This window comes from Paenimyroides tangerinum (assembly GCF_003865405.1).
GTDB lineage: Bacteria > Bacteroidota > Bacteroidia > Flavobacteriales > Flavobacteriaceae > Flavobacterium > Flavobacterium tangerinum.
This window is the reverse complement of the sequence record NZ_RQVQ01000007.1, coordinates 1-112,968: the sequence shown is the minus strand read 5'-3', so window position 1 is coordinate 112,968 and position 112,968 is coordinate 1. Positions and strand designations below refer to the sequence as shown.

Below are 112,968 nucleotides of genomic sequence, written 5' to 3'. Positions count from 1 at the left end.
AATATACAACTATTTCTTTTTTTTACCAACTATTTTTCTTGATTTATTAATCGAACTCAGGTAAATAATAACAATATAAAATTTGCAATCCTAGATATTGGTTATGAAGAAGACAATTTAGGAACGCTTTCTATTCAAAATGATAATTTCGACGAGATTATTTCTGTCATTAAAATTCCTAAATATGAACTTGAAAAATTAATTGTACTAATTCAAAATGAACAAAACTAATTGGTCAATCGATAAAATTATTTCTCGCCTTAAAACTATTAAGTCAAGAAAATCTTATTGGGAATATATTAGTATTTTAAGAAAACGACCATCAGAAGATGTTTTTATAAAATGTACAGAATTAATTGATTCGGATGAATTCATTAACAAAAAAATTGGAATTGATGTTTTAGCACAATTGGGTTTACCTCCAAGAAAATTTCTAAAACAAACATTAAAAATTTATTTTGATTTACTCAAAACAGAAAATAATCCAGAAGTTTTGATGTCAGTTTTATATGGAATCAGTCACAATAAAGAAAATCTATCCGAATCAAGAATAAAAATACTTTGCTCATTTACTAAAAATGATAATAAATTAAACAAAGAAGGCTTAGTTGCTGCATTAATTGGAATTGAAAATGAACTTGCAATCGAAACAATTATTAAACTTTCATCTGACAAAATCAGTCATATAAGAAATTGGGCAACATTTGGATTAGGAACTTTACTAACAATAGATAACGAAAAACTAAGAACAGCACTTTGGAATCGAGTTAATGATAAACATCAAGAAACAAAACTTGAAGCAATTGCAGGGCTTGCCAATCGAAAAGATGAACGAATAAATGACATTATTATTCGAGAGTTGAAATCTGGTGAAATGGGACCATTGCTTCTTGATTCTGTTTTAGAAATGAAAAACAAAGCATTCCTTCCAATTATGAATCAACATTTAAAATCGATTCAAAACGACCAAAACATTTCAGAAAAGTGGAAAACAGATTATAAAAATTGTGTGAATAGATTAACAGAAATTTTAAAAGAAAATGAAATCACAACAAGAAAAAACAAGTAAATTAATTAGTTATTGGTTACGTCACAATCCTGAAGAAGCTAATATTTTTGTGAACGAATTTGGCTGGGCAAAAATTGAAAATGTTTTAACCGCATTAAACAGTCAAAACATCAGTTTAACTATTAATGAATTGATTGAAGTAAATCGCTCTTTTGATAAAATACGTTGGGAAATTGATTTAGAATCAGAAAAAATACGTGCTACACACGGACATTCAATCCCTATTCTTTTGGATGGAAAAGAAGAAAAACCACCAGAATATTTATATCATGGAACAGCTGTTTCTTCGCTTTCAAATATCATAAAAAACGGTATTTTAACAATGAACAGACAATATGTTCATCTGTCAGAAAATCTAGAAATGGCAACTAAAGTAGCTAAACGTCACGGAAAACCATTTATTATCGAAGTTGATACCGAAGAACTTCTAAAAGCAGGATTTACATTTTATAAAACCAGTGAAAATGTATGGCTAACTCAGCAAATTCCACCAGAATTTTTAAATTTTGAACCCTGGTTTCCTACTACAGATAAAGACAATTTTTACATTAATGAATTAAAAAGAGAAATTGGTAATCGTATCTTTCATAAATTATATTTTCATTTAAATGATTTAGAATTAGTTTGGAACACATCAACTTGTGATGATACTTTATTTAGAGATAATAAAACTGGAAAACACTACATGATTCACTTAACTTTTACTCGAAAAAGTCAAGAAACAAATGGCTTTCCTGGATTTGACACTTTTGATTCATTTGAAGATTGGTTAGAAAATGGTTTATATATGGACCAACAATTTTATTATGAATTTAAATAATAGATAAAAACGTTATCTTTATCAAAATTAAATAGTTGAATAATGAATTTAAAAATGAAAATACATTCTTTTACAAAACTCGTAAAGCATTTTGTTTTATTGAGCTTGATTGTGTTTACATTTATTCCGTGTTCAGTAAAAGGATTTTTGGCAGATCGTATTCAAACTTCGTATTCAAAACCTATTTCAAATCCGAAGATTTCAAACACTTTAAATTCTTGTTTATATACCGATTTAACTTCTAAACAAAGTCAAATTCGTCAGAAAAAAACTATCGCTAGAATCAATTTGTTTGAAAATTTATCAAAAATAAAATTCGAGCAAATTGAATCAAATTCTTTATCAGAAAATCAATTTGAATTTTCTGGAAATAGCCCTCCTAAATACATTCTATTTAAACGATTAAAAATTGCAGCAGCTTAATTTGAAAGAATCTGCAAAACAATATTTAACGTTAAATACATATAATGAAAAACAATTTTGAAAATCCAGCTACATCGGGTGGTATTTATACTTTGGCTTTACGCTGGGTTATTGGCTGGACTTATTTCTCAGCATTTTGGCGTCGTTTGATTTTAGAAAACAAACTAATTCCAGATGAAGCTGGTTATATCGGTGAAAAATTCAATCATTTTTTACCTAATGCTTTAGGCATAAAACCAATAATTGAATATTTGGTTTCCAATCCAGATGCGTTATTATATTCAATGATTTCGTTTACCATAATCGAAGCAATCGTAGGATTATGCATTATTTTAGGATTATTTACACGATTGATGAGCATCGGAGTTATGATGCTTGCAACAGGAATTTTATTAGGTTCTGGTTGGTTAGGAACTACTTGTTTAGACGAGTGGCAAATTGGCGTATTAGGAATAGCGGGTGGTTTCACAATTTTTTTAACCGGAAGCGGTAAATATTCTTTAGATAAATATTTAATCAACAGAAATTATAAATTTATTGATAAAAAATGGTTCTCCTTTTTAGCTTCTGGAATTTTACCCATCAAAAATTTAAATCGAACTGTATTAGTTATTTCCATCGGAATAATTGGATTAACTCTTTACACAAATCAATATTTTCACGGTGGTGTTTATGGAAAACTTCATAACAAATCGGTTAAACCAAAAGTAGAGATTTCCAATATATATATCGAAAATTCAAAACTTAATTTTCAATTATTTCGAGTAGAAGGAGCCGATGTTTATGGTTCATTTTTGATTGGAATTCAACTTTTAGATAAACAAAATAACATCGTTAAAGAATTAAACCAAACTGATTTATCTAAGTTCCCAATTGAAAACATTTCTAATCAATATGTTTCGAAAATCAAACCTGGAAAACACAGTTTAATTTTACCATTAGGAGCAAAAGCAGATTTATTAATTGAACTTTCTGAATCAGAATCAAAACAAATTCAGACCATAAAACTAATTGACATCAGCGGAATTGAATGGAGTGAAAATATCGATTCTTCTAAATAATATAAAAATCCAAATGGTTTAAATAAACTATTTGGATTTTTTTTGCTATTTTAAACACCTTTATGTAAATTGAATTAGTAAAACCTAAAAACTTATAATATGAATTCATTTGAAAGCATTCAAAAAGAATGGAATGAAAAAGGTGAAAAATATGCAACTGACGTAAATGAAATGGTTGCTTTTGGAGAGAAAAATGGTTGGGAAAATTGGAAAGGAAAAGAACCTGAAGATTTGAGAATACATTTGTCTGAAAAAGTAATCACATTAATGAAAGAAGCCAATCTTAATAATACGGTTGATTTTTTCAGAGAACAATTTGCTCCATCTCACATTGCAGTTTATCCTTTCTTAAAAGAAAATGGGCAAAGTATTGAACAATTTCTTTTTATAGAAAATCAAAAAATTATTTTTGTCACGGGAAGTTCTTATCAAAAAAGACAAGCTTATCTTTTAGATGAAGATAAAGTAATTACTTTAGACGAAAGTATTTTAGCAATTGGGAAGTCAAAACAAAACAACATTTTTGCAATTGCAACAAATCAGAAAATTACTACCACTCAAGGTTGGGAAGGTGAAATAATCAATGAATTTATTTTTGACAAATTAAAAGATATTGGAATTACGGAATTGATTCCTTTCAACGATGGAAATAAAGTTTTGGTAATCACTTCTGAAGGAATTTTTCTTTTAAATGATTCATCTGAACAAATGATTCATCCCGTACCTGATGAAGATGATGTCGAATGGGAACCAAATATTGATATGGAAAATGGAACACTTTCAAATGATAACAAATTCATTGTAGTTGGCAACCAAGATTATGATCATAGAATTTTAGATTCAGACGGAAATCAAGTTGGTGAAATTGGTCCACAATCAGAATATCCACATTTTTGTTTATTTGCCAAAGATGATAGCCAATTGATAACAAATTCGTGTCATTTTTATAATGGAATCACCATCGGAATTGATTCAGATAAATACATTGGAGCTAAAATTGAAGCATATACAGAAAGTGATTATTTTACTTGTATTGATGAAGAAATGCGCGTTTACACAGGTTTAGCAACCAAAGATTTTTACATTCTAGGTGATGCTTATGGTTACATCAAAGCGATTGATAAGAAAGGAAATAAAATATGGCGCCATTATTTGGGTTCAACCGTTTCTGGAATGACAATTTCTGATGATGAAAATACTTTATGGGTTGGATGTTATAGTGGTATTTTACATAAATTATATTTAAATCGTCCGGTTAGAGACAAACATACAATAGGAAATGCAAATCTATATGAAGAATTTAGATTAATTTTCTGGAAAGATGAACCTCAAATTTGGAAATGGTAAAACAAAAAAATCCTCAATATAAAATATTGAGGATTTTTTATTGTAAATTGAACTTATTATTCTTTATTTTTGATTACTAATCTAAAACCTTCACCGTGAATATTTAAGATTTCAACATTTTCATCTAACTTTAGATATTTACGTAATTTTGCAATGTAAACGTCCATACTACGAGATGTAAAATAGTTATCGTCTCTCCAAATTTTAGTTAACGCAACTTCTCTTGGCATTAAATCGTTTTCGTAAAGAGCTAACATTTTCAACAATTCGTTTTCTTTCGGAGATAATTTTATTGGTTCATCATTCTCGAAAGTTAAGAAACGAAGTTTAGAATTTAAATGAAATGCTCCAATTTGGAATTCAAATTTCGTGTTATCAGATTTAACTTCAGAAGTTTTACGTTGCATAATCGCTCTGATTTTCATCAATAAAACTTCAGAATCGAAAGGCTTGTTTAAATAATCGTCAGCTCCTACTTTGTAACCTTTTAAAACGTCTTCTTTCATTGTTTTAGCAGTTAAGAAAACGATAGGAATTTCTTTGTTTTTATCACGAATTTCTCTAGCAAGCGTAAATCCATCTTTATAAGGCATCATTACGTCTAAGATACATAAATCGAAAGTGTCTTTTTTGAATTTTTCGAAACCTTCCATTCCATTTTTAGCAAGAGTAACTTCAAAATCATTCATTACTAAATAATCTTTCAAAATTGCACCGAAGTTCGGATCGTCTTCTACAAGTAGAATTTTTTTGTTAATTAATGTTTCCATTTAGATATATATTTGTTGTTGTTTCTAAGTTATCGTAGGAAGTTTAATTATGAAGGTACTTCCCTTACCTTTTTCGCTTTCAGCAAAAACTTGACCATTATGCTCATCAACTATTTGTTTTACATAAGAAAGCCCTAAACCATGCCCTTTTACATTGTGTAAATCTCCAGTGTGTTCGCGATAAAACTTTTCAAAAACACGCTTCAAAGCCGCTTTAGACATTCCTGAACCATGATCTTTAATTTTAATAATGATGAAGTTTTTAACGTTTTCTGTGTAAACTTCAATTTTTGGTGCGTCTGGTGAATACTTAATTGCATTGTCTAAAATATTAACTAGAACATTTGTAAAATGCATTTGATTTACCAAAACATAACTATTATCAGCTTTTAGAAAAGTATCAACTTCTCCGCCTCTATCTTCAATAATTAAATAAACATGATCAAGAGCAGCTTCAATTAATTCATTTACATCAAATCTATCCTTTTGAAGATTTAATTCTTTATTATCTAATTTAGATATTCGTAAAATATTTTCAATTTGAGCATGCATTCGTTTATTTTCATCACGAATCATTTGTAAATAACGTGTGACCTTCTCTGAATCAGAAATCACTTTAGGATTCTTGATTGCATCCAACGCTAAATTGATTGTTGCAATCGGAGTTTTAAATTCGTGCGTCATGTTATTAATGAAATCGGTTTTAATTTCAGAAATTTGACGTTGCAAAATCAATTGCTTTATGGCGCTAAAATAAGCGGCAATAATTACAAATGTGAACAATAATGATATAAGAACGAATGGTAATAAATCTGAAAATAAAAATTTAGATTTTTCTGGAAAACTTACATAAAGTTGGTATTTACTATTGTGTTCTAAATCTTCGAAAAGTGGAGTCACAAAAGTTTTACCTTCTATATATTTAAATTTTTCAGATTTGATTGATGTTGACAAACCATTACTGAAAATTGCAAACTGGAAATCAGTATCAATTTCATTTTGATTTAATTCTTGTTTTAATAAACCTTCAATTAATTCTTTTGTAACACGATCTTCGATTGGATACGTAGCAACTAAATCATTATAAGCTAATTCAAGATTTGCTTTTCCTAAATAATCAACTTCTCCTTGCTTATTAATTGTTTCGTCTGGAATTTGACCATCAACAAAACTATTATCAAAATCTACGTCATCAATTTTAGATTTTCCTTTATAAACCTCAGTTTTACGATTGGCTGAAAAATTCTTATAAGATACATTGGCATCCTTTTTATTAAAGAAATTTCCTTTTAGATTATAATCTTCAAGAATTATTGTATTCGAATATATGATCTCATCATTTGTTCTCGAATCACGTTCAACTAAATAAAATTCTTTGAAATCTTTTTTATCAGGAAACTTACCTGTTTGATTTTTTAAATCTAAAATTCGTTTATAAAAATCTAGCTTTTCTTTATCTTGAATTTTATCAGCAACTAAACTAATTACTTGAGTAACGTGATGTTTAAACTGAGTTTCGTTATTTTTATAAGATGTGTTTATCCAATGTAATTGAACGAGTATTATCCCGATTAAAGATAAACTCATGATGATTACTAAAAACTTAAATCTAAACTTATTCATTTACGGTGCAAATTTAACATAAAAAATTTAAAATAAAACAACAATTAAGGAAATATTAACAACAGAAAGTTTTATTTTTTTTTAAAATCTTTGCGATTTCTTTAAAAGAATCGCTTAAAGTCAAATTATTTATCACATAATCAGACTTTTTCTCTTTAATTAAGTCCGACATTTGATTGTTAATTCTTTTTTTTACTTCTTCAAAAGAACTATTATCTCTTGCCATAACACGCTGAATACGTATATCTTCCGGCGCTGTTATTAAAATAACTAAATCGCAATTTTCATTTGCTTTACTTTCAAATAAAATGGCACTTTCTTTTATTACCAATTCATTTTCTTTTAAATCTTTTAGAAAATTATCAAAATCTTTTGCAACCGCTGGATGTACAATCTCATTCAATGCTTTCAATTTTTCTGGATTAGAAAAAACAATTTCAGCAATTGCTTTTCTATTTAAATCTTGATTTTCATCTAAAACATCTTTTCCTAATAAAGAAACTATTTGTTCTATAATTTCTTTTTGCTGCATTACTTTTTTTCCAGCATCATCTGCATAATAAACTTTATAGCCTAAAGTTTCAATATGCTTCATAATACTTGTTTTTCCACTTCCTATTCCACCAGTTAATCCTATTATTTTTGCCATAACTATTTAAAAAACATTTCTGGCATTGCTATTTCTGGTTTTTGCTTCAAAACTTTTAGTTTAAAACTAGAAATTAAAAAACCTATGCCATAACCATAAAACTGAATTAGTGTAGAAATTATTGTTAAGAAACCGATTTTTATTTTATGTTCTTTATAAACCGCTTGGAAAAATAATAAAACAAAATACAAAACACCAATAAAAAACAATGTTTTTATATTAATTAACAATAAAAAAACAGAAATAACTATATAAACCAAAAATAATGTCGGAAACCAATAGGTAATTTTGGTAAATTCTGGATAACGTTGATTTAAAATCGGGCGGGCTTTTCCAAATTTATTTACTTGAGTATAAAATTTTTTCCAGTCGATTCGTCGCTTATGATAAACAAATGCTTCTGGAAATAATCTAGTTTCGAAACCTAATTTCCATAAACGAATCGTTAAATCTGGATCTTCTCCTGGATGAATTTTCCCAAAACCATTCGAAGCTACAAATGCTTTTTTAGAAATCCCCATATTGAAACTTCGAGGTTGAAATTTTGACAATTTCTCAGAACCTCCACGAATTCCGCCAGTCGTCATAAAAGAAGTCATTGTAATATTAATTGCTTTTTGAATATCCGAAAACGAATCCAAAGCGGCATCTGGACCACCAAAACAATCAACAAATTCAGTTGCTAAACATTTATCAACTTCAGATAAATATTGACTTGGAATAATACAATCAGAATCTAAAATGATAAAATAATCACCTTTAGCATGTTTCATACCAAAATTTCTAGAATCACCTGGTCCTGAATTTGGTTTAAAAAAATAAGATATATCTAACTTATTTGTATATTTTTCAATAATATGTTTACATGTAATTGTTGACCCATCTTCTACCACTACCACTTCAAATGATTGATTGAAATTTTGAGTAATCAAACTTTCTAACAACTCATCGATTTCATCAGGTCTATTGTAAACAGGAATTATAAAGGAATAATTCATTTATCTAAAAAAAATTAAGTGAACAAAGTTAAAACTAAGTATTGTATTAATAAAATATCTTAGTAATTTTATCGTTATTTTTCTTAAAAACACTTGAATGAACAAAATTTTATTGATTGATAATTTTGATAGCTTTACTCACAATATTGAACATCTGATAATAAAACTTGGATATGAAGTAGAAACAATAAGAAATGATGATTTTTCAATTGAATATGTTGATAATTTCGAAAAAATTATTATTTCTCCAGGACCGGGATTACCGAACGAAACAAATCAAATTATTGATGTTGTACAACGATATTATAAAAATAAATCCATTTTAGGGATTTGTCTTGGACATCAAGCGATTTCATTAGCGTTTCAAGGTAATCTTAAAAATTTATCAAAAGTTTATCACGGTGTTTCTTCTGAAATAACTATCTTAGATTCCGACGAAAAAATCTTTAGAAATCTTCCAAAAAACATCGAAGTTGCTCGTTATCATTCGTGGGCAATTGACGAAAATAATATTGGAAATGGATTAAAAGTAACATCAACTTCTGAAGATGGAACCATAATGTCAATTAAACATGAAGTTTATGATATTCAAGGGATTCAATTTCATCCAGAAAGTATATTAACTCCTCACGGCGAACAAATCATAAAAAATTGGTTAGAAAAATAGAAAAGAAAACACTATGAGTCAAATAAAAATCTTATGGGTTGATGATGAAATCGACTTATTAAAACCACATATTCTTTTTTTAGAAAAGAAAAATTACCACATCACAACAGCAAATAATGGGCAAGACGCTCTGGATATGTTTGATGAAGAAAATTTTGACATTGTTTTCTTAGATGAAAATATGCCCGGAATTAGTGGTTTAGAAACACTTTCGGAAATGAAAGAAAAAAAATCAACTATTCCGATTATCATGATTACAAAAAGCGAAGAAGAGCTGATTATGGAAGAAGCTATTGGTTCAAAAATCGCTGATTATTTAATAAAACCTGTTAATCCGAATCAGATTTTATTGAGTTTGAAGAAAAATCTAGACCATTCGAGATTGGTTTCTGAAAAAACTTCTTTGGATTATCAAAAAGAATTCAGAAAGATAGCTATGGATATGATGCAAACCAATTCGTATGAAGATTGGACGGAATTATATAAACGTTTGATTTTTTGGGAAATGGAATTGGAACATATCGATGACCAAAATTTAGTTGAAATCCTAGAAAGTCAAAAACAAGAAGCAAATATTCAATTTGGAAAATTTGTTGAAAAAAACTACGAATATTGGTTTAATAATGAAGATGATGCTCCATTATTTTCACATAATTTATTCCGTAAAAAAGTAGTGCCAGAATTACGAGATGATAAAAATGTGCTTTTTATTGTTATTGATAATTTACGTTATGACCAATGGAAAGCCTTTGAATCAATTGTAAATAACCATTACAAAGTTGATAAAGAAGAGAGTTATTATTCAATTTTACCGACAGCAACACAATACGCTAGAAATGCCATTTTTTCAGGATTAACTCCACTTGAAATGGAAAAACAACTTCCGCAATATTGGAAAAATGATACTGATGAAGGCGGAAAAAACTTATACGAAGCAGAATTTTTAAACGAACAATTAAAACGTTTAAGACTAAACATTAAACACGAATATTACAAAATTACCAATCTTAGAGATGGTAAAAAATTCGTTGAAAACTTCAAATCATTAAAAGAAAATAAATTAATTACGTTGGTTTATAACTTTGTGGATATGATTTCGCATGCAAAAACCGAGATGGAAGTTATTAAAGAATTAGCTTCTAACGACAAAGCATATCGTTCATTAACCCAAAGTTGGTTTAAAAATTCACCTTTAATAGAAATCATTCAACAAGCACAACTAGCTGGCTACAAATTGATAATTACTACAGACCACGGAACAATAAATTGCAAAACTCCTTCAAAAGTAATTGGTGACAAAAACACGAGTTTGAATCTGAGATACAAAACAGGGAAATCACTTACTTATGAAGACAAAGATGTTTATGCAATTAAAGACCCGAAAAAAGTTGGATTACCATCAATAAATATGAGTAGTTCGTATATTTTTGCAAAAAATGATACTTTCTTAGCTTACATCAACAATTTCAATTATTATGTAAGTTATTTTAAAAACACGTATCAACATGGAGGAATTTCGTTAGAAGAAATGATTATACCTTTTATTGTTTTAAATCCGAAGTAATGGAATTTTTATTTAAATTAGCTGATATTCAAAATATTGCCAAAGAAATCATTAACCAATCAAATCATAAAGTAATTTTATTTGATGGTCAAATGGGCGCAGGAAAAACCACATTAATCAAAGCTTTATCAAAAGAATTAGGTGTGATTGATGTTGCAAATAGTCCAACTTTTTCAATCGTAAACGAATATAAAACGGAAACAAATCAGACCGTTTTTCATTTTGATTTATATCGATTAGAAGAAGAGGAAGAAGCTTACGATATGGGAATTGATGAATATTTTGATTCTGGAAATTGGTGTTTTATTGAATGGCCAGAAAAAACACCAAATTTAATTCCTGATGAACATCATACAATTAAGTTTGAATTGATTGACGAAAACATAAGAAAAATCATTTTTAAATAACATATAACATGGGAATTAAAACACCTTTTTCAAAGAGCGAATTAATGCCGCAAGAAGAAACTTTAGAAATACGAAAACATCGTAGTCAGTTGTTTATTGGAATTCCTAAAGAAAATTTCAAGTTTGAAAAACGCGTTTGTTTAACTCCAGAAGCGGTTAAAATGTTTGTGAATGCTGGCCATCGAATTCTTATTGAATCCAATGCTGGAATCGAAGCGAATTATTCCGATAAAGAATATAGCGAAGCTGGTGCAGACATCACAAAAGACAATAAAAAGATTTTTGAATGTCCGATTGTTCTGAAAGTTGAACCGCCAACTTTAGAAGAAATTGGATTTATGAAACCAAAAACATATTTGATTTCTGCCGTTCAATTAAAAATGCAAAACAAGAATTACTTTGAAGCATTAGCTAAAAAGAAAATTACAGCATTGGGTTTTGAATCGATTCAAGACCAAGAATCAACACATCCTTTTTTGAGTGCTTTAGGCGAAATTGCTGGTGTAGCTTCGATTCATATTGCCTCTGAATTGATGACCAAATGTCATAAAGGAAAAGGTTTATTATTCGGAAATATTACAGGAATTCCAAATACCGAAGTTGTAATTATTGGAGCTGGAAACGTTGCTGAAAATGCAGCTAGAACTGCTTTAGGTTTAGGTGCAAATGTGAAAATTTTCGATAATTCGATTCATCGATTAAAACGATTACAAGAAAATTTACAACATCGCATATTTACTTCAACCATTCAAGAAACCGTTCTTCAAAAAGCATTAATGCGATGTGATGTTGCAATTGGTGCTATTCGTGGAAAAAATCGTTCTCCGATTATCGTTTCAGAAATTATGGTTCAACGAATGAAACCAGGCGCGATTATCGTAGATGTTTGTATTGATAACGGAGGTTGTTTTGAAACATCAGAACTTACCACGCACGAAAAACCTACAATCATAAAATCTAATGTAATTCATTATTGTGTTCCGAATATTACATCGAGATATTCAAAAACAGCAACTTTGGCAATTAGTAATATTATTTCTCCATATTTATTGGATTTAGCTGAAAATGGTGGCATTGAGAACGTTTTGTTATACAACAAAAATATTCGTGCGGGTGTTTATATGTATCAAGGAATTTTAGTAAATCAACAGATTGGCGAATGGTTTTCGTTAGATTATAAAGACATTAATTTAATAGTTTTTTAAGTTTTTCTAATGGTTTTATTCTTATTTTTGCTCAAAATTATTTAGAATGAAATTTCAACAAAGATTAGCATACTATTTATTAGGATTGATGATTGGAGCTTTTGCAGTATATTTTTTCATGCATCAAAAAGATACCACATTTTGCTATTTACCAAACTGCCGAGTTTTAAAAGATATAAGAAACAAGCCGCTAACTTTTTCTGATGAAACCGAAAAAATGTTAAACGAAAAAACCATTACTTTAGACGAAGTAAAAAATTGTTTAACTCACGGCGATATTGATTTTTCAAGAAGTAACAAAGTCGTTGAAGGCGGAAAACTTTATGTGATTGAAGGAAAAGATAAAGACATGAAAGACATAACGATTGAAATGGTAAACTACGACAATCGAGTTTTATTCAAAAGTTTTACAAATAAATAAAAAAAATGCACTTCGAATTGAAGTGCATTTTTCGTATATTCAAAAATATTCATGTATCGAATAATGGAAAATCTAAACGAAAAATACAGCATTGCAATTGTACCTTCTAATGAAATTGTTTCACTAATAAAATCATACAAAGATTTACTAGCTTCAAATATTGGAAGTTATAAAAGTAGAAATGCAATGGCGCATATCACCATAAAAGAAATTTTTGCAAACGAAAAAGAACTCGAATTAACCATAAAACAATTGCAAAGATGTTGTAATAGCTTCCAACCTTTTTCTGTTCGATGTACGCATTTTAATTCCTATCCAAGTAATAAAACTATTTTCATAGAACCAGACAGCGATTCAAAAAAATCATTAATAGAAGTGATGAAAAAGATTCAAAAAACAACTACAATAAAAAGTAATCACATCGGTTCTGATCCTCATATTTCGATTGGTCGAGGAATTCAAAAGTTTGATGAAGCTTTAGCTATTTTAAATTTTCCATTAGATATAAACTTAATTGTTGATTCAATTACCATTCGAAAATTCAATCCTGAAATCAAACAATATGAAATTTATAAAACAATTCCGTTTCTAAGTTTACCCAATCAAGAACCTCAACAAATGAGTTTGTTTTAAAAACAAAAAAGCAACCTTAAATTAGGCTGCTTTAAATATCTAAATTCTATTTCGTTTAGGTTTATTAGACCTTTCAGAAGATTTCGGTTTTTGACTTACTTTCTCTTTCGGTTTATTACTTGCTTGCTGAGAACGTGGAGGTCTTGCTTTTTGCTCTTTTTTCTCAACTACAAAAACTTCCATCGGATACGGATGATTTTCAATAACTGGAACTTGAATTCCAGTAATTTTCTGAATATCTTTTAAATATGCTTTTTCTTCATAATTACAATATGAAATTGCAATTCCCTTCGCTCCTGCTCTACCTGAACGACCAATTCTGTGAACATAGGTTTCTGGAATATTCGGTAAATCGTAATTGATAACATAAAGTAAATTATCAATATCAATTCCACGAGCAGCAATATCAGTAGCGACTAAAACCTTAATTTCTTTCGTTTTGAAATTATCTAAAGCACGTTGTCTTGCATTCTGAGATTTATTTCCGTGAATCGCAGCTGATTTTACGTTGTTTTTTTCTAAAAACTTTACAATCTTATCGGCACCATGTTTCGTTCTTGTAAAAACTAAAACACTATCATCGATATCTTTTCTTAAATTATCTAACAATAATAAATTCTTATTGTCTTTATCGATAAAATAAACCGATTGTTTAATCGTTTCTGCAGTAGTCGAAGCTGGTGTAACCTCAACTTTAACAGGATTTGTCAAAATTGAATTTGCCAAACTCAAAATACTATCTGGCATCGTAGCCGAGAAAAATAAAGTTTGACGTTTTTTAGGAATTATCGTAAGTAATTTTTTTACATCGTGAATAAATCCCATATCCAACATACGGTCAGCTTCATCCAAAACAAAAATTTCGATATGTGCTAAACTTATATATTTTTGACTTATTAAATCCAATAATCGTCCTGGAGTTGCTACTAAAATATCAACACCATTTTGTAATCTTTTAACTTGATTATTCTGATTTACTCCACCAAAAATTACTGCAGTTCTCAAATCTAAGTTTTTTCCATATTCTTGGAAATTCTCTTCAATCTGAGTAGCTAATTCTCTTGTTGGAGTTAATATTAAGGTACTGATTTTACGTTTTCCTTTTTCAGTTTCGCGTAAAGCCAATTGTTGTAAAATTGGAATTGCAAAAGCTGCTGTTTTTCCGGTTCCTGTTTGTGCGCAACCAAATAAATCTTTCCCTTGTAAAACGTGTGGAATTGCTTGTTGCTGAATTGGAGTTGGAGTTTCGTATCCTTGAGCTTCTAAAGCTTTTTGAATAGGTTCTATTAATTGTAATTCTTTAAATGTAGTCATTCTTAATTTGAGGAAATTCTAAATTTAAAAATAGAAACCTCTTTTTTATTTATTTTGTACAAAGGTGCGTTTTTTAAATGAATAATCACACGTTTTTTTACCAAACTTACAAATTGATTACAAAAAGCACATTTTTTTATACATAATAAAAAAAATTTGCAAGTAATATTTATTATACCTATTTTGCGTATAGAATATTTAAATTTTCAACAAAACATAAATATTATGGATACTATAATTACGCGCTTATTCGACATCCCATATTACCAACAACAACATTATCCTTTAGATAAAGCTTTTGTTACAAAAAAGAATGGAATTTGGGAAGCTACATCAACAAAAGACTATATTGATAAGGCAAATGCTATTACTAGAGCTTTATTACAGATGGGAGTAAAAAAAGGAGATAAAATTGCCCTAATTACTTCAAGCAACCGAACCGAATGGCATATTATGGATATTGGTATTTTACAAACTGGTGCAGTAACTGTTCCTATTTATCCTACTATTTCTGCTGAAGATTATGAATATATTATCAAACATTCAGAAAGTACTTATGTTTTTATTTCAGATAAAGAAATCCTTGAAAAATTAGATAAAGTCAAATTTAATATTCCTAAGCTTAGAGGTATTTTTTGTTTCGATGAAATTAAAGGTTGTGCCAATTGGTCTCAAGTTTTAGAAGCTGGAGATTTGGCTTTCAATCAAGACCAAGTTGAAGCGGTAAGAAACAATATTCACCCTAAAGATTTAGCCTCAATTATTTATACATCAGGAACTACCGGAAGGCCAAAAGGTGTTTTACTTACTCATGAGAATATTATTGCTAATGTTTTAGGAAGTACAGAGCGATTTGATATTGTTCCTGGAACTTCTACATCATTAAGTTTTTTACCATGTTGTCATATTTTCGAAAGAACGGTTTTATATATCTATCAATATAATGGTGTTACTATAAATTTTGCAGAATCAATTGAAACCATTTCTCAAAATCTTCAAGAAATAAAACCCAAATTAATGACAGTTGTACCTCGTGTACTTGAAAAAGTTTATGATAAAATTCACGCAAAAGGTTCTGAACTAACAGGTATTAAAAAAAGTTTATTCTTCTGGGCACTTAGTTTAGGTGAAAAATACGACATACCAGCTCCAAAAGGAAGTTGGTACAATTGGCAATTGAAATGGGCACGAAAACTAATCTTCTCTAAATGGCACGATGCACTTGGTGGAAATTTAGATTATTTAGTTTCTGGTTCTGCTCCTCTTTCTCCAAGATTAGCAAAAATATTTGCTGCAGCTGATTTACCAGTATTAGAAGGTTATGGACTTACAGAAACCTCTCCTGTTATATCGGTAAACGATAGAAGAAATGACGGTTGGCGAATTGGTTCTGTAGGAAAAGTATTAAGTAATGTCAAAATAAAGATTGCTGAAGATGGTGAAATTTTAGCACAAGGACCTTCAATTTCACAAGGTTATTATAAAGAAGATGATAAAACGAATGAAGCTTTTATAGATGGTTGGTTTCACACAGGTGATATCGGAAAGATTAACGATGAAGGTTTTTTATTTATTACCGACCGTAAAAAGGAGATGTTTAAAACTTCTGGAGGAAAATACGTTGCTCCACAAATGATTGAAAACACAATGAAACAATCACGTTTTATTGACCAAATTATGGTTGTTGGAGAAGGACAAAAAATGCCAGCTGCTTTAATTCAACCAAATTTTGATTTTATCAAAGAATGGGCTAATCGAAAAGGAATAAGTGTTGGTTTCAATCTAAAAGAGGTTTGTAACAACGAAGAAGTTATCGAAAGAATTCAAGAAGAAGTAAATAATCTAAACGAAAAATTCGGTAAATGGGAACAAATCAAAAAATTTGAATTAACTCCTAATATCTGGTCTATCGATTCTGGAGAATTAACTCCAACTCTAAAATTAAAACGAAAAGTTATTTTAGAAAAATATAAACACCTTTATAACAAGATATACGATATTAAATAAACATAAATAATTAAATCATTTTTTTAATGTTAAATTAAAAAAAAATACAAAAATAGTATGCGTGCATACTATTTTTTTTTATATTTGAATTTAGAAGAATTTTTTTTAGATGAAAAACCAAACGGTAGATTCTGTTATTAAAGCTACTTGGCAAGCTATTGCGAGAATGTATAATGAAGATGCTTCAAAATACGGTGCAACAATGGCTTTAGGTTATGCTTTATTAAATATAGACAAAGAAGGAACTCCATCAACATCTTTAGCTCCAAAGTTAGGAATGGAAGCAACAAGCTTGACCCGAACCTTAAAAACTATGGAAGAAAAAGGTTTGATTGAGAAAAGAAAAAATCCAAAAGATGGTCGAGGTGTTTTTATTCATCTTACGCCTCTAGGTGTTGAAAAGAGAGCGTTATCTAAAAATAGCGTTATTCAATTCAATGAAAAGCTTTTAGAAACATTTACTAATGACGAATTAGAAAAATTTATTGATATGAATCAAAAAATTCAAGAACTAATCGCTTCAAAGAAAATATATTAACGAACAACTAAATATCCATACCAATTATGAAAAGACTAATTAAGAAAGTGGCAGTTATCGGTTCCGGAATTATGGGCTCGGGAATTGCTTGTCACTTTGCTAACATTGGTGTCGAAGTTTTATTATTAGACATCGTTCCGAATCAATTAACGGAAGCTGAAGAGAAAAAAGGATTAACCTTAGAAAGTAAAGTAGTTCGCAACCGTATGGTTAACGACAACTTAGCAGCTTCATTAAAATCAAACCCGTCTCCTATTTATGACAAGAAATTTGCTAGCAGAATTTCTACAGGAAACACAACGGATGATTTAGCTAAAATTAAAGATGTTGATTGGATTATTGAAGTTGTTGTAGAACGTCTTGATATTAAAAAGGCGGTTTATGAACAAATTGAAAAATACAGAAAACCAGGAACGTTGATTACTTCAAACACTTCTGGTATTCCAATTCAGTTTATGAGTGAAGGAAGAAGCGAAGATTTCCAAAAACACTTCTGCGGTACACACTTCTTTAACCCTGTTCGTTATTTAAAATTATTCGAAATCATACCTGGTCCAAAAACATCCACAGAAGTTTTAGACTTCTTAAATGGATATGGAGAAAAATTCCTAGGAAAAACTTCGGTTATTGCTAAAGATACGCCTGCATTTATTGGTAACAGAATTGGTATTTACGGAATCATGAGTTTATTCCACCTTGTAAAAGAAATGGGAATGACAATTGAAGAAGTTGATAAATTAACAGGTCCGGTTATCGGACGACCTAAATCAGCTACTTTCCGTACGGTTGATGTTGTTGGTTTAGATACTTTAGTTCATGTAGCAAACGGATTATACGAAAATTGTCCGAATGACGAAGCTCATGAACTTTTCAAACTTCCTACTTTCATCAACCACATGATGGAAAACAAATGGTTAGGAAGCAAAACAAAACAAGGATTCTACAAAAAAGTAGATAAAGATATCTTGTCGTTAGATTTAGATACATTAGAATATCGTTCAGCTAAAAAAGCATCTTTCCAAACTTTAGAATTAACTAAAACTATTGATAAAGTAGTCGATCGCTTTAAAGTTTTAGTCAAAGGAAAAGACAAAGCAGGTGAATTCTATCGTAAATCATTTGCCGGATTATTCACTTACGTTTCAAACCGCGTTCCTGAAATCACTGACGATTTATATAAAATCGACGATGCAATGAAAGCTGGTTTTGGATGGGAACACGGACCTTTCCAAATTTGGGATGCCATTGGTGTAGAAAAAGCATTAGAATTCATGAATGAGATTGGTGAAAAACCAGCTGCTTGGGTTCAAGAAATGTTAGATTCTGGAAACAAATCGTTCTACATAGTTAAAGAAGGAGTTAATTATTACTACGATATTACTTCAAAATCTCAAAAGAAAATTCCAGGACAAGATGCGTTTATTATTCTTGACAACATTCGTGATACGAAAAAAGTTTGGGGCAACGCTGAAACTTCATTATTCGATTTAGGAGACGGAATCTTAAATTTAGAATTCCATTCTAAAATGAACTCAATTGGTGGTGGAGTTATTTCTGGAATTAACAAAGCTATTGATATCGCTGAACAAAAATACGACGGTTTAGTAATTGGTAACCAAGGAGCAAATTTCTCTGTTGGAGCTAATTTAGGAATGATCTTCATGATGGCAGTTGAGCAAGAATACGATGAGTTAAACTTCTCTATCAAAGCTTTCCAAGATACTATGATGAGAGTACGTTATTCTGGAATTCCAGTAATTGCAGCTCCTCATACGATGACATTAGGTGGTGGATGTGAGTTAACAATGCATGCCGATAGAGCTGTAGCTACTGCTGAAACTTATATTGGATTAGTTGAATTCGGAGTTGGTGTAATCCCAGGTGGTGGTGGTTCTAAAGAAATGACTTTACGTGCTGCAGACCAATTCAAGAAAAACGATGTAAAACTTAACGTTTTACAAGAGTATTTTTTAACTGTTGGAACTGCTAAAGTGGCTACTTCTGCTTACGAAGCTTTTGACTTAGGAATATTACAAAAAGGAAAAGACGTAGTGGTTGTAAACAAAAACCGTCAGATTGCTGAAGCTAAGAAACACGCTTTATTAATGGCTGAAGCCGGATATACGCAACCAGTTCGTCGCAAAGATATTGAAGTATTAGGAAAACAAGCTTTAGGTGCTTTCTTAGTAGGAACTGATGGTATGATGGCAGGTAAATACATCTCTGAACACGATCGTAAAATCGCTAACAAATTAGCATACGTTATGGCTGGAGGTGATTTATCTGAACCTACTTTAGTTACAGAACAATATTTATTGGATTTAGAACGTGAAGCTTTCTTATCATTATGTACAGAAAGAAAAACCTTAGAAAGAATCCAATTCATGTTAACAAAAGGGAAACCGTTGAGAAATTAGTATTAAGACGTGAGTATTAAGTATTAAGATATAAACAGTATGGAAGATGCACAATTTTGAAAAACTTAAAATCTGGCAAAAAGCGATGGAAATTGCGACCGAAGTTTATGAAATTTCATTACTTCTTCCTAAAGATGAAAAGTACAATTTAATTCATCAAATTAAAAAATGTGCTGTTTCTATCCCATCTAATATTGCTGAAGGTGCTGGAAGAAATCACAACAAAGAATTCATTCAGTTTTTAGGAATTGCAAATGGATCAACCTTTGAGTTAATAACACAATTAATACTTGCTAAACGTTTAAATCTAATTGATCAAGAACAAGTTCAAAAAATAATAGATAAATTGATTGAAGTTTCTAACATGAATTTTGCTTTTCAGAAATCATTAAATAAATAATAGAATAAATGAAAATCTTAATTCTTAATACTTCAATCTTAATACCAAGATAAATGAAAACAGCATATATTGTTAAAGCATATAGAACGGCCGTAGGTAAAGCACCTAAAGGATTATTCCGTTTTAAAAGACCGGATGAGTTGGCTGCCGAAACCATCGAATTTATGATGAATGAAGTGCCACAATTAGACAAAAAACGCATTGACGACGTTATGGTTGGAAATGCGATGCCAGAGGCTGAACAAGGGTTAAACATGGGGCGTTTAATTTCATTAATGGGATTAAAAGTAACTGATGTTCCAGGCGTAACAGTAAATCGTTATTGTGCTTCTGGATTAGAAACTATCGGAATGGCAACGGCTAAAATTCAATCGGGAATGGCGCATTGCATCATCGCTGGTGGAGCAGAATCAATGAGTTTTATTCCTATGGGAGGATATCGAGCAACTCCTGATTATGGAGTAACAAAAGAAGGACACGAAGATTACTATTGGGGAATGGGATTAACTGCAGAAGCTGTTACTAAGCAATTCAATATTTCTCGTGAAGATCAAGATAAGTTTGCTTTCGAATCACACATGAAAGCTTTAAAAGCGCAAGCAGAAGGTAAATTCGATTCACAAATTGTTCCTATTACAGTAGAACAAACCTTTATTAATGAAAAAGGTAAAAAAGAAACCAAATCATATACTGTAGCTAAAGACGAAGGTCCTCGAAAGGAAACTTCTATTGAAGCTTTAAACAAATTACGTCCGGTTTTCGCAGCAGATGGTTCAGTTACAGCTGGTAACTCATCTCAAATGTCAGACGGTGCTGCATTTGTAATAGTTATGTCTGAAGAAATGGTAAAAGAATTAAACCTAGAGCCAATCGCTCGTTTAGTGACTTTTGCTTCTGCAGGTGTCGAACCTCGTATTATGGGAATTGGTCCAGTAAAAGCTATTCCAAAGGCATTACAACAAGCAAGTTTAAAACAAAACGATATCGAGTTAATCGAGCTTAACGAAGCTTTCGCATCTCAATCGTTAGCTGTAATTCGTGAGTTAGACTTAAATCCAGATATCATCAACGTAAACGGAGGTGCAATTGCCTTAGGTCACCCACTGGGTTGTACAGGTGCAAAACTTTCTGTTCAGTTATTCGACGAAATGAAAAGACGCGGGAACAAATACGGAATGGTAACAATGTGCGTGGGAACTGGACAAGGTACAGCTGGTATTTATGAACTTTTATAAGTAGAAGATAAAAGAAAAAAGAATTTTAATGAGTTTAGGAAAAAGACATAATTATAAGAATCTTAAAATATGGCAATTAGGTTTAGAGATTGCTCATATTATTTCTGATATTTTAGAAAAATTCCCTTCTCATGAAAAATTCAGTCTTAACTCACAAATTAGCCGATGTTCTATTTCAATACCTTCCAATATTGCGGAAGGTTCCTCAAGATCGGATAAATCATTCAGTCATTTTTTAGATATTTCCTTAGGATCATCTTTTGAATTACTAACCCAATTACATATTGCAAAATATAGAAATTATATCAATCAAGAACTTTTTAATACACTTGAAAATAAAATAGAAGAATTTCAAAGAATGACAATGGCTTTTCAAAACAATCTGAAATAGTCCATTTTCTATATTCCATTTTCTTTTCTCTAAAAAATTAAACTATGGAAAACATAACACGAGGAGGTCAATTCTTAGTTAAAGAAACACTTTCACAAAACATTTTTACTCCAGAAGATTTTTCTGAAGAACAAATTATGATGCGCGATTCAGTAAAAGAATTTATTGATCGTGAAATTTGGCCAAACAAAGAACGTTTCGAGAAAAAAGATTACACTTTTACAGAAGAATGTATGCGTAAAGCTGGAGATTTAGGATTCTTAGGAGTTGCTGTTCCAGAAGAATTTGGTGGTTTAGGAATGGGATTCGTTTCTACCATGTTAACTTGTGATTACATTTCTGGAGCTACAGGATCTTTTTCTACAGCTTTCGGGGCTCATACAGGAATTGGAACCATGCCAATTACTTTATATGGTACTACAGAACAAAAAAATAAATACGTTCCTAAATTAGCTTCAGGCGAATGGTTTGGTGCTTACTGCTTAACAGAACCAGGAGCAGGATCTGATGCAAATTCTGGAAAAACAAAAGCTGAATTAACTCCAGACGCGAAGCATTACAAAATCAACGGACAAAAAATGTGGATTTCTAATGCTGGATTCTGTAATGTGATGATTGTTTTTGCTCGTATCGAAGACGATAAAAACATCACTGGATTCATCGTTGAATACGATCCTGAAAATCCAAACGGAATTGTTTTAGGTGAAGAAGAGCACAAGTTAGGAATTCGAGCAAGTTCAACACGTCAAGTTTTCTATAACGATACTTTAGTTCCTGTTGAAAACATGTTAGCTGGTCGTGGTGAAGGATTTAAAATTGCGATGAATGCTTTAAACGTTGGTCGTATCAAATTAGCTGCTGCTTGTTTAGATTCACAACGTCGTCTAATCACAAACTCTGTAAAATACGCTAACGAACGTATTCAGTTTAAGACTCCAATTGCAAACTTCGGCGCTATTCGTGCTAAAATTGCAGAAATGGCAACAAATGCATTCGTTGGTGAATCTGCTTCTTACAGAGCTGCCGGAGATATTGAGAACAGAATCAATGCTCGTTTAGCTGATGGAGCTTCACACCAAGAAGCAGAATTAAAAGGAGTTGAAGAATTCGCAATCGAATGTTCTATTTTAAAAGTAGCAGTTTCAGAAGATGTACAAAACTGTGCTGACGAAGGAATTCAAATTTTTGGTGGAATGGGATTCTCTGAAGATACGCCAATGGAATCTGCTTGGAGAGATGCTCGTATTTCTCGTATTTACGAAGGAACAAACGAAATCAACAGAATGTTAACTGTTGGAATGTTAATCAAAAAAGCTATGAAAGGTCACGTAGATTTATTAGGACCTGCAATGGCTGTTGGAGAAGAATTAATGGGAATTCCAGATTTCTCTACTCCAGATTACGATGAATTATTCGCAGAAGAAAAAGCATTATTAGCTAAATTGAAAAAAGCATTCTTAATGGTTGCTGGATCTGCAGTTCAAAAATACGGAACTGAATTAGATAAACACCAACAATTATTAATGGCTGCTTCAGACATGTTAATTGAAATTTATATGGCAGAATCTGCAATTTTAAGAACCGAAAAATTAGTTGCTAAAATTGGTGAAGATGCTGCAAAAATTCAGATTGCAATGACACGTTTATATTTATACCATGCGACTGATATCATTAGTAGTAAAGGAAAAGAAGGAATTGTTTCTTTTACTGAAGGTGATGAACAACGCATGATGTTAATGGGATTACGTCGTTTTACAAAATACGACAATATGCCAAACGTAATTGCTTTACGTGATATTATCGCTGATAAAGTAATTGCTGAAAATGAATATTGCTTTTAATAAAATATAGTTTAAGTTTAGTTTGTTAATGAAAAAACCCACTTCAATAAATCGAAGTGGGTTTTTCTATTTTAGAACTTATAAAAGAATTTTACTTGAATATTAGCGTTTGCAGTTGTTACTTGACCTTCTTTTCGATATCTACTTCCGAAATCCCAAAATTTCAATTCGTTATCATCAATATTCAAATTAACAGGATTAGAAAAAGTTACGTCCACAACTTTCAATCCCAATCCAACAGATGGATTAATTCCAAAGGTTTTAGCTCTATTAAAATGTGCAAAAAATCCGTAATTAACATTGAATGTCATTTTTTCACGTTTATATTCAATTTCATCATAACTGAAATAAACAGTATTTTCATCTGTACTTAACTCGGCGCTTCGAAAATAATCATCTTGTAAAGTTTCTGTATGATGAATTTGTTGAAAATCAACCGATACATAATTTTGGAAACGTTTTTCAGGATTAAAATTGTACCCAACTTGTAATCGATATGCAAACAATTGATAATCTTTAGAATAACCATTGTTCCTACCATTATTTTTATCTATTGAATGTCCTAATTCAATCCCTGCAAAATAATTGGTTCCAAAATTTCTAATATAACCAATTGATAATCGATTTGGAGGAGTCATTAAGGCAGTAAAATCAAAATAAACAGTATTTTTCTTATCAACAATTTCTTGTGCATTAGAATTAAAACACGCTGAAATCATTAAAACAGAAATAATAAACTTATTGAAACTCATAATTTTTTTTTCGCTAAAATAACATTTTATTTTATTAATAGATTTTATATTTGTTAAAAAAATCATGGAAAGAAATCTAGATGAAAGAATAGAAAATGATTCAAATTCATTTCAACCTCAACAAAAATCAAAAAAGAAATTAGTTATAATTATTATTTCAATTGTAACTTTTGTAATTGCACTTGGTATTGGTATTTTCTTATTTGTGTTTAAAAAAGCTGAAGATTATAAAAATGAACAAATAGAATTATCTACAGAAGAAAGACAATCTGCAATTAACAGCCTATTTTCTGTATCTGAATACAACACTATTCCTGATAAATACAAAGAACACATTTATGACTTCATGCAATATAACGGCTATTTAGGCGGAGAATATTTCTTAACAAAAATATCTGATCGCGCTAATAATGTTTTTGCTTTTGGTGATTTTACTAGCGATGATAATGATGAAGATGATATGGCAATAATCATTGAAAAAAATGATTTCAGTAGTTCAAAACTTATAGTCTTCAATCATAAAGGTGAATTGCTTTATGTAGAAGATTATTCGAATGAATTACCAATTATAAATTCATATAAAGTCGGTTCCAAAATTTATATGGATGAGCTTAAATTAGTTCCTTCTCCATGTGATGGTCTAATTGTCAAAATGCAATACAATAAACGCGCTGTTGTTTACGACAAAAAAGATAAAAAATTCAAAACGTATTATCAATATACAAAAGAAGAGATTGATGCTATGAATGAAGAAGAAGATTACGATGAAGGATATGAAGATTACGAAGAAACTCCTCCAAAACCAGATAGTACTATGCAGGTAGATGAGTTTAAAATTCAGGAAGTTAAATAAAACGAAAAATGCTGTCTAGATTATTAAATCTGACAGCATTTTTTTATGATTTTAATAAGAAAAATTTCAATAGATTTTATATAATTTCAATATGTAAAATAATTAAACTACTATTTATAAAATTTTATATTCAGAAATATATAATAATAACTTGATAAATTTAAAATGAACAAAATAACAATTGCTTCGGCAATGATACTCAACAACAATAAAGAAATTTTATTAGTAAGAAAAGAAGGTTCAACGTTTTTTCAATTACCGGGTGGAAAAGTCAATAATAACGAAACACATTTTGAAACTTTGAAAAGAGAATTATTTGAAGAAATCCATTTAGAAATTGAAGAACCAAATTGTATTTTTTTAGGCAATCATGAAACAGTTGCTGTTAATGAAAAAAATACTCGTGTTTGTGGTAACTTATTTGAAGTAATTGATACTAATATAGATAATATCCAAATTCAAAACGAAATTGAAGAAATGGCTTGGATTAGCCAATCAAATTACAAAGATTACAAATGGGCACATTTGGCTGAGGAATTTATCCTTCCGATTTGGCTTAAAAAACAAATTAAATAAAAAAACTTACACTCAAAAAAAAAATGAAAAAGAACATTTACCTTTTACTTTTCTTTGTTTTTAGCTATTCGCTCTCTGCACAAGTACTTTTTAAACTAAACGGAAAAGTTACAAAAAATAACAATGAGGCACTTTCTGATGTCGCTCTATATATTTCAGAAATTAACAAAGAAATTTTCACCGATTCCGAAGGTAATTTTCAAACAGAACTAGCCGCAGGAAATTATACCATTTATGCAGAATATTTGGGTCATGAAAGTTTTCAAAAAGCCATTACAATTTCTTCAGATCAGACCTTAAACATCACACTAAAAAGCTTGGATGATGAGTATCTAGATGAGATAGTAATTATTGCTGATGGTAAAAAATTAGATGTTCGTAAGCCACAAATGAGTGTAAATACTTTGACTGCTGCTGAAATCAAAAAACTTCCGGTGGTTTTAGGAGAAACCGATATTCTTAAATCAATTTTATTACTTCCTGGTGTTGTAAACTCTGGAGAAGGAACTTCTGGTTTTAATGTTCGTGGCGGTGGATCTGACCAAAATCTATTACTTTTGGATCAGGCTAATGTTTATAGTTCTTCACATTTATATGGCTTTTTCTCAATTTTCAATAACGATGCGGTTCGAAATATAAAATTATATAAAGGTGGAATTCCAGCACGTTATGGTGGAAGAGCTTCTTCTGTTCTAGAAATAGACCAAAAAGTTGGTAGCTACGAAAACTTTAGCGCGTATGGTGGAGTTGGATTACTATCAAGCAGATTAACAGTTGAAGGTCCGATTATTAAAGACAAATTTTCTTATTTACTTTCAGGAAGAGGTTCTTATGCGCATTTGTTTTTGAAATTAACAGATATAAAAAGTACGGCATATTTTTATGACTTAAATGCAAAATTGAGTTATAAATTTGATGACCATAATAATTTAAATGTAACCAGTTATTTTGGTAGAGATATTTTTAAGTTTAATACGTCTTTTAATAATGACTTCGGAAATACAATAATCTCAGCAAATTACAATCATCGTTTTAACGAAAAAATCAAAGGAAAACTTTACATGAATTATACAGATTATGTATATAATTTAACTCTTGGTTTTGTTGGATTTGATTGGAATTCTGGAATTAGAAATTATGATTTTAAATATCAAATAGATCAAAACATAAATGATAAATTAGATTTGAAATATGGTATTCAAGCTCAACATTACAAATTTAATCCAGGAACAATCGAACCTTCAACTGATGATTCACAAATTAATTTCTACAAAATACCAAACAAATATGCTTTTGAAGCAGCAGCTTTTATTGAGGCAGAACAAGAATTAAGCGATATTTTCAGAGTTAATTATGGAGTTCGATATTCTCAATTTTATCGCTTAGGTAAAGAAACAATTAATGTTTACGCTGATAACAATCCCGTAGTTTACAATCCTCAAACAGACGCTTATGAAAAGGCAACTCCGATTGGAGAAAAGTTTTATGGTAATAATCAGAAAATAAGTTTTTATGATAATTTCGAACCGCGAATCGCACTTTCTGTTCAAACAAATGAAGAACAGTCGTTGAAATTTAGTTTTACTAAAATGGCGCAATACATTCACGTAATCTCAAACACAAATGCTGCAACACCATTAGATATTTGGGAACCAAGCGGACCATATGTAAAACCACAAATTGTTTATCAATATGCGGCTGGATTCTTTCAAAACTTTAAAGATAACGCTTACAGTTTAGAAGTTGAAGCATATTATAAAGACGGAAAAAATCGTTTAGATTATATTGATGGTGCTGATTTAATCGGAAATAGAGCAATTGAACAAGTTCTTTTGAATGGAAAAACAAGAGCTTATGGTGTCGAATTTTTATTCCGTAAAAACTACGGTAAATTTAATGGTTGGGTTGCTTATACGATTTCAAAATCTGAACAAAAAACAGTTGGAAGAACTCCAGGTGAAGTTGGAATCAACCACGGAAATTGGTACAGAACTCCATATGACCGAACGCACGATTTAACGATTATCGGAAATTATGAACTTACAAAAAAATGGTCTTTAAGCGGAAGTTTTACATTACAATCGGGGCGTCCTGTTACTTATCCTGTAGCGAAATACGAATTTCTTGATCAAACTATAAACGATTTTGATTACCGAAACAATTATAGTTTACCAGCATTTCATCACTTAGATCTTTCAGCAACTTATGTTCCAAAACCAGATAGTAAAAAGAAATGGAAAAGTGAATGGGTTTTCAGTATTTACAATGTTTATGGACGTAAAAATGCGGCTTCAATTAGTTTTAGAGAAAACGAAGATTTCAGAGAAAAAACAGAAGCTGTTAAACTTTCTATTTTTGGAATTGTTCCGAGTGTAACGTATAATTTTAAATTTTAAATCATGAAAAAAATCTTATATACTTTATTAATAGCTTGTAGTTTATTATTTACAAGTTGCGAAGATGTGATTGATTTAGATTTAGATCAATACGAAAAACGTGTAGTAATCGATGCAAATATTTTTGTGAATGAAAACGATTACAACAAAATCCGTATGTATTATTCGGCTCCGTTTTATGCAAATGGTTATGAATTTATCTCAACAGCAACCGTAATTATTAAAGATTTAAATACAAATTTGGATTATCCATTTACTTATACGTCAAACGGATATTATGAAAATAATTCATTTAATCCGCTTGTAACAAACGAATATGAGCTTAATATTTCATACAATGGCAAAATTTACAAAGCCATTTCTCAAGTAACTCAAGCTCCAGTAATTGAAGAAGTAGAACAAATTAACGATGCTGGTTTTTCTGGAAATAATTATGAAATACGTTTTTACTACCAAGACAATCCAGATGAAGAAGATTATTATTTAACACAAACAGTTGACTTAAAAGAAAATGATTTTTCGGTAGGTAATGATCAATTTACAAATGGTAACTTAAGTTATGATTTATATTTTGCAGAAGAAGACCAACTCGGAGAAACGATAAATTTTTCTTTAGCTAAAATAAATAAAGTTTATTACAACTACTTAAGTAAAATGTTTAGTAATGCAGCTTCCGCAGGAAATCCGTTTGCAACTCCAACCGGAACTTTAAAAGGAAACATTTCTAACACAACAGATTCAAATGATTTTCCTTTAGGATATTTTCATATTGCAAAACGAGAAAGTGCAAGTTACACCATTCAATAATATTTAAAAACTCTCAGATTTGAGAGTTTTTTTTTGTTCAATAATTCCACTAAAGAAATAGAATAAATATATTTTTATCAATAGAATTAAGATAAAATTTATTGATATGATTTTTTTTTGCTTTATTTGTGAATAAATATTTTTTATATGCAAATTTTAGTAGAAAACACAGAATCTAGTACACTTTACAAACTGCTAACAGGTTTAGTAATTCCACGTCCGATTGGATGGATTTCTACTAAAGATGAAAACGGAATAAACAACCTTGCTCCTTTTTCCTTTTTTAATGTCGTTGGAGAAGATCCTCCACATATTATGTTTTCAACCGTTAGAACTGGAAACAAAAACAAAGACACATTAAATAACGTTTTAGCTACAAAAGAATTTGTTGTAAATCTGGTTACAGAAGATTTGGTTGAACAAATGAATCTTACTTCTAACAATGTAACTTCAGATATCGACGAGTTTGAATTAGCCAATCTTACTCCTATTCCATCTCAAACTATAAAACCAATGCGAGTTGGTGAGGCAAAAGCACATTTCGAATGCGAAATGGTTCATCATTACTTTTTAGAAAATCATTCTAATGGTGGCGCTTGCGTGGTAATCGGAAAAGTAAAAATGATTCATATTAATGAAGAAATCTTACTCGATAATTTTAAAATCAACTTAGAAACTTATAAACCTGTTGCTCGATTAGCTGGTTCTAATTACAGCAAATTGGGAGAAATTTTTACAATCAAAAGAAACTTATGAAAATTACAGTAATTGGTGGCGGACCTGGAGGATTATATTTTTCCATCCTTACCAAAAAAGCAATGCCACATTGTGAAATTGACATTTACGAAAGAAATAAACCCGATGATAGTTTTGGATTCGGAGTTGTTTTCTCAGACGAAACTTTAGGTGAATTCTTGAAACGTGATATGCAATCGTACGAACTTATTCGTAGTGAATTTGCGTATTGGGATGACATTGTTGTAGCTCGTGACGGAAAACAAGTTAGCGTTGCCGGAAATGGTTTTTGTGGATGCTCAAGAAAAACACTTTTAAAATTATTGCATCAACGTTGTAACGAAGAAGGTATTCGCTTACATTTTGAACAAAATTTTGAGAACCTAAAAGCTTTTAAAAATTCAGATATTATTGTAGCAGCTGACGGAATTGGAAGCGGTATTCGCACACAATTTGAAAAAGAATTCGGAACCCAAATTCAAATGAAATCAAATCGATTTGTTTGGTTAGGCTCAACAAAACCGTTAGATGCGTTCACTTATTTCTTCAGAACAACACCTTACGGAAGCATCGTTGCACATTCTTATCAATACGAAGAAGGAATGAGTACTTGGATTTTTGAATGTAGCAATGAAACTTGGGAAAAATTAAACTTCGAAGTCGATAACGAAAACGATACGGTTTCAAAACTTTCTGAAATTTTCAAAGACGAATTAGACGGTCACCCATTGATAACCAACAAATCGCATTGGCGTCAATTTCCACACGTAACCAACAAAAATTGGTCGTATAAAAATATTGTACTTCTTGGCGATGCAAAAGCTACGGCACATTATTCTATTGGTTCAGGTACAAAATTAGCAATGGATTGCGCGATTGGATTATCAGATGCAGTAATTGCTAATCCAGACAATGTTCAAGCTGCTTTTGAACAATATGAAAATACCAGAAGAAATCCGGTTGAAATGATTCAATATGCGGCAACCGTTTCTTTAGATTGGTTCGAAAATATGGATCGTAATAATCAACATCCATTTTATCAGTTTTCATTTGGATGTATGACACGTTCAAAAAAAGTTACCTACGAAAATTTACGTTTACGTGATAAATCTTACACCGATAAAGTGGTTAATGAATTTAAAGAAATCAATCATTTCGATTCAAATTCGGCTGCATTTACGCCATTCAATCTAGGACATTTAAAAATTGAAAATCGTATTGTGATGTCGGCAATGGGACAATATAAAGCTGAAAATGGTTTAATTAACGATTGGCATTTTCAACATTACACATCTCGCGCACTAGGCGGATTAGGTTTGGTTTTCACAGAAATGACAGCAATTTCAGACGATGGTCGCATTACTTTAGGTTGTCCAGGAATTTACACAAATGAACAAACGTCTGCTTGGAAACGAATTAACGATTTCATTCATCAACATACCAAAACCAAAACAGCTATTCAATTAGGTCACGCTGGAAGAAAAAGTCAAATTTCTAAAAACTTGATTTCAGCTTCGCCTTTAGCATTTTCGGAAAATAGTTCAACTCCTTCAGAAATGAATCGTGAACAAATGCACCAAATCAGAAATGAATTTGCGATTGCAACTCTTAATGCCGAAAAAGCAAATTTTGATATGATTGAACTTCAAGCGCATCACGGTTTTTTGTTAGCAACATTTTTATCGCCTTTAACCAATACAAGAACCGATGAATTTGGTGGAACAATTGAAAATAGATTACGTTTTCCGTTAGAAGTTCTCAAGGCAATTCGTAATAATTTCCCTAAAGAAAAACCAATTTCTGTACGTATTTCAGCAACAGATTGGGCTGAAAATGGAATTACTGAAAAAGATGTTTATACAATTTCTAAAGCTTTTAAAGAAGCTGGAGCGAATATTATTAATGTTTCTACGGGAAACACAGTCATAAATCAACAACCAAAAGGTGGTAGAATGTGGCAAGTTCCATTCTCTGATGCTATTAGAAATACGGTTCAAATTCCAACCATTACCGCAGGAAACATTACAGATATCGACCAAATAAACACAATTATTTTAAGTGGAAAAGCAGATTTAATTGCCTTAGGAAAACCACTTTTATTAGACCCATATTTTGCTATAAAGGCAAAAGCTTATGAAGCAATTGAAAATCTTGAGGCTCCGATATCATACGAAAAAGGAGTTCATACTTTATTAAGTTCAGAGCAAACTTCAAGAAATCAATTAGAGAAAATGAAACGTGCATTGAAACCAAAAAGTAATAAAAAATAAGCTATGGAAGATAATTTTGTTAGGTTTCATTTACCCGATTCAGATTTACAACCACAATATTCTTTTTTAGATTTACCGCAATTTCAACATCCTGATGATTTGAATTGTGTAAACAAACTTTTGGATGAACATTGCAAAAATGGTTTCGGAAATCGTGAATGCTTAATTACTGATTCAAATGTTTGGACATATCAAGATGTATTTGAAAAAGCCAATCAGATTGCACATATTTTAATTGATGATTTAAATCTGAAATCAGGAAATCGTGTTTTGTTACGTTCTTGTAACAATCCGATGATGGTAGCTTGTTGGTTTGCAATTATCAAAGCTGGCGGAATTGTTGTAGCGACAATGCCATTACTACGTGCGAAAGAATTAGAAACTATGGTTGAATGTGCAGAAATTTCACACATCATTTCAGATATTTCTTTAGCGGAAGAAGTTAATCTTATCAAAAGTAATTACGTAAAAGAAAAACTATTTTTCGGAACTACTGATTTCGAGGCTTTAATGGAATCAAAACCAAAAACATTCGAAAACTATAAATCAAAAGCTAATGATGTTGCCTTAATCGGATTTACTTCTGGAACAACCGGAAATCCAAAAATGACGGCACATTTTCATAAAGATGTTTTAAATATTTGCGAAGCTTTTCCAAATTTCTCATTACAACCAACACCAAACGATATTTTTACAGGAACACCACCTATCGGATTTACTTTTGGTTTAGGAGGTTTGGTATTATTTCCGATGTATTTTGGAGCCAGTACTGTTTTAATCGAAAAACCAAATCCTGATGTTTTATTGGCAACCATCGAAAAACATAAAGTTACCATTTGTTTTACAGCTCCAACTGCTTGGCGCATATTAACAGAAAAATGTAAAGATTATAACATTTCGAGTTTACGAAAATGCGTTTCTGCAGGAGAAACTTTACCTTTAAAAGTTTGGGAAGATTGGTATAAAGCAACCGATTTAAAAATCATTGATGGAATTGGCGCTACAGAAATGCTACATATTTTTATTTCATCAAACGATCAACATTTTAAAGCAGGTTCAACTGGGATTCCGATAACAGGTTATGAAGCAATGATTGTCGATGAAAACGGAAAACAAGCAGAAAACAATGTTCCTGGAAGATTAGCAGTTCGTGGAATTACAGGCTGTAAATATTTAAATCGAACAGATAAACAAGCTGAATACGTTCAAAACGGTTGGAATATTACAGGTGATATTTTTACACAAGATGAAGATGGTTTCTTCTGGTTTGTTGCTCGTGGAGACGATATGATTATTTCATCTGGATACAATATCGCTGCAATTGAGGTTGAAAGTGTTTTATTGATGCACGAAGCTATTTTAGAATGTGCGGTTGTAGGTATTAAAGACGAAGAACGTGGTATGTTGGTTTGTGCAAATATTATTTTAAAAGATAAAAATTTAGCATCTGATAATTTTAAAGTTCATATTCAAAATTGGTTTAAAGAAAATGCTGCGCCATATAAATATCCAAGAATAATTAATTTCTTAGAACTTCTACCAAAAACAGAAACTGGTAAAATTCAACGCTTTAAGTTGAAATAAGTTTCTATATTTATAAATAAAGAATTAAAATAATAAAATGAACTATTTTATAAAAGAAGAACAAATACGTTTTAGACATACCGATTTTGCAGGAATTGTTTTTTATCCTCGCTTTTTAGAAATGGTAAACGATTTAGTTGAAGATTGGTTTGATGAAGCTTTAGATCGACCGTTTTCAAAAATTCACGAAACAAACGGAATTCCAACCGTTGATTTAAAAGTTCAGTTTAAAAATGCTGCCCGAATTGGAGAAACTTTAACCAAAAAACTTTGGGTAAAAGAACTTAAAAATTCATCGGTAATCTGCGGATTTCATTTCACTAACCAAGAAGATAAAACCGTTTTAGAAGGTGAAGTTACTTTAGTAAATGTTGCTATTGCTGAAGATAGAAAGACTATAAAGTCAGAGGCATTTAATGAAGAAACTAAAGAAAAAATATCAAAATTTATAATATAACATGAACAACTCCGACAGAGTTTGAAACTCTGTTGGAGTTAGTATAAATGATAAAAAATGATAACGTTTAAAAAATTTAAAGCCGCAACGGTTCAAACAGCTCCTGTTTTTTTGAATGTTGAAAAAACAATCGAAAAAGCTATTTCTTTTATTAAAGAAGCACACGAAAACAGAGCGAAACTAATTGCTTTCCCAGAAGTTTTTATTTCGGGATATCCGTATTGGAACTGGATTATGACGCCAGTTCAAGGAAGCAAATGGTACGAAGAATTATATAAAAATTCAGTTGCTGTAAATGATGTTGCAATGCAAGCTTTATATAATGCAGCGAATGAATACGATATGACAGTCGTAATCGGAATCAACGAACGCGGAGATAGTTATGGTGAAATTTACAATACCAATTTAATCATCAACAACAAAGGGGAATTAATCGGAAAACATCGAAAACTAGTTCCAACTTGGGCAGAAAAATTAACTTGGACTTCTGGTGACGGTTCTTCACTAAAAGTTTACGATACCGAAGTTGGACCTTTAGGAACTTTAGCTTGTGGCGAAAACACAAATACTTTAGCTCGTTTTACTTTGTTAGCTCAAGGCGAATTAATTCACATTGCCAATTATATTTCGCTTCCTGTTGCTCCGCCAGATTATGATATGGCCGAAGCTATAAAGATTAGAGCAGCAGCACATTCATTCGAAGGGAAATTATTTACGATTGTTTCGTGTTCGACCATTTCTCAGGAAATTATGGATGCCTTAAAAGAAGATGTTCCGAATGTTGAAGAATTACTTTCAAGAAAAAGTAGCTCTTTCTCTGGATTTATCGGACCAAACGGGGCTGTTATTGGAAAACCTTTAATCGATGAAGAAGGAATTGTTTATGCCGATATTGATTTATCAAAATGTATTCAACCAAAACAAATGCACGACATTTTAGGTCATTACAATCGTTTTGATATTTTCGATTTACGTGTGAATGTAGCTCCAACTAAGAAAATAACGTTTGTGAATAAATCAGATGAATAATTCGAAAATAATGTAAACTTAACTTATCATATTTGACGATAATTTAAATATACTATTTCAACTCCGACAGAGTTTAAAACTCTGTCGGAGTTAGTAAATCTTAGTTATAAAATGAAAACATATAAACCAATACCACTCGAAAAAGGAAAATATTATCACATTTACAATCGTGGTAATAATGGTATTGATATTTTTTATGATAAAGAAAGTTATTTTTATTTTTTAAAATTATATAACAAATATATAAGTCCTATCGCAGATACATTTGCTTGGTGTTTACTAAAAAATCATTTTCATTTTTTGATTTATATTAGACTTGAAGAAGAAATTGGTTTTGAAAAATTAAAATATTCAACAATAACAAAACCAAAAGAAATTAATCCATCAAAACAATTTGGTCATTTCTTTAACGCATATACACAATCAATTAATAAAAAATTTAGTAGAACCGGCAATCTATTTGAAAAGCCATTTCAAAGAAGGGAAATTGAATCTGAAACATATTTTCAAAATCTTATTTATTACATCCATAATAATCCAGTTACACATGGATTCGTAGATAAAATAAAAGATTATCCTTGGAATTCATATCATACCATTATTTCGGATAAACCTACTAAATTAAAAAGGCAAATAGTTATTGAATATTATGGTGATTTAGAGAATTTTATCTTTTATCATAACCAAAATTGTAATTTAGAAAATATAACCGATTTAATAATAGAATAGCATTTTAACTCCTACTGAGTTTTGAACTCTGTAGGATTTAGAAATAAAAACATAAATTATGAACGAAAAATTTTCAGACGATATTTACGGAAGAGCACGGGTTCAAGACACTCCAGAACTTGAAGCTTATTATAAAGAATTAGAAGGTTTAGGAGCTGGTGCACTTTGGACCGTTGCTAATGATATTGAACCTTGGGAACCGAAAAGTAAATCGACTCCAATGTTATGGAAATATGAATCGTTAAGGCATTTAGTTCTTAAATCATCCGAATTGGTTACTCCAGAGCAAGCTGGTCGTCGTGTGGTTTATTTGGTAAATGATAATCGCAAAGATGTAAGTGCGGCTGTGGGTTGGTTGTACACTGGAATTCAAGTTACTCGACCTGGTGAGTTTACTTCGGCACATCGTCATAAAGCTTCGGCTTTACGTTTTATTATGGAAGGAGAAGGTGGTTATACGGTTGTTGATGGAAACAAAATTATGTTAGAAGTTAACGATTTTGTTATCACACCAAATTCTACTTGGCATGAACACGGCGTTGATGCAAACGGAAAAACGTGTATTTGGCAAGATGGTTTGGATATTCCATTGGTAAATGCATTGGAAGCTAACGATTATGCGGTTTTAGAAGGAACTCAAGAATTGGTTGCTCCTATTAATTATTCACCGATGACTTACGGAGGAACAGGATTGATTCCACCAGATAAAGAATGGAATAAACCGTATTCGCCTTTATTTAAATATTCTTGGAAAGTTGTTTATCCTGCTTTGTTAGAAGCAGAAAAAGTAAACGAACCGAATCCATTGGATGGAATTATTATGAAATATACTAATCCTATGAATGGCGACCACGTAATGCAAACAATGGGTGCTTCAATTCAGTTACTTCCAAAAGGATTTAAAGGAAAAGCACACAAACACACCGGTTCATTTGTTTATCAATGTGCCAAAGGAAAAGGTTATTCAATTATTAACGGAAAACGTTTCGATTGGAAAGAACGTGATATTTTCTGTGTTCCATCTTGGGCTTGGCACGAACATCACAATTTATCAGAAACTGAAGATGCTTGTTTATTTTCGTTTAATGATTTACCTGTGATAGAAAAATTAGGTCTTTATCAAGAACGATTTTTTAAAGAAAATAATGGTCATCAAATAATAGAATAAAATGTTTAGAAAAACACTTTTACTTGCTTTTACAATTACTTTTTTAGGTTGTAAAAACGATACTAAAAAATCAAATAAGGTTATTAATGATTCTATTACTAATGATATAAAAATATTAGAAAATAATATTGATGTCAGATCATTTCCCAAAGAAACAGATATTTCAAAATTTCCAAAAACTGAATTTGTTACAACATTAGAAAGTAAAATTAACACCAATAAAAATATTGTTTACTGCGTAACAATGCTTTATGCTTGGAATGAAATAAAAAAAACAATTAATCTGCCAATACAAATCGATGCTAATTTTAAGCATCTTTTGTTATTAGATACATCGGTCTCTTTTAAAGATGTTTTAAATAAAGATGAATACACTATTATTAATGGAATTAATGGAGACAGTATAAGAGTAAAAGCGGAATTCAGTAAGTCATTGGAGTTTGAAACCGAATTGAACGAGTATAAAGATAGACTAAAATTCAATAATGAAGAAGTTATGTCATTTGGTGTTACAGGGTACAACAGTTATGAAAAGTTAAAAATTATATCTATTATTTATTACAAAAACGACAATAATTTTGTGATTAAATTACAACCTAAAGATTCTAATCACGAAATAGTTCTTTTTAAATCTGAAAAGAACTTTACTAAAATGAGTGATATAAATGATGAAGTTATCAAACTTTCTGCTCAAGGAAATAAAGATAAACAGAATGAAAAAATAAAATGGAAATACGATATTTTAGTAGAAGATGAAATTATCATTCCAAAATTCAACTTTAATATTGAAAAAACATACAAGGATTTAGCTGGCAATACTTTTAGTACAAAAGAACTGAATTATAACATTGAAAGAGCATGGCAACGAACTGCATTTATTTTAGATGAAAAAGGAGCTAAAAGTGAAAGCGAAGCTGTAATAGAATATGTAACAGAAGAAATAGAAGAAGATCCAAACAAATCTAAACCTAAGAAAATGATTTTTGACAAACCTTTTTTTATAATGCTTAAGAAAACAAGTTCACAAAACCCATATTTTGGGTTATGGATCAATAATACTGAATTAATGATTAAAAAATAAAAAATAAACAATGAAACTATTAACTTATTTAACTTCAAATAACGAACAACGTGCTGCTTTTGTACACAACAACAAAGCGGTAGATTTAGAAGATTTTGGCGATTTAACTAATTTCCCGCTTCCTGATAATTTATTGGAATTGATTGATATGGGAATTGAAGTAATTGCTGAAATTAATGCTTTACTTGAAGATGTTTCTGAGCCCGATTTAAATGAAATAAGCTACGAATTAAACGAAATTCAAATCACGGCTCCAATTCCAAAACCAAGGAAAAACATCATCGGAATTGGATTAAATTATACAGAGCACGTTGCCGAAAGTGCACGTACTTTAGACACAACTGGAAAATTACCACAAAAACCAATCATTTTTTCTAAACCTCCAACAACGGTTACAGGTCCAAACACTAATGTTTTATTAAACGCAAACTTAACACAACAATTAGATTGGGAAGTTGAATTGGCTGTTGTAATTGGTAAAAAAGGAAAATATGTAGCTAAAGAAAATGCTTTAGATTATGTTTTTGGATATACAATAATCAACGATATTTCGGCTCGTGATTGTCGTAGAGAAGGTCAATGGATTGTTTCTAAAGGTCAAGATACATTTGCACCAATGGGACCTTTTTTAATTACTAAAGATGAAATTGAAAATCCACATAACTTAAACTTATCTTTAAAATTAAATGGTGTTGAAAAACAAAATTCAAATACGCAATTTATGTTATTCAATATAAATGATTTGATTGAAGATTTGAGTATAGTTTTTACTCTTGAACCTGGTGATATCATTGCAACAGGAACTCCAGCTGGTGTTGGTGCGGGAAGAAATCCTCAAGAATGGATGAAAGATGGCGATGTAATGGAATGTTATGTTGAAGGAATTGGAACTTTAATTAATACGGTTAAAGAAATCCGTATTTAGAAAAAAGAGAAACGAGTAAAGAAAATGCGTTAAGGATTGAAGAGGAAATCCTTAAAAAGGTTTTACAAAAAACCTTTTTAAGATTGAAACGAAAAGCCCGACCCGAAGGGAAACGCCAAAATACAAACTAAAAATGAAAAAAACATATAGAATTGGTCAAATCGTTCCATCATCGAATGTGACTATGGAAACCGAAATTCCAGCGATATTTAAAGCAAGAGAAACGATTTTTCCTGAAAAATTTACGTTCCATTCAAGTAGAATGCGAATGAAAAAAGTTACAAAAGAGGAGTTGGAAGCGATGGATGCGATGAGTTTAAAATGCGCAACTGAATTATCTGATGCTCACGTTGATGTTATGGGTTACGCTTGTTTGGTTGCGATTATGAGTATGGGACGTGGTTATCATTGCGTTTCTGAAGTGAACTTGCATCAAGAAACGATTAAAAATGACTTCCCTACTCCAATTGTAACTTCTGCAGGTGCATTGATTAACGGTTTGAACGTTTTGGGTGCGAAAACAGTTTCGGTAATTACGCCTTATATGCGTCCGCTTACGGATATGGTTGTTGATTACATTGAACATCAAGGTTTTAAAGTAAAAGAAAGTATTGCCTTAGAAATTCCAGATAATTTGGAAGTTGCGGCTCAAGACCCAATGAATCTGTTACAGATTTACAAACAACTTGATTTAACAGGAGTTGATGTTTTAGTGGTTTCTGCTTGTGTGCAAATGCCTTCGCTTGAAGCAATTGATTTAATTGAAAAGGAAATTGGAATTCCGGTTACATCAGCAGCGGTTTGTACAACTTACGAAATGATGAAAAAATTAGGAATCGAAGCTAAAGCTCCAATTGGTGGAAGTTTATTAAACGGAAATTATTAATTCAGTTTAATCTTACAATCTTCACATAATTCTAAATTTGCGTTATCGATAGTGCTCACAGTTTCTACAGCATCTGTCATAACGCATTTTTTATTTGGACAATGCGGCAACCCAAGATTATGTCCAAATTCATGAACTGAAACCTTTTTCAATCTATCAAAATAAATAGTTTTATTTTTGTGTTTCAATCGAAATGACGAAATAACACAACTATTTCCTGGACAATAAGCCAATCCCATAATTCCCCAATCTTGATATTTATATTCAGGCTTTAAAATATTTCCTTTTCTATCTTTTTTGGAAGTAGATATATCTTTTGAAGTCAATCCTAAAATGTAATCAATCGAATCATTAAGTTCTGATTTCTGAAAATTTATAATACTATCGGCTCTAAAACGAGGCGATTTTACATTTGTATAAGCTTTTGGATACAATTCTACATTTTCTGAAATGATGGTTTTTACTCCATACATTTTTTCAAGAATAGATGTAATCGTATCTAATTCACTCTTTGAAAAACCTTTATATTGTTTAACTAATACGGTGGTTTCATTTAAAACTGGAACAGAATTATTACAAGCAACCAAAAATAAAAACACAAAAAAACAAAAATAAATTTTCATCATTTAGAGATTAATTCAATAATTCTTTTGCGTGTGAAATGGCAGAATCTGTGATATTTTCACCAGAAAGCATTTGAGCAATTTCTTTAATTCGGTCTTCGGTCGAAAGTAATTTAATTTCAGAAACGGTTTGTTCAGAATTATGGTCTTTTGAAACTTTGAAATGTTGATGACCTTTTGAAGCAACTTGAGGCAAATGCGTAATTGCCATAACTTGCATATTTTTGCTCATTTCTTTCATTATTTCTCCCATTTTATTAGCAACATCACCAGAAACACCCGTATCAATTTCATCAAAAATAATCGTAGGAAGATGCGAATATTTGGCTAAAATAGCTTTAATAGCAAGCATAATTCTTGACATTTCTCCACCTGAAGCAGTTTTCTTTAAAATTCCAAAATCCATTCCTTTGTTGGCAGAAAATAACCATTCGATATGGTCTTTTCCGTTTGAAAGAAATTTATCTGTTGGAGTCAATTCAAATTTAAAATTCGCGTTTGGCATTCCTAATGGAGAAATAATTGCACGAATTTCTTCGATTAACTTTGGAATGATTAATTCTCGATTGTTTCGAATTTGAGATGCAATTTCATTTAATTGATTTTCAAACACACTTTCTGCTTGAAGTAATTTTTCAATTGCTTCTGAAATTCCTTCAACTTTGAAAACCTTTGAATTCAAATCTTCTTGAATTGCTAGAAGCTCATCAATTGTGTTTACAAAATGCTTTTTCTGTAAAGCGTAAATTTGCTGTAATTTACCATTAATCAATTCTAATTGAACTGGGTCTTTTACTAATTTTTCGGATTGATTTTCTACTTCATCCAAAACATCTTTAAGTTCTATTTCTGCACTTTGAACACGTTCGAACAAATCGTGATAAGCAGAATCAATCGGACTAATTTTCTGCAAAGAAGTTTTTAATTCTTTTAATAAATTAATAATTCCGTATTGTTCATCAGATAAAATAGCTGCAGATTTTTCGAAATGTTCGTGAACAAATTCGACGTTACTTAACTTTTCTAATTCTGATTCTAGAATTTCCTGTTCACCCGAATTTAAATTGGCAGCAATCAATTCATCCAACAAAAAGGAATTATAATCTTGTTCCTTAGAAAGTGCTTTTTGCTCTTCTTGAAGTTCAAGTAGTTTCTTCTTATTTACTTTATATTCCGATAAAATCTGTTGATATTTAAGTACTAAATTTTGATTATTAGCAACAGCATCTAAAATCTGAATTTGATGATTTTCACTAGATAAATCTTGTGTTTGATGTTGCGAATGAATATCTAAAAGAAAAGTTCCTAATTCTTGTAAAACAGCTAAAGTTACTGGGCTATCATTTATAAAAGCACGTGATTTTCCTGAAGGAAGAATTTCTCTTCTCAGAACTGTTGCATCATCATAATCTAAATCATTTTCATCAAAAAAAACATTTAAATTATAATTGGAAATACTAAAATGAGCTTCAACGACACATTTGTTTTCTTTGTCACGCAAGGCATTTAAATCGGCACGTTTCCCAAGAACCAATCCTAGAGCATCTAAAAGAATTGATTTTCCTGCACCAGTTTCTCCAGTAATTATAGAAAGTTGGTTAGAAAAATCGATAGAAGAAAACGCAATTAGTGCGTAGTTTTTTATAGATAAATGAGTTAACATTATATTTTCTGATTAGATTTTACTCCATTTTGCACTTAAAAATGGATAAAGTTTATTTAGCAATTCAACAACTTGCTGCTTCTTAAATTCGGGACCAGCAGAAAAAACAGAAACAATCTCATCATTTTTCGTATCAAAAAACACACGCGTTGGAATTGCATTTGGTCTGATTTTATGAACGTTATCAAGTTTAGAAATTGCTGCAAAAATCGCAGCTTTAGATTCTGCAGGTTTAGCAATCATTTCGTCCATTCCTAAACGGTGATAATCATAAAGAGCTTCACGATAAGAAACAAAAGAATTTGAAAGAATATCATTTATCAAATGGTATCTATTAACCGTTTTTTCGCTAGATTTCCATCCAGTAGTTCCTCCTTGTTGTGCCAACAAAACAAAATTATTTGCTTTTTGAAGATATTGAGTTCCAGATAATTTTTCAAAAGAATCGCTATCTAAACCAATAATTAAATTGGCATAAAAAGACATGACACCAACTAAATCGCCATTAAAATTATTATCGGAATAAATTAAAGGTTCAAATTCAGTATATTTAAATGTAACTTGGTTGTCTTTAAAATTTAAAATTTGAGTATTATAATTGGAATCATAAACCGGTCGCGTTGACAAAACTTGTAAAGAACCAGAAATCACATTGCTATCAAAAGATTCTACAACCAAAATTAAATTACATTCAATACGTTCTTCTTTGGAAAAATTAATTGGTGTAAATTGAGTATTATTCATAAAATCAGTCATCGCCGATTTTAACGTTGTAAAAATTTGTTTGTTAGTTTGCGGAACTTTGTCAGCGATTATTTGAACCGTGCAATTTAATTCTTGAGCAGAAATTACATTGGTAAATAAAAATAAAAAACAAAAATAAATGCTATTTCTCATAATGTTGAACGATTTTGGAAACGATATCTTTAGCTACTTCTTCTTTCGATTTTAATTCTTGCGGAAAGATATTAAAATCTTTATCTATAAAGGTAACTTTATTTGTCGGTTTTCCAAAACCTGCACCTTCATCATTTAAAGAATTTAATACAATTAAATCTAAATTCTTTTTTACAATCTTGGCTTTTGCATGTTCAATTTCATTTTCAGTTTCAAGTGCGAAACCTATTAAATACTGGGATTTTTTTATTTCCCCAAGAGAAGCTAATATATCCGGATTTTTTTCTAATTCGATTATAAAAGTTTCATCATTTTTTTTAATTTTTTGAGTAGCAACCACTTTTGGTCGATAATCAGCAACAGCTGCAGCAGCAATTACGGTATCAACATCCTGAAAACAAGAATGACAAATGTCGTACATTTCACTTGCAGAAAAAACTCGAATAACTTTTACTTGACTATGTTTAGGATTCAAATGACTTGGTCCAGAAACTAAAATTACTTCAGCACCTAAATTAGCTGCAGCATCCGCAATATCAAATCCCATTTTACCAGTAGAATGATTTCCGATAAAACGTACAGGATCTAAAGGTTCATAAGTTGGCCCAGCAGTTATAAGAACTTTTTTACCACGAAGAGTAAGTTGTTTTTCCAAATCTTTTTCAAGGAAAGCGATAATATTTTCAGGTTCAGCCATACGACCTTGACCTGATAAACCAGAAGCTAATTCACCAGATTCTGCAGGAATCATAATATTTCCGTAACTCTCTAAAGTTTTAAAATTCTTTTCAGTAGAAGGATGCACATACATATCCAAATCCATAGCTGGAGCAAAATAAACAGGACATTTTGCTGACAAGTAAGTCGCCATCAACAAATCATCACATGCGCCAGTTGCCATCTTAGAAAGTGTATTTGCTGTTGCAGGAGCAATCAACATAATATCTGCCCAAAGTGCCATTTCAACGTGATTATTCCAAACACCTTCCGAATTTGATTTATTAAAAAATTGGGTATAAACTGGTCTTTTTGATAAAGTTCCAAGAGTGATGGGAGTTACAAAATCCAAAGCAGCAGGTGTCATTATCACTTGGACATGTGCACCTGCTTTTATAAATTTTCTAACTAAAGTTGCCGTTTTATATGCAGCTATTCCACCAGTAATACCCAGTACTATTTTTTTACCGCTTAAAACTGACATGGTAGTTTTTATTTTAAAGTCTCTTTGAAGTTTTCTTTGTAAGTAATTTCACCTGCTAACCATTCTTCAACAGCTAATGCATGAGGTTTAGGTAACTTTTCGTAGTATTTAGAAACTTCAATCTGCTCTTTATTTTCAAATACTTCGTCTAAACTATCATTATAAGTAGCAAATTCTTCTAATTTCTCAATCAATTCTTTTTTGATTTCAGCATTAATTTGGCTTGCTCTTTTAGCGATAATTGTAATTGCTTCGTAAACATTACCTGTTGGTCCTTCGATTAAATCCTTGTTATAAGTAACAGTATTTACTGGAGCCGTTGTTTTCTTTAAGTCCATTTCCTTAAATATTTGAGAATTGTTTTGATTCTTTTTCTAAGCGAGTTAGCATTTTATCAGCTTTCTCTTTGTATTTTGTATTTCCGTTATAGTTCAATAACCCTTCGTAAGCTTTCATTGCTGATTGAATACGTTCATCCATTTTAGAATAAACACTATTGATTGCTAATTTATAAGCTGAATCGAATTTATAAAAAAGTGCATCTTCTTTATAAACTGAACCTGGATAATCTAACATAAAGTTATCTAAAGCAACAATTGCCGCTGTATAATCTCTAGTATATTCTCCGATTGTATTGTATTGCTTAGCAGCTTCGTAAGCCTTTTTCTCTAGTTTTTCTACTAGTTCTTTTTTATATATTTTAGCTTGTTCTGCAAATTCTGATTCTGGATATTTTTGAATATAATCATCAAATTTTGCTATCGCATCATATGTAATATGTTGATCTAACGAATAAACTTCTGACATATTATATAAAGACATCGCTTCTAAATGTCTAGCTTCTTCTACATGTTCACCAACAGGATACGTTAAATTAAATCTTTTTAAAAAAGGAGCTGAAATTTCATATCTTTTTAAAATATAATTTGCTTTTGCATCATTAAAAACAACAGTACGAAAATTTGGCTTCATACCTTCTCTTTTAATAACTAAATCATATAATTTAATAGCTTTTTTGTATTTTCCTGCTTCATACATTTCATCCCCTACTTTACTTTGTAAAGCAGAATCTTCAGACTTTAAAGCCTTCTGATATGTAGAACAACTACCCAAAGAAATAGCTAACAGTAAAATAACCGACAGTTTTTTCATAAACTTATTTTTTAATTTGCTACTAAAAAAATCTAATAGCAAGTGCAAATTTAATATTATTAATTTTATAGAACAAGTTCTTTTTAAAAATAAAAAAAGATGTCCAAATAAAGACATCTTTTTTGTATTATTAACCCAATTTTTCGTTAAAATTAGATTGCTGTATTTTGAACTGAAGGAAAATTTTTGATGTCATTATCAAATAAGTATAACCCACCTTTATCATCTCCAATAAGATTTATTTTATCTAAGATTGTACGAGCAGTTGCTTCTTCTTCAATTTGTTCTGCAACGTACCATTGTAAGAAATTATGAGTTGCGTAATCTCTATCTTGCAACGAAACATGAACCAATTCATTGATACTTTGAGAAACAAAAACCTCATGCTCAAACAATTGTGTAAACAACGTTTTAAATGACGAATGATCTAACTCTGGCTTAATTACAGCCGGAATAATTGCTTCTCCACCACGTTGATTAATATACTTAATTAATTTTAACATATGCATACGTTCTTCATCAGATTGTGCATACATAAATGTTGCAATACCTTCGAAACCTTGGTTTTCTGCCCAAGATGCCATTGCTAAATATATTTGAGAAGAATCACCCTCTATTTGAACTTGCTTGTTTAAAGCATCTGAAATTGCTTGTGATAACATATCTTATTTTCTTTAATTTTAGTTTTACGAAATTACAAAATTCTTCACAAAAGTTTCAATTCTTCCTGATAAATCTTCGTTAACATTAACCAAAGGCAATCTTAATGTATTTTCAGACAATCCTTTTGCTTTAAAAACTTCTTTAATTCCACCCGGATTACCTTGTTCGAAAATCATATCGATTGCTGGCGCTAAAGCATAATGAATTTTATAAGCTTCATCCACTTTTCTATCTAATCCTAAACGAACCATTTCTGAAAACTCGTGTGGAAAACCTTCACCAATAACTGAGATAACCCCTGCTCCACCAGCTAAAACCATTGGCAAAGTAATCATATCGTCACCAGAAATCACTAAGAAATCTTTTGGCTTATTTTTGATAATTTCCATTGCTTGAATAATATCTCCAGCAGCTTCTTTAATTGCAATGATATTTTTGAAATCATTCGCTAAACGCAAAGTTGTTTTGGCAGCCATATTACTTCCCGTACGACCTGGAACATTATAAATAATCACAGGAAGTGGCGCATTTTCAGCAACCATTTTGAAATGTTGGTAAATCCCTTCTTGCGTTGGTTTATTATAATATGGAGAAACAGATAAGATTGCAGAAAAACCAGTTAAATCTTCCGTTTTCAATTGATTCACAATTTCCATTGTATTGTTTCCACCAATTCCTAAAACCAAAGGCAATTTTCCATTATTAGCTTCGATTACTGTTTTTTTAACCAATTGTTTTTCTTCTTCATTCAAAGTTGCCGCTTCTGCTGTTGTTCCTAAAACAACTAAATATTCAACTTTTCCTTCAATATTGTATTCAACAATTCTTTTTAAAGCTTCAACATCAACCGTTAAATCTTTTTTAAACGGAGTAACTAAAGCAACTCCTGTTCCTACAAATGCCTGCATATCTATTAGTTATATTTTAAATCTAATTATGTTTGGTATATTTTAACTTAAATGATTTAAGTCTTACATAAAAACGCTGTAATTTTACAGCTTTACAAAGTTAATTAAAAAACGAGCGATATTCTAATGAGAAATCCTAAAAATAAAATGCTTTTTTTACTAGGAAGTTTAGCCATAACCACAAGCTTCACAATGAGTTCTTGCAAAAGTACTTCATACAAAAACACTACAATTAACGCAAAAAACATCGAAATCACAGCTGATTTAGGAAGTGTTGAAACAGTCGAAAATTTCGTAACTCCGTATCGTGAACACATCGACAAAGATTTGAGTAAAGTAATTTCTTTTAGTCCAGTTGCGATGGATAAATCAAAAGGTAAATGGGAAACAACAGTAGGAAACTTATTTGCAGAAGCAACTTTAGAAGAAGTAAATCCAGTTTTTAAATCGAGATATAACAAAGACATTGATATTTGTATGTTAAATCACGGTGGGATTCGTTCAATTATATCTGAAGGAAATGTAACTACAAGAACTGCTTTCGAGGTTATGCCGTTTGAAAATAGTGCGATTGTTGTTGAATTAAAAGGTGCTCAAATTCTAGAATTAGCACAATTTATGATTGCCGAAGAAAGAGCGCATCCTTTGGCAGGAATCACAATTCATATCGATTCAAATAAAAATATCAAAAATATTAAAATCAAAAATCAAGATTTAGATATTAATAAAACGTATTATGTTGTCACTAACGATTATTTAGCGCTTGGCGGTGATAATATGAAATTCTTTACCAAAGCAACAAATAAATATGATATGGATTACAAACTTAGAAATGTGCTTTTAGCTTATTTTTCTAAAAACAATCCTTTACCTGTAATTACAACAAAACATATAATTGAAGAATAATGAAAAGAAGAGATTTTATACAAAAAACAGCAGTTAGTTCAGCTATTCTAACTTTTGGTGGTTTATCTTTATCTAGCTTTTCAAATAAAAAAACAAAACGAATCACAATTCTTCATACCAACGACACACATAGTCATATCGACCCATTTCCGTCAGACCATTCTAAATATCCAAATATGGGTGGCGCAGCAAGAAGAGCTTCGTATATAAATAAAGTTCGTGAAGAAAATCCGAATACATTACTTTTTGATGCAGGTGATATGTTTCAAGGAACTCCGTATTTCAATTATTATGGAGGTGAATTGGAATTCAAAATCATGGATATGTTGAAATACGACGCGGCAACTTTAGGAAATCACGAATTTGATAATGGACTGGAAGGTTTAGCTGCCCAAGTGCCAGTTGCAGAATTTGATATTATCAATGCAAATTACGATTTTTCAAAAACGATTATGAACGGACTTACAAAACCGTATAAAGTCTATGAAAAAGATGGAATTAAAATCGGTGTATTTGGTTTAGGCGTAAAATTAGATGGTCTGGTTAACAAAAGAGAATACGGAGAAACGATCTATTTAGACCCCATTGAAACGGCAAATAGAATGACAAAAATCTTAAAAGAAGATGAAAAATGTGATTTGGTAATTTGTCTTTCTCATTTGGGATACGCTTATGATAAAAATATCAATCCGGATATGATTAGTGATTTAGATTTAGCCGCACAAACTCAAGGTATCGATTTGATTATTGGAGGTCATACACACACTTTCTTAGATAAACCAACGCTTGTTAAAAATGCAATTGGCGAAGATGTTATCGTAAATCAGGCTGGATGTTTTGGTTTGCGAATGGGACAAATTGATTTTATTTTTGAAGACAATAAATTGGTTTCAAATTCGGTTAGAAATATCAATATATAAAGTAAAAAATCGTTCTGAATTCAGAACGATTTTTTTTATAACTACTAACTAATTTTCAAAATAAAGGAATGTTTAACTCTAAGAAAAACATTCGTGAAGTCTGTTTAATTTATTTTCTTATAAAGACAAAAGAACAAACATAATTCCTAAATAAACAAATAAACTTACAATTCCCATAATAATTGGCTTTGCGCTAATTGATTTCATAATGTATCTTTTTTATTACACCACAAAATTACAACTTTTACAACATTTAGCACATTCTTAAATATTAAGTAATTGTTATTAATTATTCGTAATGAAAATAGAAATTACGAAATAGAAATTACGAATAACACAATATAAAAACTTCTAAATTTGAATTATTATAGGAACATGGTCACTTAAAATTTTAAATTCATCAAATTTTGAAATAATAAATTTAGAATTATCATTTATTAGTTTTTTAGGAACAAAACAATAATCAATATGATAACCTTTATTAATATTCTTATGCAAATAAAATGTCTTAATAGTTTCTTTACCTTGTAATTCATTTTCTAATTCGTGATACATACTTACAAGATTATTTTTTTCAAACATCTCTACAACATCCGAATGATTCCACCATCTATCCCATAAATTCCAAATTGAATTACTATTAAAATCTCCAACAATAATTGATTTATATATAATTTCGGAGTTAATTTGAAAATATTTCCAAACTTGACCAATATATTCAAAAGTAGGTGAATTATTTTTGTGTGCCCAAACACCAATCAAAATTTGAGAATCATTAATAATAACTGGTAGAAAATACTTCACATCATATTTATTATATGTAGTTGGTAAATCTAATCTTTCTAATTTGATGTTAGACTTAGCGAATATTCCAATACCTTTATTTTTGTTATCACCAATCCAAACATAATTATTTGAGAAATTTAAATATTCAACATCTTTGACTAGAAGCGGATTTTCACATTCTTGAATAACCAAAACGTCTGCATCAAAGTTTTTCAAGAATGAAAATTTCTTTCTAAATGCACCATTACAATTCCAAGTTATAATTTTCATCTTAAATATTTTAAAAACAAAAGCAACTTAGTAAAACCAAATTGCTTTTTTATATTATAATTGATTTATAAAATCTTCTTCGCTCCAAATAGGAATTCCAAGTTTGGTTGCTTTTTCAAGTTTTGAAGGCCCCATATCAGCTCCTGCAATTACAATCGAGGTTTTACCGGTAATTGAACTTCCGTTTTTTCCTCCGTAATCTTCAATTTTTTGTTTGATTTCGTCACGCGAAAACTGTTCAAATTTACCAGAAACAACCATAATCATCCCTGCAAATTTATCAGAAACTTGGGTACTTTCTTTTTCTTGCATTTCAAATTGAATTCCGTAAGATTTCAATCGATTAATGATTTCCAAATTCGCTTCATTTTTGAAAAAACTGCGAAGACTCAACGCAATTTTATCTCCAATTTCATCGACATTAACCAAATCGTCATATTTTGCTAACATCAAAGCATCAATTGATTTATAATGATTCGCAAGTTTTTTAGCAACCGTCGAACCCACAAAACGTATTCCTAAAGCATACAAAACACGTTCAAAAGGAATTTGTTTAGAAGCTTCAACGCTATTAATTAAATTATCTGCAGATTTTTCTGCCATTCTTTCTAACGGAATGATTTGTTCTTTTTTCAATTCATACAAATCGGCATAGTTTTCTACCAATTTATTTTTGAATAAAAGCGCAATAGTTTCACCTCCAAGTCCATCAATATCCATTGCTTTACGCGAAATATAATGCTCAATTCTTCCGATAATTTGTGGCGGACATTCGTAATAATTCGGACAATAATGCTGTGCTTCACCATCTTTACGAACTAATTCTGTATTACATTCTGGACAAGTGTGAATATAAATAGTTGGTTGCGAATCCGCGGAACGTTCGTCTAAATTAACTCCAATAATTTTAGGAATAATCTCGCCTCCTTTTTCCACAAAAACGGTATCGTTAACACGAATATCCAATTTTTCAATTTGATCTGCATTATGTAAGGATGCACGTTTTACAATAGTTCCAGCCAATTGTACAGGTTCCAAATTTGCAACTGGAGTTATCGCACCAGTACGACCAACTTGATACGTAATCTCATTTAATTTCGTAGAAACTTGTTCAGCTTTGAATTTGTAAGCAATTGCCCAACGCGGATTTTTTGCCGTAAAACCAAGCTCTTCTTGTTGAAAAAAATCATTTACCTTGATTACAACACCGTCCGTTTCATAAGGTAATTGATGACGTTCGTGATTCCATTTCTCAATAAACTCAAAAACTTCGTCCATTGAATTTGCTAAAATGGATTGTGTTGGAACTTTAAATCCAAATTCACGTGCTTTTTCTAAAGCTTTAAATTGATTTTCAAGAACTGAATTTACACCTACAAAATTATATAACAAACATTCCAAAGGGCGTTTGGCAACTTCTGCACTATCTTGAAGTTTCAAGCTTCCAGAAGCGGTGTTTCTAGGATTAGAATACGGAGTTTCACCTATTTCAATTAATTCCTGATTCATTTTTTCAAATCCAGCAAACGGAAGAACAATTTCTCCACGAATATCAAATTTCTCAGGATAATTTCCTTTTAATTGTAACGGAACAGATTTTATCGTTTTGATATTATTTGTCACTTCATCACCTTGAAAACCGTCACCACGAGTAACCGCACGAACTAATTTTCCGTTTTCGTAACTAATGGATATCGAAGCTCCGTCATATTTTAATTCACAAACAAATTGCACAGGAACATCTCCTAGAACTTTTTGGATACGTTGCTCCCATTCCAATAAATCTTCTTTTGAGTACGAATTTTCAAGCGAATACATACGATGTTCGTGTACAACCGTATTAAAATTTTTAGTAATCGCTCCTCCAACTCTTTGCGTTGGTGAATTCACATCAAAAAATTCTGGATGTTTTGATTCTAAATCTTGTAAATGTTTTAGTTTGATATCGAAATCATAATCAGAAATCGTAGGATTATCTAAAACATAATAATTGTAATTATGTTCATTTAATTCATTTCTTAAACTTTCAATTTCTTTGAAAACATCCATAAACGTAATCTTATTTGTTTAGTAATTCTTTGATTTGGTGATAAAGTTCACCTTGACTTAAAATTCCTCCTTGTTGAATGATTTGGAACAATTCATAATTTCTATCAGAATCAAACTTTTTAGCGCCATAACGAATTTCAACTTCTTCTCCTAACAAATTATCGCTTAACCATTGTAAACCTTCCTTATGCAAGAAATCAACTTCAGGATTCGTGGTTTTTAAAACAATAGTATCAATATCGGTTTCATCGAATCGGAATAAGAAAATATGTGTTTTCGAAAAATGCTCGATGTATTTCGCATTTTGTAAAACACCTTCCCAAACCAAATCAGAAAAAATATCTAATTCTTGTTCGGCAACTTCTGGTTTAGAAACTTTTAATTCGTCCCATTCCTTTTTATCTATTTGCTGAGAAGCTAAAAAGTTTGCAAACTCAACATGTAATTCTTCAAATTGTTCTTTTGTTAAACGAGTATATTTCATTTTATTCAGATTCTAATATCACATACAAAAATACAACCTTCCGTTTAATTCCAACAATTCTTTTTATAAGAATCGATTAATTTCATATCACAATCTGTCTCAATAAATTTATTCTTTACTGAATCCATTATAGAAAGTCTTTTAAAATAAGGAGAAAAACTAAATTGAGCCGCATTGCGATTATGCGTTGAATGATGTTCTACCAAGATTAGCTCGTAATACATTAAAGAATCTTGCGGATAAGTTCTTGACAAAACAGGAAATGAATCAATCTGAAAACCATATTTAACATTTTGATTTTTCATATAACCAATTAATTCTTTGCATTTTGAATTACTTTGAACGATGTCAATTAATCTTGTCATACAATCAGAAGTTTTGATTTCGTCAACTTTATTTTCTTTCACAACCGAATCTTTAACAACAATTGTACTTTCTTTTAGCTCATCCACTTTCTTAGTTTCACAAGAAATAAACACAAATACCAATAATAAAAAATTCAATATTAACCTCATAATCAAATCATTTTAGATTTAAATATAAGAATTAAAAACAAAAAAAGTCCTTTCTTTCGAAAGGACTTTTCATATATTGAAATAACAGAGAATTACTCAGCTACGATTTCGTAAGGTAATTCAACGAATACTTCGCGGTGTAAACGAACGTTTGCAGCATATTTACCTAAACGTTTGATTGTTCCAGAAGTAATGAATTTTTTGTCAATTGATTGACCGTTTGCTTCTAAAGCAGCAGCGATATCAGCATTAGTTACTGAACCAAATAATTTCTCACCACCAGCTTTAACAGCGATTTTGATCTCTAAAGCTTTTAATGCATCAGCAATTGCGTTAGCATCAGCGATTAATTTAGCTTCTTTGTGAGCTCTTTGTTTTAAGTTTTCAGCTAAAACTTTTTTAGCAGATGGAGTTGCTAAAATAGCAATTCCTTGAGGAATTAAATAATTACGACCGAATCCTGGTTTAACAGTAACTACGTCATCTTTAAATCCTAATTTATTAACATCTTGTTTTAAGATAATTTCCATGTTGTTGTCCTTTTTAAATTAGAAGTTAGGTTCTTGAAACAGAAACCAACAACTTAAGTTTTTATTATTTTAATAAATCTGCTACGTATGGCATTAAAGCTAAGTGACGAGCACGTTTTACAGCAACAGATACTTTTCTTTGGTATTTTAAAGAAGTTCCAGTTAAACGACGAGGTAAAATTTTCCCTTGCTCGTTAACGAATTTTAATAAGAAATCAGCATCTTTATAATCGATGTATTTGATTCCTGATTTTTTGAAACGACAATACTTTTTAGTTTTGTTTGTTTCAATGTTTAAAGGCGTTAAATATCTGATATCTCCGTCTTTTTTACCTTTTGCAGATTGTTCAATACTTGCCATGATAATTAAGCTTTTTTAGTTTTTAATTTCTCTCTTCTTCTTTCAGCCCAAGCAACAGCGTGTTTGTCTAAAGAAACAGTTAAGAAACGCATAACTCTTTCGTCACGACGGAATTCAGTTTCTAAACCAATGATTGCGTCAGCAGCTACAGTGTACTCAAATAAATGGTAAAAACCACTTTTTTTGTTTTGAATTTCGTAAGCTAATTTTTTTAAGCCCCAATCTTCTTTAGATACCATTTTAGCCCCTTTAGAAGCAAGAAATTCCTCGAATTTCGCTACTGTTTCCTTTACCTGAGTTTCAGATAAAACGGGATTCAAAATGAAAACAGTTTCATATTGATTCATAATAATAAAATTTAATTTGTTATAAATTGGGTGCAAAGATAGTTTTTTGATTTTGATTTACAAAACTTAACAAACCTTTTTTTAATAAAAATCAACACTAATTGTTGTTTTAATTGAACGATAAGCTCCAATTGCTTCAAAACTTTTTATAGATTTTCTGATTTCGTTTTTGGTTTTATTCAATGGAATATTAATCGGAATCTTTATCAGAATAATTCGTATGTATTGATTTCTAATTCGATTTATCGATGGTTCTTCAGGTCCTAAAACAGGCATTTCTAATTGTTTTGATAATAAATTATACAACCAAAAAGAACCTTCTTTTACTTTCTGAAAATCAACATGTTTCAATTGCAAACGAATCAAACGATAAAAAGGTGGGTATTTAAAATTCAAACGTTCATACATTTGTTCTTTAAACATCGAACCATAATCATTTGTTGTAACTTGCTGAATAATATTATGATATGGATTATATGTTTGGATAAAAACTTTTCCTTCCTTATCTTTTCTTCCTGCTCGACCTGCAACTTGCATAAACATTTGAAATGCACGTTCATGAGCACGAAAATCAGGAAAATACAAAGCATTATCTGCATTCAGAATTCCAACTAAAGTTACATTATCAAAATCCAAACCTTTTGCTAACATTTGAGTTCCAACCAGAATATCTATTTCTTGATTTTTAAACGCGTCAATTAATTTCTCAAATGCATATTTACCACGAGTTGTATCTTGGTCCATACGAGCAATCGATTTATTTGGAAATAATTCCATCACTTCCAATTCGATTTGTTCCGTTCCGAAACCTTTTGTTGTAATATCAACGCTGTGACAAACGTGGCATTTTACGGGCTTTGCCATCGTATAACCACAATAATGACAACGTAAATGTTCTTGAAATTTATGATATGTTAAACTTACATCACATGATGGACATTGCGGTACATGACCACAAGTCAAACATTCTAAAACAGGAGAAAACCCACGTCTATTCTGAAATAGAATAACCTGTTCTCCTCGCCCCAATGTTTGATTTATTTCATCTAAAAGATCAATACTAAAATGACCTTTCATCTCTTTTTTCCGGTGCTTCTCTTTAATATCAATCAGAACAATTTCGGGTAATTTTACATTTCCAAAACGTTTTTCTAATGTTACTAACCCGAATTTATTTTGATACGCGTTATAAAAACTTTCTAAACTTGGTGTTGCTGAACCCAATAAAACTTTAGCATTATGCATTTTTGCAAGAACAATAGCTGAATCTCGTGCGTGGAAACGAGGCGCAGGATCTTGTTGTTTGAACGAAGGTTCATGTTCTTCGTCAACAACGACGAATCCTAAATTAGAAAAAGGAAGAAAAATCGAAGAACGAGCTCCAATCACAACTTTAGCCTTTTCAGAATTTTGATTAACACGAAACCAAACTTCAACACGTTCGTTAGAAGAATATTTGGAATGAAAAACAGCAACTTGATTTCCAAAATGTTTGGTTAAACGTTGAACCAATTGCGTGGTTAAAGCAATTTCTGGCAACAGATACAAAACTTGCTTTTCTTGCTTAAGAATTTGCTCAATTAATTTTATATAAATCTCAGTTTTTCCAGAACCTGTAATTCCTTTTAATAAGGTAATATCAAATTTTTCAAAAGAAGTAACAACTGAATCAAAAGCAGTTTGCTGTGAATCACTAAGTACAATTTCTTGTTTATTTACATCTGCGAAAACCACTCGGTCTTGAGCCAATGTAAATTCTTCAAATATATTTTTTGAAATTAATCCTTTTAAAACAGCCGGAGTTACATCTGCTTTTTCTAATAAAGTTTTTGATGTGATAGGTTTCTTATCAATTGCTTTTAATTGAAAAAATTTCATCACTAAGGTGCGTTGCTTTTCCGAACGAGAAAGAATTTCCATTAAATCTTTTAATTTTTCTGGAGCATCATATTCGGGATTTAGTTTTACATATTTAACCATTTTAGGCTTATATGATTCAACTATTTCTTCATTCAGAACAATGATTTCTTTTTCAAGAAGCGACTGAATTACAGGAAAGATATTTTTTTTATTTAGAATCGAAATGATTTCTTCAATTTTTAAAACTGCCTGACTTTGAAAAGCTTCATACAATAGAAACTCTTCATCAGTAAAATCAGAAATTAAATATTCTTTTTTAGGTTTATAAACAACAATCGTTTCACTTTCCAACAACAAAGCCGATGGAACAGCTGCACGATAAACTTCTCCCAAAGTACACATATAATATTCTGCTAACCATTTCCAATGTGCAATCTGGGTTTCATTTACGATAGGTTGCGAATCGATAATTTCCTGAATTTCTTTAGCTTGATAAGCTACAGGCGGAACATTGTGTTTTGAAAGTACCAAAGCAGTATAAACTTTACTTTTACCAAACGGAACAGCCACACGCATTCCAACTTGTAAATAATGAAATTCGTTTTCATTTACTTCATAAGTAAACGAATCGGCAAGTGCCAAAGGAACAATAACGTTTATAAAAAATTGCATATTTTACTGTGTAACTCAAAAAACAAAGATAGTTATAAAATAAAAAACACCTCGAAAATTCGAAGTCCATTCTAAATTAATAACAAAATGAAAAACATTATTAAATCAACTTGTTGTCAGTCGCAATTTTTACAAGCTCAATCATATTTTTAGCTTTGAATTTCTGTAACAAATTTCTTCGATGCGTTTCTACAGTAATAACAGAGATAAACATTATATCTGCAATTTCTGCAGAAGTTTGTCCTTCTGAAACAGCTTTTAAAATTTGAAGTTCGCGTTTGGTAATTCGTGGAATTTCATAATTAATTACTGATGGTTTAGCCATTATTTCCTGAACATCTTTACATAAAGAAAGCTTCCCGTTTATAGCATCCTGAATGCATTGCATGATTTCTTTAGCATCTGCGTTTTTCAAAATATAACCACTTCCGCCATTTTCTAAAAAACGTAAAATGATACTTCGCTCAGCTTGATTGCTAATTCCAACTACTGTGGTTTCAGGTGAATGTCGTTTTATTATTTTACAGAAATCAAGACCATTTCCATCTTTTAAAACAATATCAAGCAACACAACATCAATCCTATTTTCTTGAATAAAATCTAGCGCTGCATTTCCTTTGGTAAAAGAAAAAATTTGAAACGTCTCATCTTGTTGTAAAAGATATTTCAATCCTTCCAAAACCATTGGATGGTCATCAACTATCACTAAATTTATTTTATTTTTATACATTACAAACTATATTTAAAGTAGTTCCATTTCCTTTTTCTGTTACAATGTCAAAACTGCCATTAATTAAACGTGTTCGGTTTTCAATGTTTTTTAGACCAAGTCCATACGCAATTTCAGATTTTTCAAAACCAATTCCGTCATCTTCAATCGTTAATATCAAAGTATCCTCATTTTGACTAATTTGAACAATAACAATATCAGCTTGTGCATATTTGATAACATTACTAATTGCTTCTTGTGTAATACGATATAAAGCTAATTGCGTTTGAAAAGTAATATTCTCTGCAAGATTATATGCTTCAAATTGAATTGTAAAATTTTTCTGAGACATCGATTCACAAAGCTCTCGAAGTGCAATTTCAAGTCCTAAATTTTTTAATGTTTCAGGCATCAAATTTCTAGAAATGCGTCTCATTTCTAAAATTGTTGCGTCAATTTTTCTCCCAATTTCTGCAGCTTTATCTAAATTCATTGTAGAAACTGTCATCTTTATATTAGCAAGCATTCCTCCCATACTATCGTGTAAATCTTGAGCGATTCTTTGTCTTTCTTGTTCTTCTCCTTGAAGAATAGCTTGCGTAGCTTCGTATTTGCGTTCTTTTTCAATATAAAGAAGCTCTTGTTTGTGATTAAGATTAATTTGCTTATTGATTTTTTGTTGTTTTTTGTATGTCAAATAAATTAAAAAAGCAATTATCAAACTAAGCAACAATGCTACAGCTAAAATGGTAATTCGAAGGTTTTTATTTTTAGTTATTAATACTGATTCTTCTTTTTCTCGTTCTAATTTCGCTATTTGTTCTTGTTTTTCAGAAGATTTATGAATGATTTCTAATTCATTCATTTTTTCTAAAATTTTTTGTTGCTGTAAACTATCGCTAAGCACACTTGCCTTTTTCATCCAATTAAAAGCTTGTTTGTAATCGCCTAAAACTTCATTAACAGCAGCTAATTGAGAGAACGTGATCTTTCTGTTTACAGGTTCTTTACTCAAAATATTTTCATTCAAAATCTGCTCAAGTTGATTTCTTGCCTTTAAATAATCCTTTTGCATCAAAAAGACATTATAAACTCGAAAATAAAGCATATGTAAAAGTTTAAATTGCTTTTTTTCTTTTGCAAGTTCAATCCCTTTTTCTAAACTCAATAAAGCCATATCATACTCCTCTCTTGTCGTATGATACATTGCTTCTTGATAATAATAATTAGGTAAATACTGTGAATCTTTGAATTTTAAAAGTATATTTTTTGCTTTATCTAAATAAACTTTTGCTGATCTACTATCCGGTTTATAACAGTAATTACTAACAAGATTCAAATATGTTATCAAATGTACGGATTGCATTTCAGGGATTTTATTAAGAATATCAAGTGCTTTTTTGTGATATTCTTCAGCAGTATCAAATTGACCAATTGACATAAAAGTTAATCCAAGTTGTGTATTATAAAAAGCTAATAATTCTAAATTATTCATCTTTTGACTTAGCGGTATACATTCTTCGATTAATGTTTTAACCATAAAATCATATCCTTTATCTTCAACCTGAATATAAGCGTAGTTATATAAAGTTTTTACAAGGATCTCATTATTTTTAGATTCAATCTTCAATAAATCTATGGCATTTTGATAATGTTTTTTTGCTTTTGCTTTATTTCCAATAGAAGAAAAATAAATACCCGAAAAATAATCTAAAACACCTTTATCTAATTTTTCTCTATCATTAGATTTTTGCACTTTTTGAATGGCATTCCAACTTTTTAAACTATCGGATTGCGCCCAAAATTCAGACAATAATAAGTAATTCAGCAATTGTTTTTTCTTATCTTTTTGATTTTGAACATTTTTATACAGTTCTGATAAATAAGCATTTTCGTCAAGTGGAAAAAAATGCTGAGCTGTAACAAGATTACAAATAAGTGAAAATGATATGATGAAAAATATCTTCTTTAACATGTTTTCAAAAAAATTAAAAGACAAATATCCTAATAAAAAGCTTCAATTTACATTTGTTTTATAAAATCAAGGTAAACCATTAGAAAAAAATCATAGAATTCGACGATTGATAGCAAATTTATAATTAGTCATTTTTGTAAAAACAATTTTAAAAAACAAACAACATGAAAAATTTTAAAAAGAAACTAACATTCGTAGGTATTTTATCATTATTAACCATCGGAACAATTACAACAAGTTGTAGTAGTAGTGATGACAATACAAATTACGAACAACCAACTTCAGGAACAATCGATGCTGCAGTTGGTACGTATAAAGGAAAGTTAAGGTCAAGTCTTCTTGAACAATACGAATATTTTGATGCTGTTATTATCGTTACAAAAGTAGATAATCAGCATTTAAAGGTTGAAGCAAAATCTGGTGAAGCTTATTCTAGTGTGACTTCTAAAACTTTTAAAGTGGAGAATAGCTATAACAATAATATTAACAATGTCAATGGAATTCTAGAAGGTTATTTTTGGTATACTGCCGAAGTAAAAACCCTTGAATTGGGAACAAATCAACAAGCAGAAGGTGAAATAAATTTTTTATTTGATGGTGTTAAACAATAATTAGGAATAACAATTAATTTGGATTTAAATTCTAAAAATTGTTTATTTATCAAAAAATTATTAACTAACAATATTATGAAAAAAACTGGATTATTATTATTTACTGCGTTATTGATTATTTCGTGTAATCAAAAAAACAAGGAAAATGAAATCATAACCAATGATACTTTAATTTCAAACGAAACTTCAAAACCAATTGAAAATAGTTTTAATATCGAAAATATTTCAGTTTCAACTGCTGACATTGGTGTTTTTCCGTTTATAAATTTACCTAAAGGTTTAAAAGAAATGAACAAACCCTTGGTTCGTGAATTTGACGTTTGTTTCTTTCCTATTGAAGGAATTATGACACCTTTTGAGGGTAAACTTTATAAAACTTTTGTTTCTCCCAATCAAGGAGAAAATTTCTCTCAGCATTTTTTCGAAAAAAGTATGTCTGATTATCTTTTATCAATTGGAGCTATTAAAGTTTTTGACGGAGAAATCACAAAAGAAGAATACGACAGATATAACAAAAAAGACCCAAATAAAGGCGACGAAGGCGATATTGGTTACGCTGGACAAAATATAAAATTTTGGGTTTTACGCACAAAAAATGATGGCAATATTTACGTTCAATATATTTCAAATAATGCAGGAGCGTCTTTGAATGTGTTACAAGAAACTGCTTTTGAACAATCGATTACCAAAGTTACTGCCGAAGAAATTTCTTCTGATTTAATAGAAAAAGGAAAAGCTGTTTTATATATCAATTTCGATGTCGATAAATCAACTATTTCTAATGATGGAATTGAAACGGTAAACGAAATTGCTGTTGCTTTAAAAAACAATCCGCCTTTAAAAATTAGTATCGAAGGACATACAGATAATTCCGGAAATTCGACTCATAATAAAACACTTTCTGCAAATCGAGCTGAAGCAGTTAAAGAAAAGCTTACATCAAACGGAATTGATAAAAACAGATTATCTACTGTTGGTTTTGGCTCAGAAAAACCTATAGCTACAAATGATTCTGAAGAAAACAAAGCAAAGAATCGACGAGTAGAACTAGTTAAAATAAATTAATACTATGAAAAAAATTTTTAATTATACAATTCTAATTCTCTTTGCATTTTTAGCCTCTTGTAGTTCTTCTGATGACGGAAGTACTATAGACAACGGAAATGGCGATGGAAACGAGAATCCAAACCCAAATCCAGCAAGTCAATCATACTGGCCATTTGCATTAGGAAATCAATGGAATCTGGTGAATCCAGATAATTCAGAAGACATCTTTAATTATCATATTTATAAAACCATTAATTATGATGGGAAAAACTATTTTCAATTTGAACCTATTGGTTCTATTCAAGAAGTTGAATTAACAGATGGTTTCCGCGAAGAAAATGGAATATTCAAAGCTCTACATGGAGCCACTTCAAATATGGGAGTTAACACCACTGCTGGAATTATAACTTACATCAACACAAAATTAAACGTTGGTGAAACTTGGACAGATGAAGTTATTTTAGAAATCTCAGGAGCAGCAAGTGGGCATATAAAACATACCAATCAAGGAAAAATTCTTGACAAAGTTGCCAGCGTTACAATCAATGGAAAAACATACCAAGATGTTATCAAAACAGAACTTAGAAAAACTGTTTTTAACAGTATAACAGGAAATTCATTTGAAATTATTTATGAGAATTGGTTAGCCAAAGGCGTAGGAATCATTTATGAAAAAAATATCTATCCGGGAAATGATATTGAAGAATATGGTTTAATAAATCATGTTCTGAATTAACAAAAAAATCAATTTTATTATGGTAAAATTTTCACTTTTATTATTTGCGTGTTTAATTGCTCAAGAAAATATAATTGCTCAAGATTTTCCTTATAAACTATCTAAAGATATAATTGCAGAAAAAGATTCAAATCAAAACGCATTTGCCTTACAGATAGCAGCTACGAATTTTGCTTTTCAGGGAGATTATAGACAAGCTCTAAAAACTTGGAATGAACAAAGACCTAATCAAAAAGAAATTAAACTGACCGAATTTGATTCGCTTTTTCTTGCTAAAAGCAAGGTTATTTCAGCCAAGGAATATATTTTAGAAAAAAGTAAAGAAGAAGAAATTATCATATTAAACGAATTACATCACAATTCAAGTCATAGAAAATTTGCTCGTTCATTGTTAAAAGGATTATACGATAATGGCTATAGATATTTAGGTTTAGAAGCTTTAGATGACAATCAAATCAATGATAGAAAATTTGCTACAATAGAAAGTGGATATTATACATCTGAACCTGAATTCGGAAATTTTATCAAAGAAGCTTTGGACTTAGGTTTTACGCTTTTTGGTTATGAAGCCTCAGAAACTGATAATTGGGATACCGATAAATGGAAAAATCGAGAAATTGCTCAAGCTCAGAATATTTATAAATTTATGCAGAATCATACCGATGGAAAATATTTTATTTATTGTGGTGCTGGTCATGCTTTCGAGGGTGATAATAATGGCAGAGGAAAATCAATGGCTGGAGTTTTATCAGATTTAACAAAAATAAATCCGTTAACAATTGACCAAAATAGATATTCAGATAAAGGCGAAAATCGTTACAATCAACCATTAACTAAATTAGTTCAAAGTAATGTGCCAAGTATTCTTATAAATTCTGAGGAAACGATTTTTAGAAGTAATTCCACTAGTTATGAAACGGATATTAGTATAATTCAACCTATAATTAATTTTGAAAAAATCGATTCATCTTGGTTAAATGATAACGTTCAAATCGAAGTAGAAATTCCAACCGAAAAAACAATTAATTATCCTGCATTACTTTTAATTTACAGAAAAGGTGAACTTAAAATGAATGGAATTCCGACAAAAATTATTGAACTAGCAAATAATCAAAAGAAAATATTTGTCAAAAAAGGGAATTATGACTATTTAATTATTGATTCAAAAAACAATAAAATACATTATTGAAACAAAAAACACTTCAGAAATTCTGAAGTGTTTTGTTTTTATTTTATTTATTGAAATTACATTCTAATCCAAGTTTGAGTTCGTCCTAATGCTTGAATTCCCACATAACCACGAACATCTAATTTGTCTTTACCGTTTAACTTCATCATACATTTGTACTCTTTACCAGAAGTTGGGTCTAAAATTTTACCTCCGTTATATTCTGAACCATCTTTTTTTAAACCTGTAATAATTGTTAAGCCTTTAATTGGTTTATTTTTATTTGTTCCTTCACATTTAGAACAAATAGCCGTTTTATTTTCAGTTAAAATCTCAATTACTTTACCGTAAATTTTTCCATCTTTTTCTGAAATTTCAACTATTGATTTTGGCTTACCTGTTTCATCATCAATCGTTTTCCATTTTCCAATTACACTTTGAGCTGACATTGAACCTATTCCAAGAAACATTGTCATAAACATAAAAATTAGTCTTTTTTTCATAATTATTGTTTGTTATTTTTTACTAATATATAAATTTTTACTTTTCAATTTCAAAATTGTTGCATTTAAATCAAAACCTAACAAAAGAATCATACAATTGATCCAAATGTAAATCATCACTACCAAAAGTGTACCAATTGAACCATACAATTCATTATATTTAGCAAATCGTAAAACATAAACTCCAAAACCATAAGATGTTAAGGCTACCAAAATGGTTGTAAATACCGAACCATAAGATATAAATGCCATTGATTTTGTTTCCTTTGTACCAAATTTATACAAAATAGAAACAACTACTAAAATCATTGAAGTTACAAAAACTGAACGTGCAATATTCCCAAGCAATGGAATTTCAGTCACTTGCATCAAAATCTCTATAGTTAAATAAACCGCAACTGAAAATATCATAATCAAAGAAAGCAGAATCGACAAACTAACTGCAACAATATATTGACGAATAAAATTTCTTGAATTTGTAATATGATACGACGATTCAAAACCTCCAATTATCGCATTTACACCATTTGCCATTAAGAAAACCGACATAATAACACCGGTAGAAATCAAACTTTTGTAACTGTTATTCATAATATCAATCAGAATAAGTTCGATTGCTCCGTACGTATTTGGTGGAACGCTGTCTTCTACAAACTGAAGAAAATCTTGTTGAAAATTTTCTAACGGAATGTAAGGAATCAAGTTCAATATAAAAAGTGCAAACGGAAAAAGCGCCATAAAGAAACTAAACGCAATAGAACCAGCTCGATACGAAAATGCACCTCGCACGATTCCATAAATATAAAGTTCCAAAAGTTCATAAAGTGTCAAACCTTTTAAACCAGGAAGCTTAATATTTTTTGAAAATTCTACCAACTTATTAACAACTGGGATTTTCATTAGTTTTCTTTCTATTTTTGTTGACAATTTTATAGATTATATAGTTATAAAACCGCTTTTAAACTCAAATCCATATTATAAACCGAGTGAGTCAAAGCGCCCGAAGAAATAAAATCTACACCACAATTTGCATATTCACGAATAGTTTTCTCGTTAATATTTCCAGATGATTCAGCAAAACATTTTCCATTAATCATTGCCACAGCTTTTTTAGTATCTTCGAAATTAAAGTTATCAATTAAAATCTGATAAACACCATCATTTGCTAAAATCTCAGCAATTTCATTCAAATCACGAGCTTCAACAATAATTTTTAAATCTTTATTTTCATCCTTAAGATATTGCTTTGTTTTATTGATTGCTTGCGTAATTCCACCAGCAAAATCAATATGATTATCTTTCAACATAATCATATCATACAACGCAAATCTGTGATTTTCGCCACCACCAATCTTCACCGCCCATTTTTCAATCGCACGAATACCAGGAGTGGTTTTACGCGTATCTAAAATCTTAGCTTTAGTTCCTTCAACCAACTTCATAAATTCACTAGTTTTCGTAGCAATCGCACTCATACGTTGCATCGAATTCAAAACCACTCGTTCCGCTTTTAAAATCGATTGTGATTTTCCGGTAACATAAAATGCAATATCGCCATATTTCACTGGAGTTCCGTCTTCAATCAAAACTTCGACTTCCATATCAGAATCAACATAATTAAAAATCATTTTAGCAAATTCTACACCCGCCAAAATTCCATCTTCTTTAACCAAAAGCTTTGCTTTTCCCATCGCATCGGCCGGAATACAAGCCAACGAACTATGGTCGCCATCACCAACATCTTCGCGAATAGCATTTTCTATAATTAATTCTAATTCTTTATCAAATTGTTCTTTCGAAATCATTTCTATCTATTTTAAGGCTAAAATACAAAATGTTTTAAAAAAAGTAGATTTTTAGTGATTTCATTTGGGCAAATCCTTCCACTGCGTTTCAGGTCGGGCTGTACGCACTCGCTTTTCGCAAATCAAAAATTTGCAAAAGAGCTCAAACAAAGCTTCCATCCCTTTTGCGAGATTGTGCATTAAACTAAAAATACTACAAAAAAAGCTATTCAAAATGAATAGCTTATATTATATGTTTGTTTATAAAACTCCATTAAACTTAATTCCAATACTAAACCAACGTCCAGGCATTGGAACTGCACCTGCTTCGATATATGTTTTATCAAAAATATTTTGTGCATCAACGTAATAGTTAAACTTTTTATATTGATATGAAACACGTAAATCAGTCAAGAAATAATCTTTGTACGAAATGCGCTCATTATATCTATTTGCAATTAATGCTGACCAATTTGAATTAGACCATTGAATAATATTCACCAACTGATGACGAAAATTCTCAATCTTATATTTCGAAGAATTATCTTCTGCCAAACCTTCCATTTTTGGAGATAAATACGTGTAAGCTAATTTAAATTTCCAATCGTTTTTATCAGCTTTTAATCGATAATCAAAACTTGCATTAATTCCCGTTGTTCTTAAACTTCCAACGTTATTTGCTTGCCAAGGAACATCGGCAGAAAGTCGCGTCCAATCAATAAAATCATTTATATCACGATAAAAAACAATTGCTTTCGCTTTAAATTTTTCATCTTCAAACTTAAAACCACCTTCATATTGAATCGCTTTCTCTGAAATCAAATTTGAATTTCCAATATTTCCGGGACGTTGGTCTAAATACAAATCTGTAAACGAAGGAATTCTTTGACTTGTTCCAGCACTTGCTATAAATTTAAAATCGGGCTGAATCAAATAACTAAAATCCAAACCTGGGAAAACTTGCCATCCAAAAACCGAATTATAATTTGTGTAAGCTCCAATCGTAAAGTCAATGTTTTCTATTTCTTGTGTTCTAAATTCAGCATAAAATCCAAAATTCTCACGTTCGTGATTTCCTATATTACTCGAATTAATTTGCTCATATCGACCTTCAACTCCAAAACCAAATTCGCCATAATTCACCTGATAATTAGCGTTTAATTGTGCATTTAAACTATTTGAATAATGTTGACTTCTAGCAACATCCAACTTATGACGGAAATAACGATAATCATCATAATTATATCGGTAACCAATTTGCGGTAATAAAACAAAATTATCACTCAATCGATGTTTTGATTGAACAGCAAACATCACTGTTTGAACAATTTCTTTTGCTTCTTTATCACCCGGAGACGCATAAAATCCGTTTGCTCCAAAATTTGAATTGGTATAACCAGCTAACAAATTGAAATTATTATTATCGTTTGCTTGAAAATCTGCTTGATAAAAAACTTTATTGTTGTGATAAGCGGTATTGTAACGATATCCACTACCCGATTCGTGCGATCCAAATAATTGATGCTGAAATTTTTCTTTAGCCAAAGTAAAACCTAATTGAATGCCACGACCGTTGAATATTTCGTTGGTTTCTTCCTTATTTTTTTTAAAATTAGTACCAGCAAAAACATTTGCATAAAACGAATTATCAATAGGTCGCCTGGTAACAATATTAATTGCTCCGGTTAAACTATTAACTCCATAAATTCGGGCTGCAGGGCCTTTCAAAATTTCAATTCGTTCGATAGCTTCTGTTGGAATTGGAATGTTCAACGAATTATGAGCCGTTTGATGGTCAGAAATTCGAACTCCATTTAAAAGAATTAAAGTTTGCTCAAAACTTCCTCCGTCAATACTCACATCAGCTTGTGTTCCGAACGGTCCACGTTGACGAATATCAACACCAGAAACGTAAGTCAATAGTTCATTTATAGATTTTGCAGGTAAAACCTTAATTTCTTCAGCTGTAATTACACTAACATTTCTATTTTGTTCTGTAAACGGAATTGATATTCGATTGTTTTGAATAATCAATTCATCTAATGTATTTTCATTCTCTTGGGCTTGCATTACAAATGGTAAAAACAAAGCACATAAAATAGCTCTTTTCATAATTTGTATTTAACGTGATAAAACTATAAAAAAAACAATCAAATAAAACTTAGACTGATAATTTTACAAAAAACTCAAACAAATCCATTGACAATCGGTATATAATTCAATAAAACAAAAAAAGCCTAACTATAAAGTTAGACTTCTTAATATATTGTTCAAAAAAAATTAGTTAACTAAAGCTTCTTTAATTCTACGGAAAGCTTCAACTAAAACTTCTTCACTTGTTGCGTAAGATAAACGAATACAATTTGGATTTCCGAATGCATCACCAGTTACTGTTGCAACATTAGCATATTCTAATAAATACATAGATAAATCATTCGCATCTTTGATTTCATAACCATTCAACGTTATCCCGAAATAAGATGAAACATCAGGGAAAGCATAAAAAGCTCCTTCTGGAACATTCACTTTTAAACCAGGAATATCATTTATTAAACCGATAACTAAATCTCTACGTTTATGGAACGCATCAACCATATATTTAAGAACTTTTGGTTCTGCTTCTAATGCAGTAATTGTTGCACGTTGCGCAATAGAATTTGCACCACTTGTAACTTGACCTTGTAATTTTGTACAAGCTTTAGCAATAAATTCTGGAGCTCCTATATAACCAATTCTCCAACCTGTCATAGCAAATGCTTTTGCAACTCCGTTTACGGTAATTGTTCTTTCGAACATTCCAGGAATTGAAGCGATACTACAAAAAGTTCCAGAGAAATTGATGTGTTCATAGATTTCGTCAGAAACAACAAAAATATTTGGATATTTAGCTAAAACCTCAGCTAAAGCAGTTAATTCTTCTCTATTATAAACCGAACCTGAAGGATTACAAGGAGAACTGAACCACATCATTTTAGTTTTTGGAGTGATTGCAGCTTCTAATTGAGCTGGAGTCATTTTGAAATCAGATTCAACAGAAGTTGGAACTTCAATTGGATTACCTCCAGATAATTTAATAATTTCTGAATAACTTACCCAAAATGGAGCAGGTAAAATAACCTCATCACCTTCATTTAACATCGCTTGAGCAATATTATATAAAGATTGTTTTGCACCAGTCGAAACTACAATATTTGCAGGTTTATAATCTAAACCATTATCACGTTTGAATTTTAAAATAATTGCATCTTTCAATTCAGCATATCCTTCTACTGGGGTGTAAGTGCTGTAGTTTTCATCAATTGCTTTTTTTGCAGCTTCTTTGATAAAATCTGGTGTATTAAAATCAGGTTCACCTAAACTTAAACTGATAATATCTTTACCTAAAGCTTTTAATTCTCTTGCCTTAGCAGCCATTGCTAAAGTTTGCGATACAGATAAATTATTTATTCTGTCTGATAAATGGTTTGTAGTCATTTTATTAATTGTGTTTATGATTCAAAGGTAAATATAAAAGTGAATTAATTGAAGTGATAATTCTTAAATTAATGATATAAAACGTACTTTTGCATAAATTCAAATTTATGAAAGATATTTTACGTTATTTTCCTGATTTAACCGAAATTCAGGTAAAACAATTCGAAATGTTAGAGAATCTATATCAAGATTGGAATGCAAAAATCAATGTTATTTCAAGAAAAGATATCGATGAATTATATACAAAACACATTTTACACTCACTTGGAATTGCAAAAATTTTAGCATTTAAACCAGGAAGTACAGTTATGGATGTTGGTACCGGCGGAGGTTTCCCTGCTATTCCATTAGCTATTTTATTTCCAGAAACAAATTTTTACGCAATTGATGTTATTGCTAAAAAAATTAAAGTTGTTAATGAAGTTGCAACTGCAATTGGTTTAAAAAACTTGAAAGCGGAACAAAAACGTGCCGAATTAGTTAAAGAAGAATTTGATTTTATTGTAAGTAGAGCCGTTACAAATATGCCCGATTTTGTGAAATGGGTAAAAGGAAAAACGAAGAAGAAAAACAATCACGAGTTAGAGAATGGAATTCTTTATTTAAAAGGTGGTGATTTAACTGAAGAACTTCAAGATTTTCCGAAAGCAACACTTTATAATTTATCAGATATTTTCGACAACGAATTTTACGAAACAAAAAAAGTGGTTCATTTACCACTTAAATATAAAGTATAAGTCCTTAGTTACCTAAGGACTTTTTTATTTCTAAACGTTTTGATTTTCATTATAAAAATTTCTCAAAGCATCTTTTAAAAGCGGGTACTTAAATTCGAAACCCAAATTTAATAATTTATTAGCACTAATTTTTTGACTATCCGTTAATAGATGATGCATTTCACCTAGAAACATTTTCAAAACACCATTAGGAACTGCTGGCAAAATTATTTTTCGGTCTAATGTTCTACACAAAGTAGCTAAAAAATCTTTTTGTGTTTTTGGATAAGGTGAAACTGCGTTAACAACACCATTAACATCATTTCGTATTCCAAATTCAACAATACGTATTAAATCTTTTATATGAATCCAAGAATACCATTGATCACCAGTTCCAAATGTACTTCCTACATAATTTTTAATTGCTTTCGTAAATTTAGGTAAAGCCCCCTCCTTATCAGACAAAACCAAACCAAAACGTACAATTAATGTTTCGATACCTAAAGATTTAAATTTTTCATTTTCAGCTTCCCATTGTTTACAAACGGTACCTAAAAAATCTGAATTAAAATTAGTCTCTGCTTCTGATTGTAATTTTCTTACATCATTTTTATAGATACCTACTGCTGAAGCACTAATCACTTTCTTTACGGAATGATTATTTGTTTCTAGTAATTTATATAAAGCTTTTGAACTATTTATTCTACTTTCAAGAATTTCTTTTTTATTTTTTGAATTCCAACGACATCCAATTGATCTTCCTGAAAGATTTACAATATAATCAACTCCAGCTATACAATTAGCATCAACTTCAAGTTTTTCTGGATTCCAATAAAAACCTTTATAATTAACTGTTGATTCAATTTTAGCTCTGGATGTTGTTAAATAATGAATTTCGACGCCATTATTTAATAGATGTTCACATAAAGCTGAACCTATAAAACCTGTTGCTCCAGTAACTAAAACTTTCATGAATGTTTCACTTTTATGGTCCATTCAAAATTCATTTCCGATACTTGATCTCCGACTTCATCTTTTCCAATAGATTGCATCCAAAACTTCTGTCCTTCTCCAGTTTCAACAGCCTGATTAATTGCTTCTCTTACTTTTTTACCATCTATACAAGTAAAAGTTATCAGACCAGTTGCCTTTTTTGTATAACTTCCGTTATTATTAGCAACTAACATAGATATCTTTTGTTTAGACTTTTGAATCTGTAACATAACCAAAGCACCTGTACTCAACTCAGCAGCCATAGCTTGTACGGCGAAATACATCGATTTGAAGGGATTTTGATTAAACCATTTATGTTTAACTCTGACAATGCATTTATTCTCATCGATTGATGATACGCGAACACCAGACCAATAGGCCGAAGGCAATTTCGCAAATAAATACATATTTAATTTCGACGGTGTGAATTCCATATGTATAGTGTTTTTTTGGTGTGATAAAATTAAGCTTTTTTACAAATAAACAAAATAAATCGAACTTTTTTTTACAATCTAAAAAAAACGTTAATAAATAGTTAAAATTTAGTACTATGCAATACAAAATACCTTCTTTTGTTTATATCTTTGCTTAACAATAATAAAGATATATCTCTATAAAAATAAGTTCTATGAATATTGAAAATACAAAAGCTCAAATGCGTAAAGGTATTTTAGAATTTTGCATACTCTCTCTTTTAAAAGATAAAGATTGCTACACTTCTGAAATATTAGAAATGTTAAAAGATGCTAAATTGTTAGTAGTTGAAGGAACAATTTACCCACTACTAACCCGATTAAAAAATGATGATTTGTTAAGTTATCGCTGGGAAGAATCTACTTCGGGACCACCAAGAAAGTATTACAAATTAACAGAACAAGGAGAAAGCTTCTTGAAAGAATTAGCAACAACTTGGACTGAATTATCAAACGCTGTTAAATTAATAACCGAAAAACAACTAAACAATGAATAAGACTGTAACCATAAATATAGCTGGCTTATTTTTCCATATTGATGAAGATGCTTATGAAAAATTAAGCAATTACCTTGAAGCTATAAAGAATTCTTTAAATACAGATGGTAAAGATGAAATCATAAATGACATTGAAAGTCGAATTGCTGAGATTTTCAGTGAAAAAATAAATCCAAAAACAGGCGTAATCAGTATGATTGATGTAGATAACATCATTCAAATCATGGGACAACCAGAAGATTATCGTTTAGATGATGAGAGTGATTCACAAAATCAATCAACTCAAAATTCATCGAATGAAAATTATATAAAAAGACCTAGAAAATTATTCCGTGATGGTGAAAAAAGAGTTTTAGGTGGTGTTTTATCAGGACTTTCAAATTATTTTAATATTGACGTAGTTTGGATTCGTATCCTATTTATATTATTAGTTTTTGTTTATGGATCAAGTATTATCATTTATCCAATCCTTTGGCTTATCATTCCAAAAGCGAAAACGGTTTCAGATATTCTTGAAATGAAAGGCGAACCTGTAAACATCTCGAATATTGAAAAACAAGTTAGAGAAAATTTTGACCAGCTTGGAAACAATATTAGAAATATTGATACACAAAGATTTAAAAATGCAGGTACAAAATTGAGCGAAATAATTTTAAAAATAATTGGAATCGGCTGTATATTTATTGGAACAATGGGAATGATAGGTTCTTCAATTATGATTTTTGTATTTAATAGAATATCATATTTAAATATTGAGAACTTTCCCTTTGAAGAGGTTACGAATTTAGGCTATCCTTCATGGATGATATTATTATCACTATTTTTAATAGCTTTTATACCTTCATTAATAATATTTATAACTGGCCTAAGCTGCCTATATAAAAACATAAAATACGTTGGATTGATTACAATTTTACTAGGAATTATTTGGGGTGCTGCAATTTTTTGCTTTTCAATTATAATGATTGAAGTAGAAACAAAAAATGATTCATTCAACAAATTCATAAACGATAACAAAAGAGTCACCGTCGTAAAAAAATCTTTAGATCATATAAAAAATGACACCATAAATATTGACTTTGTTCGTGATCCTAGATTTTATGGAATAAATGACACCTTGAATATTGAAAAAGCTTATATTGAAGATAATGATGTTGAATTTGAAATAAAATCAACTACAAATAAAGATGGATATTTTGAAATCATTACAGAAGCAGCATATTCGAAAAATGCATCGTTGGTAATTAATAATTATTCAAGTAAAACTTCGGTTACAGAAACTCCAACAATACTTGAATATTATTCAAAAATTGACAACAATAATATTGAGCTTGCAAATGCAATTTTGACAGAAAAAAATAATTCTGAAAAATACAACAACAATGTTAAAATTGTATTATATTTACCTAGTTCTAAAACAGTTAGAATAAACAACACCAACGATATTGATTTTGACTACAACAACAATATTCAAAGTGGAATTAACTATTATAAACTAACAGATGAAAGCTTAACTTGCATCAGTTGCAACTAATAAAATAACCTTAAAAAATATAGATTATGATACTATTAAACTTAATCAAAATGATCATTGATTTCTTTATAGGTTTGATTTCAATATTATTTTAAAATAAAAAAAAGAGAACTTTTAAAGTTCTCTTTTTTTATAAAACTTAATTACTTAAGCTTTTCTCTTTGCTGCTTTTTCTTGCATTAAGTCTCTAGCTCCACCGATTGCCCAGTAAAAAACGAAACCAACTAAGAAAAACATTAACCAGAATCCCATTGTTAAAATGCCCATTCCGATTAAGAAAGCAATGTACTGTTGAAACTCAAACATGTCTTCCGGAATTTTTTGTATACCCTTCAAAGATACATCAACAATTACAATCTACCAAAAAATATTTCATTAAACTAAAAAAAGTAAAAACTTCTCTATTTCTAAAGAAGCTTTTACTTTTTTTACTACATAACCATTGCTTGCTTATCTTCGGTTATATTAGATGTATCATAACCTGCAAATTTTTTAAAATAGTGTTTGATATTTGTACCATAACCATCACTAAAACTTACAGAACCATTGGATCTTAAAAAATCTTGAACAGAACCAGCTCCACCTAAATGAGCCGCAGCTAAAATTCCAGATTCAGTAATTAAAACACCACCTATTCTTTTACCTTGAAACTTAGAAATTTCTTTTCTTAAAATCCATTTATTAATTTGTAATAAAGCTACAAATGCTTTTTCTTGCATCGCAGGATTACCAAGAAATTCTTTTGCATCATTTATACCAATTGACCTTAAAGCCGCTTTCCCGAATTGATATTTCCCCATATATCCATAAGAATTTACAATATCATATTCACCAGCAGATTCTCTTTCTGCAAGAGCTTCTTTAAACTCAATAAAAGATTTACTTTTTGTTATTGGAGTTACTTTGTAATTATCGGCAAGTAATTTTTCTTCAACCTCATTTTCTGTAGGAACGTGGTACGTTATATTTTCCTTCGCAGTAGTTAAAAAATTAGATATCGATTTGGTTTCATACTTTTTAAAAGCTGAAAAAACTAGAACTATCAAAGTAATAATTCCAATAAAATAAGAACATTTTTTTATCATCAAATTTGTTTTCTCAAGCGCTGTCACCCCTTGATATTAGCAGTGCAAATTTACGACTTAAAAACAAAAAGAAACTTAAAAACGACTCTTTAACTCATTTTTTAACACAAATCACAACTCAATTAGCTGACAATAAGTAATTTAAAAATATTTAAAATTATTACTTTTTCCTTGTTTTTAATATAATTTTTAGTTAAATTATTGCTCCTCAGAAATAAAATAAGTTTTAAAACGTCATATTTCAAAAAAAATAGCACCTAAAAAAGATGCTATTTAATTTATTGAATATTATTCTTATCTAACCAAGCTGAATATTTATCTCTATTCACATTATGTTGAGCTAAATTCTCTGCAAATTCATGATATCCCATTCTTTCAACACTTGCACAGAAGAAAATATAATTATGTTTCTCTGGATTCAAAACTGCATCAACCGAGCTAATATCTGGCATTGCGATAGGCCCAGGAGGCAAATCTTTATACATATATGTATTATAAGGAGAATCTAACTTTAAATCTTTAAGATAAACACGCTTTATAATTTGATCAAAATCATTTGAAAGTAATTTTTTTGAATAAACTACAGTTGGATCTGCTTGTAACAACATTCCTTTTTCTAAACGATTTAAATAAGCACCGGCAACTTTTGGACGTTCATCAACTTTTGCAGTTTCCTTTTGAACAATTGAAGCTAATGTTATAACTTCAGTTGGAGTTAAACCAAGTTTTTCAGCTTTTGTTCTACGTTCTTCATTCCAAAAACGAGTATATTCTTTATGCATTTGATTTCTAACTTTTAATGGAGTTGTGTTCCAATAAAATTCGTAAGTATTCGGAATAAACATAGAAAGAACATCTTCCTTAGTGAAATTATTTTCTTCTAAAAATTCTGGTTCTAAGAAAACATTCATCAAAGCAATTGAATCTGGTTCGATTTGAAAAGAAATTCTCGAAACCAATTTCTCAATCGTTTCTTGATTATTAAAAGTTAATTTAACAGGAACGTTGTATTTCAATGCTTGAATTAAATCATAATTAGACATCCCTTTTTTTAATAAAAAACGACCTGGAATGTAACTCTGTTCAAAACTTACTTGTTGAAAAACCGCATCTAATTGATCGAAATCTTTTACATAAGGAGTTAATATTTTTTTAATATCTTCATGCGTACTATTCGTTGGAATAGTTATATAAACTTCTCTTTCATTAAAAGAAGTATTAGACACAAACGTTTTGTTATAAAGTTTATAACCATAAATTAATAATCCAGACATTACAATTACAAGCAGAATGGATACAAGATTTTTAAGTTTCATTAATTTGATTTTATTAATTGATATAAAGCTTCATCTTTTCTTAGATTTCCCACTTTATTCCAAGCTTTTTTAATACCGATTTTTTCGAATCCAAAATTAGAAAAAAGCTTGATACTTGCCGAATTATCTGTGCTAATATTAACATAAATTTGATGCACATTCAAATACTCAAAAACATAGTTTACTAACAAGCTAACCGCTTCATTACCAAATCCTAATTTTCGATTTTCAACAGCAGAAATTACAATCCCCATTCCAACACGTTCGTTTTTTGGGTCAAAATCAAATAAATCAATCAAACCAATCTGCAAATTTGTTTCTTTACAAACAATTACCAATCGCAATTGCTTGGCTTCATAAATATCTAAATGAGAATTTTCTAAATATTGTTTGATTAAAAATTTACTGTAAGGCGTTTGCGTATGCGAAACTTCCCAAAGTGATTCGTCATTTTCTATTTGATATATAAAATCTAAATCTTCGGGTTCTAAAGCACGTAAATAGCAACTATTTCCAATTAATGTTTTCATTATAAAACAACCGTTATATCACTTTCAAAAACTTTTTTTGCTGGTCCAGATAATATTACATTTTCATAAATTCCTACTTCATTTTTATCAAACGAAACAACTAACATTCCACCCGGAACTTCAATCTGGATAGCATTCTTATTTGTAATTTTATTTTCAAACATTGCAATCGCAACCGCAGTAGCTCCCGTTCCACACGAAAAAGTTTCATCTTCTACTCCACGTTCATACGTTCGAACTTTGAAATAATCGTCTGAAATTTTTTCGACAAAATTTACATTTGTACCACCCGGAGCATACAAATCCGAATAACGAATTTCTTTACCTTTATTATATATGTCACAATTTTTCACATCAGTAACCATTTCTATGTGATGAGGCGAACCCGTATTTAAAAAAGTAAAATTTTCATTAACAGAAACTTCATTTACATCAATCATTTGTAAAGAAATAATTTCATCAGAAATCTTTGCGTAATGCAAACCATCAATCGCAATAAAAGAACATGTATCAGAAATCATGTTTAATTGTTTCGCAAAAGCAACCAAACAACGACCACCATTTCCGCACATTGTACTTTCATTACCATCAGAATTGTAATAAACCATTTTGAAGTCGGTTTCAGCATCGTTCTCGATTAAGATTAAGCCATCGCCACCAATTCCAAAACGTCGGTCACACAAAAAAGCAACAAGTTTGGTGTTTTCTTTCGGAAAAGATAAATCACGATTATCGATCATTACAAAATCGTTTCCAGTTCCTTGATATTTAGAAAAATGTAAATTATATGTCATTTCAGTATTTAATTGAAACACAAATTTAGTAATATTTAATGAGCCGTTAAAGATTGTTAACAATAGTTAAACCGTTTTTAAGATTTATGTGTATTCCGTAATTTTAATCCTAATTTTAAAAACAATACACATTTTATGAAAAACATATCAACTATTTTCTTCACTTCTTTGTTAAGCGTTATCTTCACGATAATCACTTATAAACTTTTGATAGAAAATGATTTTTTGAGATTAGAAAACACAAAAGTGATTTCAGATTCTACAAAAAACACATCAAGATACGAAGCTCCCAATTTAACCGTTGCTGCAAATAAAACCATAAATCATGTAGTTCACGTAAAAAACGTTTCTTACAAGACAAGTTCTAGAAATTCTATTTTTGATTTTATTTATGGATACGAAGGAAACCGTCAAATGCAACCACAAATCGGAACCGGTTCTGGAGTTATTATATCAGAAGATGGCTACATCGTTACAAACAATCACGTTATTCAAGGCGCAAATCAATTGGAAATTACTTTAAATGACAATCGTTCATTTGAAGCAACTTTGATTGGAACCGACCCGAAAACAGATATTGCCCTTTTAAAAATTGATGTTCCAGAAAAACTTTCTTATGCAACTTTTGCAGATTCAGATTCAATTGAAGTTGGTGAATGGGTTTTGGCTGTAGGAAATCCGTATAATTTAACTTCGACAGTTACCGCAGGAATTATTTCAGCAAAAGCAAGAAATCTTTCTGAAGATGGAATTCAATCATTTATTCAAACGGATGCTGCAGTAAATCCTGGAAATTCAGGTGGCGCATTGGTTAATACAAAAGGTGAATTAATCGGAATCAATACTTTAATTTCATCGTCAACGGGTTCTTATGTTGGTTATTCATTTGCGGTTCCTTCAAATATGGCTAAAAAAATCATCGAAGATTTATTAGAATTCGGAAATGTACAACAAGGAGTTTTGGGTGTTCAAGGTTATGAACTAAACAAACAAATCGCAAATGCAAAGAATATTGATTTAACACAAGGATTTTATATCGAAGAAATAAATGCAAATTCTGGCGCGGCAAATGCAAATATTCAAAAAGGCGATGTAATCACAAAAATTGATAATAAACCTATTAAAAATTTCTTAGAATTAAACGCTGCAATTGCAACAAAAAGACCGAACGATAAAGTCAAAGTAACTTTAGTTAGAAACAATAATCAGCAAGACGTTTTGGTACAGCTTTCGAAAAAAGAAATCCAAAACATTTCATTTAACGGTTTTGAACTTGAAAACTTAACCGAAAATGAAAAGCAAGCTTTAAGAATAAATTATGGTGTGAAAATTAAAAACATATCAAATCCAAATTATAAACCTTATGCAAATGAACTAAAAAATGCCATCATACTTTCAATCAACGGTCAAAAAATAGAAAATACAGAAATGGCAAATGAGGTTATTTCAAGAATAAATAATAAATCGAACATTCGATTAGATTTATTATCAAGAAATGGAGAACGCTTAAGAATTGTTTTGTAAAAGCAAGAAAATATTAAATCTTATTTATTTTATACTATGTATATATCATAAATTTTAATATTTTTGCACGACTTAAAATAACAACACAATTACTTTATGGAAAATAACGAATTATACGAAAAGGAATTAGCTTTCCAAGCTGACAGAAGAAAAGCTTGCGTTGAATTCATTAAAATCGTGAACGATTTATGGTACGATAAATCTATTGAATTAGTACTTTTTAGAAATCAATTAATCGACAGAAGTGTAAGCGATATTATTAACTACCATGAATACGCTGCAAAATTCGTTGAAAAACCAATTAATGTTTTTGATACAGTTGAAATTGCTCGTGCAATCTTAACTACAGATTTACCACCTGCTCGTATTGATATCGGAAAATTAACTTACGAATATCATTTAGAGGATGACAAATACAATGATGCAAAAGCATTTGTAGTTGCAAAATTAAAAGACGCTAAAGATACAACTGAAATCAAACCTAAAGACGTAGTTTTATATGGTTTTGGTCGTATTGGACGTTTAGTTGCTAGAGAATTGATTTCAAAAGCAGGAAAAGGACAGCAATTACGTTTAAAAGCTGTTGTAACTCGTGATAAAAACACAGCTGAATCATTAGAGAAACGCGCTTCTTTATTACGTTATGATTCAATTCACGGAGATTTCGAAGGTTCAGTTACTGCTGACATCGAAAACGAAGCTTTAATCATCAATGGAACAAGCGTTAAAATGATTTCTGCTGCTCAACCAGAAGATATCGATTATACAAAATACGGAATCAATGATGCTTTAGTTATTGACAACACTGGAGTTTTCAAAGACGAAGCTGCTTTATCTCGCCACTTAAAATCAGTTGGTGCAACTAAAGTATTACTAACTGCTCCAGGAAAAGGAGTACCAAACATCGTTTATGGTGTAAATCATAATGAATATGATGTTGACGCAACTCCAATTTGGTCTGCTGCATCTTGTACAACAAACGCAATCACTCCAGTTTTAGCAGTTGTTGAAGAAGAATTAGGTGTTGTAAAAGGGCATTTAGAAACGATTCACGCTTATACAAACGACCAAAATTTAGTTGATAACATGCACAAAAAATACCGTCGTGGTAGAGCTGCTGCATTAAACATGGTTATCACTGAAACAGGAGCTGGAAGTGCAGTTGCAAAAGCGTTACCTTCTTTAGCTGGAAAATTAACTTCGAATGCGATTCGTGTTCCTGTACCAAACGGTTCATTAGTGGTTTTAAATTTAGAAGTTGGTAGAGAAACTTCAGTTGAAGAAATCAACCAAATCATGAAAAAACACTCATTACAAGGTGAACTTGTTGAGCAAATCAAATATTCAATCAATAACGAATTAGTATCTTCAGATATCGTTGGAACTTCTACTCCATCAATCTATGACAGCCACGCAACTTTGGTTTCTAAAGATGGAAAAAGTATCGTCCTTTACATTTGGTACGATAACGAATATGGATATTCGCACCAAGTAATTCGTTTAGCAAAACACATTGCAAAAGTTAGACGTTACGTTTACTATTAGTAGGTTAGAAATAACTGAATCTCATAAAATAACCTCGATTTTTTCGAGGTTATTTTTTTTATAAATTTTAAATCAACCTTTAAAAATTAGAAATATTTTTATTCTTTAATAAACTTAATATTTTCCGTTTGATTATCTTTTGAAATCTGTAAAATATAATTTCCTTTTGCTAAATACTGAATATCAATTTGAGTTCCGTTTTCGGTTGATTGATATTTTGGTAAGATTCGTTTTCCTAACATATCAAAAATCTCAATTTTATCAAAATCAGAAACCGAAATATTCAGAAAATCTGAACTTGGATTTGGATAAATTTTCGATAATTCTCCGTTAAATGATTTTGTATTTGCAGTAGCATTATTATAATAAAAAGCTTTGTTTCCGTTTGCTCCTATTAACGTTAATTGCAACAAATCATTTTCGGATGTAATCGTATATTGAAAATCAAATTCCATATTATTCCAAAAAACATGCGTATTTAAAGTTGCGAAAAAGATTTCTAAATCGAGATTTGGACACATCATTGCCGTGACTGCAAATTGTGAAATATGTAATGTGTTTTCATTTAAAAACGCATAAAAACCACCTGCTCCATTCATACATTGACCTTGAGAAAAACTAATATTTCCGTCGTTTTGAAAATGTTGAAAAGAAGAATATTCAGTTGATTCTTCAAATGGTGGAAAAATCATTTCATCATCTACTTCAATTTTAGCTAAAAACCAAACAGTATTAATTAAAGTTTGCTGATTGGTTTGTGCATAAGTTCCAAAAGAGCTTATTAATGCAAAGAGAATAAATATTTTTTTCATAACAATTTTCATTTAATTCTCTAAAATACAAAAAAAGCAAACATTATAAAATCAAATGTTTGCTTTGCTATATTATTCTTTAATAAATTTTAAACCTTCTGTTGTATTGCCTTTTGAAATCTGTAAAATATAATTTCCTTTTGCTAAATACTGAATATCAATTTGAGTTCCGTTTTCGGTTGATTGATATTTTGGCAAAATTCGTTTACCTAACATATCAAAAATTTCAATTTTATCGAAATCAGAAACCGAAATATTCAGAAAATCTGAACTTGGATTTGGATATAAATTAATTTGTTCCTTAATAAAAGATTCGTTGGACAAACTAGTTATAGAAATTTCTTTGGTTTTAGTGTAAGACTTTCCGCAAACAGTTAATGTCAAGGAAACATTATAACTTCCAGCATTAGTAAAATTATGTGTTGGATTTTGCTGATTAGAAGTAGAACCATTACCAAAATTCCAAACAATATTTGTAGCATTTGCAGTTGTATTATTAAATTGATAATTAGTTCCTGAAATCAAATTCGAATTAAAGTTTGCAAAATTATCATTTAAATCAACAAAATAATTTTCTAAATTATTAAACACAACATTTTTTACCGCATTTTTTATTGTAGTTGCTGTAGCCGTATTTAATGTAGAATTAAAAGTTATTAATGTTGGATCTTTTCTATAAATAACGGTATAAAAAGTATAAGCAGCCGCCATTGAACCCGCTAAAGACGGATGCGAGTTATCTGAATCATACAATTCTATCGTAGGATGATTTTCTCTGATATATCGCCAAACTTGAGAAACTGGCGAAATTACACCTTTGTTTGTTTCTGCCATGGTACGATAACGTTGCTGCAACAAATTATCCATTACTTCATACGTACATTGACCGTTTTGACAAATTTGTGGATCTCCGTTTTTCTTTCCCCAAGTTGTATAAAACAACGGAACTGAACACGCATAATTTTGTTTGATAAGATTAGTTATCTGAATTGCATACGGAAAAACATTATTATTTACATAATTAATTGGAAAGGCAGGTCTTTGACTTTGATCTTGTAAAACCACATAATCCCATTGATTACCGTTGATTTTTGTTAAACTTGTCTGATTTGTTGCATGTTGTTGCAAACTGTATCCTCCAATTAGATTGCTATCATGAATTAAAACATCATTAGTTGAAGTAGCAGATTGAGCAACTAAACTCGGCAAATTATTATATTGTGTATAACTATTACCTAAGAATAAAACTTTTTTTGTTGTTTGTGCATTAACTAATAAAGCACCAAACAACAAGAATAAAAAGTATTTATTTTTCATTAAAACTGAATTAAAGATTAATAAAAGTTATTATTTTAAACGATTTTGTGAATATATTATTTTTTTTCTGATATTGGAATTTAAAATTTAATTTTGAATAAAAAATTAAAATGAAATTTAATATTGAAGAAACTCAAATTCTGATTCAAATTCTAAAATACAATCTTAATAACACAAGTTTGATTGAATCAAACAAAGAAATCACGTATCAAACTTTGTTAGAAAAACTAGAAAACGGAGAATATATAAAAGGACGATTATTGAATTTTCTATATATTGAAATTATTTCTTCTGAATTAAAACATGAATTTTTAAACGAAAGAAAATTGGAAGAGATTGTAAAGAAAATAAAATTTAAAGCAACTCCGAGATAAACAAAAAAGCCAGCTGAAATAAATCAACTGGCTTAAATTTTAATATAAATATCTTATTTCAATTCCTTAATAAACAAAGCGTTTATCTCATTAAAATCATTAACTAAAACACTTGCTCCTTCTAAATTTTGAAGTTTTGAATTTTCGCTATTATAACCCAAACAATAAATTCCGGCTCCAACAGCAGCTTTTACTCCGTTTGTACTATCTTCAATTACGATACATTCTTCTTTTGAATTTTTAGACAAAGAAGCTGCATGAATAAAAATAGTTGGATCTGGTTTTGATTTTGGAAAATCTTCTCCACTTACTTTATGTGAGAAAAAATCATTCAATTTAAAACGATTAAACACACGTTCAATTGTTCCTTTTGAAGCTGATGAAGCTAAAATTAATTCGATTTCGTTTTTATGTAAATCAACAATTAAATCATAAACTCCAGAAATTAATTCTAAATCTGGTTTAGTGTCAAATGCATCATTGAATAAACTACGTTTTCTAAGAATCAAATCTTCAACTTCTTGATTCAATTGAAATTGATCTTTAAGTTTTTGAAAAACATTTCTAGTAGAATTTCCTGTAAACGTAGCATAAAGCTCTTCAGAAACATCAATTCCTAATTCTTGGAAATGTTTAAAATAGGCATATTTATGAACTGGTTCCGTATCAACGATTACACCATCCATATCGAAAATTACCGTTTTAATCATGAGTTGTATTGTTTGTGCAAAATTAAACTTTATGTGATTGAAAAAAAAATATTATTAGATTCAATATCAAATCAAATAACTTTAAATTAACATAATAATGATTTATCTTTGCTGACTGATTTAACAAGAATGAGATTACATAGAAATTTAGTATTTACCGTTATCGATTCGCTTATGGCGATTTTTAACGAAGGAGAATATGCAGATAAAGTAGTTGCTCGCGCACTAAAAAAAGATAAAAGATGGGGAAGCAGCGATAGAAAATTCGTTGCAGAAACGATATATGAAATGGTTCGTTGGAAAAGACTTTATGCAGAAATTGCAGAAGTAAAAGACAATTATGACCGAGATGACATTTGGAAGATGTTTGCTGTTTGGGCAGTTTTGAGAGGAATTAAATTACCTGATTGGAAATATTTTGAAGGAACTCCTGAAAGAAAAATCAAAGGACGTTTTGACGAATTATCTAAGAATAGAAGAGTCAAAGAATCTATCCCTGATTGGATGGACGAATTGGGTGAAAAAGAATTAGGATCAGAAATATGGTCACAAGAATTAAAAGCTCAAAACCAGCAAGCAAAGGTTGTTTTACGTGTGAATCGTTTAAAAACAACTAAAGAAAAACTTCGTGCGCAATTGATGGATTTGAATATTGAAACGGATTTCCACAATGATTACGAAGATGCTTTAATCTTACGTGAACGTGCAAATGTTTTCATGACCGATTTATTCAAAGAAGGTTTGTTTGAAGTTCAAGATGCTTCTTCTCAAAAAGTTGCTTTCTTTTTAGATGTAAAACCAGGAATGCGCGTGGTTGATGCTTGTGCTGGAGCTGGAGGAAAAACGTTACACATTGCATCTTTGATGGAAAACAAAGGTCAAATTATTGCGATGGATTTATACGAAAGTAAACAACGTCAGCTTAAAATTAGAGCAAAACGTAATGCTGCTTTCAATATTGAATATCGAATTATTGACACTACAAAAGTGATTAAAAAATTACATGACAAAGCTGATCGTGTATTGATTGACGCACCTTGTAGCGGTTTAGGTGTTTTGAAAAGAAACCCAGATAGCAAATGGAAATTGCAACCAGAATTTATCGACAACATCAAAAAAACCCAAGAGGAAGTTTTAGCAAACTATTCTAAAATGGTAAAAGTTGGCGGAAAATTGGTTTATGCAACTTGCTCTGTTTTACCTTCTGAAAATCAAGAACAAATAGAAAAATTCTTAAAAACAGAATTTGGTCAAAATTTCGAATTTATAAAAGATGAAAAAGTATTAGCTAAAGATTCTGGATTTGACGGTTTCTACATGGCTTTACTAGAAAGAAAGAAATAAAAAATTGTTACTATGAAAAAAATTATCTCTGGATTTACATTATTTTTCGCTTCAATTGTAGGTTTCGCTCAACCTCAAGCTTATTATAATGGAATTGATTTTGAATTAAATGGTCAACCTTTAAAAAATGCTTTAGCAGCAAAAATCACAAGTACGCATGTCGATCAGATTAGTTACGAACAAGTTTGGACAGCGCTTAAAGTAACAGATTTAAATCCTACAAACTCAAATCAAGTCATGTTGATTTATGGACATACGGGAGTTACTTCTGGCAAATATTCTCGAGTTCGTGCAAAAAACGACAATGGGGGTTCAAACGGAGATTGGAATAGAGAACACGTTTATGCAAGATCTCTTGGGACACCAAATTTAGAGCAATCAGCAGCAAATTCAGATGCACATCATTTAAGATCTTCAGATGTTCAATTAAATGGTGATAGAGGTAATAAAAAATTTGCATCAGGTTCTGGAAATTCTGGAAGCTCTGGTTCAAATTGGTATCCAGGTGATGAATGGAAAGGCGATGTTGCGCGTATGATGATGTATATGTATTTAAGATACCCAACTCAATGTATTCCAACAAATGTTGCTGTCGGAACAGTTTCAAGCTCTTTCGATCAAATGATTGGTTTATTTTTGCAATGGAATGTAGAAGATCCTGTTTCTCAAATTGAAATTCAAAGAAATACTTATTTAGGTAACGCATCAAATAGTGCTGGTCAAGGAAATAGAAATCCATTTATTGACAATCCATATTTGGCAACTAAAATTTGGGGCGGACCTGTTGCTGAAGAAAAATGGGGACTTCTTTTATCTAATGATGATTTCAACAAAATTGAATTTGGAATTTATCCAAACCCAACTTCTGAAAACAAAGTTTATGTTCAAACTTCTGAAATAGTTAATACAATTACAATTCATTCAATTGATGGAAAATTAATTCAACAAATTACGAATCCTCAATTTGAAAACAATGAATTTGAAATTAACAATTTAAATACAGGTTTTTATATTATCACACTTAAATCTGATAACAAATCAACTGCTAAAAAGTTGATTGTAAAATAAAAAAAAATCCGTTTCGAATTCGAAACGGATTTTTTTATAATTCAACTAATTCTCTTTCCCAAATTAGCTTTTTTACTCCATCAATTTGCTTATATTTTTTTGTCCAAATGCAATCTTCATTGTATTCATATTCATAAAAATCAACTTCATTTTTTAATTCTCCACCAATAATTACAATAGGATAAACTCTTTCAGGCATTGAACTTCTATTTATTTGAATCGTATTTTTACAATCATCATAAATATAATTTTCTATATCAACTTGAGATTTATCTTTAATGAAAGTCGTTTTCTCTAAACGAATTAAATCTCCTAAATCATTATAAAAATACTTTTCAGACCAACCTTTTTTACCCTTACTTTCTTCAAACTCTTTTGAAAAACTTTTCGTTAATCTATTTGCATTATCATAAAAATATTTTGTTTCCTTATCTTCAATTTTCAAACCTAAATCGTTATATTTTAGATTGTATTCCACAAATTGATTTTCCAAATTGGATATATTATTAAGACGTTCTAAATTTTGATTTTTATCGAAAGTAAGTTCATATTCTGCACGTAATTCTGTTCCATAATACGTTTTCAATTTATCAATTGTTCCATCATTCAAATCATAAATATATTTCCATCCATTTCCGTTTTGATAAGGTTTTGATTTTATAATAGATTTATATTTAGTCCAATTCGGTTTTTTTTCTAATTCAAAAATCTGTGCACTCATAAAGCTTGACAAGCAAAAGAAGGTTGCTAAGTAAATAAAGTTTTTCATAATTTGATTTTTAATGGTTGGAAAATATTAATGAAAAAATTAACAAAAATCGTTCCATTTAAAAAAGCAAAAATCCGCTTCATTAACGAAACGGATTTTCAAGGGATTTGTTTGTTGTAAACTTTGCAATAAAAATTCAAAAAAAATTATATAAAATGTGACAAAACTAAAGATAAATACAACTAAGATTTCATCTTAATAGTGAGTACTCCAAAACGTTGCTTATCTCTCCATAAAACCTTAGGATTTAAAACTAAATTTAAACTATATAAAAAAGCAAACGATAAATACACAATTAGCACAACTAAAGATGCTATTGTTGGAAAATTATTACGAATATTCCAATTTAGAAGTGCAATTCCACCAATCAGAAAGTGAGTTAAGTTACCCATATAAATAGCTCTTCCGTAAATTCCTCCAATTAAAATAGTCCTTGATACCCAATTTGCAACCGAAAATCCTAAAAATAAACCTCCTAGAATTTGAATCATAAGAATCGAATAATCCTTTACAGGAACTTCGAATAATTTCAACGATAAATCTGGAATCAATATGCAAAAGAATGCTATTACTCCTAAAAAAACACTACTAACTGATTGTATAAATTTTGTATTCATAATGTAAATGTTTTAGATATATTATTTAAAAAGAATTTAATAACCTTAATAACATTCGCAATTTATAATTCATTACAGAAAAAAATGTAAGGGTAAACCCTGAAATTCAATATTTTAACATTCACATATTCTTGTAAAAATTTTTCAAACAAAAAAAAGAAGCTTTAAAACTAAAACTTCCTTTATATAATTGACATTTACACAATGTTTCAAATTTGTTTTTTAAAATTTAGAAATTAATTCTTTAATTAATTTTCTCAGCTTAGGTTCTGCAGCATTTACAGCAGCTAAAACTTCGTTATGATTGACACTTTTTATAGATTCTTCGTTACCCATATCTGAAATTACAGAAACACCAAAACAATCCATATTCATATGTTTTGCAACAATAACCTCAGGAACGGTTGACATTCCAACACAATCTGCACCAACATTATAAATCATTTTATACTCAGCTAAAGTTTCAAAAGTTGGTCCGCTTAAACCGTAATAAATTCCGTTTTGAACTTTGATATTTAATTCCTTAGCAAGTTCATTCGCTTTCTCAAGTAGCTCAAAATTATAAGGTTCACTCATATTCAAGAATCGAGGTCCAAAACGTTCATCGTTAATTCCGCGTAATGGATGTTCAGGAAACATATTAATATGATCTTTTATCAGCATAATATCACCTACTTCAAAATTTGGATTTACTCCGCCCGAAGCGTTTGAAACAATAAGTGTTTGAACACCTAAAAATTTCATTACACGAATTGGAAAAGTAACCTGTTTCATATCATAACCTTCATAATAATGAAAGCGTCCTTGCATCGCAACTACTTGCTTTCCTCCTATTTTTCCAAATATCAAATTTCCTTTATGTCCTTGAACCGTTGAAACGGGAAAATTTAAAATATCTGAATACGGAATAATAGTTTCGACTTCCATATCATCAACTAAATTTCCTAATCCAGAACCTAAAACAATTCCAATAGTTGGTTTATTTTGAATTTTCTGCTGAATGAACGCAACGGTTTCTTGTACTTTTTCCCACATAATCTAAAATTTTTGAGTCAAAAGATGAAGCGTTATTTAAGAAATGTGTTTCAATTGGCAAATAAAACAATTGCGCATCGGGTAACTTTCCTTGTAAACGCATAAAATCTTTCTCTGTTGTTATGATTTTACTACCTTGAGCTTTTTCCAAAATTAATGCAATATCTTTTTCAGAAAAATGATGATGATCAGGAAAAGTTACGAAATTATTCTTTACAACCTTTAAATGTCGATAAAAATATTCCGGCTTAGCTATTCCTGCTACAGCAATAAATGAATCATTTTCTAATTCAGAAACTTTAAGATTTATCAATCCGTTTGTTACATTTTCATTATATGAAATGGTAGTAAAATAAACATCTTGATTGGGTTTTACATTTAATTTCTGTATGATTCTATTTTGCTTTTCAACACTTAAATCATTTGGACATTTCGTAACCAAAATTACATCAGCACGAAGCGCACCCGATTTAAACTCTCGTAAATTTCCTGCTGGTAAAACCAAATCATCAACATACAATTCATCATATTTTGTAAGTAAAACATAGAAACCGGCTTTGATGTGACGATGCTGAAAGGCATCATCTAAAAGTATAACTTCTGTTTCTGGTAAACGCTTTAAAATTTGTTGAACTCCGTGAACGCGTTTTGCATCAACAGCAACGTGAATATTTTTAAATTTAGAGAAATATTGAAAAGGTTCATCACCAATATCTTCCATTTTTGTAGAATCAGCTGCTAAATAAAAACCTTCTGATTTTCGTTTATAGCCACGACTCAAAGTAACAGTTTTAAATTTATCGCTTAATAAACGAACTAAATATTCAATTTGTGGTGTTTTTCCAGTTCCTCCAACGCTTAAATTTCCAACGCAAATTATTGGCAAATCAAATGTTTCTTGTTTTTTCCAACCAAAATCAAACATATAATTACGTATAGCAGCTATACCACCATAAATAAGTGAAAACGGAAATAATATTTTTCGAAGCCTTTTCATAGCACGAAAATAGCTATTTTTTCTATCTTTGAAACTATAATTCGAAATCAAAATGCTATGAAAATTTCAAATGTCATTCAACTTTTAGAAGATTTAACTCCACTTGCTTACGCCGAAGATTTTGACAATGTAGGCTTATTAGTAGGAAATAAAAATAACGATTGCACCGGAATTTTAGTTTGTCACGATGCACTTGAAGAAGTGATTGACGAAGCTGTAGCAAAAAATTGTAATTTGGTTGTTTGCTTCCATCCTATTTTATTTTCGGGATTGAAAAAAATTACAGGCAAAAATTATGTAGAACGTTCGGTTATTAAAGCTATTAAAAATGACATTGCCATATTTGCAATTCATACTGCTTTAGATAATCATCGTGAAGGCGTAAATCAGATTTTCTGTGATACATTGGGATTAATCAATTCTAAAATTTTAATTCCTAAACAAAATTTTATTTATAAATTGACTACTTATGTTCCAAAAAACGCAGCAAAAGAAGTTCAAAATGCTTTGTTTAAAGTTGGTGCTGGTTCAATTGGAAATTATGATGAATGTAGTTTTTCTTCAAATGGAATTGGTTCTTTTAAAGGGAATCAATACAGCGAACCCGTTATCGGAAAGCCACATATTTACGAAGAAGTTGAAGAGATTAAATTAGAATTTACTTTTGAAAAACATCTTAAAGGAAACATTTTAAAAGCTCTTTTTGAAAATCATCCGTATGAAGAGGTTGCTTACGAAATTATTAAAACAGAAAACGAGCTTCAGAATGTTGGAATGGGAATGATTGCCGAACTTCCAACAGAAATGACAGAAAAGGATTTTCTTTTAATGGTTAAAGAAAAAACTCAAACAGGTGGTATTCGACACAGTAATTACTTAAATAAAAAAATAAAGAAAGTTGCTGTTCTTGGTGGTTCGGGTAGTTTTGCCATCAGCGCTGCAATTGCTCAAAAGGCTGATGCTTTTATCACTGCTGATTTAAAATATCACGATTATTATCAAGCTGAGAATGTCATACTTTTGGCAGATATCGGACATTTTGAAAGTGAAAGATATATAAAAAATTATATTCTTGATTATCTTACAAAAAAAATTACTATTTTTGCAATTATTTTATCTGAGATAAACACAAATCCAGTTAACTACATATAGATATGACAAACAAAGCAGAACTTACTGTAGAGGAAAAATTGAGAGCATTATACGATTTGCAATTAATTGACTCAAGAATTGACGAAATTAGAAACATGAGAGGTGAATTACCTCTTGAGGTAGAAGATTTAAAAGACGAAGTAGCTGGACTTACAATTCGTTTAGAGAAATTAACTACGGAGGTTGAGTCTATTGATGAGCAAATCAAAGTAAAGAAAAATGATATTGATACTTTTAAAGAAGCTATCAAAAAATATACTGAACAACAAACAGACGTTCGCAACAACAGAGAATTTAACTCTTTAACTAAAGAAATTGAATTCCAAAACTTAGAAATTGAATTAGCTGAAAAACACATTAAAGAATTCAAAGCTTCTATTGAACACAAAAAGGTTGTAATTGCTCAAAATTCAGAAAAATTAGAATCTAAAAAAGCACATTTAGGTCATAAAGAATCTGAATTAAACGGAATTATGGAAGAAACAAAACGTGAAGAAGAAATTTTATTAGCTAAGTCTGAAGAATTTACTGCTTTAATCGAAGAGCGTTTAGTAACTGCTTACCAAAGAATCCGTAATGGTGTTCGTAATAAGTTAGCTGTAGTTTCTATCGAACGTGGAGCTTCTGCTGGTTCGTATTTTACAATTCCACCGCAAGTTCAAGTTGAAATTGCTGCTCGTAAAAAAATTATTACAGATGAGCACAGTGGTCGTATCTTAGTTGATGCTGCATTAGCTGAAGAAGAAAGAGAAAAAATCAATGCAATTATTGCAAGTTTATAATATTAAAAGTCTCTAAATCTAGAGACTTTTTTACATTAAAAAAGCGAAATAGTTTTACTATTTCGCTTTTTATATTTTATAATGCTAACAAAAATTTCATAGTATCAATTCCGTCTGCATAATCCCATAATTGCGGATTTTGAGTTTGACCAAATGCTATTCTATTTTCAATTGGTAAATTTGTTACTACACATTGAATTTTATCAGCTTCATTTTTCAAACGTTCTTCAATTTGATTTTCACTTTCATAAAATTCATAAAACACAGAAGAAATTGGCGATGCATAACTTTCATCTTCACGAATAGTTAAAAATCCATTATCCAAAATTTTAAAATTACTCATTAAATAAACTGCTTTATTATAGTCGTAATTATTGGCATAACGTTCATATTTAATCACTTCGCTAAATCCAAACATAGCTTCAAAAAATGTAGTGAAATCATAATCTTTTGGAACAAATAATTTAGAAACATTTCTACAACCCAAACCGTAATAAGTAAAAATATCTGTTCCTAATTCTTGTAACTCTTCAGAAGTTTCATTTCCTGTTAAAACGGCTACAGAATTTCTGTTTTTACGAATGATATTCGGAACTTTTCCAAAATAATACTCAAAATAACGAGCCGTATTGTTACTTCCGGTTGCGATTACTGCATCAAAATTATCAAAACCTTGTTTAGTAAATTCAATTCGAGATTCAAATTCAGGTTCAACAGCAACCAAATATTTCAATAAAAACGGAATTATCAATTGATCGTTTGACGATGTTTTTATCAAAGCTTTATTTCCACTAATCAAAACTGAAAGTACATCGTGAAAACCAACCATAGGAATATTTCCCGCCAAAATTAAACCAACCGTTTTCATTGGTTCAACTTTAAAATCATAAGCAGATAACCATTGATTTAAATTTGCTTCGGTTAATGCTTCTGACCAAGAATTCAAAGCAAAAATCACTTGTTCTTTAGTAAACCAACCGTTATGATTTTGAGCTTGCTCAGTAATCATTGCGAAATTCGAAAAGAATTCCTCGTTTTTTAAAACTTCATTATTATATTGGAAATCTTCTGTAGCAAATTGTCTAATAAATTGACCTAAAGCTACAAATGCATTTTTTTTCTGTTCTAAAACCATATAGATTTGTTTGTGATTTCTATAAACCGTATTTTTGCACAAAGTTACTATTAATTAAATAAATATTAGCTATGGCAATCATAATAACTGACGAATGTATTAATTGCGGTGCTTGCGAACCAGAGTGCCCAAATACTGCGATATATGAAGGCGCTGACGATTGGCGTTACAAAGATGGAACTGCTTTAACAGGCAAAATTGTTTTACCTGATGGAACTGAAGTTGATGCAGATGCTGCTCAGACTCCTGTTTCTGACGATTTGTATTATATTGTTCCAAGTAAATGTACCGAATGTAAAGGATTTCACGAAGAACCACAATGTGCGGCTGTTTGTCCGGTTGATTGTTGTGTTCCTGATGATAATCACGTTGAAAGTGAAGAAACACTTTTAGCTCGTCAATCATTTTTACATAACGAATAAAAAAAGAGGAAATTTCTAAATTGAAATTTCCTCTTTTTTTATTGATATTTGATTGCTTTTACAGGCGAAATCTTTGTTATCATATAAGATGGTATGATTAAAATGATGTAACATAATAAAATTACCATTGCATTTAATCCTAAAATATAATATAGATTTAAATAAACAGGAGCTTCTGCAACATAATATTGGGTTGGATCTAACTTTATAATTCCGAAATATTTTTGAAGTAATAAAATAGAAAGTCCAATAATATTTCCCCAAATCAAACCACGAAAAACAATATGTGTTGCATTTAATAAAAATATTTTTCGAATGGTCCAGTTATTAGCACCTAACGCTTTTAAAATTCCGATCATTTGAGTTCTTTCTAGAATCAAAACCAAAAGCGCGACAATCATATTGATGCTTGCAACAATAATCATAATTCCGATTATCATATAAATATTAAAATCAAAAAGCTTCATCCATTCAAAGATTCCAAAATACTTATCAGTAACAGAAATACTATTCAAATCCGAAGGAATATCTTCATAAATTTTAGTGTTGATTTCATTGATTTTAGTAAAATCATTTACATAAATTTCAAACGCACCAACTTCATTTTCATCCCATTTGTTCAATCTTTGTACGTGTTTTAAATCACCAATAACATAGGTTTCATCAAATTCTTTAAAACCAGAATCATAAATACCAACGATTTCAAAACTTCTGATATAAGGCATTTTATTTCCTGAATCTTTCATAAAATAGGTTTGCATCTTATCTCCTACTTTCATTTTTAAACGTCGAGCCAAATAATCTGAAATCAAAATTTCATTACTCATTCCATCGTTTGAAAATTGTGGTAATTTTCCTTCCTTCAAATATTCAGAAATAAAATTAAAATCATAATCAGAAGAAACTCCTTTATATACAATTCCTTCAAAAGTTTCTGGTGTTCGAACAACACCAGCAATCGTAGCAAAAGGTTGGATTTTTGAAACTTCTGGAACATTTTTGAAATTTGGATAAAAATCTTGCTGTAACGAAAGCGGAACAGTTGTAATTTCTGATTGATTATTATCGTAATTTAAGATTGTTAAATGCCCATTAAATGATGTTATTTTATCTCTGATTTTTTCTTGAAGTCCAAAACCAGTCGAAACAGAAACCAACATCATAATAATACTTATTGCAATTGCAACAATCGCAATTTTTATTATTGGCGCAGAAACACTACTTTTATATTCGTTAGAAGTAGCTAAACGTTTGGATATAAAATATTCTAATTTCAAAATTTATGAAGTATAATTCGCTTTTCAAAAATACATTATTATTCGTTGGAACTTCTCTTTTTTCTGTAGGAATTTGGAGTTGTAATGCAAATAATATCAAACAATCAAACAAATTAGATAATACTATAAATATAAATCAGCAAGAAATAAAAACGGGTGCAGATAATTATCAACAATATTTACCATTATTAAAAGACAAAAAAGTTGGCGTTTTAACCAATCAATCAGGATTAGTCAATGAAAATAATTCAGTAATTCATTTAGTTGATTTTTTATTAAAAAATAAAATTGATGTTGAAAAAATCTATGCTCCAGAACACGGTTTTAGAGGAACTGCAGATGCTGGTGAATTGATTAAAGACGGAAAAGATACCAAAACTGGAATTCCAATAATTTCGCTTTACGGCAAAAACAAAAAGCCAAACAAAGAACAACTAAAAGATATCGATGTAATGGTATTTGATTTACAAGATGTTGGCACGCGCTTTTACACTTATATTTCGTCGTTGCATTATTTAATGGAAGCTTGCGCCGAAAATAATATTGAAGTTATTGTTTTGGATAGACCAAATCCGAATGGCGCTAAGGTTGACGGACCCGTTTTAGAAATGGCTTATAAAAGTTTTGTTGGAATGCATCCGATTCCAGTTTTACACGGAATGACCATTGGAGAATATGCGCAAATGATTAACGGTGAAAAATGGTTAGAAAACGGAATTCAATGTAAACTTAAAGTTATTCCGATTACAAATTACAACAAGAGTATGCCGTATTCATTGACAGTAAAACCTTCCCCTAATTTACCTAACGACCAATCAATCAATTTATATCCGAGTTTGTGTTTTTTTGAGGGAACAAATGTTAGTGTTGGTCGCGGAACCAATAAACAATTTCAAGTTTACGGTTCGCCAAATATGCGCAAAACAACTTTTAGTTTTACACCAGAACCAAATGAAGGTGCAAAAGACCCAATGCACAACGGTCGAAAATGTAATGGTGAAGATTTATCTCAGATTGCTTTTGTTGAAGGAATTCAGCTAAAATGGCTTTTAAATGCTTATCAAACTTCAAGTAAAAAGGAAGAATTTTTCAACTCGTTCTTTACAAATTTAGCTGGAAATAAAAAGTTGCAAAGTCAAATCAAACAGGGTTTGAGCGAAAAACAAATAAAAGACACTTGGATTACTGGAATTGAGGATTTTAAAAATACTAGAAAAAAGTATTTAATCTATAAAGATGAAAATTAATGTTAGATTTTCATTAAAATGATGGGAATTTGAAATCAATTTATTATATTTGATATAAATCAAAATTGTTATGGATTACACAGATATCATCATTAAAATCATTGACCGTTGCCAATTTATTTACGAATGGTTTGTTCGTTTATTCGGACATGTAGTTGATTTATTTGAAAAAATCAAAAACTGGATTTTAGATTTAGTTTACTACATCAAAGACAAAATTACTACTGAAGATGAAATTGAAACTTTTCTTAAAAATTACATAGAAAACGATCAATTGTTTGTATAAAAAAATGCCTTTGTTTACAAAGGCATTTTCTTTTTCATTTCTTCAACAACCTGAAAAGCTGCAGGACAAATTTCTACATTCTTTAATGTCAAATTTGTAATTTGCTGAAATTTCTTTCTATCAGTATGCGGATATTCTCTACAAGCTTTTGGTCGCACTTCATAAATCATACAATAATTTTCGTTGTCTAAAAATGTACACGGAACACTTTGTAAAACATAATCTCTATCTTCGTCAATACGTAAATATTGATCAATGAAAGGTTGTGGTTTCATTTTCAAAAACTTAGAAACACGCTCAATGTCAGCCGATGTAAATAATGGACCGGTCGTCTTGCAACAATTTGCACAAGTTAAACAATCCGTTTTCTTAAACACACGGTCGTGAATCTCTTGCATTTGAACATCTAAATTTTTAGGTGTTTTCTTTTTAAGCTTATCAAAATACTTTTTATTCTCATTATGCGTATCTTTGGCAAGCTTTGGTAAGTTTTTTAAAAAATTTTCCATAGTAACTTTATCGAATAGCAAAATTAATAATAAAAGATTTAAAACAACTCCAAATGAAAGACCTTTTAGGTAAAGCGCTTTTAGATTTTCAAACCAATAATAATCCAGAAAATGTAATCACAGAAACCACAATCTCTGAAGCTGACGAAATGTCAATTGCTTATATGTTTCGTGATTTTAATGAAATGCCTAAATTAGAAAAACAAGCTCTGAAACTATCCAAAGGCAAAATTTTAGATATTGGTTGTGGTGCAGGAAGTCACGCTTTGTATTTAAAAGAAAAAGGATTTAAAGTTTTACCTATCGATATTTCTGAAAATGCAATTGAAACTTGTCGTTTACGAGGTCTAGAAAATGCTGAAGTTTTAGATATTTTAGAATTAAAAGACCAAAAATTTGACACCATTTTATTATTAATGAATGGAACGGGTATTTTTGGAAAATTGAATAAAGTTGCCCAATATTTAAATCATTTAAAAGAATTATTAAACGAAGGCGGACAGATTCTGATTGATAGTTCGGACTTAATTTATATGTTTGATGAAGATGAAGATGGCGGAAAATGGATTCCAATGCATGCAGATTATTACGGAGAATTGGTTTTTAATTTATCATATAAAGGAGAAAATGAAGAACCTTTTGATTGGTTATATTTAGATTACAACACCTTACAAAATGCTTGCATCGCTAACGATTTAAACTGTGAATTGATTTTAGAAGGCGAAAATTTTGATTATTTAGCTCGAATCACAAAGTAAATAACTACAACTAAAAAAGCTGGATTTTAAATTAATCCAGCTTTCATATTTTTATTAAAAAAATTATTTCTCTTTATTCAACTCAAGTACAGCGACTTCTTTTCGTAAACTAGAACTTGAAAAACGATGATCTCTTGTATTGAAATAAAAATCAATACCTTTTTCTTCGCAATATTTTCTTCCTGTGAAATCTTTATTCGCATATTCATCACCTAAAATACGAACATCAATTTTGAACGAACGTAAAATATCTTCTAAATCTTGTTCCGTTGCATAAGGAACGATTTCATCAACGAATTTACAGCCTTTAAGTTGAATATAACGTTCAACGACAGTTTGTGTTGGCTTGTTTTTTTCAGGTCGATCTAAAGTTGGATCAGTTTGCAATCCGCAAATCAAATAATCACATTGACGTTTAGCTTCTTCTAACATCTTGATATGCCCAGCATGAAGCAAATCAAAAGCACTAAAAGTAATCCCAATTCGGGGATGAATTCTAGTGTTATTTTCTATTTTGTTAACTGTTTTATCTTCCATATTTTAAATTCAATATCCTATAAAAAAGTATCTAATCGAAACTAAATTATAATAAAATGTATTTTCAAATTTAATAAAATTAATCAGTGTTTCAAAATCGTTAATCAAAACAAAAAAAACAAAAAAGCACTTCAAAAAAAAAAATTGAAGTGCTTAAATTTAATTTAAAATTATATCAACTAACTCATTGCTGCAGCTGCAACTCCTCCAATTATAGTTAGAATAAGCATCAAAATATACAATGAAAAAACTATAATCATTAATATTCCAATATATTTATAGTGTGCTTTTAATTTTAAAATAGCTTCGTCAAACAACATTTGATCTTGAATTTCAAATGCTTTCTTCACTTTAGTAGAAAAATCATACAAATATTTAATTGGGAAATAATAAATTAAAGCCATTATTAAATATAAAATAACAAAGAAAATACTTCCAATCATCCCAAAAGGATTTGGCGTATTACTATAACTACTTAATGAACCTAGAGAACTCATTATTGCTCCCATAAAAAAACCAGCGATGACCATGATTCCCATCCCAATAAAACCTAAAATAGCCAAAAACTTTGCCCACTTTGCAGTTTCTAAGAAAATTGATTTAGTAACTTGAGTTATTTCTAAGTTTTGATTTGAAGTTGAAAATTCTGTATTCATATTATCTTTCGAATTCAGTTAGCGTTTTTGTAATGATAGAAACACATTCTAATAATTGTTCTTCGTTCATCACTAACGGTGGTGCAAAACGAATGATATTTCCATGTGTTGGTTTTGCAAGTAATCCGTTATCACGCATTCTTAAACAAATATTCCAAGCTGTATCGCTATCTGCTGTATCGTTAATCATAATTGCATTTAACAAACCTTTTCCGCGAACCATTGTACAAATATTCGAATTTTGAATGTATTTATTTAATTCATATCTAAAAATCTGACCTAAAACTTCAGCGTTTTCAGCTAGTTTTTCGTCTAAAACAACATCCAAAGCTGCCATTGCAACTGCAGCCGCAATCGGATTTCCTCCAAAAGTAGAACCGTGCTGTCCAGGTTTGATGACATTCATGATTTCGTCATTAGCTAAAACTGCCGAAATAGGATACATTCCACCCGACAGCGCTTTTCCTAAAATCAAAACATCTGGTTGTACATTTTCGTGATGTACAGCTAACATTTTACCTGTTCTTGCAATTCCAGTCTGAACTTCATCTGCAATAAACAAAACGTTATTGGCTTTACAAAGAGCTTTTGCTTTTGCTAAATATCCTTCAGAAGGTACGTAAACACCAGCTTCACCTTGAATAGGTTCAACTAAAAATCCTGCAACATTTTTGTTTGTTAGCACTTCTTCTAAAGCTAGTAAATTATCGTACGGAATTCTAACAAATCCATCTGTAAATGGTCCATAGCTTTTTCTTGCGTCTGGATCATTAGAAAATGAAATAATCGTTGTAGTACGTCCGTGAAAATTATTTTCGCAAACAATAATAACTGCTTCGTTTTCAGGAACACCTTTTACTTCATAAGCCCATTTACGTGTTAATTTCAAAGCCGTTTCAACCGCTTCTGCACCTGAATTCATTGGTAAAACTTTATCGAAACCAAAAAGTTCAGTAATTTTCTTTTCGTATGCTCCTAATTTATCGTTATAAAATGCACGAGAAGTTAAAGCCAAAGTTGCAGCTTGTTTTGAGATAGCTTCAACTAATTTTGGGTGACAATGTCCTTGATTTACTGCTGAATATGCCGATAAGAAATCGTAATATTTTTTTCCTTCAACATCCCAAACATAAACGCCTTCTCCTTTAGATAATACAACTGGTAACGGATGATAATTGTGAGCGCCGTATTTTTCTTCTAATGCAATTGCTTCTGCTGAGGTTAATTGTGAATTTAACATTTTTGATGGTTTAATATTTTATTTTCAGTAATTCCTTCTTAAAAAACGGAGAGAAATCATCCATTTACGAAATTACATATTTTAAATAAGAAAAAAAATAATTAAAATGAAAACATTCTAAATTACATAATTCGATACAACTAGATAAAACAATTATTATTTTTGCATCATGGCAAGAAAAAAAACAGATAGAATCGTATTCGAAAACGTAGAAGTCCTTGATGCAGGTGCAAAAGGCGTTTCGGTTGCGAAAGCTCCAGACGGAAAAATTATTTTTTTACCAAATGTGGTTCCTGGAGATGTAGTTGATGTACAAACTACAAAAAAACGTAAAGCTTATTACGAAGGTAAAGCAACCGTTATTCATAAATTTTCTGAACATCGTGTTGAGCCAATTTGTGAACATTTTGGTGCTTGTGGTGGATGTAAATGGCAAAATATGTCTTATGACCAACAATTGTTTTACAAACATCAAGAAGTTTATAACAACCTAAAACGCATTGGAAAAATTGAACTTCCAGAATTTGAACCAATTTTAGGTTCTAAAGAACAGTTTTTCTATCGTAATAAAATGGAATTTTCTTTCTCAAATGCGCGTTGGTTAACGGAAGAAGAAGTAAAATCTGATGCTGAATTAGTTCGCGAAAATGCATTAGGATTTCATATTCCAAAAATGTGGGATAAAATTCTTGATATTAAAAAATGTCATTTACAACAAGACCCGTCAAATGCTATTAGAAACGAAATCCGAGCTTTTGCTAATGCAAACGAAATGGAATTTTATAATCCGCGTGAAGCTTCAGGTTTCCTAAGAACTTTAATGATCAGAACTGCTTCTACAGGAGAAATTATGGTTTTGATTCAGTTCTTTAAAGAAAATAAAAAACAACGCGAATTATTATTGGAATTCTTAATGGAGCGTTTCCCAGAAATCACTTCATTACAATATGTAATTAACGGAAAAGCAAACGACACCATTTACGATCAAGATGTAAAACTTTACAAAGGAAGAGATTACATTTTAGAAGAAATGGAAGGTTTGAAATTTAGTATCAACGCAAAATCATTCTATCAAACAAACTCAGATCAAGCTTACGAATTGTATGCAATTACAAGAGATTTCGCAGGATTGACTGGAGAAGAATTGGTTTACGATTTATACACAGGAACAGGAACAATCGCACAATTTGTTTCTAAAAAAGCAAAAAAAGTAGTTGGTGTTGAAGCTGTTCCAGAAGCAATTGCAGATGCAAAAGTGAATGCAGATCGAAATAAAATTACAAATTGCGAATTCTTTGTTGGAGATATGAAGAATGTTTTCAATGATGAATTTATTGCACAACACGGACATCCGGATGTGATTATTACCGATCCACCACGTGACGGAATGCACAAAGATGTGGTTGAACAAATCTTAAAAATTGCTCCAAAACGTGTAGTTTATGTAAGTTGTAATTCTGCTACTCAAGCACGTGATTTAGCTTTGATGGATGAACTTTACAAAGTGGTTCGTGTAAGACCAGTTGATATGTTCCCACAAACACATCATGTTGAAAATGTGGTTCTTTTAGAGTTAAAATAATATTTAAAAGCAATGTTTCTCAAGCATTGCTTTTTTTTTATATTATTTTTCAGGTATTTCTTCCCATTCATAAATTCTTTCTAAACCAAACCTTCCAATAACATTACTTGTTACTGTAACATTTCGTTCATTTAATTCACTTAAAAAAGCATCCATCGCTTCTTCAGCATTTTTGAAATATTTTCTTAAAGTTAATTTTTCTGATTTAGTTGAAGGAAAAGGAATTTCGTCCGTTAATTTCTCAATTTTTTCTAATAAATACACTTCACTTTTATCGGTATCGGTAGCTTCTACAATAAGACCAGGAAGTCCGTACCATTTCCAAGGTCCAGCATTTACAGGAATATCGGGTGTAAACCATGCTTCAAAATTGTTTCCTCTAAAAGAAGTAGTTGCTTTATAACAAGTATAATTTTGAATCTGCTTGGTTTCGTTTGTTATTTTCCAATTATAATTTAATTCATCAGTAATTAAAAATTTCTTTTCAAGAACAACTTTAATCATTTCTATTTTATTATTTAAATGATCTACCTTGATATATTCATCTGGGAATATACTATAATCTTTATTTCCAGAACCAAATACAGTTGTGGTGGCACCGTTGCTGTCAATGTAAGTGGAATCTTTTATAATTTCTAAAGGAACGGTAGAAGCAATAATCGTACGCATTACTGTAGGCTGATTTTCTTTTAAATACAAAACAGCATCTCTTTTCAGATTTCCTTCAAAATTTTTGTACGTTATTTTATAATTATTTGTTTGTGCTGTTATTGATTGACAACAAATAAGAAATAGTAATAGAATGAAACTTTTCATATCAATTTATTATAAAACCTAAATATATAAAAAAATTAATAATCCATAATTCTAATTTTAAATCTAATGAGTTGGACTATTCATATAAATTAAGCTGAATAAAGGTTTATTAATCATTAGTGATTTAAGTTATTTTTGAAATGTATTATTTTTACAAAAGGATTTTGTAATTTTGAAACAATATATTTATGATATGAAAAATAAGTGGTTGATAGGTTTAGTGTTTCTAATATTTATAGCTTGCGAAAAAGACGATATTTGCGAAGGAGAAGCAGCAACACCAAACGTTAGAATCGAATTTTACGATAAAGCAAACAGTACCGTTTTAAAACCTTTTTTCAAAATAGAATGTTATGTTTTACCAGAAATTGGAAACGATACCATAAAAGTTATCGAATATTTTAACAGGTCTGAAATTCAATTACCTTTAGATATTACATCTAATCAAACCGTTTGGAACCTTAAATTTTTTGAAATCATCAATAACGATACCATCGAAAAAATCGACCAATTGACATTCAATTATTCACCTAAAACAGAATATGTTTCTAAAGCTTGTGGATATAAAACCGTCTTTGATAATGTTTCGACTACAATCAATAATAATGGAGTTGGTACTTGGATTACAAACTTTACCCCTTTGACTAATAACATCACTAACGAAGAAAATCCGCATGCTAAAATATATTATTAGTTCAATTTTCCTATTTATTGGAATTATAGCTCAAGCTCAAGATACCATCGTCAAACCAAAATATTTAGATACATACGGTTTAAGAATCGGAACAGATTTGATAAAAGCTTCTCGAAATTTTTGGGATAAAAATTATACAGGATTTGAAATCAGTGGTGATTATCGAATCGATAAAAGAAAATATGTTGCCGTTGAATTTGGTATCGAAGATAAATTTACTGAAGAAGACCAACTAACTTTTACAACCAAAGGAATGTTTATTAGAGCCGGATTAGATTATAATGTTTATGACAACTGGTTAGACATGAATAACATGATTTTTATTGGTGGAAGATATGGTTACGCAAATATGTCGCAAACATTAAATTCATATAATATTTACGAAACCAATTCTTATTTTCCGATTCAAACCTATTATCCAAATTCAATTTCAAAGGGATTATCTGCCCATTGGTTAGAATTTGTTGCAGGAGTAAAAGCTGAAGTTGTTAAAAATTTATATCTAGGTTTTACATTTAGAATGAAATATTTAATTACTCAAAAACAACCAACGGATTTTGAAAATCTATATATTCCAGGATACGGAAAAAAATTCAGTGGAAACATCGGAGCCGGATTTAATTATTCCATTTCATACAACATTCCATTGTTTAAAAAATACAACAAAAAAGAACCTACAAAATAGGTTCTTTTTTTATTTAAAAATAGATATAATTTCATCTATAGTAACTTTTCCGAAATATTCTGTAACATCAACCGATTCAAGAACAGCACGAATCTCATTTTCATTGTGATTCTTTCCGATAAAAAGTTGTTCAAATTCTTCAATTGGCTTAGAAGCAAAGAAATCTCCAAATATTTTAGCTTTTTCAATTATTCCACCACGTACAACATCTAAATGTATTTCTATAAACCCAGCAGGAATTTTAGCTGCATTTTTAAAACTATATTTAGGCGAAAAACCAAAATTCCAATCCCAAGTATTATACTTATCATAAATTAATTTTTCAACACTAGCAATATCTTCAGAAGTTAATTCATAAATAGAAGTCATCTGATTTGTTAGTAACATCTCGCCAATCAAAGCTTGTTTTAAATCTTCTATTGTAACATCATCAGGTAAATATTCTTTAAGATTAATCACTCGAGCACGATTCGATTTTACAGCTTTATCTTTATATTTTAAAGGGTTAATTTTTAAAGCATTGTCCAATACAGACATATCAGAGTCAAACAGAATAGTTCCATGCTGAATCATTTTACCGTTACGAGCTAATTTCGCATTTCCGCTAAACTTTTTCCCTTCAACCAATAAATCGTTTCTCCCTTCGAGTTTTGCAGGAACATTGAATTGATTTAAAACTTTAACTACAGGTTCAGTGAATTTGGAAAAATCCATAAAATCATTTTGTCCAAGTAATGTATGAAACGAAAAGTTCAAGTTTCCTAAATCATGATAAACCGTTCCTCCTCCCGACATTCTTCGAACAACCTTAATGTTCTTCTCTTTTACAAAATCAAGATTAATTTCTGCTAAAGTATTTTGAAATTTTCCCACAATTATTGAAGGTGCATTTACATATAATAGAAAAATTGATTCGGTAGGATATTCGTATAAAAGAAACTCTTCTAAAGCGATATTAAAATACGCATCGTTTGAAGGCGAATTAATTATAATCATAATAAATAAATTTACTCAAATTTAATAAAACAATGTTTCTCAACAACATATAAAATAACTTAAAAGAAACATCAAATTAAAAAAACACAAAAAAAAATATTAACCCTTAAAATATTTGCAATCAAAAAACAGATTTTATGAATTTATATCAAATTAAATCAAAAAAGCAATATATCTAAAAATCAGGGTTTTCCCTTAGAAATTTACTCAAATAGGAATCTTTTAAAAACATATATTTACAACGACTAAATACTAAATTATGAAAAGCGCCCTAACAATACCTGATGTCTTACAATTATCCGAAATTATTTCGCAGAGTGTAGAATTCGAAATGAATATAAAAACATATCTTAAAATAATGGGGTTCGGAAATTCAATAGAAAATCAAATTCCACAAATACAGAACAAAATAAATGGAGTAAAAGTTAACTTCAATAACAGTTTAGAGCCTGATTTTATTAAATTTCATTCAAAACTTAGCTCAATCAAAAACAAGTCCATTGAAATAATAATCAAATAAGTTCTTAAACTTTAGGAGCATTTGTTTGGGGGCAATTCCTTCCACTACGTTTCAGGTCGGGCTGTCCGCACTCGCTTTTTGCAAATTTTCAATTTGCAAAAGAGCTCAAACAAAGCTCCCATCCCTATTGCGAAAGAACACTTAGGCTTCTTTCTTTAATTCCTGCACAAAATACGAATAGCTTATACCCGTTATTTTAATGAAAGCATTCGAAAAACTTCTGCGGTTGGAATATCCATATTTTTCAGCAATTATTTCTGTTTTTAGCTGTCTTAATTGATAATTCGTTTGCAAATCATCTAACAATAAATTTACGCGAAGCGAATTGATATAATCAGGAAAACTCATTTGTTTTACTTGATTTATGTATTGTGACAAATAACTGCGATTGGTTTTACAATAATCAGCCAATTCATTTAATGTAAAGTCTAACTTTAAATACATTTTTTGGGTTTCAAAACAAATCAGCTTTTCATTTAACTCTTTCATTAATTGCAAAGGAAGAACTTCTTTTTTAACCTTTAAATCAGTAGTTAATTCAAACTCATCTTGATACAAATAACTATTCCAATTCGCATTCTCTTGCATACTACTCCAGTCATAATCAAAAGTCTCTTTATTGCTTTTCGATTGCGATTTTCGAACTTCAATCTGCTCTAAAACTGCTTTATATCTTTGTCTATATGCCTTTTTCATTCGTTTATTACGAATAAACAAAACCATAAACGAAACCAGCAACAAAGTTCCAACAACAGATATTAATACTAAAAATAGATGTTTCCTTGCAATTTGGTCTTCGAGCTTTTGTTTTTCCTCTTTAAGCAATTTCGTATCAAACTCGGCATGAAAATAATCAGACAAATACGATTGCGTTTTCTGAAAACTCTGCGTTGCAGTTAGCAATTGGTTGGTGAAGTACAATTGTTTTTCTAAATTATTTTCTTGTTTATAGAAGTCGATTAAATAGGTATAAGCCTTTAAAAAATGAACATTTATATATTCGTTATTGGTAAATAAATCATCAATTTTTTTAAAATAAGTTACGGCTAACTCTTTATTACCTAAAAACCAATAATTCTTTCCAAAATAAAAATAAATCAAATTTTCGTTCGCAAAATCTTCATTTAAAACAATTTCGGGTAGAGCATTTGTAAGTAACTCATTACTCTCTTGATATTTTTCCTCTTTAAAACTAACCATAGCTTGAGTTAGGTCAAAATAAGCATTTTCTTGTAAAGAATCATTTTTATCTAAATAGCGAAACGCTTTTCTTCCCAAAACCAATAAATCACGAGCCTCAGATATATTATCCAAATAATAATTACAAATAGCTTCTGATCTAATGCAATTCAAATAACCTTTTACATGAGACAAATCTGTTTGTATTTTAAAATAAGTAGTAGCACTTTTAAAATAGCTCAAAGCTTCTCTATAATTCCCCATATACAACTTGGTTGCACCAATTGAATAGAGCGCTTTGTTATATAAATAAGGCTCCTCTTTCGGATCTAAAAAATCTAATGCCTTAAGCTGATTTTCTAAAACTTTCGGATAATTTCTATCAACTAACGCTATAAAACTTTTTGTTTGAAAAAAACGTATCCAATAAATATCCTCTCCAAGTTTATTAGCCAAAACCATCGCACTATCGCAATACGCATTTTGTTCCACAGCATCTTTAGACCATTTAATCGCACGCAAATATCCATCAAACAACAACTGCTTGTCATTTTTCTTCTTTGATGTATTTATAAATTGTTGTAACGTATTTTCATAGTTTGAATTTGTAGTTGACATCGTATCCATTTGTTGACGTAACTCTTCTAAATTTTGAGCCGAAATACAAGCACAAAACAAACAAAAAATAGTAGAATACATCCATTTACTACTAAAAAAAACATGTATTTCATTACATAAACCACGCATGTGAAAAAAAAATAACTTGTTGTAAACCAACTAATTAAACAATAAAAAAACAGGTAAATTGATCAATTCGACCAACTACTTTTTGCATTACTATACATAATACGATAGCTTTGAGAAAACAATAAATTATTTATATTATGAAAAAAATATTCTCCTTAGTTTTTCTCTTAACAATCTTAAGTTGTAATTATTTTGAAACATACGAAGTACAACCTACGTTCGAAAACAACGTTAATGCATCTCATGCAAAAGCGAAAGGTACTACTTTATACAGCATTCAAAACAGTATTCTCAATGATTATTATCTACATTATTCCAATGATAATCTAAATTTGGAAAATGTGATTAGTCGCTTAGATTCCATTACACATTCTAATTTAGAGTTTCAAAATCTAAAAATAGTTAATTATTCTTTACCTACCTCAACTGAAATCGTAACTCTTATCAACAATCAAAACTACGTTTATGATAACTTAAATGTTTCAGTTGATTGTAAATACATTTTAGACCAAATGATAAATAACGAAATTGATTTTGATGTATTAAGTGTCATCATTAATTCTAAAAACTTAAGCCAACAAGAAACTGAATTACTTTTCTATGTCGCAGAAAATTTAAATGATCATAATGATGATGATTGGAACAAAAGTAGAACAGTATTGATAGTAAGTGGCTATCTAAAACAGCCTGCGAGTGCAGTTTTCAATTCGTGTTTATTCAAAATTTTAAACAATTAAATCTATAACTATGGCAATCAAGTACAAATTAATCGAAAAAGGCCAACCAGGAGTGGTAGGCGGTGGAATTAAAAAATGGTATGCAAACGTTGTAAACGATGGTGAAATGTCTATTGATGATTTAGTAAAATCTATCGAAAAATTCAGTGCCCTGAGTGAAGCAGATATCCGTGGGGTAATCATTGCACTTGAAAATGTGATACAAGAAGCCTTAGCAGACAGTAAAATTGTGCGTTTAGATAAACTAGGTACTTTATATACAGGTATTTCTAGCGAGGGAACAGCAACTCCCGAAGAATTTAATGCACAAACACATATCAAAAACGTAAGAGTTAATTACCGTCCTGGTAAACGCATCTCAGACACATTAAAAACAGCCTCCTTACAACGTAAAAAGTAATCCTGTCAAAAACCTAACGTGGTTTTACTTAAAACATAACGTGGTTTTACTCAAAACCTAATGTGGTTTTACTCAAAACCTAACGTGGTTTTACTCAAAACCTAATGTGGTTTTACTCAAAACCTAACGTAGTATTTTATTAACCAATTTAATTTTTTTTATTATGAAAGAAAAAAAACTCTTTAAACCCGACAAACGGCTTCTTTTAGTGCTGTTTTGGATGTTATTCATCCCAATTGCAAACGCTCAGAACAACTCATCATACTTGAGTTGGGATCAAATGGTCGGATGTATTGACTATGATAGTGCAATTGATCCTAAGAGAAACACCTTAAATCTCAATGAAGGGGTACAAGAAACTGATTGTTTGCGTTTTTGTGAATATTCCTCTGTTAATTTTACTGTAATTGGCAATAACATTGCAGATGTAGAATGGCAAATTTCTGGCGGTAACATTGGTACCACTTCCGGAAATTATAATGAATATGCAACCATTGACTGGGGAAGTAATGGAAGTGGCTCATTAAATGTTATTATAACTTATACAGACAATACCATTAGTACGTCTAGTATTTGTGTAGAAAAAATCATTTCACCTGATGCAAAATTTGAAGTTTTAGGTTCGCCTGATTTTACTTTTTGTGTTAATACACCAATCAATTTTGAAAATCTATCAAATGATAATGGAGGAAGTGATCTTATTTATTATAATTGGGACTTTGGAGATGGAAACACTTCAAGTGCTTTTGAACCAACCCATAGCTATGATACTCCAGGATATTACGAGGTTATTTTAACGGTTACAAATAGTTGTAATTGTACCAGTAAATATAGTGTAAAAGTTTTTATCGAAAATAAACCTAATATAGACATCTCTTGTCCATCTGTAGTTTGTGAAAAAGACATTGCTACCTATACTGCAAATGAAGAATGTAGTGGTGAATGGAACGTTATCGGCGGTTATATTGTAGGTCAAAACGGTAATTCAATTGATGTAATTTGGGATAGTGTTGATCCAGAAGATGGTTTTGGATATGTACAATATCTTTCTCATTGTTCTTGTCCTTTTTGGACAACTGTAAAAGTACCTGTAATTCTTGAAAGAGCTAATATTAAAGGTACGGAAACTATCTGTTTAAACAATCAAGCTAAATACACATTACCTCAATGGCCTACAACAGATTTTGTTTGGAGATTAAATGGTATAGAAAACCATCCAATGCTTGTATATACAGATCAACGCAACGAAATTATTGTTGATGGTTCTACTATTGGAACTTATACATTAACGGCAGACTATATCAATACTTTATTAGGTTGTAAAGGAAGCGCAAGTGCTATAATAAAAGTAATCAACACTGTTGAGATTGTAAACAACAATCTTCCACTTAGATGTTCAGGAATAAATCAAAGCTTTACAAACAACCAAAATGCAAATGTACAGTGGGTAATTTCATTAAACAACAATACGGTTTATACTTCTAATGGAGCATCTTGTATATACAACTTCCCACAAGGTGGTACTTACACAGTAGTTGCAAATGCAAATGGTTGTGCAAGCCCTCCTGTTTCTGTAGTTGTAGCTCAAACACCATCGCAACCTGCTGGACCAATTCAAGGAGATGCTTTTTATTGTTTAAATACTCCTGTAATCTATAGCTTACCAGCCAACACAGAACCTAATTCTGTTTACGCGTGGGCTGTTACAGGCGGTACCATTCAAGGAAGTAATTCAGGAAGTCAGATTACCGTAATATTCACTGCGAATAACGGAACAGTAAAAGTAAAACGTGTTTCTACTTTAGGTCAAATTTGTACTTCTACAGAACTTTCTAAAAACGTACAAAAAGTAACACACAATGCGGTTATTAATCACGCTAGTAATCAGGTTAATTTCTGTCCGAGCTCGGGAACTACATTTACAGCCAACTTACAAGGTGTGGTTTATGACAACATCGAATGGTCTATTGTAGGTTTACCTCCTGCTACACCAGCAATTCCAAATCCACAACCAACAACTAATTTTGGTAACGTAACTAATGGTACTGGCGGTACAACGGCTCAAATCAGTTTTAACGAAATTTCTGGAGGTGTCTCAAACGGACAAGTACGTTTAACGATAACAAAATGTGGGCAAACAGTGGTTATACCATATAACGTAACCATCAATCAAACGCCACAGCTTACTATCAATCCAATAAGCCAAGTTTGTGCAGGAGAAAACTTCAACCTTAGCTTTAATAGCAGTATGCCTATTACTTCAGGTACTGTAAAATGGACGGTTAACGGTGCTGTATTTAACGGAAACACAGTAACTACAAACATCGATAATATTTCAGGTGCAAACATGAGTTTCCCAATTGTTTTAGAAATCATAAACCCTAACGGATGTAACTTTACCGCTACAACTAGCGCTACAGTAATTGTTAAACCTAGACCAGACATACATGTTGTAAGCTATAATTACAGTGTTTGTCCAACGGGTAGTTACTCAGTTACGCTACAGTCTAATCTAGGTAGTGGAATAAATAGTGGCCTTACCTATAAATGGTTTAAAGCACCTAGCTTAATACCAATCGGTACAGGTACGAGCTATACCATCAATAACAATTCGCAAGGTACACCTGCAGGTACGTATTATTTAGTGGTAACCAATACAAATGGATGTAGCACACGTACACAGAACATCATTGTAACGCATAATTGTTCAACACCAAATCCTTGTAATTTAAATCAAACAGTTACTATTGATACAAATTATACTGACTGGGTTTCTTGTAACCGAATTAATGCAAAAGTAAACTATACTACAAATGGTGGAATAATACCAACCATAAAATGGTATGCACCAGCACAGGCTCAAGTTGACAATGATTCATCTGCTACAACCTTTTTCACAACGAATGTTCCAGGTGAATATTTATTAATTGTTGAATTAAACTACAATGGCTGTATCGTACAGAAACAGATTTCAATTCAAAAGAATTATCAAGCGAATTTTAATTATACACTTTCTTGTGATGACAATGGTACTTATACGGCACAGTTGTTAAACAACTCGGTTTTCTTTAACTATACTCCAAACGATAGTATGTATTTATATACTTATGCAGGTAGTAACTTAACACAAAATGGTTCGAACGCAACAGTTACCAATTTGCAACCTGGCCAAACCTATACCTTTACATTAAAAATTAGCGGTGGTAATGGTTTACCAGATTGTACAAAATCAGTAACTGTAACCATACCTTCAAACCCAGAGGTTATTTTCGCAATACCTGCTGCGCCGTACTGCCCAGAAAACGGTATTGTATTAACCATACCGGGTCCGGGTTATAACAGTGACTATATCTACAAGTGGGAGTTTAACGGTACCGCTTATATGGCAAGCAGTACTCATACTACAGTACAAATTATTAGTTCTGGCTGGCAAAATATTAAACTTACCGCAACAAACCGTTACGGTTGTAGTTTCAGTCATGAAGCGGTAGAGGCTTTTGAAGTTCCAAGTGTGAATTTTAGTGGTTACATAGACCCACAAGATAATATAACAGCTTGTGAAGGACAAACAATTCAGACCTTGAGTTTTGTATCTCAAACTAATCCCTCTCCAACAACAATAATATGGATGAACGGTAATGTACCTGTACACCAAGGTCTAACTTTTACGCCAACTACCTCTGGGAACTATTGGCCAAAATTATTGAATGGTGATGGTTGTAGTAATTCAGATATGGCAGCTAGTCCAAGAAATGTAACCATAAAACCATTACCTTATGTAAACATTTCGGGGCAAAACAACGTATGTTTAGGGTCTGAAACCACATTATACGGTACAGTAACCGACACCAATTTACAACACCGCTGGAAACTTAATACCGCTGTAATGTCTGGTCCATTAGGTTCTTGGACCACGGGCTCAGCAAATTTAGAAGTTCCGGTATCAGGTAATATAGCGGGTACTTACACCTACCGTTTAGAAGTACAAGGTGGCAACAGTTGTGCAAATTCTAAAGAATTTGTAGTAACGGTTCACCCAGCTTTGCCAAACATCACTATCAGTTATAGCGTGTACAGTTGCAGTCCATATACGTTACAGCTAACCGCTAACGGTCCTGCAAACGGAACCTACAACTGGAGCAACGGTGCTACTGGTCAAACTATTTATGTATTGAATGGTGGTGCATATAGTGTTACCTACATAGCACCATCGGGTTGTACCAAAACAGCACAAATACAAACCCCACACAATCCAGAGCGTTATTTATGGGTAGTACCAAGTGGATGCTATGATATTTGTCCGAATACCGACCCAGCCCCTTATTTATTAGGACCATTAGGTGTTCAACAAGCCTATCGTTGGTTGATTAACGGAAATCCAGTACAAACAGGAACCAATACCAATGTACCTAATTTACCAATTACAGCAGCTGGTGGCTATCAGTTAAGCGTACAAAATGGGCAGTGTGTCAACACTTCAGCTACAGCAAATATCATGTTCAATCCTCAAGATTGTGATATTCCTATTTGTGAATTCAAATTCAAAATCACAAAAATACAATATAAATCTGAAGGAAACTTTTTCGTACTTTCTGGTATGTTTGTAAACACTACAGCTAATACAGTAACGGTAAATTTATCGAGTTTTAATAATTACGGTACCTTCGACCCTGCAGTTATTACGGTTGGCGCAGGACAATCTTATACATTTGCTCCTTTACGATTCTATCCAAACAGTTCGTATCCAATTTACGGTGGAATGGATATGGTGGTTTTAAGTACCTATAAATGTACAGATTTGTTTGAAATCGAATGGCCACCACTAGGTGAAAATTACATGATGATGATGCAAACAGCCAATGAGCTAACTTTAGAACCTAACCCTGCCGTAGAGACAACAACGGTTCACTACAAACTAGGAAGTGATTATAAGCAAGCACAACAATTGGTGGTGTATGATGTTTTAGGTAACATCAAGTTTGTACAAAAACTAAACACAAACGAAGGGAATGTTCTTGTACCTGTAGCTAATTGGACAACAGGTATCTATGTCGTAAGTCTAGAAGCGGACAATCAGCGTGTGATGCAACAAAAATTAATTAAAAAGTAAATTTCTCTATTTATTAAAAAAATTCGTGTCAAAGCTTCATTGTTTTGGCACGAATTTAAATTTTAAAGCAAAAAAAGGTATCTTTAAAAACAAAAAATCAATTAGATAATTAATCAATGTGAAGATTTCAAGATTTATAAATGTTCATTAAAACAAAATAGACTATTCAACAGAATCGAAACCTTAAACCTCAAACTTTAAACCTTAAACATCAAACCTTAATCTTTTAAACGCAACCATCATGAAAAAAATAATTACCATACTTACGCTTTCTCTTTTTGGATTATCAGGTTTTTCTCAAAACTACCAATGGCAATGGGCAAAAACGGGTGGTGGAACTCAGAATGTTTCTGGTGAATATCCAACCCACTATTTTCCGCAAGCAGAACAAATATTAGATATTAAAATAGACCAAGACAACAACTACTATTTTCTGGCACGTGCCACAAACGGCAACACCCAAATAGATGGAAATCCCATTCCTACCTACAATGTAGTAAATAGACCAGATATTGTTATTTTCTCAACCACTTGCGACGGAACTTTTCGTTGGAGCCAAACCATTGGAGGCTATGAATATGACTATGTC

112 protein-coding genes are annotated in these 112,968 nt (G+C 30.5%); 60 read left to right on the top strand and 52 right to left on the bottom strand.

The features are described 5' to 3' along the window. Positions 1-217 precede the first annotated feature (217 nt). From EG240_RS04475 to EG240_RS04455, 5 genes are all read left to right on the top strand, one after another. On the top strand, positions 218-1,069 hold the full coding sequence (locus EG240_RS04475; RefSeq protein ID WP_125017862.1) for a hypothetical protein: 852 nt from the start codon (positions 218-220) through the stop codon (positions 1,067-1,069). After that, a complete protein-coding gene (locus EG240_RS04470) occupies positions 1,041-1,889 on the top strand; it encodes an RNA 2'-phosphotransferase (protein ID WP_125017860.1) in 849 nt (282 codons plus the stop codon). Before EG240_RS04475 ends, EG240_RS04470 begins: the two co-directional genes overlap by 29 nt. Before the next feature lie 54 nt (positions 1,890-1,943). Continuing rightward, positions 1,944-2,312, top strand: coding sequence for a hypothetical protein (locus EG240_RS04465; protein WP_125017857.1), 369 nt, complete (start codon positions 1,944-1,946; stop codon positions 2,310-2,312). 44 nt (positions 2,313-2,356) lie between these two features. After that, the gene (locus tag EG240_RS04460; protein WP_125017855.1) at positions 2,357-3,373 is read left to right on the top strand and encodes a TQO small subunit DoxD; all 1,017 of its coding nucleotides are present in this window, start codon (positions 2,357-2,359) and stop codon (positions 3,371-3,373) included. A 99-nt stretch (positions 3,374-3,472) separates the two neighbouring features. Next, entirely contained in the window at positions 3,473-4,720 is a 1,248-nt protein-coding gene (locus EG240_RS04455; RefSeq protein ID WP_125017853.1) for a hypothetical protein, read from the top strand. Between the two features lie 56 nt (positions 4,721-4,776). Here the strand turns inward: EG240_RS04455 and EG240_RS04450 are convergent, their stop codons facing one another. Genes EG240_RS04450 through EG240_RS04435 form a run of 4 tightly spaced genes read right to left on the bottom strand, consistent with a single transcriptional unit; the run spans position 4,777 to position 8,760 of the window. Beyond that, a complete protein-coding gene (locus EG240_RS04450; RefSeq protein ID WP_125017851.1) occupies positions 4,777-5,490 on the bottom strand; it encodes a response regulator transcription factor in 714 nt (237 codons plus the stop codon). A 24-nt stretch (positions 5,491-5,514) separates the two neighbouring features. Next, on the bottom strand, positions 5,515-7,113 hold the full coding sequence (locus EG240_RS04445; protein ID WP_125017849.1) for a sensor histidine kinase: 1,599 nt from the start codon (positions 7,111-7,113) through the stop codon (positions 5,515-5,517). A 55-nt stretch (positions 7,114-7,168) separates the two neighbouring features. Continuing rightward, a complete protein-coding gene (gene coaE, locus EG240_RS04440) occupies positions 7,169-7,762 on the bottom strand; it encodes a dephospho-CoA kinase (protein WP_125017847.1) in 594 nt (197 codons plus the stop codon). A 2-nt stretch (positions 7,763-7,764) separates the two neighbouring features. Continuing rightward, positions 7,765-8,760: a glycosyltransferase gene (locus EG240_RS04435; protein ID WP_125017845.1), complete on the bottom strand. Its 996-nt coding sequence runs from the start codon at positions 8,758-8,760 to the stop codon at positions 7,765-7,767. Between the two features lie 97 nt (positions 8,761-8,857). Between EG240_RS04435 and EG240_RS04430 the strand changes: the two genes are divergently transcribed. The 6 genes from EG240_RS04430 (at position 8,858) to EG240_RS04405 (ending at position 13,657) form a co-directional block, all read left to right on the top strand. Continuing rightward, positions 8,858-9,427, top strand: coding sequence for an anthranilate synthase component II (locus EG240_RS04430; RefSeq protein WP_125017843.1), 570 nt, complete (start codon positions 8,858-8,860; stop codon positions 9,425-9,427). 13 nt (positions 9,428-9,440) lie between these two features. After that, a complete protein-coding gene (gene porX / locus EG240_RS04425) occupies positions 9,441-10,991 on the top strand; it encodes a T9SS response regulator signal transducer PorX (protein ID WP_125017841.1) in 1,551 nt (516 codons plus the stop codon). After that, on the top strand, positions 10,991-11,398 hold the full coding sequence (tsaE, locus tag EG240_RS04420; protein ID WP_125017839.1) for a tRNA (adenosine(37)-N6)-threonylcarbamoyltransferase complex ATPase subunit type 1 TsaE: 408 nt from the start codon (positions 10,991-10,993) through the stop codon (positions 11,396-11,398). The genes porX and tsaE overlap by 1 nt, the downstream gene beginning before the upstream one ends. Positions 11,399-11,406: 8 nt before the next feature. Continuing rightward, the gene (locus tag EG240_RS04415) at positions 11,407-12,603 is read left to right on the top strand and encodes an alanine dehydrogenase (protein ID WP_125017837.1); all 1,197 of its coding nucleotides are present in this window, start codon (positions 11,407-11,409) and stop codon (positions 12,601-12,603) included. A 46-nt stretch (positions 12,604-12,649) separates the two neighbouring features. Beyond that, positions 12,650-13,024: a DUF4258 domain-containing protein gene (locus EG240_RS04410; RefSeq protein ID WP_125017835.1), complete on the top strand. Its 375-nt coding sequence runs from the start codon at positions 12,650-12,652 to the stop codon at positions 13,022-13,024. 63 nt (positions 13,025-13,087) lie between these two features. After that, a complete protein-coding gene (locus tag EG240_RS04405; protein ID WP_158611983.1) occupies positions 13,088-13,657 on the top strand; it encodes a 2'-5' RNA ligase family protein in 570 nt (189 codons plus the stop codon). Between the two features lie 39 nt (positions 13,658-13,696). Here the strand turns inward: EG240_RS04405 and EG240_RS04400 are convergent, their stop codons facing one another. Continuing rightward, positions 13,697-14,971: a DEAD/DEAH box helicase gene (locus tag EG240_RS04400; RefSeq protein ID WP_125017831.1), complete on the bottom strand. Its 1,275-nt coding sequence runs from the start codon at positions 14,969-14,971 to the stop codon at positions 13,697-13,699. 225 nt (positions 14,972-15,196) lie between these two features. On the opposite strand from EG240_RS04400, the gene EG240_RS04395 reads away from it, so the two are divergent. The 7 genes from EG240_RS04395 (at position 15,197) to EG240_RS04365 (ending at position 23,800) form a co-directional block, all read left to right on the top strand. Further along, positions 15,197-16,978, top strand: a complete 1,782-nt coding sequence (locus EG240_RS04395; RefSeq protein ID WP_125017829.1) for an AMP-dependent synthetase/ligase — start codon at positions 15,197-15,199, stop codon at positions 16,976-16,978. 109 nt (positions 16,979-17,087) lie between these two features. Further along, entirely contained in the window at positions 17,088-17,516 is a 429-nt protein-coding gene (locus tag EG240_RS04390; protein ID WP_125017827.1) for a MarR family winged helix-turn-helix transcriptional regulator, read from the top strand. A gap of 26 nt (positions 17,517-17,542) precedes the next feature. Next, a complete protein-coding gene (locus EG240_RS04385; protein ID WP_125017825.1) occupies positions 17,543-19,933 on the top strand; it encodes a 3-hydroxyacyl-CoA dehydrogenase/enoyl-CoA hydratase family protein in 2,391 nt (796 codons plus the stop codon). A gap of 46 nt (positions 19,934-19,979) precedes the next feature. After that, positions 19,980-20,333 carry a four helix bundle protein gene (locus EG240_RS04380; RefSeq protein WP_125017823.1) on the top strand — a complete coding sequence of 118 codons (354 nt, stop codon included), beginning with the start codon at positions 19,980-19,982 and terminating at the stop codon, positions 20,331-20,333. A gap of 53 nt (positions 20,334-20,386) precedes the next feature. Further along, positions 20,387-21,568 carry an acetyl-CoA C-acyltransferase gene (locus EG240_RS04375; RefSeq protein ID WP_125017821.1) on the top strand — a complete coding sequence of 394 codons (1,182 nt, stop codon included), beginning with the start codon at positions 20,387-20,389 and terminating at the stop codon, positions 21,566-21,568. Positions 21,569-21,596: 28 nt separating this feature from the next. Continuing rightward, entirely contained in the window at positions 21,597-21,959 is a 363-nt protein-coding gene (locus tag EG240_RS04370) for a four helix bundle protein (RefSeq protein ID WP_125017820.1), read from the top strand. A gap of 44 nt (positions 21,960-22,003) precedes the next feature. Continuing rightward, positions 22,004-23,800: an acyl-CoA dehydrogenase family protein gene (locus tag EG240_RS04365; RefSeq protein ID WP_125017818.1), complete on the top strand. Its 1,797-nt coding sequence runs from the start codon at positions 22,004-22,006 to the stop codon at positions 23,798-23,800. A 71-nt stretch (positions 23,801-23,871) separates the two neighbouring features. Here EG240_RS04365 and EG240_RS04360 read toward each other — a convergent pair whose 3' ends face one another. After that, entirely contained in the window at positions 23,872-24,552 is a 681-nt protein-coding gene (locus EG240_RS04360) for a hypothetical protein (RefSeq protein WP_125017816.1), read from the bottom strand. 64 nt (positions 24,553-24,616) lie between these two features. Here EG240_RS04360 and EG240_RS04355 point away from each other — a divergent pair, with 64 nt between their 5' ends. The 14 genes from EG240_RS04355 to EG240_RS04290 all read left to right on the top strand — a co-directional run bounded on the left by EG240_RS04355 (position 24,617) and on the right by EG240_RS04290 (position 40,048). Continuing rightward, entirely contained in the window at positions 24,617-25,405 is a 789-nt protein-coding gene (locus EG240_RS04355; RefSeq protein WP_125017814.1) for a flagellar basal body-associated FliL family protein, read from the top strand. 165 nt (positions 25,406-25,570) lie between these two features. After that, positions 25,571-25,981: an NUDIX hydrolase gene (locus EG240_RS04350; protein ID WP_203229282.1), complete on the top strand. Its 411-nt coding sequence runs from the start codon at positions 25,571-25,573 to the stop codon at positions 25,979-25,981. Between the two features lie 23 nt (positions 25,982-26,004). After that, positions 26,005-28,377 (top strand): TonB-dependent receptor, encoded by a 2,373-nt coding sequence (locus tag EG240_RS04345; RefSeq protein ID WP_125017811.1) that lies wholly within the window; start codon positions 26,005-26,007, stop codon positions 28,375-28,377. 3 nt (positions 28,378-28,380) lie between these two features. After that, positions 28,381-29,184, top strand: coding sequence for a DUF4249 domain-containing protein (locus EG240_RS04340; protein ID WP_125017809.1), 804 nt, complete (start codon positions 28,381-28,383; stop codon positions 29,182-29,184). Between the two features lie 147 nt (positions 29,185-29,331). Then, positions 29,332-29,940: a flavin reductase family protein gene (locus tag EG240_RS04335; protein WP_125017807.1), complete on the top strand. Its 609-nt coding sequence runs from the start codon at positions 29,332-29,334 to the stop codon at positions 29,938-29,940. Continuing rightward, positions 29,937-32,189 carry an oxidoreductase gene (locus tag EG240_RS04330; RefSeq protein ID WP_125017805.1) on the top strand — a complete coding sequence of 751 codons (2,253 nt, stop codon included), beginning with the start codon at positions 29,937-29,939 and terminating at the stop codon, positions 32,187-32,189. Before EG240_RS04335 ends, EG240_RS04330 begins: the two co-directional genes overlap by 4 nt. A gap of 3 nt (positions 32,190-32,192) precedes the next feature. Then, on the top strand, positions 32,193-33,773 hold the full coding sequence (locus EG240_RS04325) for an AMP-binding protein (RefSeq protein WP_125017803.1): 1,581 nt from the start codon (positions 32,193-32,195) through the stop codon (positions 33,771-33,773). Between the two features lie 37 nt (positions 33,774-33,810). Further along, positions 33,811-34,230, top strand: a complete 420-nt coding sequence (locus EG240_RS04320; RefSeq protein WP_125017801.1) for an acyl-CoA thioesterase — start codon at positions 33,811-33,813, stop codon at positions 34,228-34,230. Positions 34,231-34,287: 57 nt separating this feature from the next. Then, positions 34,288-35,259 carry a carbon-nitrogen hydrolase family protein gene (locus EG240_RS04315; RefSeq protein WP_125017799.1) on the top strand — a complete coding sequence of 324 codons (972 nt, stop codon included), beginning with the start codon at positions 34,288-34,290 and terminating at the stop codon, positions 35,257-35,259. 111 nt (positions 35,260-35,370) lie between these two features. Then, on the top strand, positions 35,371-35,988 hold the full coding sequence (locus EG240_RS04310) for a hypothetical protein (protein WP_125017797.1): 618 nt from the start codon (positions 35,371-35,373) through the stop codon (positions 35,986-35,988). A gap of 58 nt (positions 35,989-36,046) precedes the next feature. Beyond that, entirely contained in the window at positions 36,047-37,156 is a 1,110-nt protein-coding gene (locus tag EG240_RS04305) for a cupin domain-containing protein (RefSeq protein WP_125017795.1), read from the top strand. Between the two features lies 1 nt (position 37,157). Then, positions 37,158-38,237: a serpin family protein gene (locus EG240_RS04300; RefSeq protein WP_125017793.1), complete on the top strand. Its 1,080-nt coding sequence runs from the start codon at positions 37,158-37,160 to the stop codon at positions 38,235-38,237. Between the two features lie 10 nt (positions 38,238-38,247). After that, positions 38,248-39,162 carry a fumarylacetoacetate hydrolase family protein gene (locus EG240_RS04295; protein ID WP_125017791.1) on the top strand — a complete coding sequence of 305 codons (915 nt, stop codon included), beginning with the start codon at positions 38,248-38,250 and terminating at the stop codon, positions 39,160-39,162. Between the two features lie 133 nt (positions 39,163-39,295). Further along, the gene (locus tag EG240_RS04290; RefSeq protein WP_125017789.1) at positions 39,296-40,048 is read left to right on the top strand and encodes a maleate cis-trans isomerase family protein; all 753 of its coding nucleotides are present in this window, start codon (positions 39,296-39,298) and stop codon (positions 40,046-40,048) included. On the opposite strand, the gene EG240_RS04285 is transcribed toward EG240_RS04290, so the two are convergent. From EG240_RS04285 to dapA, 8 genes are all read right to left on the bottom strand, one after another. Then, a complete protein-coding gene (locus tag EG240_RS04285) occupies positions 40,045-40,674 on the bottom strand; it encodes a matrixin family metalloprotease (protein ID WP_125017787.1) in 630 nt (209 codons plus the stop codon). The two genes, EG240_RS04290 and EG240_RS04285, sit on opposite strands and share 4 nt — an antisense overlap. Positions 40,675-40,681: 7 nt before the next feature. Continuing rightward, the gene (gene recN / locus EG240_RS04280) at positions 40,682-42,334 is read right to left on the bottom strand and encodes a DNA repair protein RecN (protein WP_125017785.1); all 1,653 of its coding nucleotides are present in this window, start codon (positions 42,332-42,334) and stop codon (positions 40,682-40,684) included. 12 nt (positions 42,335-42,346) lie between these two features. Beyond that, a complete protein-coding gene (gene porD, locus EG240_RS04275) occupies positions 42,347-43,231 on the bottom strand; it encodes a type IX secretion system protein PorD (protein WP_125017782.1) in 885 nt (294 codons plus the stop codon). Next, positions 43,221-44,432, bottom strand: a complete 1,212-nt coding sequence (gene coaBC / locus EG240_RS04270) for a bifunctional phosphopantothenoylcysteine decarboxylase/phosphopantothenate--cysteine ligase CoaBC (protein WP_125017780.1) — start codon at positions 44,430-44,432, stop codon at positions 43,221-43,223. Before coaBC ends, porD begins: the two co-directional genes overlap by 11 nt. A gap of 8 nt (positions 44,433-44,440) precedes the next feature. Then, complete coding sequence (locus EG240_RS04265; protein ID WP_125017778.1) at positions 44,441-44,770, bottom strand: DNA-directed RNA polymerase subunit omega; 330 nt, start codon at positions 44,768-44,770, stop codon at positions 44,441-44,443. 4 nt (positions 44,771-44,774) lie between these two features. Continuing rightward, complete coding sequence (locus tag EG240_RS04260; RefSeq protein WP_125017776.1) at positions 44,775-45,584, bottom strand: outer membrane protein assembly factor BamD; 810 nt, start codon at positions 45,582-45,584, stop codon at positions 44,775-44,777. A gap of 152 nt (positions 45,585-45,736) precedes the next feature. Next, complete coding sequence (locus EG240_RS04255; RefSeq protein ID WP_125017774.1) at positions 45,737-46,246, bottom strand: ferritin; 510 nt, start codon at positions 46,244-46,246, stop codon at positions 45,737-45,739. 24 nt (positions 46,247-46,270) lie between these two features. Continuing rightward, entirely contained in the window at positions 46,271-47,155 is an 885-nt protein-coding gene (gene dapA / locus EG240_RS04250; RefSeq protein WP_125017772.1) for a 4-hydroxy-tetrahydrodipicolinate synthase, read from the bottom strand. A 126-nt stretch (positions 47,156-47,281) separates the two neighbouring features. On the opposite strand from dapA, the gene EG240_RS04245 reads away from it, so the two are divergent. Together EG240_RS04245 and EG240_RS04240 are read left to right on the top strand one after the other, a co-directional pair. After that, on the top strand, positions 47,282-48,061 hold the full coding sequence (locus EG240_RS04245; protein WP_125017770.1) for a 5'-nucleotidase C-terminal domain-containing protein: 780 nt from the start codon (positions 47,282-47,284) through the stop codon (positions 48,059-48,061). Then, entirely contained in the window at positions 48,061-48,981 is a 921-nt protein-coding gene (locus EG240_RS04240; protein ID WP_125017768.1) for a bifunctional metallophosphatase/5'-nucleotidase, read from the top strand. The genes EG240_RS04245 and EG240_RS04240 overlap by 1 nt, the downstream gene beginning before the upstream one ends. A 351-nt stretch (positions 48,982-49,332) precedes the next feature. Here EG240_RS04240 and EG240_RS04235 read toward each other — a convergent pair whose 3' ends face one another. The 10 genes from EG240_RS04235 to EG240_RS04190 form a co-directional block, all read right to left on the bottom strand. Then, entirely contained in the window at positions 49,333-50,037 is a 705-nt protein-coding gene (locus EG240_RS04235) for an endonuclease/exonuclease/phosphatase family protein (protein WP_125017766.1), read from the bottom strand. Between the two features lie 54 nt (positions 50,038-50,091). Further along, entirely contained in the window at positions 50,092-52,086 is a 1,995-nt protein-coding gene (ligA, locus tag EG240_RS04230; RefSeq protein WP_125017764.1) for an NAD-dependent DNA ligase LigA, read from the bottom strand. Positions 52,087-52,096: 10 nt separating this feature from the next. Further along, positions 52,097-52,570 (bottom strand): DUF6495 family protein, encoded by a 474-nt coding sequence (locus EG240_RS04225; protein WP_125017762.1) that lies wholly within the window; start codon positions 52,568-52,570, stop codon positions 52,097-52,099. A gap of 44 nt (positions 52,571-52,614) precedes the next feature. Continuing rightward, positions 52,615-53,085 (bottom strand): hypothetical protein, encoded by a 471-nt coding sequence (locus tag EG240_RS04220; protein WP_125017760.1) that lies wholly within the window; start codon positions 53,083-53,085, stop codon positions 52,615-52,617. Between the two features lie 92 nt (positions 53,086-53,177). Beyond that, on the bottom strand, positions 53,178-53,615 hold the full coding sequence (rplI, locus tag EG240_RS04215) for a 50S ribosomal protein L9 (protein ID WP_125017758.1): 438 nt from the start codon (positions 53,613-53,615) through the stop codon (positions 53,178-53,180). 64 nt (positions 53,616-53,679) lie between these two features. Then, positions 53,680-53,976 (bottom strand): 30S ribosomal protein S18, encoded by a 297-nt coding sequence (rpsR, locus tag EG240_RS04210; protein ID WP_125017757.1) that lies wholly within the window; start codon positions 53,974-53,976, stop codon positions 53,680-53,682. A gap of 5 nt (positions 53,977-53,981) precedes the next feature. Next, entirely contained in the window at positions 53,982-54,323 is a 342-nt protein-coding gene (gene rpsF / locus EG240_RS04205; protein ID WP_125017755.1) for a 30S ribosomal protein S6, read from the bottom strand. A gap of 81 nt (positions 54,324-54,404) precedes the next feature. Next, positions 54,405-56,855 carry a replication restart helicase PriA gene (gene priA, locus EG240_RS04200; protein WP_125017753.1) on the bottom strand — a complete coding sequence of 817 codons (2,451 nt, stop codon included), beginning with the start codon at positions 56,853-56,855 and terminating at the stop codon, positions 54,405-54,407. A 100-nt stretch (positions 56,856-56,955) separates the two neighbouring features. Next, positions 56,956-57,585 carry a response regulator transcription factor gene (locus EG240_RS04195; protein ID WP_125017751.1) on the bottom strand — a complete coding sequence of 210 codons (630 nt, stop codon included), beginning with the start codon at positions 57,583-57,585 and terminating at the stop codon, positions 56,956-56,958. Further along, positions 57,578-59,539, bottom strand: coding sequence for a tetratricopeptide repeat-containing sensor histidine kinase (locus EG240_RS04190; RefSeq protein WP_125017749.1), 1,962 nt, complete (start codon positions 59,537-59,539; stop codon positions 57,578-57,580). Before EG240_RS04190 ends, EG240_RS04195 begins: the two co-directional genes overlap by 8 nt. Positions 59,540-59,703: 164 nt before the next feature. On the opposite strand from EG240_RS04190, the gene EG240_RS04185 reads away from it, so the two are divergent. The 4 genes from EG240_RS04185 (at position 59,704) to EG240_RS04170 (ending at position 63,122) form a co-directional block, all read left to right on the top strand. Continuing rightward, positions 59,704-60,150, top strand: coding sequence for a hypothetical protein (locus EG240_RS04185; protein WP_125017747.1), 447 nt, complete (start codon positions 59,704-59,706; stop codon positions 60,148-60,150). A 75-nt stretch (positions 60,151-60,225) separates the two neighbouring features. Next, positions 60,226-61,215: an OmpA family protein gene (locus EG240_RS04180; protein ID WP_125017745.1), complete on the top strand. Its 990-nt coding sequence runs from the start codon at positions 60,226-60,228 to the stop codon at positions 61,213-61,215. A 4-nt stretch (positions 61,216-61,219) separates the two neighbouring features. After that, positions 61,220-61,933: a hypothetical protein gene (locus tag EG240_RS04175; RefSeq protein WP_125017743.1), complete on the top strand. Its 714-nt coding sequence runs from the start codon at positions 61,220-61,222 to the stop codon at positions 61,931-61,933. A gap of 19 nt (positions 61,934-61,952) precedes the next feature. After that, complete coding sequence (locus EG240_RS04170; RefSeq protein WP_125017741.1) at positions 61,953-63,122, top strand: hypothetical protein; 1,170 nt, start codon at positions 61,953-61,955, stop codon at positions 63,120-63,122. A 56-nt stretch (positions 63,123-63,178) separates the two neighbouring features. On the opposite strand, the gene EG240_RS04165 is transcribed toward EG240_RS04170, so the two are convergent. The 5 genes from EG240_RS04165 to EG240_RS04145 form a co-directional block, all read right to left on the bottom strand. After that, a complete protein-coding gene (locus EG240_RS04165) occupies positions 63,179-63,604 on the bottom strand; it encodes a DUF2147 domain-containing protein (RefSeq protein WP_125017739.1) in 426 nt (141 codons plus the stop codon). A 12-nt stretch (positions 63,605-63,616) separates the two neighbouring features. After that, positions 63,617-64,531 (bottom strand): YihY/virulence factor BrkB family protein, encoded by a 915-nt coding sequence (locus EG240_RS04160; protein WP_125017737.1) that lies wholly within the window; start codon positions 64,529-64,531, stop codon positions 63,617-63,619. Positions 64,532-64,548: 17 nt separating this feature from the next. Continuing rightward, on the bottom strand, positions 64,549-65,409 hold the full coding sequence (gene nadC / locus EG240_RS04155; RefSeq protein ID WP_125017735.1) for a carboxylating nicotinate-nucleotide diphosphorylase: 861 nt from the start codon (positions 65,407-65,409) through the stop codon (positions 64,549-64,551). Between the two features lie 240 nt (positions 65,410-65,649). Continuing rightward, positions 65,650-67,500, bottom strand: a complete 1,851-nt coding sequence (locus EG240_RS04150) for a TonB-dependent receptor plug domain-containing protein (RefSeq protein ID WP_125017733.1) — start codon at positions 67,498-67,500, stop codon at positions 65,650-65,652. A gap of 168 nt (positions 67,501-67,668) precedes the next feature. Then, the gene (locus EG240_RS04145; RefSeq protein ID WP_125017731.1) at positions 67,669-68,862 is read right to left on the bottom strand and encodes a pyridoxal phosphate-dependent aminotransferase; all 1,194 of its coding nucleotides are present in this window, start codon (positions 68,860-68,862) and stop codon (positions 67,669-67,671) included. A 107-nt stretch (positions 68,863-68,969) separates the two neighbouring features. Between EG240_RS04145 and rsmG the strand changes: the two genes are divergently transcribed. Continuing rightward, positions 68,970-69,599: a 16S rRNA (guanine(527)-N(7))-methyltransferase RsmG gene (gene rsmG, locus EG240_RS04140; protein ID WP_125017729.1), complete on the top strand. Its 630-nt coding sequence runs from the start codon at positions 68,970-68,972 to the stop codon at positions 69,597-69,599. 30 nt (positions 69,600-69,629) lie between these two features. Here rsmG and EG240_RS04135 read toward each other — a convergent pair whose 3' ends face one another. Together EG240_RS04135 and EG240_RS04130 are read right to left on the bottom strand one after the other, a co-directional pair. After that, positions 69,630-70,574 (bottom strand): TIGR01777 family oxidoreductase, encoded by a 945-nt coding sequence (locus EG240_RS04135; RefSeq protein ID WP_125017727.1) that lies wholly within the window; start codon positions 70,572-70,574, stop codon positions 69,630-69,632. Continuing rightward, complete coding sequence (locus EG240_RS04130; protein WP_125017725.1) at positions 70,547-71,005, bottom strand: DUF4442 domain-containing protein; 459 nt, start codon at positions 71,003-71,005, stop codon at positions 70,547-70,549. Before EG240_RS04130 ends, EG240_RS04135 begins: the two co-directional genes overlap by 28 nt. A 194-nt stretch (positions 71,006-71,199) precedes the next feature. Between EG240_RS04130 and EG240_RS04125 the strand changes: the two genes are divergently transcribed. Together EG240_RS04125 and EG240_RS04120 are read left to right on the top strand one after the other, a co-directional pair. After that, on the top strand, positions 71,200-71,541 hold the full coding sequence (locus tag EG240_RS04125) for a PadR family transcriptional regulator (RefSeq protein WP_125017723.1): 342 nt from the start codon (positions 71,200-71,202) through the stop codon (positions 71,539-71,541). Continuing rightward, positions 71,534-73,075, top strand: a complete 1,542-nt coding sequence (locus EG240_RS04120; RefSeq protein WP_125017721.1) for a PspC domain-containing protein — start codon at positions 71,534-71,536, stop codon at positions 73,073-73,075. The genes EG240_RS04125 and EG240_RS04120 overlap by 8 nt, the downstream gene beginning before the upstream one ends. A 147-nt stretch (positions 73,076-73,222) precedes the next feature. Here EG240_RS04120 and EG240_RS16645 read toward each other — a convergent pair whose 3' ends face one another. The 5 genes from EG240_RS16645 to dapF all read right to left on the bottom strand — a co-directional run bounded on the left by EG240_RS16645 (position 73,223) and on the right by dapF (position 76,800). Next, positions 73,223-73,381, bottom strand: a complete 159-nt coding sequence (locus EG240_RS16645; protein ID WP_177764245.1) for a hypothetical protein — start codon at positions 73,379-73,381, stop codon at positions 73,223-73,225. A 125-nt stretch (positions 73,382-73,506) separates the two neighbouring features. Next, a complete protein-coding gene (locus EG240_RS04115; RefSeq protein ID WP_125017719.1) occupies positions 73,507-74,160 on the bottom strand; it encodes a transglycosylase family protein in 654 nt (217 codons plus the stop codon). Between the two features lie 278 nt (positions 74,161-74,438). After that, positions 74,439-75,476 (bottom strand): endolytic transglycosylase MltG, encoded by a 1,038-nt coding sequence (gene mltG, locus EG240_RS04110; protein ID WP_125017717.1) that lies wholly within the window; start codon positions 75,474-75,476, stop codon positions 74,439-74,441. Further along, positions 75,476-76,006 (bottom strand): GNAT family N-acetyltransferase, encoded by a 531-nt coding sequence (locus EG240_RS04105; protein WP_125017716.1) that lies wholly within the window; start codon positions 76,004-76,006, stop codon positions 75,476-75,478. Before EG240_RS04105 ends, mltG begins: the two co-directional genes overlap by 1 nt. Next, complete coding sequence (dapF, locus tag EG240_RS04100; RefSeq protein ID WP_125017864.1) at positions 76,006-76,800, bottom strand: diaminopimelate epimerase; 795 nt, start codon at positions 76,798-76,800, stop codon at positions 76,006-76,008. The genes EG240_RS04105 and dapF overlap by 1 nt, the downstream gene beginning before the upstream one ends. 135 nt (positions 76,801-76,935) lie before the next feature. On the opposite strand from dapF, the gene EG240_RS04095 reads away from it, so the two are divergent. Continuing rightward, on the top strand, positions 76,936-78,324 hold the full coding sequence (locus EG240_RS04095; protein ID WP_125017714.1) for a trypsin-like peptidase domain-containing protein: 1,389 nt from the start codon (positions 76,936-76,938) through the stop codon (positions 78,322-78,324). Positions 78,325-78,420: 96 nt separating this feature from the next. Continuing rightward, the gene (locus EG240_RS04090; RefSeq protein WP_125017712.1) at positions 78,421-79,869 is read left to right on the top strand and encodes a glyceraldehyde-3-phosphate dehydrogenase; all 1,449 of its coding nucleotides are present in this window, start codon (positions 78,421-78,423) and stop codon (positions 79,867-79,869) included. Between the two features lie 98 nt (positions 79,870-79,967). Here the strand turns inward: EG240_RS04090 and EG240_RS04085 are convergent, their stop codons facing one another. Then, positions 79,968-80,681 (bottom strand): T9SS type A sorting domain-containing protein, encoded by a 714-nt coding sequence (locus tag EG240_RS04085; RefSeq protein ID WP_158611982.1) that lies wholly within the window; start codon positions 80,679-80,681, stop codon positions 79,968-79,970. A gap of 72 nt (positions 80,682-80,753) precedes the next feature. Next, positions 80,754-81,998, bottom strand: coding sequence for a T9SS type A sorting domain-containing protein (locus EG240_RS04080; RefSeq protein ID WP_125017708.1), 1,245 nt, complete (start codon positions 81,996-81,998; stop codon positions 80,754-80,756). Between the two features lie 110 nt (positions 81,999-82,108). On the opposite strand from EG240_RS04080, the gene EG240_RS04075 reads away from it, so the two are divergent. Beyond that, complete coding sequence (locus EG240_RS04075; protein WP_125017706.1) at positions 82,109-82,372, top strand: hypothetical protein; 264 nt, start codon at positions 82,109-82,111, stop codon at positions 82,370-82,372. Between the two features lie 53 nt (positions 82,373-82,425). On the opposite strand, the gene EG240_RS04070 is transcribed toward EG240_RS04075, so the two are convergent. Beyond that, positions 82,426-83,082, bottom strand: a complete 657-nt coding sequence (locus EG240_RS04070; RefSeq protein ID WP_125017704.1) for an HAD family hydrolase — start codon at positions 83,080-83,082, stop codon at positions 82,426-82,428. Positions 83,083-83,211: 129 nt separating this feature from the next. On the opposite strand from EG240_RS04070, the gene EG240_RS04065 reads away from it, so the two are divergent. Next, positions 83,212-84,426 (top strand): RsmB/NOP family class I SAM-dependent RNA methyltransferase, encoded by a 1,215-nt coding sequence (locus EG240_RS04065; protein ID WP_125017702.1) that lies wholly within the window; start codon positions 83,212-83,214, stop codon positions 84,424-84,426. Between the two features lie 12 nt (positions 84,427-84,438). Then, positions 84,439-85,494, top strand: a complete 1,056-nt coding sequence (locus EG240_RS04060; RefSeq protein WP_125017700.1) for an endonuclease — start codon at positions 84,439-84,441, stop codon at positions 85,492-85,494. Between the two features lie 34 nt (positions 85,495-85,528). Here the strand turns inward: EG240_RS04060 and EG240_RS04055 are convergent, their stop codons facing one another. From EG240_RS04055 to lpxK, 4 genes are all read right to left on the bottom strand, one after another. Then, positions 85,529-86,263 (bottom strand): hypothetical protein, encoded by a 735-nt coding sequence (locus EG240_RS04055; protein ID WP_125017698.1) that lies wholly within the window; start codon positions 86,261-86,263, stop codon positions 85,529-85,531. 182 nt (positions 86,264-86,445) lie between these two features. Continuing rightward, positions 86,446-86,880 carry a hypothetical protein gene (locus EG240_RS04050; protein ID WP_125017696.1) on the bottom strand — a complete coding sequence of 145 codons (435 nt, stop codon included), beginning with the start codon at positions 86,878-86,880 and terminating at the stop codon, positions 86,446-86,448. A gap of 222 nt (positions 86,881-87,102) precedes the next feature. Beyond that, positions 87,103-87,915 carry a purine-nucleoside phosphorylase gene (locus EG240_RS04045; RefSeq protein ID WP_125017694.1) on the bottom strand — a complete coding sequence of 271 codons (813 nt, stop codon included), beginning with the start codon at positions 87,913-87,915 and terminating at the stop codon, positions 87,103-87,105. Then, entirely contained in the window at positions 87,860-88,912 is a 1,053-nt protein-coding gene (gene lpxK / locus EG240_RS04040) for a tetraacyldisaccharide 4'-kinase (protein ID WP_125017692.1), read from the bottom strand. The genes EG240_RS04045 and lpxK overlap by 56 nt, the downstream gene beginning before the upstream one ends. A gap of 57 nt (positions 88,913-88,969) precedes the next feature. Between lpxK and EG240_RS04035 the strand changes: the two genes are divergently transcribed. Together EG240_RS04035 and EG240_RS04030 are read left to right on the top strand one after the other, a co-directional pair. Continuing rightward, complete coding sequence (locus EG240_RS04035) at positions 88,970-90,064, top strand: Nif3-like dinuclear metal center hexameric protein (RefSeq protein WP_125017690.1); 1,095 nt, start codon at positions 88,970-88,972, stop codon at positions 90,062-90,064. A 2-nt stretch (positions 90,065-90,066) separates the two neighbouring features. Beyond that, positions 90,067-90,846, top strand: coding sequence for a zinc ribbon domain-containing protein (locus EG240_RS04030; protein WP_125017688.1), 780 nt, complete (start codon positions 90,067-90,069; stop codon positions 90,844-90,846). 76 nt (positions 90,847-90,922) lie between these two features. Here the strand turns inward: EG240_RS04030 and EG240_RS04025 are convergent, their stop codons facing one another. Next, positions 90,923-91,981: an acyl-CoA reductase gene (locus EG240_RS04025; RefSeq protein ID WP_125017686.1), complete on the bottom strand. Its 1,059-nt coding sequence runs from the start codon at positions 91,979-91,981 to the stop codon at positions 90,923-90,925. A 71-nt stretch (positions 91,982-92,052) separates the two neighbouring features. On the opposite strand from EG240_RS04025, the gene EG240_RS04020 reads away from it, so the two are divergent. Beyond that, positions 92,053-92,403 carry a 4Fe-4S dicluster domain-containing protein gene (locus EG240_RS04020; protein WP_125017684.1) on the top strand — a complete coding sequence of 117 codons (351 nt, stop codon included), beginning with the start codon at positions 92,053-92,055 and terminating at the stop codon, positions 92,401-92,403. A 38-nt stretch (positions 92,404-92,441) separates the two neighbouring features. Here EG240_RS04020 and EG240_RS04015 read toward each other — a convergent pair whose 3' ends face one another. Next, entirely contained in the window at positions 92,442-93,680 is a 1,239-nt protein-coding gene (locus EG240_RS04015) for an ABC transporter permease (RefSeq protein ID WP_125017682.1), read from the bottom strand. A 5-nt stretch (positions 93,681-93,685) separates the two neighbouring features. Between EG240_RS04015 and EG240_RS04010 the strand changes: the two genes are divergently transcribed. Both EG240_RS04010 and EG240_RS04005 read left to right on the top strand, forming a co-directional pair. Beyond that, positions 93,686-94,927 carry an exo-beta-N-acetylmuramidase NamZ family protein gene (locus EG240_RS04010; protein WP_125017680.1) on the top strand — a complete coding sequence of 414 codons (1,242 nt, stop codon included), beginning with the start codon at positions 93,686-93,688 and terminating at the stop codon, positions 94,925-94,927. Between the two features lie 70 nt (positions 94,928-94,997). Further along, a complete protein-coding gene (locus tag EG240_RS04005) occupies positions 94,998-95,213 on the top strand; it encodes a hypothetical protein (RefSeq protein ID WP_125017678.1) in 216 nt (71 codons plus the stop codon). A 14-nt stretch (positions 95,214-95,227) separates the two neighbouring features. On the opposite strand, the gene EG240_RS04000 is transcribed toward EG240_RS04005, so the two are convergent. Next, positions 95,228-95,722, bottom strand: coding sequence for a YkgJ family cysteine cluster protein (locus EG240_RS04000; protein WP_125017676.1), 495 nt, complete (start codon positions 95,720-95,722; stop codon positions 95,228-95,230). A gap of 53 nt (positions 95,723-95,775) precedes the next feature. Between EG240_RS04000 and EG240_RS03995 the strand changes: the two genes are divergently transcribed. Continuing rightward, positions 95,776-96,480: a class I SAM-dependent methyltransferase gene (locus EG240_RS03995; RefSeq protein WP_125017674.1), complete on the top strand. Its 705-nt coding sequence runs from the start codon at positions 95,776-95,778 to the stop codon at positions 96,478-96,480. A gap of 63 nt (positions 96,481-96,543) precedes the next feature. On the opposite strand, the gene EG240_RS03990 is transcribed toward EG240_RS03995, so the two are convergent. From EG240_RS03990 to rocD, 3 genes are all read right to left on the bottom strand, one after another. Then, positions 96,544-97,017, bottom strand: coding sequence for an adenylyltransferase/cytidyltransferase family protein (locus EG240_RS03990; protein ID WP_125017672.1), 474 nt, complete (start codon positions 97,015-97,017; stop codon positions 96,544-96,546). A 179-nt stretch (positions 97,018-97,196) separates the two neighbouring features. Continuing rightward, positions 97,197-97,673, bottom strand: coding sequence for a hypothetical protein (locus EG240_RS03985; RefSeq protein WP_125017670.1), 477 nt, complete (start codon positions 97,671-97,673; stop codon positions 97,197-97,199). A 1-nt stretch (position 97,674) separates the two neighbouring features. Further along, the gene (rocD, locus tag EG240_RS03980; RefSeq protein WP_125017668.1) at positions 97,675-98,913 is read right to left on the bottom strand and encodes an ornithine--oxo-acid transaminase; all 1,239 of its coding nucleotides are present in this window, start codon (positions 98,911-98,913) and stop codon (positions 97,675-97,677) included. Between the two features lie 169 nt (positions 98,914-99,082). Between rocD and rlmD the strand changes: the two genes are divergently transcribed. Continuing rightward, the gene (rlmD, locus tag EG240_RS03975; RefSeq protein ID WP_125017666.1) at positions 99,083-100,495 is read left to right on the top strand and encodes a 23S rRNA (uracil(1939)-C(5))-methyltransferase RlmD; all 1,413 of its coding nucleotides are present in this window, start codon (positions 99,083-99,085) and stop codon (positions 100,493-100,495) included. A gap of 42 nt (positions 100,496-100,537) precedes the next feature. Here the strand turns inward: rlmD and EG240_RS03970 are convergent, their stop codons facing one another. Then, the gene (locus EG240_RS03970) at positions 100,538-101,311 is read right to left on the bottom strand and encodes a GLPGLI family protein (RefSeq protein ID WP_125017664.1); all 774 of its coding nucleotides are present in this window, start codon (positions 101,309-101,311) and stop codon (positions 100,538-100,540) included. 193 nt (positions 101,312-101,504) lie between these two features. On the opposite strand from EG240_RS03970, the gene EG240_RS03965 reads away from it, so the two are divergent. Further along, positions 101,505-102,005 carry a DUF6452 family protein gene (locus EG240_RS03965; protein WP_125017662.1) on the top strand — a complete coding sequence of 167 codons (501 nt, stop codon included), beginning with the start codon at positions 101,505-101,507 and terminating at the stop codon, positions 102,003-102,005. Then, positions 101,986-102,690, top strand: coding sequence for a DUF6048 family protein (locus EG240_RS03960; protein WP_125017660.1), 705 nt, complete (start codon positions 101,986-101,988; stop codon positions 102,688-102,690). The genes EG240_RS03965 and EG240_RS03960 overlap by 20 nt, the downstream gene beginning before the upstream one ends. 9 nt (positions 102,691-102,699) lie before the next feature. Here the strand turns inward: EG240_RS03960 and EG240_RS03955 are convergent, their stop codons facing one another. Continuing rightward, positions 102,700-103,686, bottom strand: a complete 987-nt coding sequence (locus EG240_RS03955) for a lipoate--protein ligase (protein ID WP_125017658.1) — start codon at positions 103,684-103,686, stop codon at positions 102,700-102,702. 259 nt (positions 103,687-103,945) lie between these two features. Between EG240_RS03955 and EG240_RS03950 the strand changes: the two genes are divergently transcribed. After that, entirely contained in the window at positions 103,946-104,206 is a 261-nt protein-coding gene (locus tag EG240_RS03950) for a hypothetical protein (protein ID WP_125017656.1), read from the top strand. 141 nt (positions 104,207-104,347) lie between these two features. On the opposite strand, the gene EG240_RS03945 is transcribed toward EG240_RS03950, so the two are convergent. Further along, positions 104,348-106,084, bottom strand: a complete 1,737-nt coding sequence (locus EG240_RS03945) for a helix-turn-helix domain-containing protein (protein WP_158611981.1) — start codon at positions 106,082-106,084, stop codon at positions 104,348-104,350. A 185-nt stretch (positions 106,085-106,269) separates the two neighbouring features. Between EG240_RS03945 and EG240_RS03940 the strand changes: the two genes are divergently transcribed. From EG240_RS03940 to EG240_RS03925, 4 genes are all read left to right on the top strand, one after another. After that, positions 106,270-106,869, top strand: a complete 600-nt coding sequence (locus EG240_RS03940) for a hypothetical protein (protein WP_125017652.1) — start codon at positions 106,270-106,272, stop codon at positions 106,867-106,869. Between the two features lie 10 nt (positions 106,870-106,879). Then, positions 106,880-107,269: an HU family DNA-binding protein gene (locus EG240_RS03935; RefSeq protein ID WP_125017650.1), complete on the top strand. Its 390-nt coding sequence runs from the start codon at positions 106,880-106,882 to the stop codon at positions 107,267-107,269. Positions 107,270-107,432: 163 nt separating this feature from the next. Continuing rightward, positions 107,433-112,379: a PKD domain-containing protein gene (locus EG240_RS03930; RefSeq protein WP_125017649.1), complete on the top strand. Its 4,947-nt coding sequence runs from the start codon at positions 107,433-107,435 to the stop codon at positions 112,377-112,379. Between the two features lie 241 nt (positions 112,380-112,620). After that, the coding region (locus EG240_RS03925) for a hypothetical protein (protein ID WP_148096339.1) at positions 112,621-112,968 on the top strand (348 nt) is incomplete at its 3' end.

What these genes read in the sequence shown, in the direction of transcription:
- EG240_RS03935 (WP_125017650.1), top strand. Translation starts at nt 106,880, where the DNA reads ATGGCAATCAAGTACAAATTAATCGAAAAAGGCCAACCAGGAGTGGTA.
- EG240_RS04185 (WP_125017747.1), top strand. Translation starts at nt 59,704, where the DNA reads ATGAAAAATTTTAAAAAGAAACTAACATTCGTAGGTATTTTATCATTA.
- EG240_RS04385 (WP_125017825.1), top strand. Translation starts at nt 17,543, where the DNA reads ATGAAAAGACTAATTAAGAAAGTGGCAGTTATCGGTTCCGGAATTATG.
- dapA (WP_125017772.1), bottom strand. Translation starts at nt 47,155, where the DNA reads ATGCAGGCATTTGTAGGAACAGGAGTTGCTTTAGTTACTCCGTTTAAA.
- EG240_RS04300 (WP_125017793.1), top strand. Translation starts at nt 37,158, where the DNA reads ATGTTTAGAAAAACACTTTTACTTGCTTTTACAATTACTTTTTTAGGT.
- EG240_RS04060 (WP_125017700.1), top strand. Translation starts at nt 84,439, where the DNA reads ATGAAAAAAATTATCTCTGGATTTACATTATTTTTCGCTTCAATTGTA.
- EG240_RS04070 (WP_125017704.1), bottom strand. Translation starts at nt 83,082, where the DNA reads ATGATTAAAACGGTAATTTTCGATATGGATGGTGTAATCGTTGATACG.
- EG240_RS04320 (WP_125017801.1), top strand. Translation starts at nt 33,811, where the DNA reads ATGAACTATTTTATAAAAGAAGAACAAATACGTTTTAGACATACCGAT.
- EG240_RS04090 (WP_125017712.1), top strand. Translation starts at nt 78,421, where the DNA reads ATGGAAAATAACGAATTATACGAAAAGGAATTAGCTTTCCAAGCTGAC.
- EG240_RS04010 (WP_125017680.1), top strand. Translation starts at nt 93,686, where the DNA reads ATGAAGTATAATTCGCTTTTCAAAAATACATTATTATTCGTTGGAACT.
- EG240_RS04465 (WP_125017857.1), top strand. Translation starts at nt 1,944, where the DNA reads ATGAAAATACATTCTTTTACAAAACTCGTAAAGCATTTTGTTTTATTG.
- EG240_RS04005 (WP_125017678.1), top strand. Translation starts at nt 94,998, where the DNA reads ATGGATTACACAGATATCATCATTAAAATCATTGACCGTTGCCAATTT.
- EG240_RS04065 (WP_125017702.1), top strand. Translation starts at nt 83,212, where the DNA reads ATGAGATTACATAGAAATTTAGTATTTACCGTTATCGATTCGCTTATG.
- EG240_RS04400 (WP_125017831.1), bottom strand. Translation starts at nt 14,971, where the DNA reads ATGACTACATTTAAAGAATTACAATTAATAGAACCTATTCAAAAAGCT.
- EG240_RS04195 (WP_125017751.1), bottom strand. Translation starts at nt 57,585, where the DNA reads ATGTATAAAAATAAAATAAATTTAGTGATAGTTGATGACCATCCAATG.
- EG240_RS04045 (WP_125017694.1), bottom strand. Translation starts at nt 87,915, where the DNA reads ATGTGGGAAAAAGTACAAGAAACCGTTGCGTTCATTCAGCAGAAAATT.
- rplI (WP_125017758.1), bottom strand. Translation starts at nt 53,615, where the DNA reads ATGGAAATTATCTTAAAACAAGATGTTAATAAATTAGGATTTAAAGAT.
- EG240_RS04360 (WP_125017816.1), bottom strand. Translation starts at nt 24,552, where the DNA reads ATGAGTTTCAATAAGTTTATTATTTCTGTTTTAATGATTTCAGCGTGT.
- EG240_RS04445 (WP_125017849.1), bottom strand. Translation starts at nt 7,113, where the DNA reads ATGAATAAGTTTAGATTTAAGTTTTTAGTAATCATCATGAGTTTATCT.
- dapF (WP_125017864.1), bottom strand. Translation starts at nt 76,800, where the DNA reads ATGACATATAATTTACATTTTTCTAAATATCAAGGAACTGGAAACGAT.
- EG240_RS04190 (WP_125017749.1), bottom strand. Translation starts at nt 59,539, where the DNA reads ATGTTAAAGAAGATATTTTTCATCATATCATTTTCACTTATTTGTAAT.
- EG240_RS04170 (WP_125017741.1), top strand. Translation starts at nt 61,953, where the DNA reads ATGGTAAAATTTTCACTTTTATTATTTGCGTGTTTAATTGCTCAAGAA.
- EG240_RS04410 (WP_125017835.1), top strand. Translation starts at nt 12,650, where the DNA reads ATGAAATTTCAACAAAGATTAGCATACTATTTATTAGGATTGATGATT.
- EG240_RS03940 (WP_125017652.1), top strand. Translation starts at nt 106,270, where the DNA reads ATGAAAAAAATATTCTCCTTAGTTTTTCTCTTAACAATCTTAAGTTGT.
- EG240_RS04085 (WP_158611982.1), bottom strand. Translation starts at nt 80,681, where the DNA reads ATGAAAAAAATATTTATTCTCTTTGCATTAATAAGCTCTTTTGGAACT.
- EG240_RS03945 (WP_158611981.1), bottom strand. Translation starts at nt 106,084, where the DNA reads ATGTATTCTACTATTTTTTGTTTGTTTTGTGCTTGTATTTCGGCTCAA.
- EG240_RS04350 (WP_203229282.1), top strand. Translation starts at nt 25,571, where the DNA reads ATGAACAAAATAACAATTGCTTCGGCAATGATACTCAACAACAATAAA.
- tsaE (WP_125017839.1), top strand. Translation starts at nt 10,991, where the DNA reads ATGGAATTTTTATTTAAATTAGCTGATATTCAAAATATTGCCAAAGAA.
- EG240_RS04145 (WP_125017731.1), bottom strand. Translation starts at nt 68,862, where the DNA reads ATGACTACAAACCATTTATCAGACAGAATAAATAATTTATCTGTATCG.
- lpxK (WP_125017692.1), bottom strand. Translation starts at nt 88,912, where the DNA reads ATGAAAAGGCTTCGAAAAATATTATTTCCGTTTTCACTTATTTATGGT.
- EG240_RS04080 (WP_125017708.1), bottom strand. Translation starts at nt 81,998, where the DNA reads ATGAAAAATAAATACTTTTTATTCTTGTTGTTTGGTGCTTTATTAGTT.
- EG240_RS04345 (WP_125017811.1), top strand. Translation starts at nt 26,005, where the DNA reads ATGAAAAAGAACATTTACCTTTTACTTTTCTTTGTTTTTAGCTATTCG.
- EG240_RS04365 (WP_125017818.1), top strand. Translation starts at nt 22,004, where the DNA reads ATGGAAAACATAACACGAGGAGGTCAATTCTTAGTTAAAGAAACACTT.
- recN (WP_125017785.1), bottom strand. Translation starts at nt 42,334, where the DNA reads ATGTTAACTCATTTATCTATAAAAAACTACGCACTAATTGCGTTTTCT.
- porD (WP_125017782.1), bottom strand. Translation starts at nt 43,231, where the DNA reads ATGAGAAATAGCATTTATTTTTGTTTTTTATTTTTATTTACCAATGTA.
- EG240_RS03960 (WP_125017660.1), top strand. Translation starts at nt 101,986, where the DNA reads ATGCTAAAATATATTATTAGTTCAATTTTCCTATTTATTGGAATTATA.
- EG240_RS04150 (WP_125017733.1), bottom strand. Translation starts at nt 67,500, where the DNA reads ATGAAAAGAGCTATTTTATGTGCTTTGTTTTTACCATTTGTAATGCAA.
- EG240_RS04245 (WP_125017770.1), top strand. Translation starts at nt 47,282, where the DNA reads ATGAGAAATCCTAAAAATAAAATGCTTTTTTTACTAGGAAGTTTAGCC.
- EG240_RS04000 (WP_125017676.1), bottom strand. Translation starts at nt 95,722, where the DNA reads ATGGAAAATTTTTTAAAAAACTTACCAAAGCTTGCCAAAGATACGCAT.
- EG240_RS04315 (WP_125017799.1), top strand. Translation starts at nt 34,288, where the DNA reads ATGATAACGTTTAAAAAATTTAAAGCCGCAACGGTTCAAACAGCTCCT.
- EG240_RS04020 (WP_125017684.1), top strand. Translation starts at nt 92,053, where the DNA reads ATGGCAATCATAATAACTGACGAATGTATTAATTGCGGTGCTTGCGAA.
- EG240_RS04370 (WP_125017820.1), top strand. Translation starts at nt 21,597, where the DNA reads ATGAGTTTAGGAAAAAGACATAATTATAAGAATCTTAAAATATGGCAA.
- EG240_RS04340 (WP_125017809.1), top strand. Translation starts at nt 28,381, where the DNA reads ATGAAAAAAATCTTATATACTTTATTAATAGCTTGTAGTTTATTATTT.
- EG240_RS04240 (WP_125017768.1), top strand. Translation starts at nt 48,061, where the DNA reads ATGAAAAGAAGAGATTTTATACAAAAAACAGCAGTTAGTTCAGCTATT.
- EG240_RS04390 (WP_125017827.1), top strand. Translation starts at nt 17,088, where the DNA reads ATGAAAAACCAAACGGTAGATTCTGTTATTAAAGCTACTTGGCAAGCT.
- EG240_RS04380 (WP_125017823.1), top strand. Translation starts at nt 19,980, where the DNA reads ATGCACAATTTTGAAAAACTTAAAATCTGGCAAAAAGCGATGGAAATT.
- EG240_RS04455 (WP_125017853.1), top strand. Translation starts at nt 3,473, where the DNA reads ATGAATTCATTTGAAAGCATTCAAAAAGAATGGAATGAAAAAGGTGAA.
- EG240_RS04055 (WP_125017698.1), bottom strand. Translation starts at nt 86,263, where the DNA reads ATGAAAAACTTTATTTACTTAGCAACCTTCTTTTGCTTGTCAAGCTTT.
- EG240_RS04290 (WP_125017789.1), top strand. Translation starts at nt 39,296, where the DNA reads ATGAAAAAAACATATAGAATTGGTCAAATCGTTCCATCATCGAATGTG.
- EG240_RS04260 (WP_125017776.1), bottom strand. Translation starts at nt 45,584, where the DNA reads ATGAAAAAACTGTCGGTTATTTTACTGTTAGCTATTTCTTTGGGTAGT.
- EG240_RS04120 (WP_125017721.1), top strand. Translation starts at nt 71,534, where the DNA reads ATGAATAAGACTGTAACCATAAATATAGCTGGCTTATTTTTCCATATT.
- EG240_RS04030 (WP_125017688.1), top strand. Translation starts at nt 90,067, where the DNA reads ATGACAAACAAAGCAGAACTTACTGTAGAGGAAAAATTGAGAGCATTA.
- EG240_RS03985 (WP_125017670.1), bottom strand. Translation starts at nt 97,673, where the DNA reads ATGAATACAGAATTTTCAACTTCAAATCAAAACTTAGAAATAACTCAA.
- EG240_RS04355 (WP_125017814.1), top strand. Translation starts at nt 24,617, where the DNA reads ATGGAAAGAAATCTAGATGAAAGAATAGAAAATGATTCAAATTCATTT.
- EG240_RS04430 (WP_125017843.1), top strand. Translation starts at nt 8,858, where the DNA reads ATGAACAAAATTTTATTGATTGATAATTTTGATAGCTTTACTCACAAT.
- rpsF (WP_125017755.1), bottom strand. Translation starts at nt 54,323, where the DNA reads ATGAATCAATATGAAACTGTTTTCATTTTGAATCCCGTTTTATCTGAA.
- EG240_RS04035 (WP_125017690.1), top strand. Translation starts at nt 88,970, where the DNA reads ATGAAAATTTCAAATGTCATTCAACTTTTAGAAGATTTAACTCCACTT.
- EG240_RS03930 (WP_125017649.1), top strand. Translation starts at nt 107,433, where the DNA reads ATGAAAGAAAAAAAACTCTTTAAACCCGACAAACGGCTTCTTTTAGTG.
- EG240_RS03955 (WP_125017658.1), bottom strand. Translation starts at nt 103,686, where the DNA reads ATGATTATAATTAATTCGCCTTCAAACGATGCGTATTTTAATATCGCT.
- EG240_RS04435 (WP_125017845.1), bottom strand. Translation starts at nt 8,760, where the DNA reads ATGAATTATTCCTTTATAATTCCTGTTTACAATAGACCTGATGAAATC.
- coaBC (WP_125017780.1), bottom strand. Translation starts at nt 44,432, where the DNA reads ATGTCAGTTTTAAGCGGTAAAAAAATAGTACTGGGTATTACTGGTGGA.
- EG240_RS04180 (WP_125017745.1), top strand. Translation starts at nt 60,226, where the DNA reads ATGAAAAAAACTGGATTATTATTATTTACTGCGTTATTGATTATTTCG.
- EG240_RS04050 (WP_125017696.1), bottom strand. Translation starts at nt 86,880, where the DNA reads ATGAATACAAAATTTATACAATCAGTTAGTAGTGTTTTTTTAGGAGTA.
- EG240_RS04375 (WP_125017821.1), top strand. Translation starts at nt 20,387, where the DNA reads ATGAAAACAGCATATATTGTTAAAGCATATAGAACGGCCGTAGGTAAA.
- EG240_RS04265 (WP_125017778.1), bottom strand. Translation starts at nt 44,770, where the DNA reads ATGGACTTAAAGAAAACAACGGCTCCAGTAAATACTGTTACTTATAAC.
- EG240_RS04165 (WP_125017739.1), bottom strand. Translation starts at nt 63,604, where the DNA reads ATGAAAAAAAGACTAATTTTTATGTTTATGACAATGTTTCTTGGAATA.
- EG240_RS04335 (WP_125017807.1), top strand. Translation starts at nt 29,332, where the DNA reads ATGCAAATTTTAGTAGAAAACACAGAATCTAGTACACTTTACAAACTG.
- EG240_RS04025 (WP_125017686.1), bottom strand. Translation starts at nt 91,981, where the DNA reads ATGGTTTTAGAACAGAAAAAAAATGCATTTGTAGCTTTAGGTCAATTT.
- EG240_RS04175 (WP_125017743.1), top strand. Translation starts at nt 61,220, where the DNA reads ATGAAAAAAATTTTTAATTATACAATTCTAATTCTCTTTGCATTTTTA.
- coaE (WP_125017847.1), bottom strand. Translation starts at nt 7,762, where the DNA reads ATGGCAAAAATAATAGGATTAACTGGTGGAATAGGAAGTGGAAAAACA.
- EG240_RS03995 (WP_125017674.1), top strand. Translation starts at nt 95,776, where the DNA reads ATGAAAGACCTTTTAGGTAAAGCGCTTTTAGATTTTCAAACCAATAAT.
- rsmG (WP_125017729.1), top strand. Translation starts at nt 68,970, where the DNA reads ATGAAAGATATTTTACGTTATTTTCCTGATTTAACCGAAATTCAGGTA.
- EG240_RS04415 (WP_125017837.1), top strand. Translation starts at nt 11,407, where the DNA reads ATGGGAATTAAAACACCTTTTTCAAAGAGCGAATTAATGCCGCAAGAA.
- EG240_RS04405 (WP_158611983.1), top strand. Translation starts at nt 13,088, where the DNA reads ATGGAAAATCTAAACGAAAAATACAGCATTGCAATTGTACCTTCTAAT.
- EG240_RS04130 (WP_125017725.1), bottom strand. Translation starts at nt 71,005, where the DNA reads ATGGAATTCACACCGTCGAAATTAAATATGTATTTATTTGCGAAATTG.
- EG240_RS04470 (WP_125017860.1), top strand. Translation starts at nt 1,041, where the DNA reads ATGAAATCACAACAAGAAAAAACAAGTAAATTAATTAGTTATTGGTTA.
- EG240_RS04255 (WP_125017774.1), bottom strand. Translation starts at nt 46,246, where the DNA reads ATGTTATCACAAGCAATTTCAGATGCTTTAAACAAGCAAGTTCAAATA.
- EG240_RS04105 (WP_125017716.1), bottom strand. Translation starts at nt 76,006, where the DNA reads ATGAAAACATTAATTGGAAATAGTTGCTATTTACGTGCTTTAGAACCC.
- EG240_RS04460 (WP_125017855.1), top strand. Translation starts at nt 2,357, where the DNA reads ATGAAAAACAATTTTGAAAATCCAGCTACATCGGGTGGTATTTATACT.
- EG240_RS04225 (WP_125017762.1), bottom strand. Translation starts at nt 52,570, where the DNA reads ATGAAATATACTCGTTTAACAAAAGAACAATTTGAAGAATTACATGTT.
- EG240_RS04325 (WP_125017803.1), top strand. Translation starts at nt 32,193, where the DNA reads ATGGAAGATAATTTTGTTAGGTTTCATTTACCCGATTCAGATTTACAA.
- rlmD (WP_125017666.1), top strand. Translation starts at nt 99,083, where the DNA reads ATGGCAAGAAAAAAAACAGATAGAATCGTATTCGAAAACGTAGAAGTC.
- ligA (WP_125017764.1), bottom strand. Translation starts at nt 52,086, where the DNA reads ATGGATGTTTTCAAAGAAATTGAAAGTTTAAGAAATGAATTAAATGAA.
- EG240_RS04450 (WP_125017851.1), bottom strand. Translation starts at nt 5,490, where the DNA reads ATGGAAACATTAATTAACAAAAAAATTCTACTTGTAGAAGACGATCCG.
- nadC (WP_125017735.1), bottom strand. Translation starts at nt 65,409, where the DNA reads ATGATTTCGAAAGAACAATTTGATAAAGAATTAGAATTAATTATAGAA.
- rocD (WP_125017668.1), bottom strand. Translation starts at nt 98,913, where the DNA reads ATGTTAAATTCACAATTAACCTCAGCAGAAGCAATTGCATTAGAAGAA.
- mltG (WP_125017717.1), bottom strand. Translation starts at nt 75,476, where the DNA reads ATGAAACTTAAAAATCTTGTATCCATTCTGCTTGTAATTGTAATGTCT.
- EG240_RS03950 (WP_125017656.1), top strand. Translation starts at nt 103,946, where the DNA reads ATGAAAAGCGCCCTAACAATACCTGATGTCTTACAATTATCCGAAATT.
- EG240_RS04475 (WP_125017862.1), top strand. Translation starts at nt 218, where the DNA reads ATGAACAAAACTAATTGGTCAATCGATAAAATTATTTCTCGCCTTAAA.
- EG240_RS04310 (WP_125017797.1), top strand. Translation starts at nt 35,371, where the DNA reads ATGAAAACATATAAACCAATACCACTCGAAAAAGGAAAATATTATCAC.
- EG240_RS04135 (WP_125017727.1), bottom strand. Translation starts at nt 70,574, where the DNA reads ATGGACCATAAAAGTGAAACATTCATGAAAGTTTTAGTTACTGGAGCA.
- EG240_RS04395 (WP_125017829.1), top strand. Translation starts at nt 15,197, where the DNA reads ATGGATACTATAATTACGCGCTTATTCGACATCCCATATTACCAACAA.
- rpsR (WP_125017757.1), bottom strand. Translation starts at nt 53,976, where the DNA reads ATGGCAAGTATTGAACAATCTGCAAAAGGTAAAAAAGACGGAGATATC.
- EG240_RS16645 (WP_177764245.1), bottom strand. Translation starts at nt 73,381, where the DNA reads ATGTTTGAGTTTCAACAGTACATTGCTTTCTTAATCGGAATGGGCATT.
- EG240_RS04125 (WP_125017723.1), top strand. Translation starts at nt 71,200, where the DNA reads ATGAATATTGAAAATACAAAAGCTCAAATGCGTAAAGGTATTTTAGAA.
- EG240_RS04095 (WP_125017714.1), top strand. Translation starts at nt 76,936, where the DNA reads ATGAAAAACATATCAACTATTTTCTTCACTTCTTTGTTAAGCGTTATC.
- priA (WP_125017753.1), bottom strand. Translation starts at nt 56,855, where the DNA reads ATGCAATTTTTTATAAACGTTATTGTTCCTTTGGCACTTGCCGATTCG.
- EG240_RS04075 (WP_125017706.1), top strand. Translation starts at nt 82,109, where the DNA reads ATGAAATTTAATATTGAAGAAACTCAAATTCTGATTCAAATTCTAAAA.
- EG240_RS04330 (WP_125017805.1), top strand. Translation starts at nt 29,937, where the DNA reads ATGAAAATTACAGTAATTGGTGGCGGACCTGGAGGATTATATTTTTCC.
- EG240_RS04220 (WP_125017760.1), bottom strand. Translation starts at nt 53,085, where the DNA reads ATGAGGTTAATATTGAATTTTTTATTATTGGTATTTGTGTTTATTTCT.
- EG240_RS04235 (WP_125017766.1), bottom strand. Translation starts at nt 50,037, where the DNA reads ATGAAAATTATAACTTGGAATTGTAATGGTGCATTTAGAAAGAAATTT.
- EG240_RS03965 (WP_125017662.1), top strand. Translation starts at nt 101,505, where the DNA reads ATGAAAAATAAGTGGTTGATAGGTTTAGTGTTTCTAATATTTATAGCT.
- EG240_RS03990 (WP_125017672.1), bottom strand. Translation starts at nt 97,017, where the DNA reads ATGGAAGATAAAACAGTTAACAAAATAGAAAATAACACTAGAATTCAT.
- EG240_RS03970 (WP_125017664.1), bottom strand. Translation starts at nt 101,311, where the DNA reads ATGAAAAGTTTCATTCTATTACTATTTCTTATTTGTTGTCAATCAATA.
- EG240_RS04305 (WP_125017795.1), top strand. Translation starts at nt 36,047, where the DNA reads ATGAACGAAAAATTTTCAGACGATATTTACGGAAGAGCACGGGTTCAA.
- EG240_RS04115 (WP_125017719.1), bottom strand. Translation starts at nt 74,160, where the DNA reads ATGATAAAAAAATGTTCTTATTTTATTGGAATTATTACTTTGATAGTT.
- porX (WP_125017841.1), top strand. Translation starts at nt 9,441, where the DNA reads ATGAGTCAAATAAAAATCTTATGGGTTGATGATGAAATCGACTTATTA.
- EG240_RS04295 (WP_125017791.1), top strand. Translation starts at nt 38,248, where the DNA reads ATGAAACTATTAACTTATTTAACTTCAAATAACGAACAACGTGCTGCT.
- EG240_RS04285 (WP_125017787.1), bottom strand. Translation starts at nt 40,674, where the DNA reads ATGATGAAAATTTATTTTTGTTTTTTTGTGTTTTTATTTTTGGTTGCT.